Source organism: Variovorax sp. F042 (assembly GCF_057814215.1).
In genome coordinates, this window is record NZ_JBVASX010000003.1 from 397642 (window position 1) to 508587 (window position 110946).

Consider the following 110946-nt stretch of genomic DNA (forward strand, 5'->3'; position numbering starts at 1 on the left):
ACCGCGTAAGGCTGCGCGTCGGCCACCGTCGCGGCCTCGGTCAGCATGTCTTCGGGCAGCGCGATCACCACCGGCCCGGGCCGGCCCGAGGTTGCGACATGGAAGGCACGCGACACCAGCTCAGGCACCCGCGCCGGATCGTCGATCTGCACCACCCACTTGGCCATGGTGCCGAACACCGCGCCGTAGTCCAGTTCCTGGAAGGCCTCGCGGCCCAGCGCATCGCGCGCGACCTGGCCGACGAACAGCAGCAGCGGTGTCGAATCCTGGTGCGCGATGTGCACGCCGGCCGCCGCGTTGGTGGCGCCCGGTCCGCGAGTGACGAAGCACACGCCCGGCTTGCCGGTGAGCTTGCCCTGCGCCTCGGCCATCATCGTCGCGCCGCCTTCCTGGCGGCACACGGTCACGTCGATGGATGCGTCATGCAGCGCATCGAGCACGGCGAGAAAGCTTTCGCCGGGCACGCAGAACAGTTGCTTGACGCCGTGGGTGATGAGCTGGTCGACCAGGATCTGGCCGCCGGTGCGGGGTGAGGTCATGCGTTTTCCAATGAAATGAAGGAGGTCATTCGAGCGCGGCGCAGGCAGCGATGATGCGCGCGCACGCCTCTTCCAGCTGCGCCATCGACGTCGCATACGAAATGCGGAAGTACGGCGCCAGCCCGAACACGCTGCCCGGCACCACCGCCACCTCGAAGTCCTGCAGCAGGTAGCGGCAGAAGTCGCTGTCGGTCTGCAACAGCGCACCGCCGCGGGTGCGCTTGCCGAGCACGCCGGCGCAGCTCGCGAAGGTATAGAACGCGCCTTCCGGCACGCGGCAGTGCAGCCCCGGCGCGCGGTTCAGCGCGGCAACCACGAAGTCGCGCCGCGCCTGGAAGTCGGTGCAGCGCTCGGCCACGATGCCCTGCGGCCCGGTCAGCGCCTCGATGGCAGCGGCCTGGCTGATGGACGAGGGGCACGAGGTCGTCTGGCTCTGCACCACGGCCATGGCCGCGATCAGCGCGCGCGGCCCGGCGCCGTAGCCCACGCGCCAGCCGGTCATCGCGTAGGCCTTCGACACGCCGTTGATGGTCAGCGTGCGTTCGCGCAGGCACGGCTCCACGGCCACCGGCGTCGCGAATGCCAACCCGTCGTAGAGGATGTGTTCGTAGATGTCGTCCGCCAGCACCCAGACTTGCGGATGGCGCAGAAGCACCTCGCACAGCGGCTTCAGCTGCGCTGCGCTGTAGGCCGCGCCGGTCGGGTTCGACGGCGAATTGATGAACAGCCAGCGCGTGCGCGGTGTGATGGCCGCTTCGAGCTGCGCGGCATCGAGCCGGAAACCGTTCTCCCCGGTACACGCCACCGGCACCGGCACGCCGCCGCAGATCTGCACGATGTCGGCGTACGAAGTCCAGTACGGCGCGGGCAGGATCACCTCGTCGCCGGGGTTCAGGCTGGCCATCAGTGCGTTGAAGATCACCTGCTTGGCGCCTGCGCTCACGCTGATTTCGTCGAGGGCGAAGTCGAGCGCGTTGTCGCGCTTGAACTTGAGCTGCACCGCCGCCTTCATCGCCGGGCTGCCGTCGAGCACCGTGTAGCGCGTGTCGCCGCGCCCTATGGCGCGCACCGCGGCCTCGCGCACGTTCTGCGGCGTGTCGAAGTCAGGCTCGCCCGCGCCCAGCACGATCACCGGACGGCCCGCGCGCTTGAGCGCGTTCGCGTTGTCGGTGATGCGCAGGATCTCCGAGACGCCGATGGCGCGCACGCGCTGCGCCGGCTGAAAAGCGAGGGAGGCAACGGTATCTGCTGTCACTTGGCGTAGGCCTCCAGTGGCTTGTCGTTGGGTTCGAGCATCAGCTGCTTCAGCGCCGCGCTCATCGGCAGGTTCAGGCTCGTGTTCTTCGGCGGAATGGCGGCCACGAACCACTTGGTGTAGATCTTCTCGAGGTCGCCGCTCTTCATCATTCGGCGCAGCGAATCGTCCACCGCGGTCTTGAAGGCCGGGTCGTCCTTGCGGAACAGCAGCGCGATCGGCTCCGAGCCCAGCGCGTCGCCCACGATGCGGTAGGCCGCGGGGTTCTTCGAGTTCGCGATGATCCCGGCCAGCAGGTTGTCGTCGAGCACGAAGGCATCGGCGCGGCCCGACTCCATCAGCAGGAAGCTTTCGAGGTGGTCCTTGCCGAGCATGGTGTTGTACGAGACGTTCTGCGCGCGCTCGCGCTTGCGCAGCAGCTGCACCGCAGTGGTGCCGGTCGACGCCGACACGTTGCGGCCCGCGAGCTGGTCGAGCGTGGTGATGCCCGAATCGACCTTGGTGGCCATGCGCACTTCGCTCACATAGGTGGTGAGCGCGAAGGCCACTTGCTGCTGGCGCGCGGTGTTGTTGGTGGTGGGGCCGCAGCCGATGTCGAGCGTGCCGTTCTGCACCAGCGGGATGGTGTTCTGCGCGGTCACGGCCATGTATTCGAGCTTGGCCTGCGGTGCGATGTCTTTCAGCACGCGCTCGCACAGCTCGACGTGATAGCCCACGTACTTGTCGCCCGCGCCGAGCATGTAGGCCATGGGCGGCGAGGCTTCGCGCACGCCGAGCACGACCTTGCCGCTGGTCTTGATCTTGTCGAGGGTGCCGGTGGCCGGGGTCTGCGCGCTGGCACCGAATACGAATGCAAGCAGCGTGGCGACCACGATTCTCTTGAAGGGAATGCTCATGTTCTCTGTCTCCTGGTTATGGTTTTTGGTGAATGCATGCGGCCGCCCGCCTGCCGCCGCAGCAAAGCGCTGCGCGGCAAGCTCGAACGAACCGGGAGGCGATCAGTCGCCGATGTCGAAGGTCACGCCTTGCGCGAGCGGCAAGGCGGTGGAGTAGTTGATGGTGTTGGTGGCGCGGCGCATGTACGCCTTCCAGCTGTCGGAGCCGGCTTCGCGCCCGCCGCCTGTTTCCTTCTCGCCGCCGAAGGCGCCGCCGATCTCCGCGCCGCTCGGACCGATGTTGACGTTGGCGATGCCGCAGTCCGAACCCGCGCTCGACATGAAGCGCTCGGCCTCGCGCATGTTCAGCGTGAAGATCGACGACGACAGGCCCGCGCCAACGGCGTTGTGCAGTTCGATGGCTTCGTCGAGCGTGCTGTAGCGCACCACGTACAGGATGGGCGCGAAGGTCTCGCGCAACACGGGGCCCTCATGCGACTTCAGCTCGACCAGCGCGGGGCGCACGTAGTAGGCGTCCTTCGTGCCGATGCCTTCGACGCGCTGGCCGCCGTGCACCTTGGCGCCGATCTCGCGGCATTCACCGAGCGCCTTCTGCATGCCGTCGAAGGCCGCGCGGTCGATCAGCGGGCCGACCAGCGTGCCGGCCTCGCGCGGGTCGCCGACCTGCACGTTGCCGTAGACCTTGGCGAGCTTGGGCACCAGCTGGTCGTACACGCTCTCGTGCACGAACAGGCGACGCAGCGTGGTGCAGCGCTGGCCGGCCGTGCCCATGGCCGCGAAGGCGATGCCGCGCAGCGCGAGGTCGAGGTCGGCCGAGGGCGTGACGATGGCGGCGTTGTTGCCGCCGAGTTCGAGAATGGCGCGGGCAAAGCGTGCGGCCAGCTTCGGCCCCACTTGCCGGCCCATGGCGGTCGAGCCGGTGGCCGAGAGAATCGGCACACGGTGGTCGTCGACCAGCACCTCGCCGACGTCGCGCTGGCCCAGCAGCAGGCCGAGCAGGCCTTCGGGCGCATCGCCGAAGCGTTCGATGGCGCGCTGCGCGATGGCGTGCACGGCCAGCGCGGTCAGCGGCGTTTTTTCAGACGGCTTCCACACCACCGAGTCGCCGCACACCAGCGCCAGCGCCGCGTTCCACGACCACACGGCCACCGGAAAGTTGAAGGCCGAGATCACGCCGCACACGCCCAGCGGGTGCCAGGTTTCCATCATGCGGTGCTCGGCGCGCTCGGTGGCCAGCGTGAGGCCGTAGAGCTGGCGCGAGAGGCCGACGGCGAAGTCGCAGATGTCGATCATTTCCTGCACCTCGCCCGCGCCCTCGGACGGGACCTTGCCGGCCTCCAGCGTGACGAGCAGGCCCAGGTCGCGCTTGGCGGCGCGCAGTTCTTCGCCCAGCAGCCGCACCAGCTCGCCGCGGCGCGGCGCCGGCACGTTGCGCCAGGCCTTGAAAGCCTCGTGCGCACGGCCGATGGCAGCGGTGGCCTCTGTCGGCGAGGTCTGCGGCACCTGCGCAATCACCTCGCCGCTGACGGGCGAACGCACCGTCAGCTCGCCGCCGGTGTGGGCCTCGGGGGGCACGCCCAGGCGCTGCAGCAGCTGCTCGACTTCGGTGGCGACGGAGGGGGAGGTGTTGGCTTCGGACATGGACGCGCTCCGGGAAGGAGGAGAAAGGAGGACCCGGTCAATATCTGCGAATCCCGCGCGCTTGCCTAGTGAAAATATGGAAGGACCTGATGCGTTTCAGGAATGAACTCGCACGATTCATGTGCGCCTAGCGCACCAACCGGGTGGCCGCCATCACCCACAGCACCACCAGCACGCCGTTGCTCGCGGCGAACAGCACCAGCCGGTGGATCACGTGGTTGTAGGTCAGGTGCACCACGCTGTGCAACGCGCGCAGGCCGACATACGCCCAGGCCAGCCAGATCGCCGTGGGCGTGGGCAGCACCGCTACATAGAAGAGCAGGCACACCACATAGAACAGCACCGGCAGCTCCAGCAGGTTCATGTAGTTGCGGTTCGGGATACGCACGGCGTCGGGCACCGCCGCCGATTCGCCCAGCTTGAAATCGATGCCCCGGACCTCGCGGCGCCGCACGGCGCGGATGCGCACGATGGGGATGAGCAGCAGCACCAGGCCGGTGAGGCCGGCGAGGGCGAATACGGGGTAGAGGATCGAGGGGTTGTTCATGGGAGATTCCTCACTTAGACCGGCCCGGGCGCCTCGGGCAACGAAATCTTCTGGCTCGCCGGCGACCCCGCCAGGCTCTGCGCCGGCCTCCTCAACGTCGCATCGAACGGATTGATCTTCGGCCCGATGGCCGCGGCCTCGCGCTTGAGCAGTTCGACCACCGTCGGCATGCGGTCCGCATTGAGCCGGTCGGCAATCGTGCCCACGCTCAGTGCCGCCACGGCACGCCCCTCGCGGTCGAGGATCGGCACGGCCACGCCCGCCATGCCTTCGAGCAGGCCCGTGTTGCGCCCCGCATAGCCCGCCTGCCGCACGCGCTCGATCTCGGTGCGCAGGTACACCTCGTCGTACACGCCGTACTCGCGCACGCGTGAGAGGTTGAAGCGGATCACCTCTTCGCGCTCGGCCTCGGGCAGGAAGGCCAGGATCGCCAGCGCGCCCTGCCCCACGCCCAGCGCGATGCGCCCGCCGATGTCGCCGGTGAACGAGCGAATCGGGAACGGCCCTTCGCTGCGGTCCAGGCACACCGCGTCGAAGCCGCTGCGCGCCAATAGAAAGATGCTGTCGCCCAGGCTCGCGCACAGGCGCAAGAGCACCGGCCGGCAAATGGAGCGCAGGTCGCCCGGGTTGCCAGCGCTCGCGGCGAGCGCGAAGAAATCGATGCTCAGCCGGTAGAGCTTGCTGCGCTCGTCCTGCTCGACCATGCCTTCGGCCATGAGCGATTGCAGCAAACGGTGCGTGGTGGCCTGCGTGAGGCCCACGGAACGTGCGATCTGGGTCACGCGGCCGCCTTCGGCCTGCACCGCGCCGAGCGCGCGGATCACCGAAAAGACGCGCGGCACGCCGCCGCTGGCCGCCGGCGACGCCGAAGAGGTCTCCATACCTTGCTCCTGTGGAATCCGATGTATCAATCGCAGCCATCATATTCCATTGATTGGAATAAATTAAAGAAAGATTCTGATTAATGGAATACCCGAGGCGATCTGGCGCAATCGTTGCAATAGAGTGAATTAAGAGCAGCAAGCTGTCCATGGCCCGCACCAAGGTGAAACAAGGTGCCTGAAGCCATCTTTTCGCCCCCCGAAGAAAGGCCCGTTCCATGTCATTCCTCCGGCTTACCGACGTGACCAAGTTCTACGGCGCCACCCGCGCGGTGTCGGCCATGAGCCTCACTGTGGAAAAGGGCGAGTTCGTCTCGCTGCTCGGCCCCTCGGGCTGCGGCAAGACCACCACGCTGCAGATGATTGCGGGCTTCGAGGCCGTGAGCAGCGGCCGCATCGAGCTCGCGGGCAAGGACATCACGCATGCCAAGGCCAACACGCGCGGGCTGGGCATCGTGTTCCAGACCTACGCCCTGTTCCCGCACATGACGGTGGCCGACAACGTGAGCTTCGGCCTCGAGATGCGCAAGATGCCCAAGGCCGAGCGCATCGAGCGCGTGAAGCAGGCGCTGGCGCTGGTGCACCTCGAAGCGCATGCCGCGCGCTACCCGCGTGAACTGTCGGGCGGCCAGCGGCAGCGCGTGGCGCTGGCGCGCGCGCTGGTGATCGAGCCACCGGTGCTGCTGCTCGACGAGCCGCTGTCCAACCTCGACGCCAAGCTGCGCGAGGAAATGCAGTTCGAGCTGCGCCAGATCCAGCGCAAGGTCGGCACCACCACGGTGATGGTCACGCACGACCAGAGCGAAGCCATGTCGATCAGCGACCGCGTGGTGGTGATGGAAGGCGGCTGCGCCACGCAGATCGACCATCCGCAGCGCGTGTACGAACACCCGAGCACGCGCTTCATTTCCACCTTCGTGGGCAAGGCCAACCTGCTCGACTGCCGCGTGTCGAACAGCGGCGCCACGCGCACCTGCGTCGAGGTCGGTGCGCTCTCGCTCGACGTGGACGGCACGGGCTTCAGCGTCGACGCCGCCGCGCTGCTGAGCGTGCGGCCCGAAAAACTGCAGCTGGTGCCGCCGGGCCAGGGCCGCCTCGACGGCGAAGTGCAGGAGCGCTTCTTCCTCGGCAGCCAGTGGCTCTACCGCGTGGCCACCGCCGTCGGCGACCTCACGGTGCTGAGCCCCAACGACGGGCGCGAAGCACTGGAAGAAGGCAGCCGCACGGGCCTCGACTGGCCGGCGCACTGCATGCGGCTGCTGCCAGCGGAAGAAAAGGCTGTCGCGGCATGAGCAGCATATTGAAGAGCAAGGCCACGCCCTGGTGGCTCTCCGGCCCCGCGCTGCTGCTGTTCACCGCGCTGCTGCTGGTGCCGCTCGCGCTCACTGCCGTGCTGTCGTTCAACGTGTACGACCCGGCCACCGGCCCCAAGTCCGGCGAGTTCACGCTCGCGCACTACGCGCTGGTGTTCTCCGACTCGTACTACCTCGGCATCTTCTGGCGCACCTTCTGGGTCTCGGCCCTTGTCACGCTGATCTGCGTGCTGGTCGGCGCGCCCGAGGCCTATGTGCTGAGCCGCATGCGCAACCCGTGGCGCTCGGTGCTGCTGCTGGTGGTGCTGGCGCCGCTGCTGGTGTCGGTGGTGGTGCGCGCCTTCGGCTGGAGCATGCTGCTGGGCCCCGAGGGCGCTGTGAACGGCCTGCTGGGCCTGCTCGGCATCGGCCCAGTGAAGATCCTCTACACCAGCACGGCCGTGGTCATCGCGCTGGTGCACGTGATGCTGCCCTTCATGGTGATCCCGGTGTGGACATCGCTGCAGAAGCTCGACCCGGGTGTCGAGAACGCAGCGCTCTCGCTCAACGCCACGCCCTTCACCACGCTGCGGCGCATCGTGCTGCCGCAGGTGATGCCGGGCATTCTCTCGGGCAGCCTGATCGTGTTCGGTCTTGCTGCGAGTTCGTTCGCCATTCCGGGGCTGCTGGGCGGGCGGCGCCTGAAGATGGTGGCGACCATCGTCTACGACGAATACCTCAGCGAGCTCAACTGGCCGCTCGGCGCAGCCGTGGCGCTGGTTCTGCTGGTGGCCAATCTCGTCGTGATGCTCAGCTACAACCGCCTCGTCGAAGGCCGCTACAAGAAAGCGCTGGGCTGAAGCGATGAACAAGAACGGCCCCATCGCCCTCGCGTTCAACGCGCTCGTCATCGTCTTCATGCTGGCGCCGCTGGTGGTAGTGTGCATCGTGGCGTTCACGCCCGAGAACACGTTGACCATTCCGACCACGCACTTCTCGCTGCGCTGGTTCAAGGCAGTGTTCGCGCACCCCGACTTCATGCAGTCGTTCTGGAACAGCCTGTGGCTCGCGCTGAGCTCGGCCACCATCGCCACGCTGCTCGCGGTGCCAGCCGGCATGGCGATCACGCGCTATGAGTTTCCGGGGCGCAACTTTCTCAACGGCCTGTTCCTGTCGCCGCTGATCGTGCCGCACCTGGTGCTGGGCGTCGCGTTGCTGCGGCTGTTCGCGCTGGTCGGCGGCACGGGCAGCTTCGGCTGGCTGGTGATGGCGCATGCGCTCATCGTTACGCCCTACACGCTGCGGCTGGTGGTGGCGGCGCTGGTGGGCTTCGACCGCAGTGCCGAGCAGGCTGCGCTGTCGCTGGGCGCGAGCCAGGCCACGGTGTTCCGCCGCATCACGCTGCCGATGATCCTTCCGGGCGTGACGGGCGGCTGGATGCTGTCGTTCATCAACAGCTTCGACGAAGTGACGATGTCGATCTTCGTCACCGCACCAAGCACGGTAACGCTGCCGGTGCGCATGTACATGTATGCGACCGAGTCGATCGATCCGCTGATGGCGGCGGTGTCAGCGCTGATGGTGGCGATCACGGCCTTCGCGATGGTGCTGCTCGACCGTGTGTACGGGCTGGACCGCGTGCTGGTGGGGCGCAGATAAGCAATGACGACAACGACAACTTCGAACGCCCTGCTTCACCGCGTGGCCGAAACCAATGGCCGCGACGCCGTGCCCTTCACTCTCGACGGCGCACCCGCGAGCGCACTGGCGGGCGACACGGTGCTGACGGCCGTGCTCACGCAATGCGCCCAGCTGCGCCGCAACGAATTCAGCAACCTGCCGCGCGCCGGCTTCTGCATGATGGGCGCCTGCCAGGACTGCTGGATCTCCACCGGCGAAGGCGAACGGCTGCGCGCCTGCTCGACCTTCATCGCGCCCGGCATGGCGCTGGTCACGGGAAGGAATGGCGCATGACGACGGCAAGCGAAATCCGCCCCGCGATCGTCGGCGCCGGCCCGGCCGGCGTGCGCGCGGCGCAGACGCTGGTGGCGCATGGCCTGCGGGCTGTGGTGATCGACGAGGCGTCGCGCGCCGGCGGGCAGATCTATCGCCGTCCGCCCGCCAGCCTCTCGCAACGCACCGCGCGAACGCTCTACGGCTTCGAGTCGAAGCGCGCCGATGCCGTGCACTCGGCCTTCGATGCACTACAGGGCCGCATTGACCACCACCCCGACAGCCTCGTGTGGAACGCACAGGACCACAAGCTCGACGTGATGCACAACCCCACGTGCAGCACCCGTCGCGTGCCCTACAGCCACCTCATCGTTGCGACCGGCGCCACCGACCGCGTGCTGCCGGTGCCGGGCTGGACGCTGCCCGGCGTCTACACGCTCGGCGGCGCGCAAGTAGCGCTCAAGTTCCAGGGCTGCGCCATCGGGCGCCGCGTTGTGTTCATGGGCACCGGGCCGCTGCTGTATCTGGTGGCGTACCAGTACGCGAAGGCCGGCGTGGAAGTGGCTGCGGTGCTCGACACCGCGCGCCTCGCCGACCAGATCGCCGCCACGCCCGCGATGCTGACGCAGCCCGCCGTGTTCGCGAAGGGCGTGTACTACGTGGGCTGGCTGCGCGCGCACGGCGTGGCGCTGCACAGCGGCGTGCGGCCGCTGCGCGTGCTCGGCGACGAGGCGCAGGGCCGCGTCACCGGCGTGGCATGGCAAGACGGCAACGAAGAACGCACACTGGCCTGCGATGCCATCGGCTTCGGCTACGCGCTGCGCTCCGAAACGCAGCTCGCCGACCTGCTCGGCTGCCGCTTCGACTACGCGCCGATGCACCGTGCGCACCTGCCGGTGCGCGATGCGGCCGGGCGCTCCAGCGTCGAGGGCGTGTATCTCGCGGGCGACGGCGCCGGCATCATGGGCGCGGACGCGGCCGAGTGGGCCGGTGAACGCGCGGCACTGGCGCTGCTGGCCGACAGCGGCGTAGCGGTCGACACAGCACGCGCCGCCGAACTCGAACGCAAGCTCGGCAAGCTCGCCGGATTCCGCCAGGGCCTCGAACGCGCCTTCCCCGTGCCGCAGGACTGGGCCGCGCACGCGAGCGACGACCTCGTGATCTGCCGCTGCGAAAACATCACGGCCGGCACGCTGCGCCAGACTGTCGCCACCAACGGCGCCGACGAGATGAACCGCCTGAAGGCGCTGTCGCGCGTCGGCATGGGCCGCTGCCAGGGGCGCATGTGCGGCGTGGCGGCGGCGGAGATCCTCGCGCATGCCACGGGCCAGCCGCTGCAGCAGGTCGGCAGGCTGCGCGGGCAGGCGCCGATCAAGCCGATTCCGATCATGCTCGTGCCCGCCGAGGGAGCCGGCGCATGAGCACGATCAAGAAGCTGCAGACCGACGTCGCCATCATCGGCGGCGGCATCGTCGGCTCTTCTGCCGCACTGGCCTTGCGCCGCATGGGCCTGGGCGTGGTGCTGCTGGAGCGCGATCTTTGCGGCTCGCGCTCCAGCGGCGTGAACTTCGGCGGCGTGCGCCGGCAGGGCCGGTCATTGAGCCAGCTGCCGCTGACGCAGCGCGCGCACCGCATCTGGGGCCAGTTGCCCGAACTGCTGGGCACCGACGGCGAATACATCCGCTCGGGCCATTTCAAGATCGCGCGCAGCGAATCGGACATGGCCTCGCTCGAACGCTACCGCGCGCTGAGCAGCGACTTCGACCTGGGCCTTGAGCTGATCTCCGGCGCGCGCCTGCGCGAGCAGTGCCCCTGGCTCGGCGCGCGCGCCGTGGGCGGCTCGCTGTGCGCGGAAGACGGGCAGGCCAATCCGCGCCTCGTGTCGCCGGCCTTCGCGCTCGCGGCGCAGCGCGCGGGCGCGCAGATCTTCGAGCGCCACAAGGTCGACGAGGTCGCGCATGACGGCGCCATGTTCATGGTGCGCAGCGGCAACGCGCTCGAGGTGCAGGCGCCCGTGCTGCTCAACTGCGCGGGCGCCTGGGCCGGCGCCATCGCCAGCCAGTTCGGCGAGACGCCGCCGCTGCGCGCGCGCAGCCCCGTCATGGCGGTGACCGAGCCGGTGCCGCACTTCATGCAATGGAGCCTTGGCGTGGAAGGCGGCGGCATCTACTGCCGGCAGGTGGCGCGCGGCAATCTCGTGCTCGGCGGCGGCACGGGCATCACGCTCGATGCCGAACGCGCGCGCGCCGAGCGCGACGCCATCGCCACGCTCGCGATGCAGGCCGTGGAGCTGTTGCCCGTGCTGCGCCATGCGCACATCATCCGCACCTGGGGCGGCACCGAAGGCTACCTGCCCGACCGCGAACCGGTGCTCGGGCCCAGCCGCACCACGCCCGGCCTGTTCCACGGCTTCGGCTTCTCGGGCGCTGGCTTCCAGATCGGCCCGGCCGCCGGCGAAGTGCTGGCCGAGCTGGCGCGCGACGGGCGCACAGAAACGCCCATCGACGCCTTCGCCATCGAGCGCTTCGACGAACAACACCTTACCGTTTCCCCCACCTGAACCTGAACCTGATTGGAGAGCATCGCCATGTACCGCATCGCCAAGTCCCCCCGCTTTCTCCTCCTTGCCGCGCTGCTCGCAGCCGCCGGCAGCGCCAGCGCGCAGACCAAGACCATCTACATCGGCATGAACGGCGGCACCATGGAGAAGGCGTACACGCAGTACGTCTTCCCGGCCTTCGAGAAGGCCTACGGTGCCAAGGTGGTGGTGGTGCCCGGCACCTCGTCCGACATCCTCGCGAAGGCGCAGGCCAACAAGGACAAGCCGCAGATGCACGTGATGTTCCTGGACGACGGCGTGATGGTGCGCGCCATCGGCATGGGCCTGTGCCAGAAGCAGAAGCCCAGCCAGTCGCTCAGCGAGATCTACCCGGCCGCGCGCTTCAAGGACGACATGGCCAGCGGCGTGAGCCTGGGCATGACGGGTCTTGCCTACAACGCCAAGATGTTCAAGGAAAAGGGCTGGGCCGCGCCCACCTCGTGGATGGATCTGGCCGACCCCAAGTTCAAGGGCAAGGTGGTGTTCCAGTCGATGTCGTCATCGTCCTTCGGGCTGCACGGCTTCCTGATGTTCAACCGCATCCAGGGCGGCAACGACAAGAACGTGGAGCCGGGCTTCAAGGCCTGGCCCACCACCATCGGGCCGAACGTGCTGGAGTACATCCCCAGTTCGGCCAAGCTGTCCGAGATGATCCAGACCGGCGAGGCGGCGATCTTTCCGCTGACGCCCACGATCGTGGGTGCGCTCAAGGAAAAGGGCATCCCGGTCGAATATGCGCCGCCCAAGGAAGGCGCGGTGGTGCTGGTCACGGCCCAGTGCGTGATCGCCAACAACAGCGAGCCCGAGCTGTCGCAGAAGCTCGCCGAGTTCCTGCTCAGCCCGCTGGCCCAGGCCAATGTGCTGCAGTACGGCGCACAGATCCCGACCAACCCCAAGGCCCCGGTCGTGGGTGAAAGCGCGACGCAGGTGGCGAACATCAACAAGTGGATGAAGGCCGCTGTCACCATCGACTGGGAGAGCATCAACGCGAACCGGCCTGCGTGGAACGCCCGCTGGAACAAGACGATCGAGAAGTGATTCGTCAGCCCTGCGCGGCGGCTTGCTTGGTCCTGCGCAGCAGCACCGGCAGGCACAGCAGGTAGAGCGACGCTCCCGCCAGCCACACGATGCCCGGAAAGCGCGTGCGGAACGCGAAGTAGAGCGGGCTGATGAGCAGCGGGCCGAACACCGCGGCCAGGCTGGTGATGCTCGCGAGCACGCCCTGCAACCGCCCCTGCTGCGCCTCGCCCACGCCCGCCGAGAGCGTCGCCTGCAGCGCGGGCGCGCAGACGCCGCCCATGCACAGCAGCGGCAGCAGTGCGATCACCATCCAGCCCTGCGTGGCGAAGGCGATCAGCGCATAGCCCGTGCCGTCGGCGATGGTACCGACGGCGATGGCTGCGCGTTCGCCCCAGCGCTCGACCAGCGGGCCCGCCACGAAGCCCTGCACCAGCGCATGGAGCAGGCCGAAGACCGCGAGCGAGAGGCCGACCATGGTGCCGTTCCAGGCGTAGCGGTCCTGGCCGTAGAGCACCCAGGTCGTGCCGGCGACTTCGCCCACGAGCACGAGCAGCAGGAACACGCCGAGCAAGGGCAGCAGCGCGGGAAAGCTCCCGGCCCAGCGCAGCGGCGCGAGCGGATGCAGCACGCCGCGGTCGAAGGGCTGCGACGCGAGTGCCGGCGGGCGCGACTCGCGCAACACCAGCAGACCCACGAGAAAGGTCACGCCATTGAGCAGTGCGGCCGCGATGAACGGCAGCCGCACGCCGTGGTCGCCGAGCACGCCGCCGATCGCCGGCCCGGCAATGAAGCCCAGGCCGAAGCAGGCGCCCATGCGGCCGAACCAGCGCGCGCGCTGGTGCTCGGGCGTGAGGTCGGCGATGGCGGCAGAGGCCACGGCGGTGCTCGCGCCCGTCATGCCCGCGATCGCGCGGCCCACGAACAGCATCCACAGCGAGGGCGCGAAGGCCATGAAGAGCGCGTCGACAGCCGCGCCCAGCACAGAAGCCAGCAGCACCGGCCGGCGGCCGAAGCGGTCGCTCAGTGCACCGAGCACGGGCGCGCAGAGGAACTGCATCAGCGCATAGAGCGAGAGAAAGGCACCGAAGTGCCAGCCTAGGTCGCCGGTGTGGCCGACCTCGCGCAGCAGGCTCGGCACGATCGGCATGACCAGGCTGATGCCGATGGCGTCGAGCGTGACGATCGCGAGAATCACGAACTGCGCGTGGCGGCCGTTCGTCGCGAAAGAAGCTGAAGAACTGTTGGAATTTATCATTGATAAGGAATTATCAGCGATAAATTCCAGGCTGTGAAGTACCCGCACGAACTGGCATCGAGATCGACATGAAATTGGACCGCGAAGTGATCCTCGAGGCAGCGCTTGCGCTGCTCGACGAGGTCGGCATGGACAAGCTCAGCACCCGGCTGCTGGCCGAGCGGCTCGGCGTGCAGCAGCCCGCGCTGTACTGGCATTTCAAGAACAAGCGGGCTCTGCTCGACGCGATGAACAGCGAGATCCTGCACCGCGCCCACGAGCGCAAGCTGCCGCTGCCTGGCGAGACCTGGGACGGGTTCCTGCGCGAGAACGCGCACAGCTTCCGCCGCGCGCTGCTGGCGCGGCGAGACGGCGCGCGGCTGCATGCCGGCTCCGAACCCGATCCGGGCGACCTCGACATGGTCGAGGCCCAGCTCGCGGCCGTGGTCAACCTGGGCGTGCCGGCGACGCAGGCGATGACGCTGCTGATCGCGCTGGGCCGCTACACCGTGGGCTGCGTGCTGGAAGAACAGGCGGCGCCGCCCGACGCGGAGATGCGCCAGCAGGCGCTCGACGCCGCCGCAGCCTCGCGTCCGCTGCTGGCCGAGGCGTTCGCCCACTACCGCCGGGCCGGGCCCGACGCGCTGTTCGAGATCGGCGTGGACCTGATGCTCGAAGGCGCGAAGGCGCGCCTCGCGGGCAAAGGCCAGGCCGCCGAGGCTAGCCCCCGGCCCCGCCGAGAATCCAGCCGGCGGCCTTCTCCGCCATCATCAGCGTAGGGCTGTTGGTGTTGCCGCTGGTGATGGTCGGCATCGCGCCCGCATCCACCACGCGCAGGCCCTGAATCCCACGCACCCGCAGTTGCGAATCGAGCACGGCCATAGGGTCGCTCCCGGCACCCATCTTCGTGGTGCCGACCGGATGGAAGATGGTCGTGGCGATGTCGCCGGCCAGGCGCGCCAGGTCTTCGTCGGTCTGGTACTGCACGCCGGGCTTCCACTCCTGCGGCTTGTACTTGGCAAGCGCAGGCTGCTCGGCGATGCGGCGCGTGACGCGCAGCGAATCGGCCGCCACCTTGCGGTCTTCGTCGGTACTCAGGTAGTTGGGCGCGATGGCCGGCGCGTCTTCGAATCGCTTGCTCTTGATGCGCACCGAGCCCCGGCTCGTGGGGTTGAGGTTGCACACGCTCGCGGTGAAGGCCGGAAAGCTGTGCAGCGGATCGCCGAAGGCATCGAGCGACAGCGGCTGCACGTGGTACTGCAGATTGGGCCATTCGCGATCGGGCGAGCTGCGCGTGAAGGCGCCGAGCTGCGACGGCGCCATGCTCATCGGGCCGCTGCGCTTGAGCAGATATTCGAGGCCGATCTTCGCCTTGCCGACCATCGACGAAGCCATCACGTTGAGCGTGGGCGCGCCCTCGATCTTGTAGACCGCGCGGATCTGCAGATGGTCTTGCAGGTTGGCGCCGACACCTGGTGCGTCGAGCACCACGTCGATGCCGTGCTGGCGCAGCAGATCGGCCGGGCCGATGCCCGAGAGCTGCAGGATCTGCGGCGAGCCGATGGCGCCCGCGCTCAGGATCACTTCGCGCGTGGCGTGCGCAGTGGTCATCTCGCTGCCGTTCCACACCTCGGCGCCGGTGCAGCGGCGCGTGCCGTCGGGCAGCGTCTCGAACAGCAGGCGCGACACCTGCGCGCCGGTCCAGAGCTCGAAGTTGGGCCTGCCATAGCAGGTCGGGCGCAGGAAGGCCTTGGCGGTGTTCCAGCGCCAGCCGTTCTTCTGGTTGACCTGGAAGTAGCCCACGCCTTCGTTGTTGCCGCGGTTGAAGTCGGCAGTGTGCGGCACGCCGGCCTGCGAAGCGGCTTCGGCAAAGGCGTCGAGGATGTCCCAGCGCAGGCGTTGTTTCTCGATGCGCCACTCGCCGCCGGCGCCATGCATTTCATCGGCGCCGAGGTAGAAGTCCTCGTGCTTCTTGAAGGCCGGCAGCACGTTCTGCCAACGCCAGCCTTCGTCGCCGGTGAGATCGGCCCAGTGCTCATAGTCGCGCGACTGGCCGCGCATGTAGATCATGCCGTTGATGCTGGAGCAGCCACCCAGCGTCTTGCCGCGCGGGTAGCGCAGCACGCGGCCGTTGAGGCCGGCGTCGGGCTCGGTGCTGTAGAGCCAGTCGGTACGCGGATTGCCGATGCAGTACAGGTAGCCCACCGGAATGTGGATCCAGTGGTAGTCGTCCTTGCGGCCCGCTTCGATGAGCAGCACGCGCTTGCTCTTGTCGGCACTGAGCCGGTTCGCCATGAGCGAGCCGGCGGTGCCCGCGCCGATGATGATGTAGTCGAAGGTGTTGTCGTTGTCTCTCATCTTTTTTCTCAGGGTTTCACGGTCATGGTCTGGGCGGTGCCCTCGCCGAAAACTTCGGGCGCGTACATGGCCTCCACGCGCGTCGGGGGCAGCTTGAAGTCGCCCGCGTTGTTCAGCCGCACGGTGTATTCCACGCGCCAGTTGCCGCGCGGCACGTAGCGGAAGTACGCACGGTAACTGTCGGTGGCGCGTTCGATGTAGCTGGGCCAGGCCCAGCCCTCGCTGGTCTCGCCGCGCTGCGCGAGATTGCTCTCGCGGCCCAGGCCGCGGCCGAGCTGGCTCGCGCCCGAGGGCACGGCGTCGCGCACCACCACCCAGGTCTGCTCGGCGGTCGATTCGAGGTCCAGCCGCACCCGGTAGACGTCGCCCACCGACCACTGGCCTTTGCGCTTCTGCTCGACCGGCGCGACGCTGCGGCGCACCACCAGGCCGTTGGCGACGGGCTGCGTGTTGCGCACTGCTGCCAGCGTGCTGATGGTGGCCCATGGCTTGCCGCTGCCTTCGTGGCGCAACTGCAGCGTGCCTTGCGCGCCTTGGGCTGGCCAGGGCAGCAGCACACTCGGAGCCTTGGCATCGGTCCACGCCGCATCGCGCGTGGCGCGGCCCAGCGTGGCACGCGTCACGCCATCGACCGGGCCGGCTTCGAACTGCTGCTGGAAGCGGCGCAGCGCGACCGTGCTCCAAGCATTGCCGGTGGTGGTGCTCCAGCGGCCGGCGCTCTGGCGGCCGACCAGCCCTTGCGTGATGAGCGGCGCATCGGCCTTCCAGCTTGCGTCGGTCTCGGCCCATTGCTGCGCGAGCAGGGCCATGCGCGCGGCGGTGCTGTCGCCGCTCCACATGAACCACCACCAGTGCAGCGACGATTCATCGCGCCAGCGCAGGCGCGTGCCCTGCACGTCGAAGCGGCTGCGCAGCTGCGCGCCGGCTTCCTTCAGCGCAGCATCGCGCTCGGCATCGGCGGGCATCGCCATGAGCGCGCGCGACCAGTCGACCAGCGATTGGGCCGAGAGTGCGTCGAGCGCCTTGGGCTTGACCACGATCTTCGCGCGGCCATGCTCCACCAGCGTTGCCTGCGCGGCGAGCTGCTGCGGCTCCAGGTAATTGCGCGGCGCCCAGTCTTGCGCGGCCATGCGGCCTTGAAGCAGGGCATCGAGCGCGTCGAGCATCTGGCGGCGCGGTGCCTCGGGCACTGGCCAGCTCTTGGCGTGGGCGAGGTCGAGCAGCTGCACGGTGAGCATCTCGCTGCCGGACAGCGAGGACTCGGGGAAGTAGCGCGCCAGCCCCTTGCCGTCGATGTACTTGGGCAGCTGGGCCATCAGCTTGTCCCAGCTCGCGCGGTCGTCGAGCGACACGTAGCGCGAGCTCTGCTGCTCGAGGCAGCTGTACGGGTACTGCGCCATCCAGCGCGTGGATTCGGCCAGCGCTGCATCCACGAGGCTGGACTGCAGCGCCACGCGCACGCCGCCTGTGAGCGGCACGGCATCGCGCGGTTGCACGACGGGCACCGCGCCCGCGTCGGCCACCGACAGCAGCGTCGACTGGCGCACCGTGGCGGTCAGTGCTGGCACCACGCGCTGCGTGATCTCCAGCGCGTCGCGCTCTTCGCCGCCCTGCGCGCTGATGCGCCAGCGCAGCGTGCCGGCGCCACCGGGCACGGCCACAGGCCACAGCACTTCCTGCGTCTGGCCAGCCGCAAGCTGCACATGGCGCTCGATCTTCAGGCCGCGCGCGGCCAATGCATCGGCGGGCACCACATCGCGTGCGCCGGACCATTCGCCATTGGGCTCAACGACGGCCTCGGCCTTGAGCACCACGGCAAGCGGCGACGCGCCCGTGTTGCGCAGGCTGAGCTTCTGCACGATGGCATCATCCGCGCGCAGCAGCTCGGGCAGGCCGCTGAAGATCTGCAGCGGCTGCGTGCTGGTGATGGTGGTTTCGCCCTGGCCGAATTGCGCCTCGCCCGCACTGGCGATGGCGACGATGCGGAACTGGGTGAGTGCGTCGTTGAGCGGCACGGTGGCGCGGGCTATGCCTTGGGCGTCGGTGCGCAGGTCGGTGCGCCAGAGGATGAGCGAGGAGAGGTCAGTGCGCGGGGGCGGCTCGTCCGGCGCGTCCGGCTTCGAGGCGCGCATCGCGGCGGCCGCGACCGGGGCCGGAGCGCCCGGTACGGCGCCGAACAAGCCGCGCGCGGCCTCGTCGTCCGGCCGGTGCTGCGGCTGCAGACCGAGCTCGACCCGGCGCAACAGGCGGGCATCGAGCGCCGTGCTGGTGACCGAGTTGCCGCGCGCCGCGAGCATCGCCCGGGCCAGCGCCCAGGTGCCATTGGGCTTGAGCGCCAGCAGGGCCTGGTCCACCGCGACCAGTGTGACGCGCGCGCCCCCCACGGGCTGGCCGGCGACATCGCGCACCGCCACCTCCATCGGCAGCTGCGTGCGCGGCCGCGCCGTTGCAGCCTCGGGACGCAAACCGACGGAAAGCGTCCACGCGTCGGGACGCACCGACACCTCCGCGCGCTGCACGCTCGCCAGCGGTGCGTCCTTGCCTGCGTCCTGCAGCGGATACACATAGCGCGCCGCCAGATGCACGTTGGGCGCATGTTGCGCAGTCAGCGGCAGTTCGATGCGCTGCGCCATCGCGGTGATCGCATGCACGCTGGCTGCCATCACACCTTCGCGTTCCACGGTGAGCAGCAGGTTCGCCGGCAGACGCTCGGGACGCGCGATCACGATGGCGGTCTCGCCAGGGCCGAAGGCCGGTCCGTTCTCCAGCTGCAGCGCTGAACGGGCCAGCGCCTCCTGCCAGCCCAGTGTCCAGCGGTACTGCAGCATGTCGGTGCGCACGACGGCGCGGCTGTGCTTCAGGCTGCTGGCGCTCGCGCTGAACAGCCATTGCTCGGGCAGCTGCTGGCCCGACACCGCGGCGGGTAACTGCCACTCGCAGGCCCACCGCCCTTGCGCGTCGGTGCGGGTGCTGCACACATCCACCTCGGGGCCGAGGTCGGTGATTCGCGTCTGTCCGTTGTTCCAGTTCCGCTGCACCGGCTTGACACGCACGCTCACGGGTTCGTCGGCCACCGGCCGGTTCTGGTCGTCGAGTGCAATGCCTTCGATGGCCTGCGGCCGATCCCGGTCTTTCGCCCGCACGCGCAGGCCGAGCTTCATGCGGTCGGGCCACAGCATGGTGCTGGCGCCGACGGTCTGGGTTTCGCCGTTGGGGTCCTGGAACTTCAGCTCGGTCTGCAGCAGCATCGGCCGTTCCAGCGATGGCGTCTTGAGCCGCAGTTGCGTCCTGCCGGCGGCATCGAGCTTCGTGGCCTGCGGTGGAATGGACGGCGGCATGGCAGGCACGGCATCGAGCGTTTCGTCGTAGAACGCGTAGCCGGGCTGCGGACCTTGCACCTGGCGCGCCCAGCCCTGCTGCACGGTCACCGGCAGCCCGGCCGCGGCGCCGCCGGCGAAGTAGCTCAGCCGCGCATCGACCACCGCGAGTTGAGCGTCGCGCTCCCACAGCGCCTTGATGCGCAGTTCGCTGTCGAACACTGGCGTGCGGAACTCCTCGACCTGGAACTGCGCACTGGCCAGCTGCCGGCCGCCCTGCAACACCAACACGGTGTAGTTGCCGAGCTTGGCGTCGAACGGGATCGTCCATTGGCTGGTGCCGCTCCCGTCGGGGCCGAGCGGCACACTGGACGTGCTCACCTTGTCGCTCCAGCTGTAGCGGATCTCGATATCGAGCGTGCCTGCCGGCGGCAGCGCGAAGCCGCGGCTTTCAAGCAGCCGCACGACGTGCTGCATGCTGACGGTCTCGCCTGCCTTGAACAGCGTGCGGTCGAGCACGGTGTGGGCGCGGAAGTTCTGCGCATCGCGGCCTAGGGGAAAGCCGTTCCACCCTGCGAAGACCTGCATCAGCGCCATGTCGTCGCCGGCGCGCACCACCACCCAAGGGCTGTTGTTGCCGCCGCCACCGTAGCGTGGCGTCACGGCGCGGGTGTTGTTGCTGCACGCCAGCTTGCCACGCAAGGCCTCGTCCGGCCGGGCCAGGCCCTGCGCGTCGGTCTTGCCGCGCCAAAGCAGTTCGCGGTTGCACGAGTACACGGCCACGTCGGCGCCCGCCACCGGCTTGGCGCTGTCGAACGCGGTGACCCAGATCACCGAAGCACCTGCATTGCCGAAGCTCGCGCCGGGGTTGAGGTTGGTGGCCTGCACCACCGCATAGCGCTGGCGTGGCGAGGCATCCCGGGTTTCGTTCGGACCAAGCGGGCGTGTGTCGATGTATTGCGTGAAGGCGGCGCTGTCGGCGCGCACCACGTGCAAGCCGGGCGCGGCGAGCGGCACACCGACGAATTCCATCGCATCGCCCTGCGTGGCCAGCGTCGATGTACGCGGTGCCCCTGCCTTGGCGTTCAGCTCTTCGGTGGGCCACTGGCCGGCCTGCTGGCTCTGCAGCAGTTCGATGGCGTAGGCCTCGATGCCCACGCCCATCTCGCCGCCGAGCCGCCATTGCCGCAGCGGCACCGACTTCTCGACGCGGCGCACGGCAAAGGCCGCCACTGCGTCGGACTTGCCGGCTTGCCACGGCATGACGGCGAGAGAATTGGCCACACCCAGATATGGCGGCAGGCGAGCGAATTCGACTGTCTTGGGAAACTCCGACGCGTTGACCAGCGGCCGGCCGAGCACGTCGCGGAAGTCCTCGGGCAGGCGCACAGTGAAGCGGGCTCCCTCGCCGAAGCTGCCCTTGGGCGGCATCACGCGCAACTGCCGAACCTCGTCACGACGCCATGTGTCGACGGCATCGAAAGACAGGTCGGCGCCCGACGCGTCGGTCAGGCGAATGCCGCCGGACCTCATGAGGCCGATGCCGGCGGAGAAAGTCAGTTCGACCGGCCGTCGCGGGTCGCAGGCCTTCTGTCCCTGGGGGTAGTCGAGCACCGTGCACTCGACACGCGCGGTGAAGCGCGGACGGGTGGTGTAGTTGAAGAGCTTCGGCTCGGCACCGTCCACGGGCACCTGGCGCAAGCGCAATTGCACGCCTTCGGGCAGCGGCTGCGCGCAGCGCAGTGCCAACGCGTAGGTACCCGACTGGGCTGCGCGCAGCGCCGAGGTCAGGGCGGCCCCGGTGACCAGCTCTGCCGGCTGGCTCTGCACCTTGTCGCCGTCGCGCAGCTCGCAGGTGAAGCCGGCCGCCAGCGTCTGCGGATCACCCACGGGCTGGGGGTCGTAATGGCGCAGCAGGAAGACCTGGTCGGGCGCAACCTGCGAGCCCTCGGCCGGAAAGGAAGTAGAGAAACCATGGGGGCCGGCCACGAAGCTCGCAGCCGGCGGCGTGGTCACGGCCTCGCCCGCCAGCGTCTTCAGCCCAGCCTTGAACACGACATTGCATCGCGTCCCACCACGCACATCTTTCTCGAACTCGAAGGCCCAGGCGCGCGGACCGATCCAGCGCGCGCGCCCTGCCGGCGTCTGCGGCGAGCACTGCACGTTCGCGGGCTCGGCCCCTTCGCTCTGGCCCAGCGGCACCATGTCGGCGTCGAAGCGGATCGACACCTGCCGCACGTCGCGCGCTTCGCCTTGCGGGCTCACGCTGAGCACGCCGGCCGCGTGCAGCGTCGGCGCCGCAACGAGCGCCACGGCCAGGGCCAGCAGCCGCCAGAGCGCGCCGCCGGCCGAAGCCGGGTTTCGGAAAGTCCTCGTGTTGTTGTTCGCAGCCATGTCTCCTCGGTCCTCTCTGGTCTTCTGATGCTGGACGCGGGATGCGTCCGGGTTTCTAGGCGGTCATGGCGAACTCTACGGAAGAAACGTTTCAGAACCCGAAGGATCGGAGAGACCCCGGCGACGGTGGCCGGGGGGCCTGCTTTTACTTGGCAGTCGGCATCACGAACTCGGCGCCCTTGCCGATGCTCTCGGGCCAGCGCTGCATCACCGACTTCTGCTTGGTATAGAAGCGCACGCCCTCTTCGCCGTAGGCATGCATGTCGCCGAACAGCGAGCGCTTCCAGCCGCCGAAGCCGTGCCAGGCCATGGGCACCGGGATCGGCACGTTGATGCCGACCATGCCGACCTGGATGCGGCGGCTGAACTCGCGCGCCACGTTGCCGTCGCGGGTGAAGCAGCTCACGCCGTTGCCGAATTCGTGCGCGTTGACGAGGTCGACCGCGTCCTTGAAGTTGGCCACGCGCACGCAGCTGAGCACCGGGCCGAAGATTTCTTCCTTGTAGATGCGCATCTCGGGCGTGACGTTGTCGAACAGCGTGCCGCCCATCCAGAAACCGTCGCCGCAGCCTTCGCCAGCGGTGCTTCCATTGAAGTTGCGGCCGTCGACCAGCAGCTTCGCGCCTTCCTTCTCGCCCAGGTCGATATAGCCGGTGATGCGCTCGTGCGCGGCGCGCGTGACGATCGGGCCCATCTCGGCGGCGAGATTGGTGCCGTTGAGCACCTTCAGTGTCTTCGTGCGTTCGATGAGCTTGGGAATGATCTTGTCGGCCACGTCGCCGACCAGCACCGCCACGCTGATGGCCATGCAACGTTCGCCGGCCGAGCCGTAGCCCGCGCCGATCAGCGCGTCGACCGTCTGGTCGATGTCGGCGTCGGGCAGCACCACCATGTGGTTCTTCGCGCCGCCCAGGGCCTGCACGCGCTTGCCGTGGCGTGCGCCGGTTTCGTAGATGTAGTTGGCGATGGGCGTGGAGCCGACGAAGCTGATGGCCTTGACGTCCGGATGTTCGAGCAGCGCGTCGACCGCGGCCTTGTCGCCCTGCACGACGTTGAACACGCCGTCGGGCAGGCCGGCTTCCGTCAGCAGTTCGGCCATGCGCAGCGAGGCGCTCGGGTCGGTCGGGCTGGGCTTGAGCACGAAGGTGTTGCCCGCGGCAATGGCCACCGGGAACATCCACATCGGCACCATCACCGGGAAGTTGAAGGGCGTGATGCCGGCGACCACGCCGAGCGGCTGGCGCAGCGTCCAGTTGTCGATGCCGGTGCTCACCTGGTCGGTGAAGTCGCCCTTGAGCAGTTGCGGAATGCCGCAGGCGAACTCGACGATGTCGATGCCGCGGCTGACTTCGCCCTGCGCATCGGTGAAGACCTTGCCGTGCTCGGCGGTGATGAGGTGGGCCAGCTCGTCCTTGTGCTCGTTGAGCAGCTGCAGGAACTTGAACATGACGCGCGCGCGGCGGATGGGCGGGGTGTCGGCCCAGGCCGGGAAGGCGGCCTGCGCGGCGGCGACGGCGGCCGCGACCTGCGCGGTGTCGGCCAGGCCGACCTTGCCGGTGACGGCGCCGGTGGCGGGGTTGGTCACGTCCTGCGTGCGGCCGGAGGTGTTGGCGGCAGGCTTGCCGGCGATGAAGTGGTCGATGGAGGTGGGCATGGGGAGGGCCTAAAAGGGCTTTCGCTGACGGAAGAGTGCAATCAGTTTAGGCAGCACCTTGTTCCGCGCCTAGTCACGAAGACTGAACTTATTGTTCAGAATAGCGAACAATAGAACCATGAAACCCCAAAATATCGAGTCGCTCTGGACGCACCTTCACTGGCTCACAGTGCTGGCGCAACAGGGCAGCTTCACGGCCGCGGCGCTGCGCCTGGGTGTGAGCAAGGCAGCCATGAGCCAGCGCATCGCCGAGCTGGAGCGCGCGGCCGGCGCGCCGTTGGTGCAGCGCACCACGCGCAGCGTGCGGCTCACCGAGGCCGGCCAGCGGCTGGTGGAAGACATGCGCGGCCCCTTCGAGCAGATTGCCCACAGCTTCGCGGGCGTGCGCGACCTCGCGGGGGTGCCGCGCGGGTTGGTGCGGGTGACGGCGCCGGTGGCCTTCGCGCGCCAGCAGCTGGTGCCGCGGCTGGCCGACTTCCTGCGCGTGCAGCCCGAAGTGCGCCTCGAGCTCGATCTGTCGGACCGGCTCAGCTCGCTGGCGATGGAGGGCTTCGACCTGGCCATCCGCCACACGGCCGCGCCGCCCGACACGCACGTGGCCTGGACGCTGTGCGAAACCCGCTCGGTGCTGGTGGCCAGCCGTGCCTACCTGCGCCGCCGCGGCACGCCGCGCGAGCCGCAGGCGCTGGCGGAGCACGACTGCCTGCACTACCCGCGCGCGCAGGAAACGCCGACCTGGCACTTCGAGGCAAAGGCCTCGGCGCCGCGCATCACGGTGCCGGTCTCGGGGCCGCTGGTCGCGAATAACAGCGAGGCGCTGCGCGATGCGGCCCTGAGCGGGCTTGGCATTGCGCTGGTGCCCGATTTCAGCGCGCAGGCGGCGCTGCAGTCGGGCAAGCTGCAGCAGGTGCTGCCGCAGTGGCGCTCGGTGGGTGCTTTCGGCGAGCGGCTGTATGCAATACGGCCCTACGCCACGCATGTGCCGCAGGCTGTGACGGCCTTTGTGGGGTGGTTGCGTGAAGCCCTGTCCGAGGGCTTTTCAGCGTGATCGCACCTGCCCTGAAGAAAACCTGAAGAAACGGCGTTGTGCCCTACGCAAACGAGGGGTCTGGAGCACCTTCACACTGGATGCACCCGGTTACGATGCGCGCTTCCACCCCCGCCTTTGTTAACTTTCCCGCTCACCCGCCCTATGTCCCCTGCCACATCGACTGCCGACGCCTCCGCCGCCGACAGCGCGTGGCCTCGCGTCGAGCAGCGGGAGCAGGAGGGCCGCCAGTGGACGGTGGCCAGCGGCTGCTGGACCACGCTGGCTATGTCGTCCAAGCCGGCCTGGCAGGCGCTGGCCAAAAGCCTGGAAACCGCCCCGCCCGCCGACGACCGCGCGTGGGACCTGCGCCCCATCGGGCAGCTCGACCACATCGGCGCGCAGTTGCTGTGGGAGCACTGGCGCCACCAGTGGCCGGCCACGCTCGAAATGTTGCCGCAGCACAAGGCCGTGCTCGACCAGGTGGCGCAGTACACCGTCGCCACGCCGGACGAGCCCCCGCCCTCGCTGAGCGACCGCATCCGCACGTTCTCGCACAACGGGCCGCGCGCGATGTACGTGGTGCGCGACTTCACGAGCCTGATCGGCCAGCTGGCGCTCGACGTGGGCCGGTTGATCCGCGCGCCGCACCGCGGGCCGTGGCGCGATTTCTCGGGACACCTGTATCAGTTCGGCGCCACGGCGCTGCACATCACGGCGCTGGTCGGGCTGCTGATCGGCGTGGTGCTGGCCTACCTGATCTCGCAGCAATTGCGGCAGTACGGCGCCGAGACTTTCGTGGTGAACATCCTCGGGCTCTCGCTGATCCGCGAACTGGGGCCGGTGCTGGCAGCCGTGCTGATCGCCGGGCGATCGGGCTCGGCCATCACGGCGCAGATCGGCGTGATGCGGGTAACGGAAGAACTCGACGCAATGCGCGTGATGGGCATCCCGCACGGCTTTCGCCTCGTGATGCCGCGCGTGCTGGCGCTGGCCATTGCAATGCCGCTGATCAGCCTCTGGACTTCGATGGCGGCGCTCGCGGGCGGCATGCTGGCGGCCGATGCGGCGCTCAATATTTCGCCCGCCTACTTTCTTTCGGCGCTGCCGCGCGCGGTGCCGATTTCAAACCTCTGGCTGGCGCTGGCCAAGTCGGCGGTGTTCGGCATCCTGATTGCGCTGATCGGCTGCTACTTCGGCATGAAGGTCAAGCCCAACACCGAGAGCCTCGGGCGCGGCACCACGCAGTCGGTCGTCACGTCGATCACCGCGGTGATCCTTGTAGACGCGCTCTTCGCAGTGCTCTTCAAGGGCATCGGATTCAGGGCCTGACACCATGAGCATGCCCGTACGCTCCGACACCTACACCACCGTGGTGGACATCCGCGGCCTGTGGACGGTGTTCCAGAGTCCCGACGGCGAACAGGTGGTGCACCGCGACCTGCAGCTGCACATCGACCGTGGCGAGGTGCTGTCGCTGGTCGGCGGCTCGGGCACCGGCAAGACGGTGCTGTTGCGCCAGATCCTCGGGCTCGAGAAACCCACGCGCGGCCACGTCGAGGTGCTGGGCCAGGAGCCTGGCGAGCTCAGCGCATCGGGCGCGGCCAACGTGGGCATGCTGTTCCAGCACGGCGCGCTGTTCTCGGCCTTCAGCGTGCTGGAGAACATCGCCTTTCCGCTGCGCGAGCTGAAGCTGCTGCCCGACGAGCTGATCCGCCACGCGGCGCTGGTGAAGCTGCAGATGGTGGGCCTGGGCCCGCAGCATGCGAACAAGAGTCCATCAGACCTCTCGGGCGGCATGATCAAGCGCGTGGCGCTGGCGCGCGCGCTCATCATGGACCCGCCGCTGCTGCTGCTCGACGAGCCCACGGCCGGCCTCGACCCCGAGGCATCCGACAGTTTCTGCGACCTGCTGCGCGGCCTGCACCGCGAGCTGGGCCTCACGGTGGTGATGGTCACGCACGACCTGGACACACTGTTCGACCTGAGCACCCGCATCGCGGTGCTGGCCGACCAGAAGGTGATCGTCACCGGCGCGGCGCGCGAAGTCATCGCGTACCCGCATCCCTTCATCCACGAATACTTTCTCGGCGGGCGCGGCCAGCGCGCCCTGGAGGCTCTGCACGACAAGCCCGCCGAACAATCTCCGTCGCAGCCCGCCGCCGAGGCGGGTCGCTGAAAGGTAGGTAGCCACCATGGAAAACAAGGCCCACGCCCTCGCCGCCGGCGCCTTCGTGCTCGGCCTGATCGCCGCGCTCGTCGGGCTGGTGATCTGGTTCACGCGCGACAACACCGTGCGCAACATCTACGAGCTGTCCACGCGCGACGCCGTCAGCGGCCTGCAGCCGCAGGCCATGGTGCGCTACCGCGGCATCGCGGTGGGCAAGGTGGCGTCGATCGACTTCGACCCCAAGGTGAAAGGCAATGTGCGCGTGCGCATCACGGTCGACGAGCGCGTACCGCTCACCACCTCCAGCTTTGCCACGCTGAGCTACCAGGGCGTGACCGGCCTGGCCTTCATCGCGCTGGACGACAAGGGCGAGTCGACGGTGTCGCTGAAGCCGGACGACGACAACCCGCCGCGCATTCCGCTCAAGCCCTCGATGCTGGCGCAGCTGCAGGACCGCGGCGAGGCCATCATCAACCAGGTCGAGGAAGTGACGAAGCGCGCCAACCAGCTGCTGAGCGACCCCAACCAGAAGCGCGCGGCCGAAGCGCTGGAGAACATCGCGGCCGCATCGGCCAGCGCCAACACGCTGCTCAAGACGCTCGACAACACGGTGAAGACCGGACTGAACCCCGCACTGACGAAGCTGCCCGACACGCTGGCCTCGGTGAAGAAGGCGGCCGGCGACGTCTCGCGCGTAGCCACCAACTTCAACACCACCGTGGGCCGGCTGAACGCGCCCGACGGCCCGGTCGAGCGGCTGAGCGACGGCACCAAGGCGCTGGCGCAGGCGGTCGATTCGTTCAACGCGGCGACGCTGCCGCGTGTGAACCGCGTGGCCGACGACACTTCGCACGCCGTGCGCCGGCTGGGCCGCGCGGCGGACAACATCAACGACAACCCGCAATCGCTGCTGTTCGGCAACGGCGGCGCAGTCGCGGGCCCGGGCGAGCCGGGGTTCAGCGCGCCCGCTGCGACGCGGCCCTGAGCAGCATCCAGGGAGGACCACCCACCATGAAGAACGCCATTCGCTCCTTGATGAACCCGGCCGGCATCGCGCTCGGCGCCGCGCTGCTGGTCGCAGGCTGCGGTGCGCTGCCGGACAAGCCCGCACGCACCACGCTGTACGACTTCGGCCCCGGCCTGACGGCGCCTGCTGCTGCCGCTGCGCCTGCCGCGGCCACCCTTCCCACGCTGGCGCTCGCCGAGTTCGACAGCAACTCCCGCCTGGACGGCACGCAGATCCTCTACCGGCTGGGGTACGCCGACGCCAACGAGCTGCGCCCCTACGGCCAGTCGCGCTGGAGCCTGCCGCCCGCGCAGCTGCTGCGCCAACGGCTGCGCGACACGCTGTCGGAGCGCCGCACCGTGCTCGGCCCCGAAGAAAGCGCCACCATCTCGCGCAGCCGAGGCGAGACGCCCGACACGCTGCGCATCTCGCTCGACGAGTTCAGCCACTACTTCGATTCGGCCAGCGCCAGCGTGGGGCTGGTGCGCCTGCGCGCCACGCTGGTCCGCAGCGCGCCCGCCGGCGACCGCGTGCTCGGCCAGCGCACTTTCACCGTGCGCCGCCCTGCTTCCAGCGCCGACGCACCCGGCGGCGTGAAGGCGCTGATCTCGGCCAGCGATGCCGCGATGGCCGAGGTGGTGCAATGGGTGGACCAGTTGCAGCAGCAAACGCCGCAGCAACCCCGGCAATAGCAGCCATTCAACGGACGGAGGATCGACCCCATGAACGCAACACGCATCGTCGGCATCCTGCTGATCGTGGCCGGCATCGCCGCCCTGGGCCTCGGCAGCTTCAGCTTCACCAAGGAAACCCACGAGGCCAAGCTCGGCCCGCTGGAGTTCTCGATGAAGGAGAAGCAGACTGTCAACTTCCCCACCTGGGCCAGCGTGGCCGTGATCGTGGTGGGCGGAGCGCTGGTGCTGCTGGGCGGCAAGAAGGGCTGATCGCCCTCAGCCCCTGAGGCCTGGCAAGGCTGCCAGCAGCTGTGGCAGCAGGTCTTCCGAGGCGCCGCGCAGCACCACGGTCGCCGCCTCGTCCAGGTGCGGCAGCGGCTCCAGGTTGAGCGCGATGAGCCGCGCGCCATGCGCCAGCGCCGTCTGCGGCAGCTCGGCCGCCGGGTAGACGATGGTCGTGCTGCCGACCACCATGAACAGATCGCACTCCTGAGCGGCAACCTGCGCGTCGAGCAGCACGCCTTCGTTCAGCATCTCGCCGAACATCACCACGTCGGGCCGCGCGTGCGAGCCGCAGCGCAGGCAGCGGTGAAAGGGCCATGGGCCGCTGCGGTTGCCACAGCGGTCGCAGCGCCAGCGGCGCAATGAGCCGTGGAGTTCGAGCACGTCTAGCCCGCCTGCCTGGGTCAGCAAGCCGTCGACGTTCTGCGTGACCAGCCGGGTGGCAGGACGCAGCCTTTGCAGCAGCGCCAGCGCGGTGTGGCCCGGGTTGGGCTGCGCAGACTCGATCAGCGACAGGCGCTGCGCCCAGAATTTCGTGAAGCCCGAAGGGTCGCGCTGAAGGTCTTCGGCATGCGAGAACTGCAGTGCGTTCTGGTTCTTCCACAGGCCGTCGGCGTCGCGGTAGGTCGGGATGCCCGAGGCGCGCGACAGGCCGGCGCCGGAGAAGACGACGATGCGCCGGGCATTGTTCAGCAGCTCAATGGCTGCGCGAAGAGAAGAAGAGATGTCTGGTGTGACTGGCGTCATCGCTCTGGTCTGGGGAGATTCGCGGCAGGCGGGTTGGCGGTAGCGCCCAGGCGTTGCGACACGGTGTCCGCGCAGGCCTTGAGCGCGCGGGAAATCTCGCCGTCCCACGCGGTATTGAAGATGCCGGCCGGGCCGATGGCGGTCACGGCCAACACGATGGCGCCAGTGTGGTCGAAGACGGGCGCCGCCATGGCGCTCACGCCTTCGATGACCTCGCCGTCGGAGCGGCTGATGCCGTGCGTGCGCACTTCCTGCAGTTGGCGCTCGAAGTCGCTCCACGAGGGCAGCGGCTGCACCGGCGGCATGCCGGCGGCCGGAGCGGGCTCGGTGCCCTTGCGCTGCTTCTGGCGCTGGCGCTCGTCCTCGAGCAGCTGGCGCACCGCGTCGGCATCGAGGAAGGCTGCGAACACGCGGCCCGAGGCCGTGTTGGTCAGCGAGAACACCGTGCCGTGCCGCATGTTCACGTGCACCGGCGAGGGCGATTCGGCCGTGCGCACGATGGTCGCGCCGCGCGCCCCCCACACGGCCAGCGCCACGGTGTGGCCGGTCTGCTGGGCCAGCTGGGCGATCAGCGGGGTGGCAATGTGCACCGGGTCGGCCTGCTGCAGGCTGATGAGCCCCAGTTGCAAGGCAAGCGGGCCGAGCAGATAGTGGCCGCTGGCACGGTCCTGCTCGATCAGGCCCAGGCGCCCGAAGCTGACCATGTACGGGTGCGCCTTGGCGGCCGTCATATCGGCTTCCCGCGCCAGGTCTTTCAGCGCCATGGGCCGGCCGTGGTGCACCAGCGCGCGCAGCAGCTGGCCGCCGACTTCGATGCTCTGGATGCCGCGCTGGGCGCGGTCGGTGTCACTGGCTGCCATGGCCGGCCTCGCCTTCTGGTCGTTCGTTCATGAAGAAGGGATTAGACATTAACTGATCAGCGGCTTACACTGCGGAAAATTCGTTCACTGTGAATTCGTTCAGATTAGACGAATTCCAAATCCCGAAACTCACCCACCCCCACCCCACAGACGGAGACAACCGATGAGCCAAGCCAAGAAATTCGCCAGCCAGGCCGACATGGAAGAAAAGAAGATCACCTTCAGCCAGATCTCCGAACATGCCTGGGCCTACACCGCCGAGGGCGACCCCAACACCGGCATCGTCATCGGCGACGACTGCGTGCTGGTGGCCGACACCCAGGCCACCCCCGCCATGGCGGCCGACGTGGTGCGCCGCATCCGCGAAGTGACCGACAAGCCCATCAAGTACGTGGTGCTCACGCACTACCACGCGGTGCGCGTGCTGGGCGCGGCGGGCTACGGTGCCGAACACATCCTGGCCAGCCAGGACACGCGCGACCTGATCGTCGAGCGCGGCGAACAAGACAAGGCCAGCGAAATCGGCCGCTTCCCGCGCCTGTTCCAGAACGTCGAGACGGTGCCGCCCGGCCTGACCTGGCCCACCATGACCTTCACCGGCAAGATGACGCTGTGGCTCGGCAAGCTGGAAGTGCAGCTGATCCAGCTCGGCCGCGGCCACACCAAGGGCGACACCGTCGTCTGGCTGCCGGGCGAGAAGACGCTGCTGTCGGGCGACCTGGTCGAGTTCGGCGCCACGCCGTATGCCGGCGACGCCTACTTCAAGGACTGGCCGCAGACGCTGGACAACATCGCCGCCCTGAAGCCCGCCGCGCTGGTACCGGGCCGCGGCGCCGCGCTGACCACGCCGGCCGAAGTGGCCGAGGGCCTGACCGGCACGCGCAACTTCATCTCCGACGTGTACGCCAGCGTGCAAGAGGGCGTGAAGGCCGGGCGCGACCTGAACGCGGTCTACAAGGACACCTACGAGAAGCTCAAGCCCAAGTACAGCCAGTGGGTGATCTTCGACCACTGCATGCCCTTCGACGTGAGCCGCGCCTACGACGAGGCCTCGGGCCATGCCGACCCGCGCGTGTGGACGGCCGAGCGCGACATCGAGATGTGGAAGGCACTGGAAGGCTGATTGCGCGAGACGACAGAAGAAGACACGGAGACAACACGTGATCGACTATCAGAGCCTGCGCTTCGACTATCGCCGCCACGCTGACCAGGACTCGGCCACGCCCGCCCGCCACCCGGTGGTGATCGTCGGCGCCGGCCCGGTCGGCCTCGCGCTGGCCATCGACCTTGCGCTGCGGCAGGTGCCCGTGGTGCTGCTCGACAACGACAACACCCTCTCAAGCGGCTCGCGCGCGATCTGCTTCGCCAAGCGCACGCTGGAGATCTTCGACCGCCTCGGCTGCGGCGACCGCATGGTCGACAAGGGCGTGTCGTGGAACGTCGGCAAGGTGTTCTTCCACGACGAGCAGGTCTACCGCTTCGACCTGCTGCCCGAGCCCGGCCACGAGCGCCCGGCCTTCATCAACCTGCAGCAGTACTACGTCGAGGGCTACCTCGTCGAGCGCGCGGCCACGCTGCCGCTGATCGACCTGCGCTGGAACAACAAGGTCACGGGCATCGAGCAGCGCGACGACGGCGCGGTGCTGACCGTGGAGACGCCCGAGGGCGACTACCGGCTGCACGCGGACTACGTTGCCGCCTGCGACGGCTCGCGCTCCAACCTGCGCCAGCTGCTGGGCCAGGAAGCAAAAGGCCGCGTGTTCCGCGACCGCTTCCTGATCGCCGACATCACGATGGACGCGCACCTGCCCACCGAGCGGCGCTTCTGGTTCGACCCTTCGTTCCACCCCGGCCAGAGCGTGCTGCTGCACAAGCAGGCCGACGGCATGTGGCGCGTGGACTTCCAACTCGGCTGGGACGCCGACCCGGTGGAAGAACGCAAGCCCGAGAACATCACGCCGCGCGTGCGTGCGCTGCTCGACAGCATCGGCTTCGAAGGCGTGCAGTTCCGGATCGGCTGGGCCAGCGTCTACACCTTCGCCTGCCAGCGCATGGAGCACTTCCGCCACGGCCGCGTGCTGTTCGCGGGCGACTCGGCGCACGGCGTGTCGCCCTTCGGCGCACGCGGCGCCAACTCGGGCGTGCAGGACGCGGACAACCTCGCGTGGAAGCTCGCGGCGGTGGTGCGGGGCGACGCGCCCGATGCGCTGCTCGACAGCTACGCCAGCGAGCGCGAGTTCGCGGCCGACGAGAACATCCGCAATTCCACACGCGCCACCGACTTCATCACGCCCAAGAGCGAGGTGAGCCGCCTCTTCCGCGACGCGGTGCTGGAGCTGACCAAGCGCCACGCCTTTGCGCGCACGCTGGTCAACAGCGGGCGGCTTTCGGTGGCCACGGTGCTGCGCGATTCGCCGCTCAACACGGCCGATGCCGAAGCCTTCGCCGGTGTGATGGTGCCGGGCGCCGCGGCGGCCGATGCGCCTGTCGTGCACGCCGATGGCAGCACCGGCTGGCTGCTGCGCGAGTGCCATGTCTCGCAGTTCACCGCACTCGTGTTCGGCCAGGGTGAGACGGCCGAGCGGAGCCTGCAGGCGCTGAAGGCGAGCGACTTTCCGCTGCACGTGGTGCACGTGGAAGGCGGCGGCGCCGACGTCGCACTCGCTACCCAGCGCTACGACGCGCAGCCCGGCACCGTCTACCTGCTGCGGCCCGACCAGCACGTTTGCGCGCGCTGGAGACGACCCACGGCGGCAAACATCCGCGCAGCCATCAGCCGCGCACTGGCAAAGGCGTGAACACCATGCAGCAGCAACAGCACCTGACCACCGCACCGAACCTCGAAGCGCCCGACGACTTCTACGAAGCGCTCATCGAGGCGCATCAAGGGCTTTCCACCGAAGAAAGCCATGCCTTCAATGCGCGCCTCGTGCTCGTGCTGGCCAACCACGTAGGCTCGCTCGCCGTGGTGCGCGAAGCCTTCGAAGCGGCGCGTGCCGGCTAGGCTGCACGCATTCCGATCTCCTCATTGCGACTTTCGAAAGAGAAGCCCATGACCCCAGCAACCCCAGCCTCCGAACGGCGCTACCAGAGCGGCTTCGGCAACGAATACGCCTCCGAGGCGGTGCCCGGCGCCCTGCCCCAGGGCCGCAACAACCCGCAGCGCGGGCCCTTCGACCTGTACACCGAGCTGATCTCCGGCACCGCCTTCACCGCGCCGCGCCACGAGAACCGCCGCACCTGGCTGTACCGTCGCCAGCCCTCGGTGGTCTCGGGCCGCTACCAGCCCTACGCGCAGGCGCACTGGACGACCGGCGCCGACCGCGAGATCCCCCTGCCGCCCGAGCCCCTGCGCTGGCATCCGCAGCCGCTGGACGGCGCGGCCGACATCGACTTCGTCGACGGCATGCGCACCATCGCGGCCAACGGCGATGCCGAGTCGCAGGTCGGCATCGGCTCGCTGATGTATCTCGCGGGCCGCTCGATGGAGCGCCGCGCCTTCGTCAACGCCGACGGCGAGATGTTGCTGGTGCCGCAGCAGGGCCGCCTCGTCATCACGACTGAACTGGGCGTGCTCGACGTGAAGCCCGGCGAAATCGCGGTGCTGCCGCGCGGCATGGCCTTCAAGGTGGCGTTGCCCGACGGGCTCTCGCGCGGCTACGTGTGCGAGAACTACGGCGCGCACTTCCGCCTGCCCGAGCTCGGCCCCATCGGCTCGAACGGCCTGGCCAACGCGCGTGACTTCCAGGCGCCCGTGGCGGCTTTCGAATCGGAAGAAGGCGCCTACGAAATCGTCAAGAAGTTCGGCGGCCGCTTCTGGCAGGCGCCGATGAAGCAGTCGCCCTTCAACGTGGTCGCCTGGCACGGCAACCTGTCGCCGGTGAAGTACGACACGGCGCATTTCATGGTGATCGGCTCGATCAGCTTCGACCATCCCGATCCGTCGATCTTCACCGTGCTGACTTCGCCCAGCGACACGCCCGGCACGGCCAACTGCGACTTCGTGATCTTCCCGCCGCGCTGGATGGTGATGGAGAACACATTCCGCCCGCCATGGTTCCACCGCAACCTCATGAGCGAGTTCATGGGCCTGGTGCTGGGCGAATACGACGCCAAGCCGGGCGGCTTCAAGCCCGGCGGCGCGAGCCTGCACAACTGCATGGTGCCGCACGGCCCCGACGAGGAAGCCTTCGACAAGGCCACGCATGCCGACCTGAAACCGCACAAGCTGGACAACACGCTGGCCTTCATGTTCGAGAGCCGCTACCGCTTCATTCCGACGAACTTCGCGCTGAAGAGCCCTGCGCTGGACACCGACTACGCGGACTGCTGGGCGGGACTGAAGGACCAGTTCAAGGCATGAAGAACTCATTCACCCTCACCCGCCGGGCGGCGGCCGTGGCGCTGCTGGCGGCGCCCTTCCTCGTGCACATCGCACAGGCCGCCGACTTTCCGACGAAGCCCATCCGCTTCATCGTGCCCTACACGCCGGGCGGCACCACCGACCTGGTGGCGCGCACCGTGGGCCAGAAGGTCTCGGAGAAGCTGGGCCAGCCGGTGCTGATCGACAACCGCGGCGGCGCGGGCGGCAACATCGGCATGGACGCCGTGGCCAAGGCCGCGCCCGACGGCTACACCATCGGCTTCGGCGCCATCTCGACGAACGCGCTGAACCCGCACATCTACAAGTCGATGGCCTTCGACCCACGCAAGGATTTCACGGCCATCAGCCTGCTGGGCACCTCGACCATCGTGCTCGAAGTGCCGACCGCCTCGGCCATCAGGACCGTGCCCGACCTCGTTGCCGCCGCGAAGAAGAACCCCGGCCTGCCCTACGCCACCGCGGGCGCCGGCACCTCGATGAACCTGGCCGGCGTGATGTTCGCGCAGATGACCGGCACCGAGCTCGTGCACGTCGCCTACAAGGGCAGCGGCCCGGCCATCACCGACATGCTGGGCAACAACATCGGCGTGATGTTCGACAACCTGCCGGCCTCGCTGCCGCACATACAGGCGGGCAAGCTGCGCGCGCTGGCAGTGGCGGGCCCCACGCGCTCGCCTTCGCTGCCCGACGTGCCGACGATGGCCGAAGCCGGGCTCAAGGGCTACGCGCTGGAGCCGTGGTTCGGCGTGTACGGCCCGGCAAAGCTGCCGGCGCCGATCGTCAAGGCGCTGAACGAGGCCTTCGTCGAAGCGCTTGCCATGCCTGACGTGAAGGCCAAGCTGGCGCAGGCCGGCTTCTCGCCGCGCGGCTCGACCCCGCAGGAGCTGACCACGCTGACCGAGACCGAATACAAGCGCCTGGGCGATGTGGCCAAGAAGGCCGGCATGACCGCAGACTGAACCGATTCACAGAAAGACATCCATGACCGCACTGAACGCCACCCATGACCCGAAGCTGCGCAGCTGGGTCGCCTCGGCCAATGAAGCCGGCACCGACTTCCCGATCCAGAACCTGCCCCTCGGCCGCTTCCGCACGGCCGGCAGCAGCGAGGCTTTCCGCATCGGCGTCGCCATCGGCGACCAGGTACTCGACCTGCGCGCAGCGGGCCTCGTCGACACCGACGACATGAACGTGCTGATGAACGCCGGCATCAAGGACCGCCAGGCCCTGCGCGCCGCAATCTCCGCTGGCCTCGCCGAAGGCAGCGACAAGCAGGCCGCGTGGTCGAAGGCGCTGCTGGCGCAGGCCAAGGCCGAGATGACGGTGCCCTGCCGCATCGGCGACTACACCGACTTCTACACGGGCATCCATCACGCGACCACCGTCGGCAAGCTGTTCCGCCCCGACCAGCCGCTGCTGCCCAACTACAAGTGGGTGCCCATCGGGTATCACGGCCGCGCCTCGTCCATCGTCGTGAGCGGCCAGAGCTTCAAGCGCCCGCAGGGCCAGACCAAGGCGCCCGACGCCGCATCGCCGAGCTTCGGCCCCTCGAAGCGGCTCGATTACGAGCTGGAGCTGGGCTTCCTGGTAGGCCGCGGCAACGCGCAGGGCGAACCCATTGCCATCGGCGAGGCCGAAGACCACCTGTTCGGCGTGACGCTGCTCAACGACTGGTCGGCGCGCGACGTGCAAGCCTGGGAGTACCAGCCGCTCGGCCCCTTCCTCTCGAAGAATTTCGCGAGCTCGCTGTCGCCGTGGATCGTGACGATGGAGGCGCTGGCGCCGTTCCGTGCGAAGTTCGAGCGGCCCGCGGAAGACCCGCAGCCGCTGCCGTATCTCGACTCGGCATCGAACCGCGAGAGCGGCGCGCTCGACATCACGCTTGAAGTGCTGCTGCAGACCGCGAAGATGCGCGCCGAGGGCGTTGCACCAGCGCTGCTCACGCGCGGCAACACCACCGAGGCCGCCTACTGGACGGCCGCGCAGCTCATCGCTCATCACACGGTGAACGGCTGCAACCTGCAGCCGGGCGACCTGCTGGGCTCGGGCACGCTGTCGGGCCCGAAGCCCGACGAGGCCGGCTCGATGATGGAACTGACGCTGGGCGGCAAGCAGCCGATCACGCTGCCGAATGGCGAGAAGCGCACGTTCCTGGAAGACGGGGACACGCTGATCATTCGCGGTTACTGCGAGCGCGCGGGCGCCGTGCGCATCGGCCTCGGCGAAGTCAGCGGAACGGTGGTCTGAAGGGGTATCAGGGCGCGGTGGCGGGCGTCGCCACGGGCGCCGGCCACGCCACTTCACTTGCCACGCGCGGCTTGCCGATCGGCGCGGTCGCCTTGCCGGTCTTGATGGCCGCCAGGTCGGCCTCGCTCGGGTACTGGTTCGCAAGCCAGTAGTCGAACACCCGGCGCGCGATGGGGGCCGCGGCGCCTGCGCCCCAGCCGGCGTTTTCCACGATCACGGCCACGGCGATCTTCGGGTCGTTCACGGGCGCGAAGGCCATGAAGAGGGCGTGGTCGCGCTGGTGTTCTTCGAGGGCGCGCGCGTTGTACTTGGTGTTCTGCGCCTGCGTTACCGCCTGCGCCGTGCCCGTCTTGCCGGCTGCCTGGTAGGCTGCGCCCGCAAACACGCCGCGCGCCGTGCCGGCAGTGACCACGCTGGTCAGGCCGTCGCGGACCACCGCGACGTTGGCCGCCGAGAAGCCGAGGTTTTCCGCCGGCGGCTGTGGCAGCGGCACCACCTGCCCGCTGACGGTATTGCGCGTGGCCAGCACGAGGTGCGGCTTGTGCTTCAAGCCACCGTCGGCCACGATGGCCGTGGCCTGCGCCAGCTGCAGCATCGTGAAGGCGTTGTAGCCCTGTCCGATGCCCAGCGAGATGGTCTCGCCCGCGTACCACTTCTTTTGCTCGGGACGCTTGTAGGTGTTGCGCTTCCACTCGGTGCTGGGCAGCACGCCGCGCACCTCGCCACCCAGGTCGATGCCGGTGATCTGGCCGAAGCCCAATGGCTTCATGAAGTCGTGGATCAGGTCCACGCCCATCTCGTTGGCCAGCGAGTAGTAGTAGATGTTGCTCGACAGCTGGATCGAGCGGCGCATGTCGACGCCGCCCAGGTTGCCTTCGGGGCTGCCGAAGCGGTGGCCGCCGAAGTTGAAGTAGCCGGGGTCGTTCACCACCACGTTGGGTCCGCGCTTGCCGGTTTGCAAGGCCGCCATTGCCATGAAGGGCTTGTAGGTGGAGCCGGGCGGGTAGGTGCCGCGCAGGGCGCGGTTCAGGAGCGGCTTGTCGAGGGACTCGGTCAGCGCCGCCCAGCTCTCGTTGTCGATGCCTTCGACGAACAGGTTGGGGTCGAAGGTGGGCTTGCTCACGAAGGCCAGCACCTCGCCGGTCTTCGGGTCGATGGCCACCAGCGCGCCGCGCCGGTCGCCGTACATGTCTTCCACCAGCTTCTGCAGCTTGATGTCGAGCGACAGCATCACGGTGTTGCCGGGCGTGGCCGGGTGGCTGGCCAGGCGACGCACGGCGCGGCCGCCCGCGGAGGTTTCCATCTGCTCGACGCCGGTCTGGCCGTGCAGCGTCTTCTCGTAGCTCTGCTCGATGCCGAGCTTGCCGATATAGTCGGTGCCCTTGTAGTTGGCCTGGTCTTCTTCGTCCCAGTCTTCCATCGCGGTCTTCTCACGCTGGTTGATGCGGCCGATGTAGCCGAGCACGTGCGAGGCCAGCTCGCCCTGCGGGTAGTTGCGGAACAGGCGCGCCTTGATTTCCACGCCCGGGAAGCGGTAGCGCTGGGCCGCGAAGCGCGCCACCTCTTCGTCGCTCAGGCGGGTGCGGATCGGAATGGAGTCGAAGCTGCGCGAGTCTTCGCGCAGGCGCTTGAAGCGGCGGCGGTCGCGCGGCGAGACTTCGAGCACCTGGGTCAGGCTGTCGATGGTTTCCTCGACGTCGTTCACCTTCGAGGGCGTGATCTCCAGCGTGTAGGCCGAATAGTTCGAGGCCAGCACGATGCCGTTGCGGTCGAGGATCAGGCCCCGGTTGGGCACCACCGGCACCACGGCCGTGCGATTGCTCTCGGCCTGCTCGGCCAGGTCTTCGTGGCGCGTGACCTGCAGGTACACCAGCCGCGCGCACAGCAGGCTGAACGCGAAGAGCACCGCCAGGCCAATGACGATCACGCGGCGCTTGAAGCGCGCGAGGTCGGCGGCGACGTTGCGGATTTCGGTCATGGCGGTGGGAGCTTAGGCGCGTGCAGTCGCTTTTGGCAAATGCGGCAGGCAGGGCTTAGAGGGGGCGGTTCTCGTCCGGTTCCGGGGTGCGGCGCTGGGGCGCGAGCAACAACGCCGTGACCAGCGGCCACAGCGCAGCCTCGATGGCGGGCGAGATCAGCACGGTCCACCCCGGGAACACGCCGCCGCCGATCATCCGCGTGACGACCTCGATCAGCTGCGACAGCGCAAAGAGCGGCAGCACCTGCAGCGCCTGCGACAGCACCGGATACCAGAGCAGGCGCCGGTGGATGGTGATCGCGAAGAAGCCCAGCGTGGTGTAGGACAGCGCATGCTGGCCCAGCATCGACGACTGGTGCACGTCCATGCACAAGCCGAACACGAAGGCCGCGCCGATGCCCACGCGCGCGGGCTGGTGCACGCCCCAGAACACGATCACCAGCGCCAGCAGGTCGGGCATCCAGACCGCGCGGCCGATGGGGATCATGTTGATGAGCAGCGCCACCACGAGGCTGCTCCACATGAAGAGCGGGCTGACGGGCAGCAGGAGCTGCTGCTGGCCTGGACGCTTGATCATGGGCGCGCTCCCGCTGGCTTCTTTTCGTTCTTGCCCGCGCCGGGCTTGCCTTCAGGCCGCTTGCGCTGGGTGGCGGCGGGCGCGGCAGGCGGCGGCGCGGCCGGCGTGCCGGTGGGCTCGAGCACCAGCACATAGCGCGCGGCCGTCACATGGGCCAGCGGCACGCAGTAGATGCGGGCGAAGGCCGAGTCGGCGCGCCGCTCGATGCGCTCGATCTTCGCCACCGGCAGGCCGGCGGGGTAGATGCCGTCGACGCCGCTGGTGGAGAGCAGGTCGCCCTCCTGCAGGTCGGCATTGGCGGCCATGAAGCGCAGCTCCAGCCCGCCGCCGTGGGCCGAGGCGTCGCCGAAGGCCACGCTGCGTACGCCGGTGCGGGTGTTCTGCACGGGAATGGAAAGATCGCGGTCGATCACCAGCGTGACCTCGCTCGTGAAGGGCAGCACCTGCGTGACCTGGCCGAGCACGCCGCGCGCGTCGATCACCGGCGAGCCGGGCGCCACGCCCTGGGTCAGGCCCTGGTCGATGACGATCTTGCGGGTGTAGGGGTCGGCCGCGTCGTAGAGCACCTCGGCCGCGCGGCCCGGCGTGGCCGTGGTCTGGCGCAGTTCGAGCAGCTCGCGCAGGCGGGCGTTGTCCTGCAGCAGCGTGTCGGCCTGGGCGGCTCGTTCGGCCTGCATCATCAGCGCCTTGCGGGCGTCTTCCTCGTTGCGCTGCGCGGTCTGCAGGTCTTCGAGGTAGCGCCCGCCCCCCAGCACGGCCTGCACCGGCTTCAGCGCCACCCATTGCACCGGGTAGAGCACCGCGCCGATGGCCGCGCGGATCGGCTGCACGATGTGAAAGCGCGCATCGGCCACCATGAGGAACAGGGACAGCGCGCCGAAGAAGATCAGCTTGCTGAGCGCCGACTGCCCCTGGTTGAACAGGGGTGGCGCTGTGCGATCGAGCGTGCCCAGAGGCATGAATTCAGACCCGGCGGTGGTGCGGAATCAAATAACAAAAAGCCGGCCTGCGCAAGCAGAGGCCGGCCGATGATGGCTTTCGCCTTTTACTCGCTCGTGAAGATGCTGCCGAGACGGTCCATGCGCTCCAGCGCAATGCCGCAGCCGCGCACCACGCAGGTCAGCGGGTCTTCGGCCACCAGCACCGGCAGGCCGGTTTCCTCGGCCAGCAGGCGGTCGAGGTCGCGCAGCAGCGCGCCGCCGCCGGTCAGCATCATGCCGCGCTCGGCGATGTCGGCGCCCAGCTCGGGCGGCGTCTGTTCCAGCGCGTTCTTCACGGCCGAGACGATGTTGTTGAGCGGATCGGTCAGGGCTTCCAGCACTTCGTTGCTGCTGATGGTGAAGCTGCGCGGCACGCCTTCGGAAAGGTTGCGGCCCTTGACTTCCATTTCCTTGACTTCGGAGCCCGGGAAGGCCGAGCCGATATTCTTCTTGATGACTTCGGCCGTCGGCTCGCCGATCAGCATGCCGTAGTTGCGGCGGATGTAGTTGATGATGGCTTCGTCGAAGCGGTCGCCGCCGACGCGCACCGAGCCCTTGTAGACCATGCCGCCCAGGCTGATGACGCCCACTTCGGTGGTACCGCCGCCGATGTCCACCACCATCGAGCCCGAGGCTTCGCTGACGGGCAGGCCCGCGCCGATGGCCGCGGCCATGGGTTCTTCGATGAGGTAGACGGAGGTGGCGCCGGCTGCTTCGGCCGCGTCCTTGATGGCGCGGCGCTCGACCTGGGTGGAGCCGCAGGGCACGCAGATGATGATGCGCGGGCTCGGCGTGAGCAGCGTGCGCGGGTGCACCATCTTGATGAACTGCTTGATCATCTGCTCGGTGATCACGAAGTCGGCAATGACGCCGTCCTTCATCGGGCGGATCGCCTCGATGTTGCCGGGCACCTTGCCCAGCATGGCCTTGGCCTCGCGGCCGACGGCCTGGATCACCTTCTTGCCGTGGGGGCCACCTTCGTGGCGAATGGCGACAACCGAGGGCTCGTCCAGCACGATGCCCTTGTTACGGGCAAATATCAGGGTGTTGGCGGTGCCGAGGTCGATCGCAAGGTCGGTGGAAAAGTACCGACGGAAAGCTCCAAACATGTGCGGAATTCCTCTGAGTACGGCCTGCGCATCGGCAGGTCGTCACTCTATTTTTTGGGTCGTTTGACGGGGTGAATTGATCGTTTTTGGCGCAAAAGCCGGCGCGTTCGCGGGGGTTGCGGCAAAGGCGGGATAATACCCGAATCCCCTCTGATTCCTGTATTAGCACCCGCTTCGGCGTGCGATTACCTTCGCTTTTTTGGGCCGTTCCGACCTATGTCACTCTCCGCTTCCGATATCGAGCGCATTGCCTCTCTGGCGAGGCTGCAGCTTGCCTCCGATGAAAGCGAGCGCATGCTCAGCCAGATCAACGGCTTTTTCGATTTAGTCGAACGTATGCGTTCCGTGGACACCACGGGCGTCGAGCCGCTGGCCCACCCGGTTGCCGCGCTCGAAGACATCACGCTGCGCCTGCGCGACGACGTGGTGAGCGAACCCAATAACCGCGAAGCCAACCAGAAGAGCGCCCCGGCCGTCGAAGCCGGCCTGTTTCTCGTGCCGAAGGTGATCGAATAATGAGCAGCGGTGAATTGCACCAGATGAGCGTGGTCGCGCTGGCCAAGGCGCTGGCCGAGCGCAAGGTCTCGGCCGTCGAGGCCTCGCAGGTTTTTCTCGGCCGCATGAAGGCGCACGAGTCGCTCGGCACCTTCGTCGACGTCAATGAAGAAGTCACGCTGGCCCAGGCCCGCGCCGCCGACGCACTGATCGCCACCGGCAACGCACCGGCGCTGGCCGGCGTGCCGATCGCGCACAAGGACATCTTCGTCACCGCCGATTTCGCCACCACCGCCGGCTCGAAGATGCTCGCGGGCTACCGCTCGCCCTTCGACGCCACTGTGGTCAGGCGCCTGGCCGAAGCCGGGGCGGTCACGCTCGGCAAGCTGAGCTGCGACGAGTTCGCCATGGGCTCGGCCAACGAGAACATCGCCGTGCCCGCCGTGGGCCACGACAAGGCCGTGCCCGTGCAGAACCCCTGGAACCGCGAGCGCATTCCGGGCGGCTCGTCCGGCGCCAGCGCGGCTGCAGTCGCGGCACGCCTGGCTCCCGCAGCCACCGGCACCGACACCGGCGGCTCGATCCGCCAACCCGCGTCGTTCTGCGGCGTGACCGGCATCAAGCCCACCTACGGCCGTGCCTCGCGCTACGGCATGGTGGCCTTTGCGTCGAGCCTCGACCAGGCCGGCCCGATGGCCCGCTCGGCCGAAGACTGCGCGCTGCTGCTGTCGGCCTTCTGCGGCCCTGACCTCGACCGCGATTCGACCTCGCTCGACAAGCCCGCCGAGAACTTCGGCCGCTCGCTGAACGACTCGCTCGAAGGCCTGCGCATCGGCGTGCCGAAGGAGTTCTTCGGCGAAGGCGTGGCGCCCGGCGTGCGCGCAGCCATCGACGCGGCGCTCGCGCAGTACGAAAAGCTCGGCGCCAAGCGTGTCGAGGTGACGCTGCCGCGCACCGAGCTGTCGATTCCCGTGTACTACATCATTGCCGCGGCCGAGGCCTCGAGCAACCTGAGCCGCTTCGACGGCGTGAAGTTCGGGCACCGCACGCAAGCCTCCTACGATCCGAAGGACGAACAAGAGAGAAGCGCGCTCACGCAGATGTACGAACGCACGCGCGCCGAAGGCTTCGGCGACGAAGTAAAGCGCCGCATCATGATCGGCACCTACGTGCTCTCGCACGGCTACTACGACGCCTACTACCTGCAGGCGCAGAAGGTGCGCCGCATGATCGCCGACGACTTCCAGCAGGCCTTCAAACAGTGCGACGTGATCGCCGGCCCCGCTGCGCCCACCACCGCATGGAAGCTCGGCGAACACGGCGACGACCCCGTGGCCGACTACCTCGCCGACATCTTCACGCTGCCCGCCTCGCTGGCCGGCCTGCCCGGCATGAGCGTGCCCGCGGGCTTCGACGGCTGCATGCCCGTGGGCCTGCAGCTGATCGGCAACTACTTCGGCGAAGCGAAGCTGCTGAACGCAGCGCACCGCTTCCAGCAGGCCACCGACTGGCACGCACGCACGCCGGAGGGCTTTTGAGATGAGCGAGACCGTGAACACATTCGAAGCACAACAACAGGGCCGCCCGACCGGCCCGCTGGTGCGCGGCTATGAAGTCATCATCGGCTTCGAGACGCACGCGCAGCTGTCGACCGCGAGCAAGATCTTCAGCCGCGCCTCCACCGCCTTCGGCGCCGAGCCCAACACGCAGGCTTGCGCGGTCGACCTGGCACTGCCCGGCACGCTGCCCGTGATGAACAAGGGCGCCGTCGAGCGCGCCATCAAGCTCGGCCTTGCGCTGGGCTCGCACATCGCGCCGCGCAGCGTGTTCGCGCGCAAGAACTACTTCTACCCCGACCTGCCCAAGGGCTACCAGATCAGCCAGTTCGAGATCCCGGTCGTCCAGGGCGGCTCGGTCTCGTTCTTCCTCGGCGAAGAACAGAAGACTGTGCGCCTCGTGCGCGCCCACCTCGAGGAAGACGCGGGCAAGTCGCTGCACGAAGACTTCATCGGCCAGAGCGGCATCGACCTGAACCGCGCCGGCACGCCGCTGCTTGAAATCGTGACCGAGCCCGACATGCGCTCCACCGCCGAGGCCGTGGCCTATGCGAAGGAGCTGCACAAGATCGTCACGTGGATCGGCATCTGCGACGGCAACATGCAGGAAGGCAGCTTCCGCTGCGACGCCAACGTGTCGGTGCGCAAGCCCGGCGACAAGCTCGGCACGCGCCGCGAGATCAAGAACCTGAACAGCTTCAAGTTCATGCAGCAGGCGATCGACTACGAGATCCGCTGGCAGATCGAAGAGATCGAGGACGGCCGCGAGATCGAGCAGGCCACCGTGCTGTTCGACCCCGACACAGGCGAGACGCGCGCGATGCGTGCCAAGGAAGACTCGGCCGACTACCGTTACTTCCCTGACCCCGACCTGCCCCCGCTGGTCATCGCCGCCGACTGGATCGAGCGCGTGAAGGCCACCATGCCCGAATTGCCCCGCGCGATGGCCGAGCGCTACGTGCGCGACCACGGCCTGTCGGAATACGACGCGGCGCAGCTCACGCAGAGCGCTGCGCTCGCCGCCTACTTCGACGAAGCCGTGAACGCGGGCGCCACGCCCAAGCTCGCCAGCAACTGGATCACCGGCGAGATGGCGCGCCGCCTGAACGCCGCCGAGATCGGCATCGAGGCCGCACCGGTGAAGGCACAGCAACTGGCACAGCTGGTGAAGCGCATCGCCGACGGCACGCTGCCCAACAACGCCGCGCGCCAGGTGTTCGAAGCCCTGTGGACCGGCGAAGGCAGCGATGTCGACGCGATCATCGAGGCCAAAGACCTGAAGCCGATGAACGACACCGGCGCGCTCGACAAGATCCTCGACGAAGTGATCGCGAAGAACGCCAAGAACGTCGAGGAATACCGCGGCGGCAAGGAGAAGGCGCTCAATGCCCTCGTGGGTCAGGTCATGAAGGCCAGCGGCGGCAAGGCCAATCCGGCGCAGGTCACCGAGCTGCTGAAAGCCAAGCTGGGCTGATGGCAGGAAACCGGGGCCTTGGTGCAAGGCCCCGGCAGGTTCATCAGCGGGGATTACCGCCGTTCTGCGGCGACCAGAGCGTCTTCAGACGCGTGCGCTCTTCGTCGAAGCGCGCATTCACCCGCTTCTTCTCTTCTTCCTGCTCCGCAATGAAGCGGTTCTGCACCGCCACGCTCTGGGTGTTGTCTTCAAGCTTGCGGCGCACCGCGCCCGGCGCCTTGCTGGTGTCCTGCTTGTAGAACTCCATCTCCTCGTCGATCTTCTTGCGGTCTTCGCTCAGCTCGGCAATGCGCTTGCGCGCCGCCTGGGTCACCGCATCGATCTGCGCCAGCGCCTCGCTGCGCTCGCGGTCGTGCGTGGCGAGGTTCGGGTAGCGCACCAGCAGCGCACGTTCACGGCGCCGCTCGTCGGTCAGGCGCGCGGTCTGGATGGCGGCTTCGCGGGCGCGGTCTTCGCGCTCCTGCAGCTCGCGCGCGGTGTAGGTGGGCTCGACTTTGCGGCGCACCGAGCCGCTCGGGTTCAACTCGCGCTGCTCGCGGTCGGTGCACTCGGCAATCGGCCGGTCGGCCGTCAGCGTGCGGCCGCGGGCATCGGTGCAGGTATAGATGCCGGGGGAGGCGCCTTCCACTTTCTGCGGTTGCGCTTGCAAGGCGCCGCAGAACGAAGAAACCGCCAGGAAGAAAGAAGCCGACGCCAGCAGGCGGATCGGCTTGCCGTGATCGTCGCGTGCGTCGTGCATGGGCGCCCTTGCCTCAGCTGGTGGCGCCGTAGCGCGTGCGGTAGGCCAGCACGCGCTCGCGGTGCGCGCCCAGGTCGGCAGCGGCGTTGCCCGAGAGGTAGCTCAGCAGGTCGTCCAGCGTGGCGATGGCAATCACCGACAGGCCGAGCTGGTTGCGCACGTACTGCACGGCGCTGTGGTTTACGTCGACACCGTTCTCGGTGGCCTTTTCCTGACGGTCGAGCGCGATGGCCACTGCATGCGGCGTGGCGCCCGCTGCCTGGATCGCCGCGATCGACTCGCGCACCGCGGTACCGGCCGACATCACGTCGTCGACGATCAGCACACGGCCCTTGAGCGGCGCACCCACCAGGTTGCCGCCTTCGCCGTGCGCCTTGGCTTCCTTGCGGTTGTAGGCAAAGGGGTAGTTGCGCCCGCGCCGGGCCAGCTCGGCGGCTACCGTGGCGCCCAGTGGAATGCCCTTGTAGGCGGGGCCGAAGATCATGTCGAATTCGAGCCCGCTTTCGATCAGCCGGTCTGCATAGAATCCGGCGAGCCGGGCGATCTTGCCGCCGTCGTCGAAGAGCCCCGAATTGAAGAAATAGGGGCTCATCCGACCGGCCTTGGTCTTGAATTCGCCAAAGCGCAGCACGCCGGCATCCAACGCAAACTGGACGAAGTCCTGTGCGACCGCGCTGCTTTTCTCACCATCTACAGCCATCGGGAATTCCTTGTGTTCAAACTGACCAGTCTCAATCTCAATGGCCTGCGTTCGGCCGCTACCAAAGGCGTGGCCGACTGGGTGGCCGAACTTGCGCCGGATTGTATTTGCATGCAGGAGATCCGCGTCCAGGCCAGCGACATCGAAGGCCGGTTCGAGGAAATGGCCGGCCTCAAGGGCCATTTCCACTTCGCCGAGAAAAAAGGCTACGCCGGCACCGCCATCTACACCAAGCACAAGCCAAGCCAGGTCGTGGTGGGCTGGGGCGACGCCGAGTTCGACGCCGAGGGCCGCTACCTCGAACTGCGCTTCGACACGCCCAAGCGCAAGTTCTCGGTCATCAGCTGCTACTTCCCGAGCGGCAGCTCGGGCGAGGAGCGGCAGGAGGCCAAGTTCCGCTTCCTGAAAGGCTTTTTCCCGCACCTGGTGGCACTGAAGAAGGAGCGCGAGTTCGTGCTGTGCGGCGACATCAACATCGCCCACAAGGAGATCGACCTGAAGAACTGGCGCGGCAACCAGAAGAACAGCGGCTTCCTGCCCGAAGAACGCGCCTGGATGACGAAGCTGCTCGACGCCGGTGCCGAGGGCGCCGGCCTGGTCGACGTATACCGCATGCTCAAGCCCGACACCACCGGCGATGCCTACACCTGGTGGAGCAACCGCGGCCAGGCCTATGCGAACAACGTGGGGTGGCGGCTCGACTACCACCTGGCCACGCCGAAGACCGCGGCGCTGGCGCGTACCGAGCAGATCTACAAGACCGTGAAGTTCAGCGATCACGCGCCGATCACGGTGGACTACGACTTCAAGCTGTAAGGCGCGGCCTAGCCGCAGCAGCCACCCATCCGCCCGCGCCGATAGAACGGCCCGAGGTCCTCGGCCAGCGCCTTGACGGTCCCGCGCCACGACAGGGCGCCAGCAGCATCCGCCGCCAGTGCGCCGCGCATGCGTGCCAGCAGTTCGGCGCGCAGCGCGGGCTCGTCGATGCCCTGCACGCGGCCCGCATCGACCACCACGCGCCCGCCGACCAGCACCTTGGCGATGTGGCTGCCGTTGCCGCGCGCCAACAGCAGGTCGAGCGGATCCGTCTCGGCGAAAAGCGCGTCGTCGTCGAGCGCATCCCAGTCCAGCAACACCAAGTCGGCCGCGGCGCCGGGCACGATGCTGCCGCCGCCAGCCAGCCCGCCGCGCACGCTGCGCGGACCGTTGCGCGCGGCAAAGGCCCAGAGCTGGTCGCGCGTCATCGTGGTGTCGTAGCCCCAGCTGCGGTGCAGCGAGTACGCCAGCCGCATCTCGCGCAGCGCGTCGTCGTCTTCGTCGAAGGCCATGCCGTCCAGGCCCATGGCCACGCGGCATCCGTGCCGCAGCATCTCGGGCACCGGCGCAATGCCCGACTTGAGCCCCAGGTTGGAGCTGGTGTTGACCGCGATCGTCGCGCCGCGCTCGGCAATCAGCGCCAGTTCCTCGGGCCGCGCCCAGGCGCAGTGCGCGAGCGTGAGGCGCGGGCCCAGCAGCCCGATGTCGTCGAGAAAACGGACGATGCCGCCGGGGTGGTTGGCATCGGCCCAGTCGCGCTGGTAGCGCGTTTCGAGCAGGTGCATGTGAACGGGCCGGCCCGTGTCGGCCGATGCCTGCGCAATTGCCTCGAGCAGCGGCGTGCTGCACCACTGCACCGCCGTCGGGCCGTACTGGACGGTCGCGTGGCCGCCATGGTCGTCCTCTTCCACCATGCGCGCGACCTCGTCGACCAGCGCAAGCTGCTGCGCGGGCGCCACCGGCTTCACCGCCAGCCGTTCGGCCACTGCATGGCGGATGCCGGGGCGCAGCGCCGCCAGAACGCTCGCGTCGTCGCAGTAGGCAATGCCGTGGCGGTCGCGCATGGCAATGGCGAAGCCGATGCGCACGCCGACGTCGCGCGCCGCGCGCGCCACCGCCCGGGCCTCGTCGACATAGGCCATGCCGCCCTGCACGCGCGTGTAGTGGACCATCAGGTTCGCCACGCCATGCCGCACCGAACGCGCGAACGAGGTCGCGGCGCAAAGGTACGGGTCCATGCCCGGCACCACGCCCAGGAACGGCAGCCAGCCTTCGAGCGGCTGGTCGAAGGCGCCCAGCGTGGCGCTGCGGAAGGTGCGCGCATGATCGTGCGCGTTGGTCAGCGCCGGCAGCGCGAGCAGGCGCGGCGTGCCCGTGCCGGCGACGGCCTCTTCCGCCAGCGGCGCGATCGACCGGATGCAGCCGTCCTCCAGCTCGATGCGCACATCCGATTGCGCAGGCTGCGCGCCGGGATCGGCCAGCAGCCAGGCGCAGTCGAGCGGGCCTTCGTGCATGCGAGCGGACATGGCGTTTCCTTCGTAGTCGGGTGGGCGTTCAGGGCGCAGCGATCTTGCGCTCCGCCAGCGGCGGCAGGAAGCGCCGGTCGAAGACCTCGCCTGCGGTCGGTGCATTCGCCAGTTCGAACGCTTCCTTCACCTGCCCGATGGCACGCGTCATGCGCGCGTCGTTCACGTCACCGATACCGCCGGTGCCAACCTCGGGCGTCAGCATCACGGTGCGAAGCGTGTAGAGCAGGCGCCGCTTCTCCAGCGCCTGGTTGAGCAGCGGCTCACGCTTCATCAACGCGGCAATGGCCGCGTCGGGGTCGGCCACGGTGTCGCGCACCGCCTTGTTGACGGCACGCACCAGCCCGGCCACGGCCTGCGGCTTGTCCCTGAGCAACTGGCGGGACACCAGCACGCCGTTGCCGTACAGGTCGACGCCGTGGTCTCCGTAGTGGAACCAGCGGATGTCCTTGTCCGGGTCCACGCCCTGCGCCACCAGGTTCATGTAGCTGGTCACCGAGAACACGGCCGAGCCCTCGACGTGGTCCTTCAGCAGCATCTGCTCCTGCAGGTTGGGTGCCATGCTGGTCCACTTGACCTTGCCCGCGTCCACGCCGTTGCGGGCCGCCATCAGTGGGAACATGCGCTGCGCGGCACCACCGGCCGGCGAGCCCAGCGTGCGGCCCTCAAGGTCCTTGAGGGTCCTGATGGGGCTGCCCGCCTTCACGATGAGCGCGAACGGCGCGCGGTTGTAGACCATGTAGACCATCACGGGCGCGGCACCGGGCTTGGCGGCCGCGTTCTGGATGACCGCATTCACGTCGCCGAAGCCCGCGTCGTAGGCCCCGGCCATCACCTTGGTCACGGCCGCCGCCGAGCCGTCGCCCTGGTCGATCGTCACCGCGAGCTTTTCCGCGGCGAAGTAGCCCCGGTCTTCGGCGAGGTAGTACCAGGCATGGATGCCCTGCAACTTCCAGTCGAGGACGAACTTGATGGGTGTGAGCTGCTGGGCGCGTGCTTCGCGCACCGGAAGCGCCGCGAGCGATGCGCCCAATGCGACGGACACCGCGACGACCGCTGCGCGGCGGGATACTGGAAAGGACATGCGAGGCTCCCGTGGGTTGAATCAGATGGCTTCGAAGAGAACGTCCTGCGCGCCTTCCCACAGCACCCTGGTGCCGAGCGTGCGCAACTGCTCCCGCCCTTCGACGATGGTGAGGAAGTGGTTGCCCGCAAGCGTGCCCATCTTGCTGGCGAAGCTGCAGGCGCCGTAGGCCAGGATGATCTCGGTCTCGCTGTAGCCGCCGGGGTAGAACAGGATGTCGCCCACCGACGGATGGCTAGTGTGGTTCTCGAAGCCCACGCCCAGCTGGAAGTCGCCCAGCGGCACCCAGCAGCCTTCGCCGCTCCAGCGCACGTGAATGAGCTTCTGCCGGTAAGGCAGCAGGCGGCGGAAAGCCGCGACGGTGAGCGGCGCGTCGGGGTGCGTCTGCGCCACGAAGCGCAGGCCGCCGGCGGTGATACGGACGAGATCGCTCATGTCGTTCATGCCATTGCCATGTCGGTCTTGCGCTGGGCCCAGCCCGTCATGCGCCGCTCGACCAGCGACGAGACGGCATACAGCGCCACCCCCATCGCAGCAAGCAGGAAGAGCCCGGCGAACACCATCGGCACATCGAAGTTGCCGCTGGCGATCATCATCACCGTGCCGATGCCCTGGTTGGACGCGACCGTCTCGCTCAGCACGGTGCCCACGAAGGCCAGCGTGATCGCGATCTTGAGCGAGGCGAACAGGTAGGGCAGCGCACGCGGCAGGCCCACGTTCCAGAGAATGTCGCGCTTCCTCGCGCCGAGCACGCGCAGCACGTCCTCCAGCTCGGGCTCGGTGCTCGCGAGGCCGGTGGCCACGTTGACCACCACCGGAAAGATGCTGATCACCATCGAGGTCAGGATCGCCGGCACCGTGCCCGCGCCGAACCACACCACGAACAGCGGCACCACCGCCACCTTCGGAATGCTGGAGAACCCCACCAGCAGCGGATAGGTCACGTCGTAGGCCAGCTTCGAAGAGCCGATCATCACGCCGATGACGATGCCCGCTCCCACGCCCAGCACGAAGCCGGCGAGCGTGGTGTAGAGCGTCTGCACGGTGTGCGGCCACAGCAGCGGCATCTTCTGGATCAACACCGCCGCGATCTGGCTCGGGCGCGGCAGGATCAGGTCGGACACGCCGAAGGCCAGGCACACCACCTCCCAGAGCACGAAGAAGCCGACGAGCGCGCCCGCGGAAAGCAGGCGCTGCCGTGCGAGCGGCGCGATCATGCGGCCACCTCTTCGAGCACATTCCCGGGCGGCACCAGCATCGGTACTGGCACCGCATCGCTTTCGCGGCGCGCCTGCGCGATGCGCATGCGCAGCTGCTGCACCAGCGCCGCGAACTCGGGCGCATAGCTGCTCTCCAGCGTGCGCGGCCGCGCGAAGCCCACGTCGCGCGTTTCGAGAATGCGCCCCGGCCGCGCGCTCATCACGCAGATGCGGTTGGCCAGGTAGGCCGACTCGCGCAGGTCGTGCGTCACCAGCAGCACGGTCGGGCGCTTGGCGATCCACAGCGTCTGCATGATGTCCCACAGCTCCTCGCGCGTGAACTGGTCGAGTGCGCCGAAGGGCTCGTCGAGCAGCAGCAGTTCGGGCTCGTGCACGAGCGCACGGCACAGCGAGGCGCGCTGCAGCATGCCGCCCGACAGCTGCCACGGCCGCTTGTCGCCGAAGCCCTTGAGCCCCACCTGCGCCAGCAGCGCATCGGCGCGCTCGGCGTATTCGCCGCGCTTCTTGCTGCGGTAGTGCTGCCGGAAGGGCTCGACGATCTTGAGCGGGATCATCACGTTCTCGCGGATCGTGAGCCACGGCAGCATGGTCGGGTTCTGGAAGGCGAGGCCGATGCGAAGGCGCGGTGCTGTCGACGCATGCGCGCCCGCCGGGGCCAGCGTGCCGGCCGCGCCCACCTCGCGCCCGCCGGCAATCACCGCGCCCGCACTCGGCCTCAGCAGGCCGGCCACCAGCTTCAGGATGGTCGACTTGCCGCAGCCGCTCGGGCCCACCAGGGCAACGAAGTCGCCCTTCTCGATGTCCAGCGTCGTATGGTCCAGCGCGATGGTGCCGCCGCCATAGCGCAGCATCACGTCGGACAGTTGGATGAATGCGTTGCCCATGAGGTCCTTCAGGAAAATGTGGAGTCCGTGTCGTCCACCCGCAGGATCGCGGCCACCGGGCCGCCGCCCGCGGGCCCCTGGTGCTCGGCGCCGCCCGACACGTACAGCGCCGTATGGCCGGCCACCGAGGCCAGCACACCGCCCACCACGGCACGCGCATGGCGCGTCGAGTGAATGTCGGAGTCGTTGAGCATGGTGTGGCGCGTGTCGCGCACGCGGCCGTCGGGGCTGGCCTCGGCCTTCGCGAGCAGGTTCACGAGCCGCGCCGACAAGGCCTGCGCATCGCGCTCCGGGTCGAGCCCGAAGGCATCGCGCAGCAAGGCGCGCACGCTCGCGGCGTCGATCGCATCGCGCATCACCGCATGGGCGATGCGGAACGCCGACGCGCTGCCTTGCGCCTCGCCGAGCACGATGACGACGTTGTCTTCCAGCTCGATGCCGGCCGAGGCCGATGCGCGCGCGGAGAACAGCCGCCAATCGCTCATCACGCTGGCATCGCAGACCTCTTCGCGCGCGACTTCGCCAAGCGCGACCGCCACACCGAGCGCCGATGCGCCGCGCGAATAGCCCATCGACTCATAGCTGTCGTGGGTCACGGGTGCGGCGCCGCGTGCCAGCGCGGCGGAGACCTTGGCCGCGGTAAGCAACGGGCACTTGACCTGCACGAAGTGCACGTCGTCCGCGCTCTCGATGCCCGCATCGCGCATGGCCTCGGCCACGGCTTCGGCCGTGGCGTCGACCTGTGCGGTGCGGCCCAATTCCTCCGGCAGGAAGGCGCGCGTGTGCGCGACGCCGACCACGAGGCGCTTGCCCAGGCCAGCCGGCGCTTCGGCCACCCAGCGCCGCGTGAACACCGTGAAGTGCGGCGACAGCACGCCCTCGGTGCCGCCCGACATCACCAGCGCCACGCGGGCATGCACCGCGTCGGGCGTGCAACCCAGCGCGGGCGCCAGCAGATGGCACCAGGCACTGGATGCGTACTCGCGCGTGAAGTCGTTGACGCAGCCGTTGCCTTCGGTCTTTCCCATCACGGCCACGATGTCGGCCGCGACGATCTCGCCCGCATCGATCAGCGCCCTGGCGCCGCTCAGGTCGCCCGGGCCGTTGCACGGAATGCGCCATACCTGCACCTGCTGCACGCGGCCCGCGTTCATGCGGCGCTCCAATCCACTGCACCCACCGGCACGGCCGTCGCAGGCACGCCGGCCGGCGTCTGCAGGATGGCGCTGCTGTAGTGCTCGGTGTTGCGCGGCTTCGGAGTGGGCATCTTCTGCACACCCTTCACCGTGCGCCCCCAGCCGACCGCATCGCTCACCAGCTTGCCTTCGCGCATCACGAAGCGCCCGCGCAGCAGCGTGTGCAGCGGATAGCCCTTCACCGCGCGGCCGTTCCACGGCGATATCTTGCTGATGCTCTGCAGCCGGTTCTGCGACAGCGTGCCGGCGCGCTGCATGTCGACGATCGCGATGTCGGCGTGCGCACCCGGTGCAATCACGCCCTTGGTGCCATACAGGCCCCAGGCCCTGGCCGGGTTCACCGCGCTCCAGCGCACGTAGTCCATCAGCGTGGCGCGCTCGCGGTTCACCTCGGTCAGCATCAGCGGCATCTGCGTCTCCACGCCTGGAAAACCGCAGTCGCAGTCCCAGATGCTCTCGCGGGTCTTCTCTTCGAGGGTGTGCGGCGCGTGGTCGGTAGCGATCATGTCGAGCGTGCCGTCGAGCAGCGCGTCCCACAGCGGCTGGTTGTGGCGCGCCTCGCGGATCGGCGGGTTGAGCCGCATCACGCCGCCGAGCTTCAGCATGTGGCTGGTGTTCAGCAGCAGGTACTGCGGGCAGGTCTCGGCCGTCACGTCGACGCCGCGGCGCTTGGCTTCGCGCAGCAGGAAGAGCGAATCGGCCGCGCTGTGGTGCGCGATGTGCACGCGCGCGCCGGTCCACTCGGCCAAGGTGAGCACGCGGCCAATGGCTTCGATCTCGGCCACCGCCGGGCGCGCGGCCAGGTGCGCCATCGCGTCGATGCGGCCGGCGGCCTGCATCTGCTTCTGGCGGCGCTGCAGGATTGACGAGTTCTCCGCATGCACCACGGTGCGGATACCCAACGGGGCGAGCTTCTCGAAACCCTCGAGCAACGCACCATCGGTGGGCGCGGGCAGGTTGCCGAAGGTGTTGCCGACAAAGGCCTTGAAGCTGGTGACGCCGGCGTCGAGCAGTTCTTCGAGCCGCTCGACCGTATCGTCGCCCAACAGGCCGTGGATGCCGAAGTCGCAATACGACGACTCGGCTGCCTTCAGCTTCAGGCGCAGGGCCTCGACGGTGCCCGTCGCCGGATTGGTGTTGGGCATCTCGAACACGGTGGTCACGCCGCCCATCGCGGCGGCGGCCGAGCCGGTCTTCCAGGTTTCCTTGTTCGGGTAGCCCGGGTCGCGGAAATGCACGTGGCTGTCGATGGCGCCCGGCAGCAGGAACAGCCCGTCGGCGCGCATCTCCTCGCGCGCCGGCGGCATGGTGTCGTCATGGCCGACGGCCACGATGTGCTCGCCTGCGATGGCCACGCTGGCTTCGATGATCTGGTCTGCGGACACGACGCGCGCGCCGCGAATGACGAGGTCGACTTCTTTCATGCCGGTCTCCTCAGAGCATGGCCCAGCCGCCGTCGACGGGCAGGTCGACGCCGGTGATCTGTCGGGACACATCGCTCGCCATGAAGAGGCAGGCGTTGGCAACGTCGGCATCGGTGGAGACGCGGCGCAGCGCATAGTCGGCCGCGTGCCGCGTCATCGCTTCTTCCAGCGTGATGCCGAGCTTGTCGGCCATGTTGGCGCACACCTTCTCGCGAAAGCGCGGCCCGTCGACCATGCCGGGCGCCACGCAATTCACGTTGATGCCGTACGGGCCGGCCTCCAGCGCAAAGCTCTTGGTGATGCCGCGCAGGCCCCACTTCGAGGCCGAGTAGGCCATACGGCCGGCGCGTCCGCGCATGCCGAAGGTGCCGCCGACGTTCACCACCTTGCCGCTCCTGCGCTCGATCATCGAGGGCAGCACGGCGCGCATTGTGTTGAAGCAGCCGGTCATGTTGAGCTGCACGATCTCGTCGAATTCCTCGCTCGTGGTTTCCCAGCCGGTCTTGCCGATCGGGCCCGAGCCGCCGGCCACGTTGACCAGCACGTCGATGCGGCCGAAGGCCTCCAGCGCATGCGCGGCCAGTGCCTCGGTCTGCGCGCCCACGGTCAGGTCGCAGGGCACGACGACCGCATCGACGCCGAGCGCGCGCGCCTCTTCGGCCACAGGCTCGATGGCGCCGATGTCGCGCCCGGCCAGCACCAGCTTCGCGCCTTCCCGGGCAAAGGCCAGCGTCACGGCGCGCCCCATGCCCTTGGCCGGGCCGGTGATGAGCGCCACCTTGTCTCTCAGTTGCAGTTCCATGTCGTTTCTCGCTTTCAGTTCAAAGTCTTGGAGGGGCGCTCGGCGCGCGCGGGCAGGAAGCTGCGGTCGAACACTTCGGCAGGCGCCGGTGTGCGCGGCAGCTGGTTGGCGTCCACCACGATGTCGATGGATTTCTTCAATCGCGCGTCGTCCACGTCGCCCAGGCCGATGCGGGCCACCTCCGGGTGGCTCATGTCGTTGCGCAGCGTGGCGAGCAGCTTTTCCTTCTCGACCTCGCGCTTGAGCAGCGGCTCGCGCTTCATGACGTAGTCGATGCCCATGTCCGGGTCGGCAATGACTTCCTTCACCGCGCGGTTCAGCGCCTTCACGAAGCCTTGCACCGCCTTGGGGTTGTCCCGGGCGAAGACGCGCGAGAAGAACACGGCGTTCGAATACAGGTCCATGCCGTGGTCGCCGTAGCGGATGAAGCGCAGGTCCTTCGCCGGATCGAGCCCCATCGCCTTCGCGCTGAAGCTCACGGTGGTGACGTAGCCGAAGGCGGCGTCGATCTGCCCGCGCGTGAGCATCTGCTCGCGCAGGTTGGGCGCCATGTTGGTGATGCTTACCTTCGACGCATCGACCTTCGCGATCCTGGCGAAGGCCGGGAACAGCTTCAGCGCGCCGTCGTTGGCGGGGCCGCCGATGGTCTTGCCTTCGAGGTCCTTGGGCGTCTTGATGGGGCTGCCCTCCTTCACCACCAGCGTGAAGGGCGGCGTGTTGTAGAGCATGTAGACCGCCACCGGCGCATCGGCCGGGCGTTTCGATGCCAGGTCGACCAGTGCGTTGAGATCGCCGAAGCCGGCCTGGTAGGCGCCCGCCGCCACCTTCGGGATCGAGGCCGCGGAGCCCTCGCCCTGGTCGATCTCGACGTCGAGGCCCTCGGCCTTGAAGTAGCCCTTGTCCTGGGCGACGAAGAACCAGGCCTGCGGGCCTTCGTACTTCCAGTTGAGCACGAGCTTGACCGGCACCTGCGCGGCGGCGGAAACGGCCGCCAGGGCCAGGCCGGCGGCAGCGCCCAGCGAAGCGAGCGAACGCACGAGGCGCGAGTTGGCGAAGAAGGACAGCGGCATGCGGAGGACTCCTAGCGTTTCTTGGAGAGTGAGGAAAGCGAAGCGAGCAGCGACTCGGCGGTTGCAACGAAACCGTGCAGCTGCTGCACGATGAAATGAATGCCGCGCGTCACGTAGGCCGGCGACGGGGTGCCGCACGCGTCCTTCAGCAACACGCAGTCGTAGCCGAGGAAGTTCGCGTCCTGCAGCGTCGAGAACACGCAGCGGTCGGTGTTGATGCCCGCGAACAGCAGCGTCGTGATGCCCTGCTGGCGCAGGACGCTGTCGAGCTCGTTGTCCCAGAAGCCGCTGAGGCGGTGCTTGTGCACCGTGATGTCGCCGGGCGCTACAGCCAGCTCGTCGATCACCTGCGCACCCCACTCGCCCTGCACGAGCGACGGGCCGTGGTCGATGGGCGAATGCTCCGCATAGCCCACGCCGTCTGCGCTGCGCTTGCCCTTGAATTGCACCGTGGGCGACAGGTTGAGGCGGTCCGCGCGAATACCCCAGTTGAGCCACACCACGCCGCCGCCAGCCGCGCGCCATGCCGGCAGCAGCCGCGCGATGGTCGGAATGGGCTTGCGCGCCGCGCGAATGCCGATGCCCTTCTGCGCGAACCAGCCCTCGGGATGGCAGAAGTCGTTCTGCATGTCGATCACGACGAGCGCGCTGCGCGCCAGGTCGAACTCGATCGGCTGCGGCTCGGCGGGCATCTGCACGGGCCGTGGCCGCTTCGGGGAGCGCACGAGGCTGACCCGGCCGCCGGCGAGCGTCCAGGCGTTGTGGGGCGCCGGACCGAAACGGACGGGCGGTTGCGCCGCATTGGTGCGCGAGGGTGCAGATCGGCGTGTCATGCGAGATCGGCACGCAGTCGCCGTGCCAGAAGGTGCTCCGAATCCATACCGATTCACGTACTGCCCGTTGCCGTTGCGGCAACAGTCAAGGCAGTGCTCTTGGCGCGCTTCGTGCAATCTCTGCGGGCATGAATCACCTTCGCTTCCTGCGCTATGCAGACGAGGTCGCCCGGGCCGGCTCGATCCGCCAGGCGGCCGAGCGGCTCCATGTCGCACCCTCCGCCGTCAACCGCCGCATCCAGGACCTGGAGGACGAACTGGGCACACCGCTCTTCGAGCGTTTGCCGCGCGGCATGCGCCTGACCGCCGCGGGCGAACTGTTCGTGCGCTACATCCGCGGCCGCTCTTCGGAGCTGGAGCGGGTGCGCTCCGAAATAGAAGACCTGCAGGGCCTGCGCCGAGGCGCCGTCCGGCTGGTGGCCAGCCAGGCGCTCGCGCCGCGCTTCCTGCCGGCGGCCGTGAATGACTTCGCTGCGGAGCACCCGCTGGTGGCTTTCGATGCGCGCATCGGCGACCACGTGCAGGCCGCCGACGCGCTGCGCAGCTTCGAGAGCGACCTCGCGCTGGTGTTCAACCTGGCGCCGGAGTCCGACATCGAGCGCGTGTGCGCGGTCGAGCAGAAGCTCATGGCCATCATGCACAAGCGCCATCCGCTGGCGAAGTCCAAGACCCTGCGCCTGAGCGATTGCGCCGACTACCCTGTGGTGCTGCCGAACCGCGACACCGGCGGGCGCCAGATGCTGGAGCGCTTTCTCGCCCGCAGCTCCACGCGGATAAGGGCCATGGTGGAGAGCAACAGCTTCGAGTTCCTGCGCGGCTGCCTCTACGACGGGCGCTCGATCTCGTTCCAGATGGCCATCGGCGCCGCGGCCGAAGCCCCCGACATCGTGGCGCGGGACATCGAGGACCGCGGCTTTCCGCGTGGCGAACTGGTACTGGCCAGCCTGCGCGGCCGGCAGTTGCCGGTGATCGCCTATGCCTTCGCGGAGTTCCTGCGCAAGCGGCTCACCGGGGCGCAGGCCGCGGACGCCCGCTAGCGCGACAGCGCGGGCAGCGCCTTCTCCAGCGTGGCGACGAAGGCCTGCATGGCTTCGGTCTCGTGCGCGCCGCGCTTGGTGATGCGGAAGAAGTCGAGCCCCACCTTCGGCTTGGTCAGCACGTCGGTGCGCACGCGGTGCCGGCGGCACGCTGCCAGCGCGAAGGTCGGCATCACGGCCGTGCCGAAGCCGGCCTCCACCATCGAGATCAGCGTGCCGAAGAAGTTGAACGCGGGCCGCTGCGCGTCGGCACGGCCGATGGTGGCCAGATGCTGGTCGATCACCTTCTGGATCGGGTTGCCGGGCGGCAGGCCGAGGAGTTCGGCGCTGCGCAACACGGACCATGGCGCGGTGCCGATGGCAGGCGGCTCTTCGCCATCACCATCGCAAGGCGCCACCCGCATCAGGTGAAAGCGCCCTACCGGCGTGCGCTCCAGCCCCGCCGCGGCCTTGAAGAAAAAGCCCAGGCCCACATCGGCATCGCCGGCCGCCACCATCGCCTCCACGTCGCGCAGGTCGGCGTCGAACAGGCGCAGGCTCACCTGCGGATGCGCCGCGCGGAAGGTGGTGAACACCTGCGGCAGCAGATGCGAGGACACCAGCGGCGTGGCCGCAATGCGCAGCGTCTGGCGCGCGGCGTCGCCCTCGGCACCCAGCTCGGCCGCCACGTCGTCGAGGTCGGTCACCAGCCGTTCGACCACCGGCAGCAGGCGTCTCCCCGCAGGCGTGAGGCTCACCACGCGCGTGGTGCGGTCGAACAGCCGGCAGCCCAGCTGCTTTTCCATCTCGCGGATCAAGATGCTGAGCCCCGCCTGCGTGATGTGCGCCTGCTCGGCCGCGCGCGTGAAGTTGCCCATGCGCGCGACCTGCAAAAAGGCGCGCATCTGCCGGGTCGATAGGTTCATAAGGATTCATGATAAATCCATATCACATCTAAATTTCCCAAATGGCTAGTCTGCGTTCCTAATGCGGCCCGAGACAAAACCGAACGCAACGACCGACCATTCATGAGCAACGAAGTCATCATCCTGGGCGCCGGCATCGGCGGCCTGACCCTCGCGCTGAGCCTGCACCAGGCCGGCATTCCCTGCCGCGTATACGAGGCCGTGCCCGAGCTGAAGCCGCTGGGCGTGGGCATCAACCTGCTGCCGCATGCGGTGCGCGAGCTCACCGAACTCGGGCTGCTGGACGCCCTCGACAAGGTCGGCGTGCGCACGCAGGAGGCCGTGTTCTTCACCGAGCACGGCCAGTTGATCTTCCGCGAGGCTGCAGGCCAGCACGCGGGCTACGACTGGCCCCAGTTCTCCATTCATCGCGGCGACCTGCAGACGGTGCTGTACGAAGAGACGCTGAAGCGCCTCGGCCCCGACAGCGTGGTGTGCAACCGCCGCTGCACGGGCGTGGCACAGGACGCCGGGGGCGTCACCGCGCACTTTGCCGATGCGCCTTCGGTGCGCGGCGCAATCGCGGTCGGCTGCGACGGCATCCACTCGGCGCTGCGCAAGCAGCTGTACCCCGACGAAGGCGCACCGCGCTATTCGGGCGTGAACATGTGGCGCGGCACCGCGCGCTGGAAGCCTTTTCTCTCGGGCGGCAGCATGGTGCGCGCGGGCTGGCTCGCGGTCGGCAAGATGGTGATCTACCCGATCCGCAACGACATCGACGCCGACGGCAATCAGCTCGTGAACTGGGTCGCCGAGATCCACGCGCCACAGCCCGCCCTGCGCGACTGGAGCCGCGCGGGCCGGCTCGAAGACTTCCTGCCTGCGTTTGCCGACTGGCACTTCGACTGGCTCGACGTGCCCGCGCTGATCCTCGCGTCGGACACCATCCTCGAGTACCCGATGGTCGACCAGGACCCGCTGCCGCGCTGGACGCACGGCCGCCTCACGCTGCTGGGCGACGCGGCGCACCCCATGGTGCCGCGCGGCTCCAACGGCGCCGGGCAGGCGATCATCGATGCGCGCTTCCTGGCCGGTGCGCTGAAGGACCTGGGCGTAGGCACCGCCGCGCTGGAGGACTACGACCGCGTGCGCGTGAAGGCCACCACGAACGTGGTGCTGACCAACCGCAGCAACCCGCCCGACGCGATCCTGCGCGAAGTGTTCGAGCGCTCGGGCGGCAAGCGCTTCCAGAACATCGAGGACGTCGTGCCCGTCGCCGAGCTGCAGGCCATCTCGGACAACTACAAGCGCGTGGCCGGCTACGACCCGGTGGCGCTGAAGGCGCGCGCCTCCTACCTTTGAGCATCACTGAAAAGAACACGGAGACACGACCATGCGTTCGCTTATCAAAAAGACCCTTGCCGCCCTGCTCTTCGCAGCCGGCGCCACCGCCGCCTGCGCCTGGCCCGACCAGCCGATCACGCTGGTGGTGCCCTACACGCCCGGCACCGGCATCGACCTGGTGGCACGCCAGCTCTCGGCCCGCCTGCCTGCCCTGCTGGGCCAGCCGGTGATCGTGGAGAACGTGGCCGGCGCCAGCGGCAACATCGGCAGCGAGCGCGTGGCTCGTGCCAAGCCCGACGGCTACACGCTGATGGTGCAGGTCAACACGCTGGTGATGAACCGCAGCCTCTACCGCTCGCTGAGCTACGACCCGGTGGCCGACTTCGCGCCTGTGTCGCTCACCTCGTGGGGCACGCTACTGCTGGTGACGAACCCGAACGTGCAGAAGGCGACGACGGTGTCGCAGATGGTGAGCGCGGCCAAGGCGGCGCCCGGCAAGCTGACCTACGCCACGCCGGGCGTCGGCACGCCGCATCACCTGTCGATGGCGCTGTTCATGCAGGGCACGGGCACCGAGATGCTGCACGTGCCGTACAAGGGCACGGCCGGCGCGGTGACCGACCTGCTGGGCGGGCGCATCGACTACATGTTCCTGCCGGTGCACGTGGCGCTGCAGCACATCCAGGTGGGCAAGCTCAAGGCCATTGCCACCGGCAGCGGCAAGCGCCTGCCGCAACTGCCCGACGTGCCGACGCTGGCCGAGGCCGGCGTGACCGCCGACAACGTCGACATGTGGTACGGCGTGCTCGCGCCCAAGGGCACGCCGCCTGACGTGGTGGCGCGACTCAACAAGGAGATCGCGGCAGTGCTGAAGCAGCCCGAGGTAGCGAAGTCGTTCGAGTCGCAGGGCATGGTGCCGGCAAGCTCGACGCCGGCCGAATTCGGCATGCTGATGAAGAAGGATGCGGACCGCTGGGCCGCAGTCGTCAAGCGCGGCAACATCACCGCTGACTGAGGCAGCAGCAGGCTCGTTCAGCGCGGCGCCGAGGCCTTCCCCGCGTGCCGCGCCAGATGCACCTGGTGCAGCGTGATCTTGCGCACCTCGGCCTGGCTGGTCTCGATGTGCGCGCGCAGCAGCATCGCGGCCTGGTCGCCGCGATTGGCTCGCACGGCCTTCAGGATCTTCGCGTGCTCGTCGTAGGTGGCGTCGATGCGCGGCTGCTTGGTGAAGTCGAGCCGGCGGATGATGCGGATGCGGTCGGTCACGTCGCCGTGCACGCGCGCCATCTCGGCGTTGCCGGCGGCCGCCACGAGCGAACAATGAAAGGCCTCGTCCCACTGCGCCACCTGCGCCATGTCGCTGCTGCGCTGCGCCGCGGGCACCAGCCAGATGCCGGCCAGCGTGTCGAGCAGGCCGCGATCGATGTGGCGGTCGGTCTCGCACAGCCGGTGCACGGCGGTGGTCTCCAGCACCATGCGCAGATCGTAGAGCTGCTCGAACTGGTCGAAGTCGAAGGGCAGCACGCGCCAGCCGCTGCGGAACAGCACTTCGACGAAGCCTTCCTGCTGCAGCCGGAACAGCGCCTGCCGCACCGGCGTGCGCGACACGCCGAGCCGGTCGCTGATCTCGCTCTCGGTAAAGCGGTCGCCGGGCACGAGGATGAAGTCGGCCACGTCGCGCTTGAGCTGCGCGTAGACCTCGTCGGCCCGCGTGCGGAAAACGGCCGTATCGGTGGCAGTAACGGGAGATTCGGGGCGGGTTCGAACGGTAGACACGTGTGGAATGGTAGTCGCTGGCGTCGGCGTCAAGAAGAAGGGCTGCTGTTCAACGCCTCGAGCAGTGCGGCGCTCGGCGCGGTCCAGCCGACGATGCCGCCCTGGGCGCGCACCATGTCGAGCGTGGCCGCCTTGAATGCCGGGAAATAGCTTTCGGTGCAATCCTCGAGCAGCAGGCTGTCGTAGCCGCGGTCGTTGGCTTCGCGCATGCTGGTCTGCACGCAGACCTCGGTCGTGACGCCGCCGAACAGCAGGTGGGTGATGCCGCGCTGCTGCAGCAGTTCGTGCAGGCCGGTGGCATAGAACGCGCCTTTGCCGGGCTTGTCGATGACGATCTCGCCGTCGATGGGGGCAAGCGCTTCGATGATCTGGTTGCCGGGCTCGCCAATCACGAGGATGCGGCCCATGGGGCCTTCGTCGCCGATGCGCAGCGTGGGGTTGCCGCGGTTGCGCTTGGCTGGAGGACAGTCGGAAAGGTCGGCGGCGTGCGCTTCCCTTGTGTGCACTACGAGGCCGCCGGCTTGTCTCCACGCCCGCAGTGCTTCTTTCGTTGCAGGGACGATGGCTTCGAGCAGCGAGACATCGTTGCCCAAAGTTTCGCCGAAGCCACCGGGCTCGATGAAGTCGCGCTGCATGTCGATGAGGACCAGCGCTGTCTTTGCTACGTCGAACTCGTAGGGGAAGGGGTTGGCTTCGTTTATGCGCATGCTTTTGCTCGCTGGTTCCGATGCGTTCATGCCGCAGCCTTCAACGGCTCGTGATGCCCACCGCCCATGTGCGCTCCGATCACGTGTCTTTCCGCACCAGCCGCCGAAGTCTCGAAAACGATCTGCCCTTCGCTCATCACGACGATGCGGTCTGCCAGTTCGAGCAGTTCGTCCAGGTCTTCGCTGATCAGCAGCACCGCCCCGCCCTTCTCGCGCACCTGCACGATGCGTGAGTGGATTTCGGCGACGGCCGCGAAGTCCAAGCCGAACACCGGGTTCGCGGCGATCAGCACGTTGATGTCGCCGGCCAGCTCCCGTGCCAGCACCGCGCGCTGTACGTTCCCGCCGGAGAGGCTGCGGATCGGCGCGCCTTCGCCCTGCGTCTTCACGCCGTACTCCGCGATCCATTCGCGCGCCCTGCTGCGCCAATACGGAAAGCTCAGCACACCGCCACGCGACAAAGGCGGTTGATCGAAATCACGCAGCGCCATGTTTTCCGCGACGCTGAGGTCGCCGACACAGGCGTTGCGCAGCGGCTCTTCGGGAAGGCTGCGGACTTTGAGCTTGCGGTTCTCGGCGCGCTGCGCACCATAGGGCTGCCCCATTACCGTGACCGTGCCCGCAAGGCGGGGACGCTGGCCAACGAGCGCCTCTACAAGTTCGCGCTGCCCATTGCCGGAGACACCGGCCACGCCGAGGATTTCTCCTGCGCGCACGGACAGGCTCAGGTCGTGCAGCGCCAGCGTGCCGCGATCGCCTTGCGCCTTGAGTCCTTCGACCCTCAATGCAACCGGCGCATTGGCAGGCACGGGCTTCCTGGCGACAGGCGTCGATGTCGTTGCCTGCTCGCCGCCCATCATGGCCTGCGCCAGTTGCGCCGGGCTGGTGTCAACCACGCGGCAGTGATGCACCGCCTTGCCTCGCCGCAGCACCGTCACGCTGTCGGCATACGCCATCACCTCGCGAAACTTGTGCGTGATGATGAGCACCGTGCACAGCCCGCTGCGCGCGAACTCGCGCACATGACCCAGCACCTCGTCGGCCTCCTGTGGCGTAAGCACCGAGGTGGGCTCGTCCAGGATCAGCAGGCGCGGCTTCAGGTACAGCTGCTTGAGCAGTTCGAGCTTCTGCTTCTCGCCGGCCGCAAGCTCAGAAGGGCGCACGTCCAGGTCGAGGCTGAACGGCGTGGTCGCAAGAAAGTCTTTCAGTTCCGCGCGCTTCGTCTTCCAGTCGATCAGCGCCGGCGTCTTGCCGCCCGCGAGCAACAGGTTCTCCGCCACCGTCATGCCGGGCGCCAGCGTGAAATGCTGGTAGACCATGCCGATGCCCAGCGCGCGCGCCACGATGGGGTTGGCGATGTCCTGCTCGCGCCCGTCGATCAGGATGCTGCCCTCCTCCGCGCGCTGGAAGCCCGCCACGCACTTCACCAGCGTGCTCTTGCCCGCGCCGTTCTCGCCAAGCAGCGCATGCACCGTGCCGGGCTCGACGCGCATCGTCACGCGGTCCATGGCCGTGAAGGCGCCGAAGCGTTTGGTGAGCTCGTAGGTGTCGAGCGCGAGTGCACCAGTGCCTGAGGGAAGGCCGCCGATGGCGTGGGGTGATGTGGCGCTCATGTTCGTTTGCCATCCCTTGAGTGCGTGTTAGGGCCGATCAACGACCGCTCTGAACGATCACGCCGATGGGGTGCCTTGCGCAGCGAAATAAAGGAGGAGGCCGCAGGCCGGGGGACATTCGCGGAGCAAGGTACCCCGTCGGCGTGAGCGCACCCCGAACAAAGCAGCGTCATACAACCGCCAGCAAGGCCTGCGAGGTGGCATGCGCCCCGAATACGCCGCCCTGCATGGTGATCATCTTCAGCGCAGCAAGATGATTGCCGTAGTCCGTCGCAGCCGTGCAGTCCGACAACAGCAGGCACTCGAACCCCCGGTCGTTCGCGTCGCGCATCGTGGTGTGCACGCAAACATCGGTCGTGATGCCCGCAAGGATGATGTTCTCGATGCCGCGCGTACGCAGGATCAGTTCGAGGTCCGTCGCGTAGAACGACCCCTTGCCCGGCTTGTCGATCACGATCTCGCCCGGCAACGGCGCAAGCTCGGGAATGATTTCCCATCCCGGCTCGCCCCGCACCAGGATGCGCCCGCACGGCCCGTCGTCGCCGATGCCCACGCCATTCGCACCGATCTGCCGCGACCGCCAGCGCTTGTTGGCCGGCAGATCGCCGAGGTCGGGCCGATGCCCTTCGCGCGTGTGGATGATGTGATAGCCCAGCGGCCGCAGCACCGCCAGCGTACGCGCGATCGGCTTGATCGGCGCCTGCACCAGCGACAGGTCATAGCCCATCACGTCGACGTACCCGCCCTTGCCGCAGAAGTCGGTCTGCATGTCGATGACGATGAGCGCGGTGTTGTCGGGCCGCAGCGCGCCGTTGTAGGGCCAGGCATAGGGCTCGGCGGCCACGTGGCGTTCGGTGGTGTTGGCGATGGTGGTGGTCATGGTCGTCATCCTGCGTAGTTGCGTTGCGGCGGCGCAAAGCCGCAACTCGTGCCGTCGGTCACCTTCACCTCGGCGCTCCACGGCAGCCTGTAGGTGCCGGCGGCCATGTCGTGCATGTAGGTGTAGGGGCAGTCCTGTGCGCCGCCCTTCACCGCGACATACCCGCGGTGGTAGAGCTGGTAGATGTTGTTCTCCACGCCCCAGCCGGTGCGGGCCTCGCGCACGAGGTCGGGGCGCAGCTCGGCTGTGATGATCTCGTCCACGCGGCCGCCGCCCTCGACCAGCACCGTGCCGTCGAAGTTGCAGAACATGCCCTCGCCCATCGAGTCGAAGCTGCCATCGCTGCCGCACAGGCACACGCTCGCGGTGTACGCGAGATTGCAGAAAGCGTTGGCCTGGTTGGTGATCTTCCACGCGTGGCGGATGGGCGCGGTGTAGCCGGCCGTGCGCAGGATGATGTCTGCGCCCTTGTATGCGGCCTCGCGCGCCATCTCGGGAAACATGCCGTCGTGGCAGATGATCAGCGACAGCTTGCTGCCGTTGGGTCCGTCGCACACCGGAATGCCCAGGTTGCCGGGCTCCCACGGCTCGACCGGCACCCACGGGTGCAGCTTGCGGTAGTAGAGCCTGATCTCGCCGTGGTCGTCGATGATCAGGCCACTGTTGTAGGGATTGCCGCCGGGGTTCGCTTCCATGATGGAGAAGCAGCCCCAGATGCGGTGTTCGATGCAGGCCTGTTTGAAGGCCGTCACCTCGGGGCCGTCGAGCGTGCACATGATCTCGGGGTTGGTGTCCATCGAGAGTCCGTGCAGCGCGTACTCCGGGAACACCACGAGGTCCATGGTCGACTGGTTGCGGCGGGCCTTGCCCACCATCTTGCAGATGCGCTGCACCTGCGCGGCGAGGTCGGCCGGCGTCTTCACGCTCGGCAGCTGCAACTGCACCAGACCGACGACGACACCATGCGCCGATTTGTTGAGGCCTCCGAGACCGCTCATGACGTTCAGCTCCTTGTCGACGAGAGTTCGCCGGGGCTGCCGACGGCCGCGCTACCCGGCTTGCAGGTGAACACCAGAATCACCAGCGTGAGCACATACGGCACGGTGTTGAAGAGGTGGTAGCCCCAGCCGATGCCGATGGATTGCAGAGCCGGGCCGATGGCGCCCGCGCCGCCGAAGAGCAGCGCCGCACTCACGCAGCGCAGCGGGCTCCAGCGCGCGAAGATCACGAGCGCCACCGCAATCAGGCCCTGGCCGCTGGAGATGCCTTCGTTCCAGCTGCCGGGATAGAACAGCGTGAGCGACGCACCGCCGAGCCCGGCGATGAAACCGCCCGCCGTGGTGGCCGCGATGCGCAGGCCCGAGACCGAGTAGCCGAGCGCGCGCGTGGCCTGCGCCGAATCGCCCGCCATGCGCACCAGCAGCCCGGCGCGCGTACGCGCAAAACCCCACCACAGCAGCACCGCGAGCCCAATGCCGATGGGCACCAGCGCATTGAGCTGCAGCGCCGAGCGCACGACAGTGTTGTCGCTCCAGAAGCCCAGCGGGATCGCGGGAATCTGCGGCGCCTGCGGTTGAATGAGCGGCTTGCCCAGATAGAACGCGAGCCCCGTGCCGAGCAGCATCAGAGCGATGCCGGTCGCCACGTCGTTCACGCGGTCGAGCGAGCACAGCAGGCCGTGCAGCAGCGCGAGCGCCGCACCGGCCACCGCGCCGATCAGCACGCCGAGCCATGCGGAGTCGGTGAGGTAGGCACCGCCGAAGGCCGCCATGGCCGACAGCACCAGCACACCTTCGAGCCCGAGGTTGATGCGCCCCGATTTCTCGGTGAGGCATTCGCCCAGGCTCACGAAAAGGAACGGAGCGCCGACGCGCAGCGCGCCGCCGACGATGCCGGCAACCAGCGCGATCCATTGGTCGGCCGTCATGTGTAGCTCCTTGCCTCGGGCAGCATGCGGTCGCCGAACTTCTTCCAGTTGACCGTGCGCAGGCCCTCGCTCGCGAGGATCAGCACGAAGGCGATACCCTGCAGCACCAGCACCGACGCATCGGGCAGGCCGAGTCGCCGCTGCAGCAAGCTGCCCGCCGCGCCGAAGCCGCCGAACAGGATCGCCACCGGCACGATGGCCACCGGGTTGTGCCGCGCGATGAAGGACACGAGGATGCCCGCGTAGCCGTACCCCGCGATCAGCGAGGCGTTGGCATTGGTGTGCACCGCCGCCACCTCGACCGCACCCGCCAGCCCCGCGCACGCACCGCCGAGTCCGCAGGCCGAAAGAATGAGCCGCGTGGCCGGCAGCCCCACAAGCTGCGCGGTGCGCGGGTTGCCACCCACCACGCGCACCGAGAAGCCCGAAGCCGTGGCGCGCAGCCACCAGCCGAGCCCCAGGCAGGCCACGACGCCGATCACCAGGCCCCAGTGCACGTCGGAACCACCGATGCCGCCTATCAGCATCCCGTCGTTCAATGCATAGGTCGAGGGCTTGTTCAGGCTCGCCGGGTCGCGCAGCGGCCCTTCGACCAGGTGCTTGAAGATGCCGATGGCGATGTAGGCCAGCAGCAGGCTGCTGATGGTTTCGTTGATGCCGCGAAACTGCCGCAGCCAGCCCGCGAGAACGATCCACACCGCACCGGCGATGGCTCCGGCGATGCAGACGATCACCGTGCCGATGACATTGCCGGGCAGCGGCACCGCATGCGCCAGTGCCGCACAGGCCAGCCCACCCAACACCAGCGCACCCTCGCCACCGATGATGATGAGCCCCGCGCGCGCGGGCAGCGCCACGCACAGCGCGGTGAGCATCAGCGGCGCAGCGCGCTGCAGCGTGTTCTGCCACGAGAACCAGTCGCCGAACGCGCCCTTGAACAGCGTGGCCCAGACCTCCACCGGATCGACGCCCGCGAAGGCCACCAGCAGGCCGAACACCAGCAGTGCCGCCGCGATGGCGAACACCGGCAGTGCGAATTCCTTGAGCGCGTGGCGCATGGCGATGCTTGTTGCCGCGCGGCTCAGACCTGGCCGACGACGCCTTCGACGAGGTAGTTCATCTTCTCGAGCTCCAGGTCGGTCTGCTTGAGCACCTTGCCGGCCGGCACCACGACCGCACCCTTGTTGTCCTTGATGCCGTCCTTGAAGATGTCGAAAGTGCCCGCGATCATCTTCGCCTTGATGTCGTCGGCCTGCTTCTTCGCGGCGTCCGGCACCATGGGACCGTAGGCCGACATCTTCACGTAGCCCTCCTTCAAACCGCCGCGCAGGAAGTTGGGATGCGGCTTGCCGGTTTGCGCGGCTTCGATGGCGGTCTTGTAGGCAGTGAGCCAGTTCCACTCGGCGCCGGTGAGGTATGCATTGGGTGCCAGCTTGGCCTGGCTCGCGTGGTAGCCGCAGACCATCTTGCCGCGCTTGGCTGCCGTCTCGACCACCACCTTGGGGCCGTCGACGTGCATGGTGAACACATCGCAGCCCTGGTCGGCCAGGCTGTTGGTGGCTTCGGCTTCTTTCACCGCCATCGACCAGTCGCCCGTGAAGATCACGCTGCAGGTGATGTTCGGCTTGACCGAGCGCGCGCCGAGCGTGAAGGCGTTGATGTTGCGCAGCACCTGCGGAATGGGCTTGGCGGCAACGAAGGCGATCTTGTTGCTCTTCGTCATGTGCGCGGCAATCACGCCGTTCAGGAACTGGCACTCATCGATGTAGCCGAAGAAGCTGCCGACGTTCTTCGGGTGCTTGCCTTCAGTCCAGAGGCCGCCGCAGTGCGAGAAGCGCACGTCGGGGTTCTTGGGCGCGACCGCGAGGATGTGCGGATCGAAGTAGCCGAACGAAGTGGGAAACAGCAGCTTGGCGCCGTCCTGCGAAATCATGCCGGCCATGGTCTTCTGCACGGCGGCTGTCTCGGGTACGTTCTCTTCCTCGACCACCTTGATGCCCGGCAGCTTCTTGATCTCGGCGGCAGCCATGGCGTGCGCCTGGTTGTAGCCGTAGTCGTCGCGTGCGCCGACGTAGATCACGCCCACGGTGAGCGGCTTGGGCTTGGCCTGTGCGCTGGCAAGGGCGCTCCAGCTTCCGAGGCTGCCTGCCGCGCCAAGTGCGGCCAGGGTCTTGAGGGAATCGCGGCGATTGAATTGGCTGGTCATGACGTACTCCGGTCTTGGATTTGAGGTGGGGTGCAAAGAATGTGCCCGCGGGTCAGCCGAGCAGGCTCACGTGGGCGGCGACTACGCGCCAGCCATCGGCCGTGCGCAACCAGGTCTGGCTCTGGCGGCCGGTCTGGCGGCTGCCTTCGCGGCGGAACTCGACGTTGGCGGTCGCGAAGTCGCGGCCGTAGGTGGTGATGACGGTGCGCAGCAGTTCGCGCGGCGGGCTCTGCTGGGGCAGCGATGCGCGGAATGCGCTGATGTCGGCGTGGCCGTAGTGGTTCTCGGAGAAGCCGTAGCGCAGCGTGTGCGGGCTATTCCAGAAGAGCTCGTCGAGCACCGCGCGGTCGTTGCCGACCAGCGCCGCCTCGTAGCGCGCGAACACTGCGCTCACTTCAGCGATCACATCGGGGATGTTGATCTCGGCTGTCACCGGCGAACCTCCCGCTGGAAGATGTCGAGGCTGAGCTTCTTCATGGCGACGAAGCTCTCGGTGCTCAGCGTCTCGACGGTGCGCGGGCGTGCGTCGCCATAGCGCAGGATCTCTGCAACCTTGGTGGGCCGCTTGGTCAGCAGCAGCACTTCGTCGGCGAGGTACACCGCCTCTTCGAGGTCGTGCGACACCAGCAGCATGGTGGTGCCGGTCTGCATGAACACCTCCTGCAGCTTCTCGCGGATGAAGAGGGTCATCTCGAAGTCCAGCGCCGAGAAGGGCTCGTCGAGAAACAGCACCTCGGGGTTGGGCGCGAGTGCACGCATGATCGACGCGGTCTGCTGCTGGCCGCCCGAGAGTTCGTACGGAAAGCGCTTCAGGTCGAACTTCACGTCGAAGGACGCCACCAGTTCTTCCATGCGCCGGTCGACCTCGGCCTTGCTGCGCCCTTCGAGCTTCAGCGGATAGGCGATGTTGTCGATAGTGCGCATCCACGGGAACATCGCCTCGCGGTAGTTCTGGAACACGTAGCCGATCTTGGTGTCCTTGCGCTGCTTGCCGTCGAACAGGATCTCGCCCGAATCGATGGGAATGAGCCCCGCGATCATGTTGATGAGCGTGGACTTGCCGCAGCCGTTGGGCCCGAACACCGAGACGATGGCGTGCTTGGGAATGTCGAGGTCGAAGTTCTCGTACAGCGGCCAGCCCGCGAAGTACTTGGTGAGGCCGCGGATGGTGATGTGCGTGCCTGCCGGGCCGGGCTTGAAGGCCGGCCTGGGCACGTCGGCGTATACCGGGCCGTTGACGACGATGTCAGGCGTGACTTTCATCTTCCGCTCCAGTGCACGATGCGGCGTTCGGCAATGAGGAAGAGGATGTTCAGCGCATAGCCCAGCGCACCCGCCGCAAGAATCGCCGCGTACATGCTCTTCACGTTGAGCACCTGCTGCGCATCGATGATGCGGTGGCCGAGCCCCGTATCGGAGCCGATGAACATCTCGGCCACGATGACGATCACCAGCGCCATCGACACCGCAGAGCGCAGGCCGACGAAGCTGGGCTGCAGGCTTTCCCAGATCAGCACGTCCTTGAAGACCTGCCAGCGCGAGGCGCCCATGACGCGCGCCGCCATCACGCGCTGCTTGCGTGCGTTGATGACGCCGTAGGCGCTGTTGAACACCACGATGAGCAGCGCGCCGAAGGCCGCGATGGCCACCTTGTTGACGTCGCTCACGCCGAAGATCAGCAGGAACAGCGGAATGAGCGCGGACGACGGCGTGGAGCGGAAGAAGTCGATCAGGAACTCCACGCTGCGGTACGCCTTCTCGTTGCTGCCGAGCAGCACGCCCAGCGGCACGCCGATGGCCGCCGCGATGACGAAGGCCTGCACGGTGCGCCACACGGTCATGACGAAGTCGGTGAGCAGCGGGCCGCCGGCCAGGCCGGTGATGAGCGCGGCGATGGTGTCGGCGGGCGTGGGCAGCAATATCGGCTTGATGAAGCCGAGCCGCACCACCAGGTCCCACACGATGAACAGCACCACCGGGCCTATGAAGGGCAGCATGCGGTCGCGCAGCGGCGGCTTGGGCGCGGCAGTGGCCGTGCTGGCCGGCGGGGTCCACGGCGCGGCCGTGGTCGAGCTTGCGTCGGCCATGGTCGTCAGGCCTTGTAGAGGAGCGTGTCCACCACGACCTTCTTCTCGAAGATGCCCTTGTCGGTGAACAGGTCGTAGAACTTCTGGAAGTACGCGACGTCGCTGGGCTTGAACTCGTTGTAGAGCATGTACGACGCGAGCGGCACTTCGGCCGTGAGCTTGCCTTCGATGGCGGTGTAGCCCTTCATGAATTGGCGGGCCTCGTCGGGCTTGGTGCGCACCAGCTCCACGCCGCGCGCGTAGGCGGCGATGTACTTCTTGGCGATCTCTGGGTTCTTCTTGATGAACTCGGTGGTGAGGCTGGCCGCCCCGCCATGCCAGGGCGCCATCGGGTCGCCGAGGATGTACTTGGCGACCACGCCGGCCTCGATGACGCGCGTGGTGCCGTTCATACGGCCCACGGTGCCGGTGGGCTCCAGCGTGTAGCAGGCGTCGACCTGGCCCGCGACCAGTGCGGCCACGTGCTGGCCGATGGGCAGTTCGCTCACGGTCGCGCCCTTGGCGCCCGCGCGCTCCAGCATGGTCTTGCACAGCGTGACGTTCTGGATGCCAGGGCCCGAGGCGACCTTCTTGCCGGCCAGCTCGGCCATGGTCTTGATGGGGCTGTCCTTGGCGACGATGAATTCGTCGAGCACGTATTTCGCGTTGCTCGGGTTGGTGCAGAAGATCTTGAAGAGGCCCGGCTGCGCGATCTCGCCGATGGCGAGGTTGGCCGAACCTGTGCCGTTGGCGCTGCCGTCGCAGCGGCCCGCGAGCATGCCTTCCATCACCTGCTGCGCGCCGGCGAACTTGAGCGGTTCGACGTCGAGGCCGGCCTCCTTGAAGTAGCCCTTGTCGACCGCTGCGAAGAACGGCAGGCCGGCGGCCACGGGCCAGAAGCCGATGCGCAGCTTGGCGGCGCCCTGCGCACGCACGATGGCGGGCGCGGCCAGCACGGCCAGGCCCGCGGCGCCGGCCTGCAGCAGCTGTCGGCGACGCGATGCGGGAGGTTTGTCTTGGGTGCTCATCGGAACTCCTGGTCAGTTGGAACTCGGGGTGGCGCGGCTCGCGACGTATGCGCGCCAGCCGCCATGGAGGGTCACGTCCTGCGCACCGGCCAGCGCGTGGCCCTCGCAGATGAAGCCTTTCACCCAGCTGCCGTCGGCCAGCTCGACGCTGCCGAGGCCCAGGGGCGGCGGAATGAGGGAGAGAAAGCTCCCGACCTGCGCCAGTGGCACAGCCCACACTTCGAGCGCGATGGCACCACCTTCACTGCCCTCGACCACACGCTGCAGGCCGGGCTTGGGCGGCACGGTGCCCGGCAGCGCGTAGAGGCGGTAGAAGGGCGAGGTGGTGGTGGCGCGCAGCAGCGTCGCCCCACGCTCGGTGAGCTGGCTGTTGAGCGGCATGCCCGAGAGATGTGCACCTACCACGGCGATGGACAGGGTGCCGGCATCCGGCGCGGCGAGGCCAGGAATGGCACGCGGCTCGGGCAGCGGCACGCCGGTCGCGCCTTGCGCGAGCCCGGTGGCGTGGTGGTAGCGCTGGCCCAGGTCGGCCAGCGCGAGGTCGCTGCCGCAGGGGCCGATCAGCGTGATGCCGAAGGGCAGGCCGTCCGCGCGCAGGCTGCTGGGCACGGAGAGCGCGGCGTAGTCGAGCAGGTTGACGAAGTTGGTGTACGCGCCGAGGTTGCGGTTCAGCACCACCGGATCGGCGCGCATCTGCTCGCGGGTGTAGTGCGTGGGCGCGGTGGGCACGAGCAGCACGTCGATGTCACGCCACATCGGCTCGACCTGTTGAGCGATGGCGCGCAACCGCGTCTGGGCTTCGAACACGTCGGCGGCGCTGTAGTTGCAGCCACTCGCAAGGATGCCGCGCACGGGCTCGATGACGTCGTCGCCGTGCGCATCGAAGAACTCGCGCACCGCGGCGTAGCGTTCGGCGACCAGTGCGCTTTCATAGAGCAGCGCGGCTGCCTCGGCGAGCGGGGCGTAGGAAATGGTGACTGGCGAGCCACCCATGGCCAGCAGGCGCGCGGTCGCGTCGTTGAACGCCCGTTCGGCGGCGGTGTCGCCGAAGAAGCTCAGCTTGTCAGGTACGCCGAAGCGAAAGTGCGCGGGCAGCGGCTTGCGGCTCAGGGCCAGGTCGCGCGAGTACGGGTCGCGCGCGTCGTGGCCGACTGCGGCGAGCAGCACGTCGACCGCGGTGGCGACGGTGCGCGCGAAGATCGAGACGCAGTCGGCGCTCTGCGCAGCGGGCACCACGCCGAAGGTGCTCAACAGGCCGCGCGAGGGCTTGAGGCCGACGATGTTGTTGAGCCCGGCAGGCACGCGGCCCGAGCCGGCGGTGTCGGTGCCCAGCGCGAAGTCGACCTCGCCGGCCGCCACCACATAGGCCGAGCCCGAACTGGAGCCGCCCGAGACATAGCGCGCGTCGAAGGCGTTGGGTACCTCGCCGTATGGCGAGCGCGTGCCGTTCAGGCCGCAGGCGAACTGGTCGAGGTTGGTCTTGCCAGCCAGGGATGCACCGGCTTCGAGCAGGCGCTGCACCACGGCTGCGTGGACCGTGGGGAGGCGGTCGAAGGCCGGGCAGGCGGCCGTGGTGGGCACGCCGGCGACGTCGATGTTGTCCTTGACCGCGAAGCTCAGTCCGGCGAGCGGCAGGGCAAAGCCCAGGGCCTTGCCAGCCGCTGCGTCCGCCACGGGGGCCGCGAATTTCGCGATCCAGGCAGCGGCGGGCGATCCGCTTTCTCCGTTTTCTTCATGCACCATCATTAGGCATCCAAACATGTGTACAAGTTGAGATGCAAGCGGCGTGCCAGCGGAAACGCGGTGTGGCGCGGATCGGAAACGTGTCGGGATCGGCTCCCCCTCCCCTCGGGGAGAGGCTTGGGGTGAGGGCAGGTGCAGACGATGAGGCGCGGCTCTTATCTAGAGACCGCCGCCCTCTCCCCAAGGGGAAAGAGCGTCATGCAGGTCAGCTCTTCTTCGCGTCGCGGTAGAGCTGCTCGACCTTCGGCAGGTTCGCTTCGAGCTTCGTGATGCGATCCGGCCCACTCGGGTGCGTCGAGAGAAAGTTCAGGCTGCCCTGGTTCTTCGACGCCGCAGCCATCTTCGTCCACAGCGACACCGAAGCCTTCGGGTCATAGCCCGCGCGAGCCGCGAGTTCGAGCCCCACGAGATCGGCCTCGGTCTCGTCACTGCGGCTGAACTTGAGCGTGAGGAGTTGCGTGCCGGCGCGTGCCGCCAGGTCGCCCACCTGCCCCCAGCCGAGCAGTTGCGCACCGATGGAGAGCGCCGCGCCCGTGCCCGCGCTCTTGGCCATGCGGGCGCGCGCATGCTCGCGCAGCGCGTGGGCCATTTCGTGGCCCATGACCATCGCGACCTCGTCGTCGGTGAGCTTGAGCTGTTCGAGGATGCCGGTGAAGAAGGCGATCTTGCCGCCGGGCATGCAGAAGGCGTTGATCTGCTTGCTGCCGATCAGGTTGACCTCCCACTTCCAGTCGCGGGCGCGCGAGTTCCACGGCGTGGCGAAGGGAATGAGGCGCTTGGCGATGGCGCGCAGGCGCTGCAGTTGCGGGTTGCTGTCGCCCGCGAGCGCATTCTTGGAGCGCGCCTGTTCGAGCAACTGGCCGTATTGCTGTACGCCGGCAGCCTCGATCCTGTCGGCCGGCACGAGGTTGCGCGCCACCGAGGCGTTGCCGACATCGACCTGCGCCAGCGCCGGCGCACTGAGGGCCGCGCCGGCGGCGGCCAGGAGAAAGGCCCGCCGGGGATTCCACCCAGAAGCGGCAGAGATGGCGGAAACAGGGCGATCGCAGCGTGTGCACATAGGAGGCGGATCATAGGAACAAATGAAGACAAAGGGCCTGGTCGATGTCCCCCGCCACTCATGGACAATCCGGGGTTCATGTCCGCCTCGCCCGCAGAAACCCCCACCACCCCCTCACCGCCCTGGCGCGACGCGCTGAAGGTCTACCTGGAACCCGCCACCCTGCGCATGCTGGCGCTGGGGTTCTCCGCCGGGCTGCCGCTGCTGCTGGTGCTCGGCACGCTGAGTTTCCGACTGCGCGAAGCGGGCATCGACCGCACCACCATCGGCTACCTGAGCTGGGTCGGCCTGGCCTACGGCTTCAAGTGGGTCTGGGCGCCGCTGGTCGACCGGCTACCCCTGCCGGCGCTGACCACGCTGCTCGGGCGCCGACGCGGCTGGCTGCTGCTGGCGCAGTGCGTGGTGATCGCCGGGCTGATCGGCATGGCGTTGAACGACCCCCGGCTGGGCCTCACGCCGCTGATCTGGTGCGCGCTGCTGGTGGCCTTCGGCTCGGCCACCCAAGACATCGCCCTCGACGCCTTCCGCATCGAATCGGCCGAAACGCGCAAGCAGGCCGCGCTGGCGGCCGCCTACCAGACCGGCTACCGGCTCGCGATGATCTGGGCCGGCGCGGGCGTGCTGTGGGTCGCGGCCTGGGCCGAGGTGGCACCAGCCGCTGCGGTCACGGGCGCGGCGGCCTACCAGAACGGGGCGTGGAAGACGGCTTACCTGGTGATGGCGGCCTCGATGGCGGTGGGCGTGATCACGGTGCTGCTGTCGCCCGAACCGGTGCCGCGCGTGCTGCCCAAGGCGAAGAATGCCGCCGAATGGCTGCAGAGCGTGCTGGTAGAGCCCTTCGCCGACTTCATCCGCCGCTACAAATGGCAGGCGGTGCTGATCCTTTCGCTGATCGCCATCTACCGCATCAGCGACGTGGTGATGGGCATCATGGCCAACCCCTTCTACGTGGACATGGGCTTCACCAAGGACGAGGTGGCCTCGGTCAGCAAGATCTACGGCGTGATCATGACGCTGGTGGGTGCCTTCGTCGGCGGCGTGCTGTCGATGCGCCTGGGCGTGATGCGGGTGCTGATGCTGGGCGCGGTGCTCAGCGCGGCCAGCAACCTGCTGTTTGCCTGGCTGGCCTCGCGCGGGCACGACCTGACGGCGCTGATCGCCGTGGTCTCGGCCGACAACCTGGCCGGCGGCATCGCCTCGGCGGCCTTCATCGCCTACCTGTCGAGCCTCACGAACATCAGTTATTCGGCCACGCAGTACGCCCTGTTCAGCTCGCTGATGCTGCTGCTGCCGAAGTTCATCGCCGGCTATTCGGGCGTCTTCGTCGACGCCTACGGCTACAGCACCTTCTTCGTCGCCACCGCGCTCTTGGGCGTGCCGGTGCTGGTGCTGGTGGCGCTGGCCTCGCGGATGACGGCCATCACAAGGCCCGCCGACCGTCAATAGGGCCTGGGCCCTATAGGAAACAGCCGACGCTGCGCGCGCCGCGCAACTGGTAGGCTGTGCCGGTATACATTCGTTTCTTTCATTCTCCTTTCCCCCTCGCGCCCTCTTCCTGCGCGCCCATCGTCCGCGAGCCTGCCAGCAAGCCCCTACAAGATCGTGCCGTCCCGAATTTCTCCTCTCCAAATCAGCGCCTACACGGCGACCTCCGCCGTCGGTGTCGGCAAGGACGTGCTGGCCGACGCGCTCGCGCAGTCGCGCAGCGGACTGCGCGCCAATGACTTCGGCGACGCCCCTCTGCCCACCTGGATCGGCCGCGTCGACGGGCTCGAGGAGATCCGCCTGCCCGAATCGCTCGCCCATTGGGACTGCCGCAACAACCGGCTCGCCTGGCTGGGCCTGCATGCCGACGGCTTCATCGAGGCCGTGGCCGCCGCGCGCGAGAAGTACGGGGCCTCACGCATCGCGCTGATCCTGGGCACCTCCACCGCCAGCATCGGCGAGACCGAGCTGGCCTACACCCAGCTCGACGAACAGGGCATGTTCCCACCCAACCAGCGCCGCGCCGCAGTGCACACGCCGCATTCGCTGGCCATGTTCACGCAGCAGGTGCTGGGCATCAGCGGCCCGAGCGAGACCATTTCCACCGCCTGCTCGTCGAGCGCCAAGGTGTTCGCCTCGGCCGAGCGGCTGATCCGCCTGGGCCTGGCCGACGCGGCCGTGGTCGGTGGGGCCGACACGCTGTGCGGCAGCGTGCTGTTCGGCTTCAACTCGCTCGAACTGGTGTCGAGCGAGCCGTGCCGGCCCTTCGACGCCACCCGCAAGGGCATCAGCCTCGGCGAGGCCGCGGGCTTCGCGCTGGTCGAGCGCGTGCAGACCGGCGCCGATGCCGCGCCGCTGCACCTGCTGGGCTACGGCGAGGCCAGCGACGCGCACCACATGTCGACGCCGCACCCCGAGGGCCTGGGCGCCGAACGCGCGCTCGACGAGGCTCTGGCGCGCGCCGGCCTCGCGCCCGAGGCCATCGACTACATCAACATGCACGGCACCGCGAGCCAGAAGAACGACGAGGTCGAGGGCGCGCTGGTGGCGCGCCGCTTCCCGGCGCGCACGCACGCCAGCTCGACCAAGGGCTTCATGGGTCACACGCTGGGCGCGGCGGGCATCGTCGAGGCCGTCATCAGCCTGCTGGCCATCGAGCGCGGCGTGATGCCGGGCACCGTCAACACCCACACGCTGGACGAAGGCTTCGGCCCGCAGATCAGGCTCGAACCGGCGCGCGGCGAGGTGCGCTATGCGCTGACCAATTCATTCGGCTTCGGCGGCAACAACTGCTCGCTGGTGTTCGGCAAGGCGGCATGAGCGACATGAACCAAGCCCCCACGCCCCCGACCCTCTACATCGAAGGCCCCGCCTTCTGGACGCCCACGCTGCCCGGCTGGGAGGCCGCGCGCGCCGCTTTCCGCGGCGAAGGCACGCTGGCCGACCCGCCCGCCAAGCGCCCGTCGCCACAGGTGCTGGCACCGGCCGAACGCCGCCGCGCGCCCGACACCGTGGCGCTGGCGCTCGAAGTGGCAGCCGCCGCCCTGGCCGGCTCGGGCCGCAACGCTGCCGACGTGCCCTGCGTGTTCACGTCGGCGCACGGCGACCTGTCGATCAACGACTACATGTGCAGCACGCTCGCAGGCGACCCGAAGATGCTGTCGCCCACCAAGTTCCACAACTCGGTGCACAACGCGGCCGTGGGCTACTGGACCATCGGCACCGGCTGCATGGCGGCCAGCAACGCGGTTTCGGCCTACGAGCACAGCTTTGCCTCGGGCCTGCTCGAAGCTGCGGTGCAATGCGCCTGCGACCAGGAGCCGGTGCTGCTGGTGGGCTACGACGCGCCCACGGTGGGTGCGCTGACCTCCGTCACCGACAGCCGCGGCCTGCTGGCGCTGGCGCTGGTGATCGCCAGCGAACCGACCGAACGGACCGTGGCGGCACTGGAATGGTCGCTGGCCGGCAGCGAGCCCAACGACAACGCCACTCCGCCGCGCTCGGAGGCCGCGAAGTCGCTCGCCGAAATCAACCCCATGGCGCAGGCGTTGCCGCTGTTCGAATCGCTGGCGCACATCGACAATGACAACGGTTCGGCCCCCATCGACCTGCCGCTGTCTCCCACGCTGTCGCTGCGGCTGCAGCTGAGGCCGCACAGCCGGGGCTGAGTACCGTGCCCCCTGCCCCCGGCGCTATGCTTTTCGCAGCATCGCCGGTTGACAGGGATGTTCGAGGTTTACCCAACTTTACGGAGCGTTCAAGCCTGCTTGCTCCCTGTGGACGACCATGAAGCGCATGAGCACCCCCCAACTCCTGATGATCGAAGACGACGCCCGCCTGGCGCAGATGGTGGGCGAATACCTGACGCAGTCGGGCTTCGCGTTCAACCATGCCGGCGACGGCGCCGCCGGGCTCGAGCAACTGCAGCAGCACGCGCCCGACCTGGTGATCCTCGACCTGATGCTGCCCGACACCGACGGGCTCGAAGTCTGCCGCCGCATCCGCGCGCTGCCCGGGCCGCTGTCGAAGGTGTCGGTGCTGATGCTGACGGCCAAGGGCGACCCGATGGACCGCATCATCGGCCTCGAAATCGGCGCCGACGACTACCTGCCCAAGCCCTTCGAGCCGCGCGAGCTGCTGGCGCGCATCCGCGCCGTGCTGCGCCGCCGCAGCGAGAACGCCACCGAGGCCGAAGCCTCCACGGTGATGCGCTTCGGCACGCTGGAAATCGACCGCAATGCACGCACCGTGTCTGTGGCCGGAGCGCTGGCCGACCTGACCTCCTACCAGTTCGACCTGCTGGTGGCGATGGCCGAGCGCGCGGGCCGCGTGCTCACGCGCGACCAGATCATGGAGGCCGTGCGCGGCCGCGAACTCGAAGCCTTCGACCGTTCCATCGACGTGCACATGGGCCGCATCCGCGCGGCGATAGAAGTCGACGCGAAGAACCCCAAGCGCATCCTCACGGTGCGCGGCGTGGGCTACGTGTTCGCGAAACAGCAAGACTGAGCGGCTGCCGATGCTGCGCAGCCTCTACTCACGCCACCTCTACGTCCGCATCTGGCTCGCGGTGGTGGGCGGCGTCGTCATCCTCACGCTGATGGCCAACTGGATCGTGCGCGAAGCGGCGGAGGCCGAGCGCGAACGCCTGGCGCCGGTGCCGCGCAACGTGGTCGTGCTGGACGCACAGGACAAGCCGATCGGCGCGGGCACCGCCCTGCGCGTACCGGGCCAGGGCCTGGAGTTCGACGTGACGCTCAGCGACGGCAAGGCCATCACGCTGCGCGTGGCGCCACGCGAGCGGCCCACCGGCTCCGGCGGCTTCGCGCCGTGGCGCACGCCCTTCGGGCTGGGCTGGATGATCGCGCTGGTGGGCGTGGCGGTGGCATTGGGCGTGTACCCGATCGTGCGGCGCATCACGCAGCGGCTGGAATCCCTGCAGCGCGGCGTGCAGCGATGGGGCGAGGGCGATCTCTCGGTGCGGGTGACCGAAGAAGGGCAGGACGAAGTGGCTGATCTCTCAAAACGATTCAACGCGTCGGCAGAACGCATCGAGCAACTGGTGCGTTCGCACAAATCGCTGCTGGCCAACGCCTCGCACGAGCTGCGTTCGCCGCTCACACGCATCCGCATGGGCCTGGAGCTGATGGGCGAGCGCCCGAGCCCGGCCGCTCGCGAGGAAATTTCGCGCAACATCGGCGAACTCGACCAGCTCATCGACGAAATCCTGCTGGCCAGCCGGCTCGACGCCAGCGAGGCCGACATGGGCACCATCGAGGCCGTGGACCTGACCGGCCTGGCGGCCGAAGAGTGCTCGCAGGTAAATGCCGAGCTCGACCTGGCCGAAGGCACCGACAACGCCACGCTCACCGTGCCGGGCGTGTCGCGCCTGCTGCGCCGCGCGATCCGCAACCTGCTGGAAAACGCCCGCCGATACGGCGCCGGCGAAATCGCGGTGGAGCTGGGCAGCGCCAACGGCTATGCCACCGTGCGCGTCAACGACCGCGGCCCCGGCGTGCCCACGGCCCTGCGCGAACGCATCTTCGAGCCCTTCTACCGCCTGCCGGGCGCCAGCGAGCGCAACGGCGGCGTGGGCCTGGGGCTGGCGCTGGTGAAGTCGATCGCCGAACGGCACGGCGGCACGGTGCGCTGCGAAGACCGCCCGGGCGGTGGGGCGAGCTTTGTGATCCGCCTGCCTGCAGCCGCGCGCGGGCACTGACCGCGCCACCCTCGCCCGCACGGGGCCGTGGTCAGGTTGGCTCCCAGATGCCAACCTAAAATCCCGCCCCTATGCAGAGATCGCACATCGTTCGGCCCGCGGCCATGTTCTGGGGGCTGGTGGTGTTCATGCCGGTCGGCGTCACCTATCTTTCGGCCATCTTGCTGCTGCTCACCATGCTGGTGGCCGGCGGCTTGCGCGAGCGCTACGCGCGGCTGCGCGCCAACCCGCTGTGGTGGCCGGTGGTGGCCTACCTGGCCTGGACCTTCCTCGTGCTGGCCTTCGGGCGGCACTACCCCGAAACCGGCTCCAACCTGTTCCACGGGGTGCGCATCGGCCTCACGATATTGATGGCGATGGCGCTCACGCGCGAAGAAGCGATATGGGCGCTGCGCGGCTTCCTGCTGGTCGCGGCGCTGAATATCCTGCTGATCGTGGCCTACTACGCCGTCGGCTTTCCGGTCTGGTCGCCGCTGCGCGCGGTGGTCATGGAGGTGGGCAACAAGTCGATCAGCAACGCCCTGCTGTTCAGCGTGGTGGCGTCCACCGCCGCCGTGTGGGGCATTGCACAGATCGCCGCGCACAAGCCGCTGCGTGCCATTCCGGCCTTCGTGCTGCTGCTCGGGCTGGGCGTGGTGGTGGCGCTGCCGCTGACTTCGCGCACCTCGGTGCTCGCGCTGCTGCTGGTGATTCCGGTGGTGTGCATCCACCAGTGGCGCAACCACCTGAAGATGCTGGTGAGCGCGCTGGTGCTGGGGGCCGTGGTGCTGGGTGCCGGGCTGTACCAGTTGCCGCAGCTCCAGCACAAGGTCGAGACCGGCGTGCAGGAAATCGAAGAGGCGCAGGCCGGCGCCATCTTCAAGGGCAGCTGGGTGATCCGCTACTACATGTACAAGGACACGGGCCTCATGATCGCCGACCGGCCGCTCACCGGCTGGGGCATCGGCGGCTGGACCGAGCAGTGGCACAAGCGCGGCCCGGCGCTGTTCGCCGACTCGAACATGCCGCACAACGACTTCCTGTGGGTCGGCGCGCAGGGCGGGCTGCCGGCCTTGCTGAGCCTGCTGGTCATCATGGTCGCCGCCGTCTGGCAGGCGTGGAAACGGCCCGACATGGCGGGCCGTTATGCGCTGGCAGCTACGTTGATCGCGCTGATTGCGTCGAGCGTGAATTCGGCCATGCGCGACGCGCAGATCGGCCTGGCACTGCTGTTCATCGCGATGGTCTACCTGCGGCTGGCGCAGGAGAAGCAAGACCCGGATCCGTGGCGCGACCTGCTGCCGTCGCGTTGGCGCAAGAAAGAAACCGCCCCCCAGGCTGCTGCCTGAACTGCAGTAAAGGGGCGGTTGCGTCGGCTCGGCTCAGTGCCGCGCCGACACCGTCTCGCCGGCCTTCAGCCGGTACACCGTGCCGCAATACGGGCACTTGGCCTCGCCGGTGCGCGCCACGTCGAGGTAGACCTTCGGGTGGCTGTTCCAGAGCTTCATGTCGGCCTTGGGGCTGGGGCAGAAAACGCCGCCCTGATGGTTGAGCTCCTTGGCCAGGAGTTCGACGACTGCATTGGTGGACATGGGTTCTCTCAGACTTTCGTGAGCCAGTGGGCGTACTTGGGGTTCTTGCCGTTCACGATGTCGAAGAAGGCAGACTGGATTTTCTCGGTGATCGGGCCACGGGCACCGCCGTCGCCGCGGTTGCCGATCTCGACGCGGTCGAGTTCGCGGATGGGCGTTACTTCAGCAGCGGTGCCGGTGAAGAAGGCCTCGTCGGCGATGTAGACCTCGTCGCGCGTGATGCGCTTTTGCACCAGCTCCAGGCCCAGGTCCTTGCACACGTGCAGGATGGTGTTGCGGGTGATGCCGTTGAGCGCGCCGGCCGAAAGGTCAGGCGTGTACACCACGCCGCCCTTGACCACGAAGATGTTCTCGCCCGCGCCTTCCGACACGAAGCCGCTCGCGTCGAGCAGCAGCGCCTCGTCGTAACCGTCATCCAGCGCTTCCATGTTGGCCAGGATCGAGTTGGTGTAGTTGCTCACCGTCTTGGCCTGCGTCATCGTGATGTTGACGTGGTGGCGGGTGTAGCTCGAGGTTTTCACGCGGATGCCGCGCTTCATGCCTTCTTCGCCCAGGTAGGCGCCCCAGGACCAGGCCGCGACCATGGCGTGGATCTTGTTGCCCTTGGGGCTCACGCCGAGCTTTTCGGAGCCGATCCAGATCAGCGGGCGCAGGTAGCAGCTTTCGAGCTTGTTCTCGCGAACCACCTGTTTCTGGGCCTCGTTGAGCTGCTCGGGCGTGAACGGGATCTTCATGCGCAGGATCTTGGCGCTGTTGAACAGGCGCTCGGTGTGCTCTGCCAGGCGGAAGATCGACGTGCCGCCGTCCGCCGTCTTGTAGGCGCGCACGCCCTCGAAGGCGCCGCAACCGTAGTGCAGCGTGTGGCTCAGCACGTGGATCTTGGCGTCGCGCCAGTCCACGAGTTCGCCGTCCATCCAGATCTTGCCGTCACGGTCGTCCAGCGAGGGGGGGATCGAGCTCATTTCCTGATTCCTTTGTTTGGGAAGCGGTGTGGGGGTGGGGTGCGACGGGGGGAAGTCGCAAAAGCTTTCGATTTTACGGCCGGGGCCGGAACGGGGTGCCCGACAATGGCCGGTTGTGCAAACCAGTGGAAAAAGGGTTTCCGTGTCCGTATTCAAGAACGTCATCGTCTATCGCATCGAACCTGCCTGGTCCCAAACACTGGCCGAGGCGGAAGAAGGGCTCGGCAAGCAGCGCTTCGAGCCTTGCGGCCCCTCGCAGGAAAAGTCCGCCGGCTGGGTCGAGCCCCGCGGCGAAGCCAACGGCCCGTTGGTCGAATCCATCGACGGCCAGTGGCTGGTCGAGTACATGATCGAGAGCAAGACCGTGCCCGGCTCCGTGGTGCGCCGCAAGCTCGACGAGCGCTGCGCGCAGATCGAAGCCACCACCGGCCGCAAGCCCGGCAAGAAGGAAAAGAAGGAGCTCAAGGAAGACATCACCCTGGAGCTGCTGCCCATGGCCTTCACGCGCAGTGCGCGCGTGGCGGTGTGGATCGACAAGGCCGAGAACCGCCTCGTGATCAACAGCGGCAACGCCGCACGCGCCGACGAAGTGGTCACCAGCCTCGTGAAGTCGCTCGACGGCTTTGCCGTGGCCCTCATCAACACGCAGATCGAGCCCGCAGCCGCCATGGCCAACTGGCTGCTGACGCAGGAGCCGCCGGCCGGCTTCACCATCGACCGCGAGTGCGAGCTCAAGGCCTCCGACGACTCCAAGGCCGTGGTGCGCTACGCCAAGCACCCGCTGGACATCGACGAGGTGAAGCAGCACATCACCGACGGCAAGCGCCCGACGCGGCTCGCGCTGACGTGGGACGACCGCGTGTCCTTCGAGCTGACGCACGGCATGCTGATCCGCAAGATCACCTTCCTCGAAGGCACGGGCGACGGCGCCGCGGGCGGCAAGAAGGAAGACAACTTCGACGCAGACGTGGCGATTGCCACGGGCGAACTGGGCCAGCTGGTGCCGGCGCTGCTCGATGCTCTGGGTGGCGAGGCGGCGTTCTCGGCGGCATTGCCCGACGAAGCGCAGAAACCGGCTGTGGCAGCCGCACCCACGACGACCGTGCCTGCCGATGCGCCCGAGGAAGAAGACGCGCCGTTCTAAGGCCGCTATGGCTCAGGCGACCAGGTAGGTCTGCGCCAGCCGCACCCAGCATGCGGCTCCAAGCGGCAGCACTTGGTCGTTGAAGTCATACCCGGGGTTGTGCACCATGCAGCCCCCGAACTCGCCCTCCCCGTTGCCGAGCAGCAGATAGCAGCCCGGCAACGCATCGAGCATCCACGCGAAGTCCTCGCTGCCCGCGAAGCCCCGGGGCACTTTCGTGATGACGTTCTCCTCGCCCACCAGCTCGGTGCATACCTTTGCCATCAGCTGCGTCTCGGCCGCGGTGTTGACCACCGGCGGCACCAGCTGGCGGTAGTCGATCTCGGCCTCCACGCCGTGCGCCTGCGCGGTGAGGCTCACGATCTCGCGGATGCGCTGCTCGACCAGCGCGCGCGTCTCGGGCAGTGCCGCGCGCACGTTCAGGCCCAGCGACACCGACTGCGGAATCACGTTGTGCGTGGCGCCGCCGCGAATGAAGCCGACCGACACCACCGCCGTGTCGTCAGGCGCCACGTTGCGCGCCACCACGGTCTGCAGGGCTGTCACCACCGCCGCAGCTGCCGCGACGGGATCGCGCGCGCGGTGCGGCATGGCACCGTGTCCACCCACGCCCTTGATCGTGACGTCGGCCACGTCGGACGACAATGTGACCGGGCCTTCGACCGCCAGCACGGTGCCCACCGGCACGCCCGGCGCGTTGTGCAGCGCGTACACCGCATCGCAGGGGAAGCGCTCGAACAGGCCGTCCGCGATCATCGCGCGCGCGCCGCAGAGGTTTTCTTCATCAGGCTGGAAGATCAGGTTCAGCGTGCCGTCGAAGTTGCGCGTCGTCGCCAGCGCCTTGGCCGCGGCCAGCAGGATCGCCGTGTGGCCGTCGTGGCCGCAGGCATGCATGCGGCCGGGGTTGCGGCTGGCATACGGCAGGCCGGTGGCCTCGATGATGGGCAGCGCGTCCATGTCGGCGCGGATGCCGAGGCGGCGCGTGCCGCTGCCGAGCTTGAGCTGCGCCACGATGCCGGTCTTGCCGATGCCGGTGTGCACCTCGTAGCCCCAGCTGCGCAGCAGGCTGGCAACGAGTTCGCTGGTCGCGCTCACCTCGAAGCCTAGCTCCGGGTTGGCATGGATCTGGCGACGGATGTCGACGAAGGCCTGCGTGTCGACGTCGGCCTGGGGGAGCAGGCGCGACAGGAGCTTCGTGGTCTGGGGGCTGAGTTCGCGGGTCATGTGAAAGGGTTCGCTCTCGGTGAAGTTCTTCGATCAATCGGCCTTGCGCTCGCGCAGGCTCAGCAGCGCGCACAGGCTTAGCACGCCGCAGACCATCATGTAGAAGGCCGGCGACATCGGGTTGTCCGTCTTCGCGAGCAGCCAGGTGACGATGAACTGCGAGGAGCCGCCGAACACCGTCACGCCCACGCTGTAGATCACCGAGATGCCGCTGGCGCGCACGCCGGCCGGCAGCATCTCGAGCAGCATCAGGAACATCGGCGTGGTGCCGATGTTCACGCTCGCGGTCAGCAGCGCCGACAGCGCCAGCACCAGCGGCACGCTCGGGTAGTGGCTGATGATCCAGAACACCGGGTAGACGGCGACAACGCTGAACAGCAGCGAGCCGATCACCAGCGGCTTGCGGTTCGGCAGCCTGTCGGCCAATCGCCCCGCCACCAGCGACACCACGAACAGCGTGATGCCCGTGACGCAGCCCGACAGCAGCGACAGCGACGGCGGCATGTGCAGCACGCGGATCATGTAGGTGGGCATGAAGAACACCACGAGGTACATCGTCGCCGTGCCCGCCGTGGTGGCGAGGATGCCCTTGAGCACCGTGCCGCCGTGGTTGCGCAGCAGCCGGCCGACGGGGCTGGATTCATGGCTCTCGGCGGTGTGCGTTTCCTCGAGGTGCGCGCGAATGTAGAGCCCCACCGGCGCGATCAGTAGGCCGAGCAGGAACGGCAGGCGCCAGCCCCAGCTTTCGAGCGACGCCTGCGGCAATGCGGCGTACAGCGCGGCGCCCGTGAGCGCGCCCAGCAGCGCCGACACACCCTGGCTCGCGAGCTGCCAGCTCACGCGGAAGCCCCGGCCCTTGATGCCTCCGGCCTCCATCAGCATCGACGTGGCCGCGCCCACCTCGCCGCCCAGCGAGAAGCCCTGCAGCAGCCGGCCCGCGACGATCATCAGCGAGCCGAACACGCCGGCCGACGCATAGCTGGGCGCGAACGCGATGCACAGCGTGCCGAGCACCATGAGGCCGATGGTCAGCGTCATCGCGGCCTTGCGGCCCTTGCGGTCGGCGTAGTTGCCGATGATCACGCCGCCCAGCGGCCGCATCACGAAGCCGATGCCGAAGGTGGCCACGGCCAGCAGCAGCGAGCCGTACGGGCTGTCGGAGGGGAAGAACAGCTTGCCGATCAGCAGCGCGAAGAAGCTATAGACGGTGAAGTCGTACATCTCCAGCGCATTGCCCAGCGAGCAGGCGGCGATCAAACGGAACTGGCTCTGCCTTCCCTTGCCTTGCACGGCAGTAGCGGCGGCTGGTGAAGGGCCCCGGATCGGGCTTGCGGGCAATGCGGCTTCGCTCATCTAATGTCACTCCACGAACAGGTTGCGGGGGGCCGGATCGGCCTCTGGCGGCGGAGTATTCAGGCAAAGCGCTGCGGCAAAGAATCACATATTTTCATGCTGATAACCAAACGGCATCCCCGTCATAAACAGGCGCCGGAAGCCATCGGGACAACCCTCAGGACGCCTTTTTTCGGGAGATCGGCACCACGATGAAGCTGCAACAGTTGCGCGTTCTGCTGGCGGTGGCACAGCACGGCAGCATCCATGAGGCGTCGCGCAGCCTGCACACCACGCAGCCCGCGCTGTCGAAGACCATTTCGGAACTGGAGCGCGAACTCGGCGTGACGCTGATGTCGCGTTCCACGCGCGGCGTGAGTCTCACCCCCTACGGCGTGGCACTGGTCAAGCGCGCGAGCCTTGTCGAGCAGGAACTGCGGCATGCGCTCGAAGACATCGAGGCGATCCGCGGGCACGACGAGGCGCAGCTCAACATCGGCTTCACCGCGGTGGCATCGAGCGGGCCGCTGCCCGATGCGATGGCTTCGTTCCGCCAGCGCTTTCCCAATGTGGCGATGCGCGGCTTCGAGCTGCGGCCGCAGCAGATCTTCGAAGGCCTGCGCGAGGGCCGGCTCGACCTGGGGTTGGTCTCCACCTGCAACGGGCCGGGCACCAGCGCCCTCCAGTGGGAGCCGCTTTTCTCAGTGGCGATGCATTTGTCGGTGCGCGCCGGCCATCCGCTGCGGCGCGTGCGCAAGCTGCAGCCGCTGCTCGACGCCGACTGGCTGGTGCTCGACCCAGTCGACGACGCCGGCAGCCCGCTGGTGAGCACGATGCGCCTGCACGGCCTGGAGATGCCCAGGCGCATGGTGCACAGCGCCTCGAACCTGCTGGGCCTGCAGCTGGCCACGCAGACCGACCTGATCAGCATGTGGTCGGATTTCGTCTTCCACGGCGCGGGGCCGCTGCGGCTGCAGCCCGGCCTGCTGGAAAAGCTGTCGATCACCGATGCGCTGCCGGACTTCGACGTGTTCCTGGTCTACCGCTCGGCCGACCTCATGACGCACGTGTGCACCGAATTCGTGAAGGAGGCGCGCCACCATGCGAAAGCGAATCCGCCTTGGCGGCAGCCAAGGCGCAAGGCGGGCGCGGGCTGATCAGGCCGCGGGGGTCTGCGTGCTGTCGTCTTCGGGCGCCGTTTCGGGCCGCGTCATCGTCCAGCTCTGCAGCTTGCCGCCGTTGAACACGGTATCGACATACGAGCCGCCGCCATCGGTCCAGCGGTAGTGCTCGGGCTGCTCGTCCTTGGGCGAGCGCAGCTCGCCGAGGGCGCGCGTCATCGCGATCACGTGCATCAGCGTCACGCCCGGCTTGAGCTTGGCATTGAGCATCACGGCGCTGGCCACATAGCCCACCGGCCGTTCGGCCGCGCGCTTGAGCACTTGCATCGCGCGGTTGAAGTGCAGCAGCAAGAACATCACGATCGCGCCGCCGGCCAGGGCAACACCGCCCCAACCGCCGCTGCGCCAGGCCAGCCCCAGGAGAAGGATGGCGCCCACGGGCACCAGAAGTTTCTTGAAATCCATGGCGCGCATTGTCGCCGCCCCGGGGCAGGCGCCGAAGTAGCGGCCCTGACTACCCCTGGGCGCGCTGGACGGTACTCACCCCGAAAAGCGCATGGCACGCGAGCGCCACGCGGCACATTTCGCTTCACGGGCACAGCAAGCCCGGGCCACCGAAAAGCGTATGACCATCCCGCGTTCCGTCACCTTCGTTCGTCTCACCCTCGTCGGCACGGCGATCAGCAGCATGGACGGCCGCGAACAGTTTCAGGGAGAGGCAACCCGGGTCGCAGGCTCGCAAGGCACCGGCATGGCGAACGCCACCGGCAGCCGCGGCGGCGACCCGGGATGCCAGTACACGATGAACCCGGCCACGTTGGGCAGCGGCCAATGCGTACCCAGCAGCGGACCGGCGTTCACGACACACATCGGGGGATAGGGAGGGTAGCCCGGCGCGTCACAGGCGCGCCGGGCATTTTTTTCCCGACGGTCAATCGAGGCGGCGGACCACGTCCATCGCCTCTTCGATGCGTTCGACGGCGTGGATCGTCAAACCTTCGATCTCTTTCGTGCCCTTGCGCGGCGCATTCGCCTTGGGCACCACGGCCACGCTGAAACCGAGCTTGGCCGCTTCGCGCAAACGCTCCTGCCCACGCGGCGCAGGTCGCACCTCGCCGGCCAGCCCCACTTCGCCGAAAGCGATGAAGCCCTTGGGCAGCGGCTTGCCACGCAGGCTTGACGTAATGGCGAGCATCACGGCCAGGTCGGCCGCGGGTTCGCTGATGCGCACGCCGCCCACCGCGTTGACGAACACGTCCTGGTCCATGCAGGCCACACCCGCGTGGCGGTGCAACACGGCCAGCAGCATGGCGAGGCGGTCGCGGTCCAGGCCCACCGACAGGCGGCGCGGGCTGGGCCCGCCGTTGTCGACCAGCGCCTGGATCTCCACCAGCATCGGCCGCGTGCCTTCGAGCGTGACCAGCACCACGCTGCCGGGCACCGGCTCGGGGTGCTGGCTCAGGAAGATCGCGCTCGGATTGGTCACGCCCTTCAGGCCGCGCTCGGTCATGGCGAACACGCCGATCTCATTGACTGCGCCAAAACGGTTCTTGATGGCGCGCACGAGGCGAAAGCTCGAATGCGTGTCGCCTTCGAAGTACAGCACCGTGTCGACCATGTGTTCGAGCACGCGCGGGCCCGCGAGAGCGCCCTCCTTCGTGACGTGACCCACCAGCACCACGGCCGTGCCGCTGGTCTTGGCAAAGCGCGTGAGGTGCGCCGCGCATTCGCGCACCTGCGCCACCGAGCCGGGGGCCGAGGTGAGCTGGTCTGAATAAACCGTCTGAATCGAGTCGATCACCGCGATGGCCGGGCGCGTGGCGTCGAGCGTGGCGATGATTTTTTCAAGCTGGATCTCGGCCAGCACCTGCACCTGCGAGTGATCGAGGCCGAGCCGCCTGGAGCGCAGCGCCACCTGCGAGCCGCTTTCCTCGCCCGTCACGTACAGCGCGTTCTGCCCCGCGCGCTGCAACGCATCGACCGCCTGCAGCAGCAGCGTCGATTTGCCGATGCCCGGGTCGCCGCCGATCAGCGTGACGCCGCCCGAGACGATGCCGCCGCCCAGCACGCGATCGAGCTCGTCGATGCCGGTGGGCGTGCGCGCGATGTCGGTCGCCTCGATTTCGGAAAGGGTCGCGAGCTCCGACGCGCCCGCGAGTGACGCGAACTGCGTGCCGAAACGGTTGTTGGCTGGCCCGTTGCCCGCGCCCGCGACCTGCTCGATGAGTGTGTTCCAGGCGCCGCAGCTCGGGCATTTGCCGAGCCACTTGGGGCTGGTGCCGCCGCATTCGCTGCAGACGAAAGTTGTTTTGTCCTTGGCCATCCTTTGAGTTTAGGTGTCCGCACAAACCCTGATGCCCGGTGCCTTGGAAAGAAACGGCCAATCATTTAACATGTTAAGTAATTTAGGAAGAGACAAGCCTTGAGCACGACATTCACGCACCGCAATTTGCCGCGCCTGCTGCTGCAGGCCCGCGAAGCCGTGATGGCCCACACCCGGCCCAGCCTGCGCGAGCACGCGCTGTCCGACCAGCAATGGCGCGTGCTGCGCGTGCTGGGCGAGCACGGCGCAGTCGACACCGGCCGGGTCGCGCGCGAAGCCTTCATCCTCGGCCCCAGCCTCACCGGCGTGCTCGCGCGCATGGAACGCGACAACCTCATCACCCGCGCCCGCGATCCGGCCGACCAGCGCCGCACCGTGGTCGAGGCCACGCCACACGGCATGAAGCTCGTGAAGCGGCTGTCGACCAGCATCGAATCGCACTACGAGTGGATGGAGAAATCGCTAGGCAAGGCCAAGCTCACGCAGCTCTACGGGCTGCTCGACGAACTGATCGCACTGGAGCAACCCTCGCCATGAGCCATTTCCTGCCCACAGGCACGGTGTACGGCACCTTGCTGAACTTCCGCGCCGAAGTGGATGCGCTCGCGCCGCAGATGACGCAGCCGCCCTACAAGGCGCCGCCGAAGGCACCCGTGCTCTATGTGAAGACGGCCAACACCTGGAGCCCGCACGGCAGCGACATCGCCGTGCCGGCTGCGGTGCCCGAGGTGGAAATCGGCGCGAGCATCGGCATGGTGATCGGCGCAGAGGGCGACGTCGAAGGCTTCGTGCTGATGAACGACCTGTCGATACCGCATGCGAGCTTCTTCCGGCCGCCGGTGAAGTTCAAGTGCGTCGACGGCTTCCTGGGCATCGGCCCCGTGCTGCGCGACGCACAGGAGGTCGCCGACCCGGCAAGCTTCCGCGTCGAGGTACGCATCAACGGCGACTTGAAGCAGTCCATCGACTTTTCGCAGCTCGTGCGGCCGGCGCAGCAGTTGCTCGCCGACGTCGGCGACTTCATGACGCTCGCACACGGCGACGTGCTGATGCTCGGCTGCGGTCCCGGCCGCCCGCTGGCCCGCGCCGGCGATCGCATCGACATCTCCGCGCCGGGGTTCGAGACATTGAGCAACACGCTGGTGAAGGAAGCTGCATGAAGCACGCACGCGTCATCTTCGAAGGCCGCGAGCACACCGGCACGAGCCACGAATTCAACGGCCAGCAAGACGCTGCCGTGCGCCTGGACGACGGCCGCATCGTGCCGCAGGATCAGCTCACCTGGCTGCCCCCGCTCGCACCAACTGCACGCCCCCGCACCATCCTCGCGCTCGGCCTCAACTACGCCGACCACGCGAAGGAACTCGAATTCAAGGCCCCCGAAGAACCGCTGGTGTTCGTCAAGGGCCAGAGCACGCTCATCGGCCACCGCCAGCACACGCACCGCCCGGCCGACGTGAAGTTCATGCACTACGAGTGCGAGCTCGCCATCGTCGTCGGCAAGACCGCGAAGAACGTGAAGCGCGACGATGCCTACGACTTCATCGGCGGCTACACGGTAGCCAACGACTACGCCATCCGCGACTACCTCGAGAACTGGTATCGCCCCAACCTGCGCGTGAAGAATCGCGACACCTGCACGCCACTGGGCCCGTGGTTCGTCGACGCCGCCGACGTGCCCGACCCCATGGCGCTCGCGCTGCGCACCACCGTCAACGGCACCGTCACGCAGCAAGGCAGCACGCGCGACATGATCTTCGACGCACCCTTCCTCATCGAGTACTTCAGCCGCTTCATGACGCTGTCGCCAGGCGACCTGATCCTCACCGGCACGCCTGACGGCGTGGTCGATTGCCAGCCGGGCGACGTCGTCGTCACCGAGATCGAGCGCATCGGCGCGCTTCAGAACACCATTCAAGGAAAAGCATGAGAGTCGATCACCTGATCGCCGGCAAGAGCGTGGCCGGCACGGACTACTTCGAAACCGTCAACCCCGCCACGCAGGAAGTGCTGGCCGAGGTCGCCTCGGGCGGCGAAGCCGAAGTGAACGCGGCCGTGGCCGCCGCCAGGGAAGCCTTTCCGAAGTGGGCCGGCATGCCCGCGCCCGAGCGCGCGAAGCTGATCCGCAAGCTCGGCGACCTGATCGCCAAGCACGTGCCCGAGATCGCGCAGACCGAAACCAACGACTGTGGCCAGGTGATCGCGCAGACCGGCAAGCAGCTCATTCCACGCGCGGCCGACAACTTCTACTACTTCGCCGAGATGTGCACGCGCGTGGACGGCCACACCTACCCCACGCCCACGCACCTGAACTACACGCTGTTCCATCCGGTGGGCGTGTGCGCGCTCATCAGCCCGTGGAACGTGCCCTTCATGACGGCCACGTGGAAGGTCGCGCCCTGCCTGGCCTTCGGCAACACGGCCGTGCTGAAGATGAGCGAGCTCTCGCCGCTGACGGCCGCGCGCCTGGGCGAGCTGGCGCTCGAAGCCGGCATTCCGCCCGGCGTGCTGAACCTGGTGCACGGCTATGGCAAGGAAGCGGGCGAACCGCTGGTGGCGCACCCCGACGTGCGCGCCATTTCGTTCACAGGCTCCACCGCCACGGGCAACCGCATCGTGAAGAGCGCGGGCCTGAAGAAGTTCAGCATGGAGCTGGGCGGCAAGAGCCCCTTCGTGATCTTCGACGACGCCGACCTCGACCGCGCACTCGACGCGGCCGTGTTCATGATCTTCAGCAACAACGGCGAGCGCTGCACGGCCGGCTCGCGCATCCTGGTGCAGCAGTCGATCTACGCCGACTTCGCGGCGAAGTTCGCCGAGCGCGCCAAGCGCATCACCGTGGGCGACCCGCTCGACGAGAAGACCATCGTCGGCCCGATGATCTCGCAGGCTCACCTGGCCAAGGTGCGCAGCTACATCGAGCTGGGCCCGAAGGAAGGCGCGACGCTGCTGTGCGGCGGGCTCGATGCGCCGTCGAACCTGCCCGATCGGGTGAAGAAGGGCAACTACGTGGTGCCCACCGTGTTCGCCGACGTCGACAACCGCATGAAGATCGCGCAGGACGAAATCTTCGGCCCGGTGGCCTGCCTGATTCCGTTCAAGGACGAGGCAGATGCCATCCGCCTCGCCAACGACATCCAGTACGGCCTGAGCAGCTACGTGTGGACGGAGAACATCGGCAAGGCACACCGCGTGGCTGCCGCCGTGGAAGCCGGCATGTGCTTCGTCAACAGCCAGAACGTGCGAGACCTGCGCCAGCCCTTTGGCGGCACCAAGGCCTCGGGCACGGGACGTGAAGGCGGCACCTGGAGCTACGAGGTGTTCTGCGAGCCGAAGAACGTGGCGGTGTCGCTGGGCTCGCATCACATTCCGCACTGGGGCGTGGCGTGAGCACACGCCGCCGCACGCTGCTGCAAGGCGCGGCCGCATTCGCGGCCCTGCCCTTGCTGGCGCGTGCACAGGGCACATGGCCCAACAAGCCGATCCGCGTGATCGTGCCCTTCACGCCCGGCGGCACCACCGACTTCGTGGCGCGCCTCGTCGGCGTCGAGCTGTCGAAGGCGCTGGGCCAACCCGTCATCGTCGACAACAAGCCCGGCGCGGGCACGGTGATCGGCGTCGACGCTGCGGCCAAGGCCGCGCCCGACGGCTACACCTTCGTCTGCGTGGCCAACAGCTTCACGGCCAACCAGACGCTGATCCGCAAGCTGCCCTACGACACGCAGAAAGACCTGCGTCCCGTCGCTCTCATGGGCATGTCGGAGCACGTGCTCGCCACGCATCCGGCCAGCAGCCTGAAGACGCTCGCCGACTTGCGCAACGCAGCCAAGGCGAAGCCCGGCACGCTGAGCTTTGCCTCCTTCGGCAACGGCACCTCGGCCCATCTGTCGGGCGAAATGCTCAAGCTGCAGATGGGCCTGGACATCGTGCACGTGCCCTACAAAGGCCAGGGCCCGGCGCTCACCGACCTGCTCGGCGGGCAGGTGACGATGATGTTCGGCAACTGGCCCGAGTTCCGCAGCCACATCCAGAACGGCAGGCTCGTCGCGCTTGGCATGGCGACGGCGCAGCGCTCGCAGTACGCACCGGCCATACCCACACTGGCGGAACAGGGTGTGTCCATCGAGTCCAATTCATGGAACGGCTTGCTGGCGCCCGCCGGCACGCCCGACGCCGTGGTGCAGCGCATGAACGCCGAAGTGAACCGCGCGCTGGCGGGGCCGGTGGTGACGGAGGCCTTCCACAAGGGAGGCATCGCGTCGCTGTCGGGCACGCCGGAGCGCTTTGCGGCTTTCATACAGAGCGAGATTGCGAAGTACGGCGACGTAATCCGCAAGGCCAACATCCAGGTGGAGGGCTGAACGATGAGCCTCTATGCGATGCAGAAATTCCTGTTCGCGCTGAATCGCGAGCAGGAAGTGCAGCGGCGCTATGCCGAAGGTGGCGAGACGCGCGCGGCGCTGCTGGGCGCCTATGACTTCACCGATGAAGAGCGCGAGGCCATCGACGCCGGCGACATCGGCAAGCTCTACGTGCTCGGCTGCAATGGCCAGCTGCTGATGCACTTCGCACCGCTGCTCGGCATTCCATGGGCCGACTACCTCGAAGCCATGCGCGAAGGCGTGCGCAAGTACGGCCCGGTGCGCGCCGGCATCTACGCCATGACAACCGGAACCGACGAGAAGGTGGCAGGCGTATGAGTCTCGTATTCGCAGGCGTGTGCAGCCACGCCCCCGGCATCACCGGCCGCGCGCATCTCGCCGACCCGGCGGTGAAGGACGAGTTCCACGCACAGTTCCACCGCTTCGGCGAGGCGATGCGCGCGACCAGGCCCGACGCGGTGATCGTGATCGCCGCCGAGCACTTCGCGAACTTCTTCATGAACAACATGCCGGCCTATGCGATCGGCATGGCCGACAGCTACGAGGGCCCGATCGAAGACCCGAAGTGGCTGGGCATCGAGAAGCACAAGATCCCTGGCGATGCCGCGCTGTCACAGCGCCTGATCCGCGAGGTGATGCAGACGGTGGACGTGGCCTACGCGGAGGAGTGGAAGTTCGACCACGGCATCATGGTGCCGCTGAACTTCCTCACGCCGGAGTTCGACACCAAGGTCATCCCCGTCAACATCAACTGCCAGGGCCCGCCGCTCACGCCGCTGCACCGCGCCTGGGCTTTCGGCGAGGCGCTGCGCCGCGCCTGCGACAAGGCGCCCGAGCGCATCGCGCTGGTGGGAACGGGCGGCATCTCGCACTGGCCCGCCACGCCCGATTCGGGCAAGGTCAATGCCGCGTGGGACGCCGAGTTCATGAAGCGCTGGTGCGCCAACGACCGCGAGGGCCTGCTCTCGCAGGACGACTACGGCGACGAGGCCACCTACCGCGAAGCGGGCCAGGGCGGCTTCGAGATCCGCACCTTCATCAGCGTGGCCGCGGCCGCGCGCGGCAAGGGCGAGATTCTTCACATGAAGGCCATCCCGATCTTTGCCGTGACGTGTACGGCCGCGACGATGTCGGTGGAATGAACGGAGAGTACCCATGCCCCATCTCGTGATCCTCTACACGCCGAACATCGAAGCCGAGACCGACATGTCGGCGCTGTGCCGCACGCTGGCCGACACCATGCTGAAGCAGCGCGACGAGGCCGACAAGCCGGTGTTCCCCATCGGCGGCACGCGCGTGCTGGCCTACCCTGCCGCGCACTACGCGGTGGCCGACGGCAAGGCCGACTACGCCTTTGTCTACCTCAACATCCGCATGGCCGCGGGGCGCTCGGAGGCGGTGAAGAAGAAAGCCGGCGACGAACTTCTGGCCGACGTGCGCACGCATTTCGCGCCGATCTTCGAGAAGCGCCACATCGGCATCACGCTGCAGATCGACGAAAGCCCGGGGCAGGTGTACGACGGCAAGCACAGCAACCTGCATCCCCTGTTCAACAAGACCTGAACGAAGCCAGCCCATGCTCTCCCAAGCCACCATCGCCCAACTGGCCGCCGAGCTGCACGAAAGCGAGAAGTCGCGCGTGCAGGTCGAGCACTTCTCCAAGCGCTTTCCAGAGATGTCCATCGAGGACGGCTACGCCATCTCGCGCGAATGGGTGAGGAACAAAATCGCCGAAGGGCGCGTCGCGCGCGGCCACAAGATCGGCCTCACCTCGCGCGCCATGCAGCAGTCCAGCCAGATCGACGAGCCCGACTACGGCACGCTGCTCGACGACATGTTCTTCGAGCAGGGCGGCGACATCCCGTTCAAGCGCTTCATCGCGCCGCGCATCGAGGTGGAGCTGGCCTTCATCCTCGGCAAGAAGCTGCAGGGGCCGAACGTGACCATCTTCGACGTGCTGGCCGCCACCGACTACGTGGTGCCCGCCATCGAGATCATCGACGCGCGCATCGAGCAGTTCGACCGCCACACCAAGGCGCCGCGCAAGGTGTTCGACACCATCTCCGACAACGCGGCCAATGCCGGCATCGTGATGGGCGGCCGGCCGGTGAAGCCCGATGCGGTGGACCTGCGCTGGGTGAGCGCGCTGCTCTACAAGAACGGCGTGATCGAGGAATCGGGCGTGGCCGCGGCGGTGCTCAACCATCCGGCCACCGGCGTGGCGTGGCTCGCGAACAAGCTGGCGCCGTGGGAAGAATGCCTGGAGGCCGGCGAAGTGGTGCTGGCCGGCTCGTTCACGCGGCCCACCACTGCCGTGCCGGGCGACACCTTCCACGCCGACTACGGCCCGCTCGGCGCCATCTCGTTCCGCCTTGTCTGAAAGAAGAAAGACACCATGCAAACACCCATCAACACCTTCAAGCAGGCCCTGCAGGCCGGCAAGCCCCAGATCGGCCTCTGGGTCGGACTGGCCGACGGCTATGTTGCCGAGATCCTGGCCGGCACCGGCTACGACTGGCTGCTGGTCGACGGAGAGCACGCGCCCAACGACGTGCGCTCGGTGCTCGCCCAACTGCAGGGCATCTCCAGCGCGTGGTCTGCGCAGGCCGAGTCGGAGCGCTCGCACCCCATCGTGCGCATTCCGGTCGGCGACACCACGCTGATCAAGCAGTACCTCGACATCGGCGCGCAGACGCTGCTGGTGCCGATGGTCGACACGGCCGAGCAGGCCGCGCGGCTGGTGCAGGGCATGCGCTACCCGCCCGAAGGCATCCGCGGCATGGGCAGCGCGCTGGCGCGTGCCTCGCGCTGGCAAGCCTACCCCAACTACCTGCACGAAGCCAACGCGCAGACCTGCCTGCTGGTGCAGGCCGAAACGGTGGAGGCGATGAAGAACCTCGACGCCATCGCGGCCACGCCGGGCGTGGACGGCGTGTTCATCGGGCCGGCCGACCTGTCGGCCTCGATGGGCTTCGTGGGCCAGCCCAACCACCCCGCGGTGCAGGCCGTGATCGCCGACGCCATCGCACGCATCCGCAAGGCCGGCAAGGCGCCGGGCATCCTGTCGACCACCGAAGAGCAGGCGCGCAAATGGCTCGCGGCCGGCGCGCTGTTCGTGGCGGTGGGCGTGGACACCATCGTGCTGGCGGCGGCGGCAAAGCAGCTGCTCGCAAAGTACAAGGCCGCACCGGGCGTGGCCTCGCCCAACGGCTACTGATTTCCTTCACACCGGAGCACCCTTGATGCAACGCATGACTTTGGCGGCCATGGCCGCGACAGCCACCTTGTTCCTCGCCGCCTGTGCACCCATGGGCGCCGGCAAGCAAGGCCCCACCGCCCAGCAGGAAGCCAACCGCCAGACCGTGCTCGCCTTCTACGAGAAGGGCCTGAACCAGAAGGATGCCGATGCGGCCCTGCAATACGTGGGCAACCGCTACGTGCAGCACAACCCCACGGCGGCCGACGGCCCCGAGGGCTTTCGCAAGTTCATCGGGTTCCTGCGCGAGAAGTTCCCGAACTCGAAGAGCGAGATCAAGCGCAGCTTCGTCGACGGCGACTACGTGATCCTGCATGTGAACGCGGTACGCGAGCCCGGCACGCGCGGCAGCGCCATCGTCGACATCTTCAAGCTGGAGAACGGCAAGATCGTCGAGCACTGGGACGTGGTGCAGCCCGTGCCCGAGACCGCCGCGAACAAGAACGGCATGTTCTGACCCGTCCGTAATCCAGCCAGCAGCCAACGCCAGCCTGATGACCACGCCCACCGACCCCACCAAGCGCTTTCGCTCCGCCACCATTCGCGAGGGCACGATCCGCGCGACCACGCGCAGCTTTCTCCATGCGCTGGGCCAGGACGACGAGGACATCGCGCGCCCGCACATCGGCGTGTTCCATACGGGCGGCGAGATGAGCCCGTGCAACCTCAACCTGCGCGACCAGGCGCAGCATGCCAAGACCGGCATCTACGCGGGCGGCGGCACACCGCACGAATGCCCCGTGGTGTCGATCAGCGACGGGCTGACGATGGCGCATTCGGGCATGCGCTTCTCGCTGATCTCGCGCGAGCTGATCGCCGACAGCGTGGAAGCCTCCACGCGCGGCCACCAGTGGGACGGCATCTTCGCCATCGGCGCGTGCGACAAGAACCTGCCGGGGCTGATGATGGGCATGGTCCGCTGCAACGTGCCGAGCGTGTTCGTGCACGGCGGCTCGGCATTGCCGGGCCAGATGCCGGGGCCACATCCAGAAGTACGGGGCCGCGACCTGAACGTGGTCGACACCTACGAGACCATCGGCAAGGTGCTGGCCGGCACCGCCACGCACGACGAACTCGACGCCATGAGCCGCGCCTGCCTGCCCACGGCGGGCGCCTGCGCGGGGCAGTTCACGGCCAACACGATGGGCATGGTGTCGGAAGCGCTGGGCCTGGCGCCCATCGGCTCCAGCATGGTGCCGGCCGTGTTCAGCGAGCGCGCGCCGCTGATGCGCCGCGCCGCAAAGACGCTGATGAAGGCGGTGATGGGCGACAGCCCGCTGCCGCGCGACATCGTCACGCGCAAGGCGCTGGAAAACGCCTGCGCCGTGGTGTCGGCCACGGGCGGCTCGACCAACGCGGCGCTGCATCTGCCGGCGATTGCGCACGAGGCGGGCATCAAGTTCCACCTCGACGACGTGGCCGAGGTTTTCGCTCGCACGCCGCTCATCGCCGATCTGCGTCCGGGCGGCCAGTACCTCGCGCGCGACGTGTTCTACATCGGCGGCGCGGGCGTCATCCTGCGCACGCTGCTGGAGCAGGGCTTCCTGCATGGCGACGCGCTCACCTTCACCGGCCGCACGATGGCCGAGGAACTGGCTGGTGCGCTGGCGCCCGACGGCCGCGTGGTGCGCGAGGCCGGCAACCCGATCACGCGCGACGGCGGGCTGGCGGTGCTCAAGGGCAACCTCTGCCCGGACGGTGCCCTGCTCAAGACAGCGGGGCTCAAGGGCCTGGTGTTTCGCGGCCCGGCGCGCGTCTTCAATTCCGAGGAAGAGGCGCAGACCGCCGTGCAAAACCGGCTGTACGAAGCGGGCGACGTGATCGTGATCCGCAACGAAGGCCCCAGGGGCAGCCCCGGCATGCGCGAAATGCTGGGCATTACCGCCCTGCTCTACGGCCAGGGCATGGGCGACAAGGTGGCGCTGCTGACCGACGGGCGCTTCTCGGGCGCGACGCGCGGCCTGTGCATTGGCTACGCGGGGCCTGAAGCCGCAGACGGCGGCCCGATTGCGGCGCTGTGCGACGGCGACGTGATCGCTATCGACGCGCGGGCTGACGCACGCTCGATCACGGTCGAACTCACGGCTGAAGAAATCACGGCGCGGCTCGCCGGACGTGAGGTAAACGTGGGGGTCGCCCGAGGTGGCTTGCTGGAAAAATACGCGCTCACCGTGCGCCCTGCCCACCAGGGCGCCGTGACCCACTCGGGCGCGGTCACCTGGCTGCGCGACGAGTCTTGACCCTCCATAACCAACGTCCGGAGAGAGACACCATGAGCTTCACGCGCCGCCAGATCCTGCAGACCACCAGCGCCTCGGCCTTGATGGCCAGCCTTGGCCAGAACGTTTTCGCGCAAGCGATGAACATCGAGACCGCAACCATCGTCACCGGCTTCGCGGCCGGCGGCACGTCGGACACCACCTGCCGGCGCCTGGCGACCAGGCTCAGCCCCGAATACGCGAAGACCGTGGTGGTCGAGAACCGCACCGGCGCGGGCGGCCAGATTGCCGTGAGCTACGTGAAGAGCCGCCCGGCCGACGGCAGCACCATCCTGCAGACGCCGACCTCGATCCTCACGATCTACCCGCACATCTACAAGAAGCTGCCGTACGACCCGATGGTCGACATCACGCCGGTGAGCCTGGCCTGCATCTTCGACTTCGGCTTTGCCGTGGGTCCGGCCGTGCCGGCCAGCGTGAAGAGCGTGCCCGAGTTCCTGGCCTGGGCCAAGGCCAACCCGGCCGGCGCCAACTTCGGCTCGCCCGCTGCCGGCTCCACGCCGCACTTCATCGGTGCGCTGCTGGGCCAGAAGGGTGGCGTCGAACTGAAGCACGCGGCCTACCGCGGCACGCAGCCGGCCATGCTCGACCTGCTGGGCAGCAACATCTCGGCCGTGTCGGGGCCCATCGGCGACATCACGCAGCATCTGCTGTCGGGCAAGGTGCGCATCCTGGGCGTGTCGGGCTCCAAGCGCAGCCGCTTCGCGCCCGACGTGCCGACCTTCGGCGAGCAGGGCATCAAGGACATGGCCCACAGCGAATGGTTCGCCTTCTTCCTGCCGGCCAAGGCCTCGCCCGAACTGGTGGCGAAGCTGAACACGGCCATGAAGAACGCGCTGGCGCAGAAGGACGTGATCGACGGCCTCGGCACCTTCGGACTGGAAGCGATGTCTTCCACGCCGGCCGAGCTGACCGAACTGCTCAAGAAAGACACCGCCAAGTGGGCGCCGATCGTCAAGGAAGTCGGCTTCACCGCGGAAGGTTGAAACACATGAAGGAACTGCCATGAACACACTCGCCACTCCAGCACCCTCGGCGCTGGTCCATCCCTCGATCCACCCCGACGAGCGCGCCGCGCGCGAAGAGCTTGCGGCCTGCTATCGCGTGTTCGCGATGCTGGGCTGGGTCGAGATGATCTACAACCACATCACGGTGCGGCTGCCCGACAGCGTGACGGGTGGCGAGAAGCAGTTCCTCATCAACCCCTTCGGCCTGCACTACAGCGAGGTCACGGCCAGCAACCTGGTGAAGATCGACCTGCACGGCAAGGTGCTCGACGGCTCGACCTACCCGGTGAACCCGGCCGGCTTCACGGTGCACGCGGCCATTCACGACGGCCTGCCCGGCGCGCACTGCGTGATGCATACGCACACGACCGCAGGCGTGGCGGTGGCCTGCCTGCAGGGCGGCCTGCAGCAGACCAATTTCTATACCGCGCAACTGCACGGCATGGTGGCGTACCACGACTTCGAGGGCATCACGATCCATGCCGATGAAGGCCCGCGCCTGCTCAAGAGCATCGGCGACCGCAATGCGGTGATCCTGCGCAACCACGGCCTGCTGGCCTGGGGGCAGACGCTGCCGCAGACTTTTGCGATTTTGTGGACACTGCAGCGCGCCTGCGAAATCCAGATGGCGACCTTCTCGATGGGCCAGGCGATTCCGGTGAGCGAGGAGATCGCGCAGCGCTGCACGCGCGACGCGCTGCAGTTCAGCCCCGAGCACGGCGCCGGGCAGGATGTGTTCAATGCACTCGTCCGCCAGGTGGACCGCATCGACCCTACGTATCGCAACTGAACCGAAGCGACTGAACCCATGAAGATCTGTATTTACGGCGCCGGCGCGATCGGCGGATGGATCGGCGTCAGCCTCGCGCAAGCGGGCCAGCGCCTGAACGTGGTGGCGCGCGGCGCCACGCTCGAGGCATTGCAGCGCGACGGCCTGTCGCTCATGCGCGGCAGCACGGGTGGAGAGGTGCGCACGCGCGTGCCCGTCAACGCCGTGGCCGACCCCGAGGCGCTCGGCGTGCAGGACCTGGTGGTCATCGCCGTGAAGGCGCCGGCCCTGGCCGCCGTTGCCGAACGCATCGGGCCGCTGATCGGCGCCGACACCATCGTGCTGGTCGCGATGAACGGCGTGCCGTGGTGGTTCCTCGAAGGCGGCTTCGGCGGCGAGATCACGGGCCACAGGCTCGCGGCGGTGGACCCCGAAGGCGCCATTGCCCGCGCCATTCCGTCGCGCAACGTGATCGGCTGCGTGGTGCACGCGAGCTGCTCGCTCGACGGGCCGGGCGTGGTGCGGCATCACTTCGGCAACGGGCTGATCGTTGGCGAGCCTTCGGGCGAGGCCACGCCGCGCGTGCAGAAGCTGGTCGAGCTGCTGAAGAGCACGGGCATCGACACCACGCTGTCGCCGCAGATCCAGAAGGACGTGTGGTTCAAGCTGTGGGGCAACATGACGGTGAACCCGATCAGCGCGCTCACCGGCTGCACCACCGACCTGATCATGGGCGACGACTACGTGCGCGGCTTCATCTCGGCGGTGATGCTGGAGGCCAAGGAGATCGGGCGGCGCATCGGCATCGAGATCACGCAGAGCCCTGAAGACCGGCACGCCATCACCATGAAGCTCGGGGCGTTCAAGACCTCGATGCTGCAGGACGTGGAAGCCGGGCGTTCGGTGGAACTCGATGCGCTTGTAACGGTGGTGCGCGAACTGGGCGAGCTGACGGCGGTGGCAACGCCGTTCACCGACGCGCTGCTGGGGCTGGCACGCCTGAGAACGCGGCAACTCGGGCTTTACTGAGCGCCGGCGCAGCGCACCGGGATCCAAGGTCAGGCGGCGCACAGGTTCGGTCCGCAGACTGCAAATGCAGCGTCTGCAGAACCCTGTACACCCTTTTTTCTTCTTGGGCTATCCTCTCGCCATTCGAATGCACGTAGCGATTTCTTACACACCAACAAGGCTATATGCGTGCTTGAGCGAAGGGGGAGACAGATAGATGCGCTTGATCTTCATCGAACTTCTGGTGGCCTTGGTACTGCTGCCCATCAGCGGCCTGTTCTGGTGGTGGGCCTTCGGCATGGGCGGCCTGGCTGTGGCCGGCTTTCTGCTGGTTGGCGGCGGCGCTCTGTACCTTGTCTTGCGGGGCGTGCGCTCGGCCAAGAACCAGCTCGGCCACCCCGGCGACGACCGTGAGCAATAGGCTTTGAGCCTTTTCGCCTGACACATTCGCATTCAATTTGGCAGGGAATTGGTGCAATTTGTTTTTTCGATCTCACCTGCCACGGCGTCGGCACGGCCGGATCTGAATTCTTTTTTCTGATTTGCCCGGCCTCGCGATGAGCCAGGCACAGTTTCATTGATTGAAATCTGAAACATCCTTCGGCTCCCGAATGATGCAAATAAAAAACACTACAAAAGTGTCAATCAGGCTGTCGCAAATCGCATTTCCTCCGAATTGAATCGGCAATTAGCCTGAAATCATTCATCGATTTCCTGGGCAGATTTCGCACGGTCTTGGTGCTCCTGGCCCCGGCGGAGGGCAAGAAATTCGGAAGTAATTCAAAAATCCTACCGCCAGTTCACCTTGGGCAGCGGCCGACTAGGTACCCTCCCGCGTCATTGCTCGACGCTCAAACTGGACGAACTGAAGCTCATAGCCCACGATTTGTCGGCTACGTCCTACTCAGTTGACAATTGCTTACAAAGTAGAACGCAATGTCAAAAACCCTATGCGGGTGGCCTCTGTGGTTCGAGAGCCACGATTTCCCGTATCAGTGGGGTAATTAATAAGTTGCATTTTCCATTTCGGCTGACGGCAGCCTGACCAGCCGTTTGCCCCCTCGCTTCCCAATGAAAAAGGGTCTCCGGAAGGGGAAGCAAGGGATAACCCTGCCCCCGGCGTGGTCGCACCACGAATGGACACGCCTTTTGCGTCTACTCCACGAAATAGGGCTGCTGCGAAGGCAGCGACAATTTCTTTTTCATTGCTCTCCCGATAAATCTCCGGTCAAGCCGGAAAAGCGTCTTGGTAATAAAAAGAATTACCGGCGCAAATCGGGCTCGGGCTTTGCATATGAATCGCAGTTGTTGAAAAAACCAAGTTCGCAATGGAGTTCCATTTGACACGCTACCTGTACCTGATGGGGTGGAGTGCCGCCTTGGCCGGCGCGTTGATGCTTCAGGGCTGCGCACCGGGCTTTGGCTCCGTGGTGGCTTACGAGCCCGATCAGAGTCCGGCGCCATCTCTTGCTGCCGACGGCACGCCGCAGGAGGCGCTCGTCCCCATCTCGCCGAGCCTCATCCGCGCGATGGCCGAGGCGCAGCCGGCGGCGATTCCGCCCGACGTGAAGGCCCTGTTCGGCGAAGCCCCGGTCTACACGATCGGCCCGGGCGACGTCGTGGGCGTCATCGTCTATGACCACCCCGAGCTGCTGCCCAACGCCGGCGCCGTGATTTCCCAGCAGACGGACCCCACGGGCATCAGCGTGGCGCCGGGCTTCATCGTCGGCGCCAACGGGCAGATCAGTTTTCCGTACATCGGCCGGGTCCAGATGCAGGGCCTGACCGAGATCGAGGCGTCCGACGTGATCGCCAAGCGCATCGCGCGCTACATCAAGGACCCGCAGGTGACGGTGCGCATCCAGTCCTTCAGAAGCCGCCGAGCATTCGTGGAAGGCGAAGTGCGCACGCCGGGGCTGCAGCTCTTCACCGACGTTCCGATGACGCTGTCCGAAGCGCTCAACCGGGCCGGCGGCATCACGTCCAGCGGCGACCGTTCGTTCATCACGCTGACACGCGGCGACAAGACCACGCTCATCGACCTGCCCAAGCTGCAGGACCTGGGCAGCAACGCCAGCAAGATCCCGCTGCAGAACGGCGACGTGGTGCAGGTGCGCAACCGCGACGAGAGCAAGGTGTTCGTGATGGGCGAAGTCGCCAAGCCCTCGGCGCTGACCATGCACAACGGCAGGCTCACCCTCAACGAGGCGCTGGGCGAGGCCGGCAGCGCAAGCCTGGGCACGGCGAACACGGGGCAGATCTACGTCGTGCGCAACAACGCCAACAACACGAAGGGCTCGCCGTCGGTCTTCCACCTGAATGCGAAGAACCCCGCCGCGCTGGCGCTGGCCGAGCGCTTTCCGCTGCAGCCGCGCGACGTGGTCTACATCGACTCGGTGCCGCTGGCCACCTGGAGCCGGGTGGCCAGCCTGATCCTGCCGGCGACCCAGGCGCTCTACTACAGCGACCAGGTCTACATGAACCACCGATGAGATCCGTACTGACAGTCTGCATCGGCAACATCTGCCGAAGCCCGATGGCGGAAGGCCTGCTTGCCGCGGGATTGCCGCATCTGCGCGTGTTCTCCGCGGGCACCGGCGCGCTCGTCGGCAAGCCGGCCGACCTGATGGCGCAGGCGCTCATGCGAAAGCGCGGCATCGACATCTCGGACCACGTCGCGCAGCAGGTGAGCCAGATGCTGTGCCGGCAGGCCGACTTGATCCTGGTGATGGACCGGGAGCAGCGCCGCCATCTCGAATCGACCTACCCCTTCGTGCGCGGCAAGGTCTTCCGCATTGCCGAGTTCTCGGTCGCGCAGGACGTGCCCGACCCGTATGGAAAAGACGAGGCGGCGTTCGAGCACGCCCTGGCCCTGATCGATGCCGGCGTCCGGACATGGATCGACCGCATTCTGAAAATCACAAAACCCGAGCAGCAACCTACATGAACGCACCCCCGCAAGCCGCGCCGATGCCGATGCAAGCGCTGGAAGAGGATGGCGACGGCATCAACCTGGCCGAGTACCTGGACATCCTGATCGACCACCGCTGGCTCGTCGCGGCCATCGTTGCCGTGACCGTGCTCCTGGGCGCGGCCTATGCCTTCCTCGGCAAGCCCCTCTACGAAGCCAACGTCGCGGTGCAGGTGGAAGATTCCGGCAACTCCGCAGGCAGCTTCCTGGGCGATGCCGCCTCCTCGCTGCTGAGCGTGAAGACGCCGGCCGCGGGCGAGATCGAAATCCTTCGCTCGCGCGCCATCCTCGGCAAAGCCGTGGAGAACACCAAGCTCTACATCAGCGCACGGCCGCGGTATGCCCCCATCGTGGGCAGCTGGCTCGCTCGCCGCGCCACCGAGCTGTCGGACCCTGGCTTCATGGGGCTTTCGGGCTACGTGACGGGCACCGAGAGCATCCTCGTTCCGAGGTTCGACGTTCCCGCGGATTTCGAGGAAAAGCCGTTCACGCTGACCCTCGGGGCCGATGGCCAGTACGAACTGAGCAACCCCGACATCGACACCCCGATGAAGGGCTCCATCGGCACCTTGCTGGTGGCGAACGTTCCCGGCGTTCCGAACGGAAGCGTGAGCCTGCTGGTCAGCAGCATCAACGCGAAGCCGGGCGCGCAGTTCCAGCTCGTGCGGTCTTCGACCCAGCTCACGCTGCTGGCGCTGCAGGACAACCTGAAGGTCGTGGAAAAAGGCAAGCAGTCGGGCGTACTCGATGTCAGCTGGAGAAGCGGCGACGCAGAAAAGCTGACGCAGCTGCTCAACGAAATCGGTCGCCTCTACGTTCGCCAGAACATGGAGCGCAAGGCAGCCGAGGCCGAGAAGACACTGGGCTTCCTGGACGGCGCGCTGCCCCAGTTCAAGAAGCAGCTGGAGCAGTCCGAAGACATCTACAACCGCTACAGAAACCAGAACGGCACGGTCAGTCTCGACGACGAGGCAAAGAACGCGCTGACCCAGACCATCGACCTGCAGTCCAAGCTGCTCGAGGCCGAACAAAAGCGGCGCGAGCTCACGGCGCGCTTCACGAGCGAGCATCCCGCCGTCCAGACGCTGGACACCCAAGTCGCCGCATGGAAGAGCGCGCTCGCAACCGTCGATGCACGCATCCGCAAGATGCCGGAGCTGCAGCAGAACACCGTTCGCATGCAGCGCGACATCAAGGTGAACACCGACCTGTACGTATCGCTTCTCAACAGCTCGCTGCAGATGCGGCTGGCCAAGGAAGGCAAGGTCGGCAACGTGCGCCTGCTGGACGACGCCATCGTTCCGGAAGAACCGGTGTGGCCCAAGCGGCCCCTGGTCATCGCGCTGGCTGTGATCCTGGGGCTGGCTGCCGGCATCGGCGCCGCGATTGCACGGAACTCGTTCTTCGGCGGCATCCGCAATCCGGGAGAGATCGAAAGCCACACCGGGCTCAACGTCTACAGCAGCATTCCGCTGAGCGCCGCCCAGCGCACGGTCGAGAGGAACATCGAGAACAAGGTCGTCGGCAAGCACGTCCTGGCGCACCTGTTCCCCGAAGACCCCGCGGTGGAAAGCCTGCGCAGCCTTCGCACCGCGCTGCAGTTCGCCATGCTGGAAGCGACCAACAACCGCCTTCTCATCTCCGGCGCGACGCCTGGCGTGGGCAAGACCTTCATCTCGGTCAACTTCGCGGCGATCACCGCGGCAACCGGCAAGAAGGTTCTGCTGATCGACGCGGACTTGCGCAAGGGCCGCGTGAATCAATTCCTCTCGATCCAGCGGTCTTCCGGCCTGTCCGAATTGATCGCCGGCACGCTCGACCTCGAGAAAGCGATTCGCCCGTCGGCCCTGCCGAATCTGGACGTCATTACCACCGGTGTGCTTCCGCCCAATCCGGCCGAGCTGCTGACGAGCGATTCCTTTGCCCAGGTACTGGAAAAGTTATCTCCGCTATACGACCTCGTCATCATCGACACGGCCCCGGTTCTCGTTGCCGCGGATACCGCATCGGTCGCCCCGCTTGCGAGCACTTTGCTACTCGTTGCACGCGCCGAAAAGACCCAGCTCGGCGAATTGAATGAGAGCGTCAGAAGACTTGCGCATGCAGGTCGCACGGTAAATGGCGTAATTCTGAATGCTATTGATCTAACCCGTCGCCACGCCGGCAGCGGGAGTTACAAATATGGCGCTTACAAGCATTTACAATATACATACAATACCAACAGGGATTCCACCTAGACCGTGAAAATTGGAGTTAAATTCAAAATCATGAGCCGGGATTTCGCCCTGACTCATTGATTAAATACTCAATTAGTATTCGGAGTAATAAGGCACTACAAATGGCAATTAGTCCATTCGTATTGCCTTCATCGAGTCATTTGGCCGCGCAATAGTTTCTGCATTGCAGATCCTACGAGGCATTTGTGCGGGTCGTCTCGGCCAAAAAACCAAGGCCATAACAGAGGACATGCAGGCTTTTGCCTGCGTGAGGAAAGGTGCGTCAAAAATGAAATCATTTCGACGAGAAATCTTGTCGCGCTTCAAATCCGGGCGGGGAAATCCCATGGGAAATCTCCACCCTGAAGAATCGCTGGTACCGCAAGGCTGGAATATTTCGGACGCAAGCGGCGAAATGTCCCGAGGCGGCTCGCAAACCGGAATTCATCATCCGGCCGTACTGCGGATCGGGAAAAGGTCGGTAGACATTGCCGCCGCGCTGTTCTTTTTTGCGGCATTCGGCTGGCTCTTCGTGCTGATCGGCCTCTTCGTGCTGATCAGCTCCGGATCTCCGGTCCTGTATTACCAGTCGCGCTACGGAAAAGACGGGCGAATATTCAGGTTCTACAAGTTCCGCTCGATGATCGCCAACTCGGCCCAGGTGCTCGATGAACATCTGAAAAGCAATCCGGAGGCACGCCGCCAATGGGATGAATACCAAAAGCTGGACGACGATCCACGGATCACGCGTTTCGGCAAATTCATCCGCAAGACCAGCCTGGACGAACTGCCGCAATTCTGGAACGTGCTGACGGGCGACATGAGCCTCATCGGCCCCCGCCCCTGCATGCTCGAGCAGAAGGAGCTCTACGGCCAGAACTGGTCGCACTACTGCGCTGTTCGCCCCGGGATCACGGGCCTGTGGCAGGTCAGCGGTCGCAATCAGCTGACCTACAACGCACGCGTTGCGCTGGACGTGAGGTATGTCGAGACCCTTTCCGTCGGGAAGGACGTGGACATCTTCTTCAGAACCATCTGGGTGGTTGCTGCCGGTCACGGGTCCCGATGAATTTCATCGGTCCCGGATGATCGGCTCCGGCCGGGCCGGCCGGACAGATTTTCCTTCGCTTTCGAAATGATTGGATTGGAATCCACATGCGGATGAGCCACGCCATTCCGGGACCGGCGGTGAGAAGAAGAAGCACGCGCCGCTTCAATCAATTCTCGATTGCCGGAATACTGATCGTGCTCGTGTACACGATCATCTACGCGTATTTCAGGGAAATGCTTCCCGAGAAATGGAGCGTGGACTCGGCAAAGATCATCGAGATCCTCAATTACGGCGGCACGGGCGACATGGACAACTCGTTTGCTGTCACCGCTGCGCTGTTCGCCGTTATCGGGGTCGACAACCTGGACGTTTTCACCTGCGGCGTGAGCGTCATATTTTTGTTTTTCGCGACTCACGACGTTCGCAAGCCCGGCGACTTTTTCGCCAGGCTGCTGCTGATTGCGCCTTGCATCATGCTGAACATGTTTGCGCCGTCCAAGGAGACGGTCGTGCTCATCATGACCATGTTCATCACCGTTTCGACCATCTATTTTCGAACGTCGAAAGTACTTACCGTCGGGGCCTTCCTTTTTCTTTACGCAATCTACGGGGTCTTCGTACGGCAATATTATTTGCTGATTGTCGGTGTGTTTTTCATGGTCTATTACCTGTGGCGGCGCCCTCTTAAATATCACATTCTGGCCGCCATCGTGGTCGTCGGAACGATCATGGCGGCGCCTTCCAGTATTTTGCAGACGCTTCAATCGCCGCGAGATACCTCGAATGCCTACGCGGAACAGATCGGCAGCGACAACAGAACGGCTTTTACCAATATTGCGTCTCCCGCCAGTGGCCCCGGATTCCTGGTCAATTACGTCTATGCCGCGACGGTGCTGATCACGCCGGTTCTTTATT

106 protein-coding genes (2 of these 106 cut by a window edge) are annotated in these 110946 nt (G+C 67.5%); 57 read left to right on the forward strand and 49 right to left on the reverse strand.

Going from position 1 to position 110946, the window contains the following annotated elements; translation table 11 throughout:
* The 6 genes from ACZYSP_RS14645 to ACZYSP_RS14670 form a co-directional block, all read right to left on the reverse strand.
* Positions 1–539, reverse strand: partial view of a thiamine pyrophosphate-binding protein gene (locus tag ACZYSP_RS14645; protein WP_093175455.1) — the 5' portion only. The gene continues 1135 nt to the left of window position 1, outside the view; 539 of the gene's 1674 nt are visible here — the first part of the coding sequence; it begins with the start codon at positions 537–539; its stop codon lies beyond the left edge, outside the window.
* A 25-nt stretch (positions 540–564) separates the two neighbouring features.
* A complete protein-coding gene (locus tag ACZYSP_RS14650; protein WP_489014852.1) occupies positions 565–1794 on the reverse strand; it encodes a pyridoxal phosphate-dependent aminotransferase in 1230 nt (409 codons plus the stop codon).
* Positions 1791–2690, reverse strand: coding sequence for an amino acid ABC transporter substrate-binding protein (locus ACZYSP_RS14655; protein WP_489014854.1), 900 nt, complete (start codon positions 2688–2690; stop codon positions 1791–1793). The genes ACZYSP_RS14650 and ACZYSP_RS14655 overlap by 4 nt, the downstream gene beginning before the upstream one ends.
* Positions 2691–2792: 102 nt before the next feature.
* Complete coding sequence (gene amaB / locus ACZYSP_RS14660; RefSeq protein ID WP_489014856.1) at positions 2793–4331, reverse strand: L-piperidine-6-carboxylate dehydrogenase; 1539 nt, start codon at positions 4329–4331, stop codon at positions 2793–2795.
* A 127-nt stretch (positions 4332–4458) separates the two neighbouring features.
* Positions 4459–4878 (reverse strand): MAPEG family protein, encoded by a 420-nt coding sequence (locus tag ACZYSP_RS14665; protein ID WP_093053626.1) that lies wholly within the window; start codon positions 4876–4878, stop codon positions 4459–4461.
* Positions 4879–4892: 14 nt separating this feature from the next.
* Positions 4893–5759, reverse strand: coding sequence for an IclR family transcriptional regulator (locus ACZYSP_RS14670; RefSeq protein WP_307616027.1), 867 nt, complete (start codon positions 5757–5759; stop codon positions 4893–4895).
* Between the two features lie 218 nt (positions 5760–5977).
* Between ACZYSP_RS14670 and ACZYSP_RS14675 the strand changes: the two genes are divergently transcribed.
* The 7 genes from ACZYSP_RS14675 to ACZYSP_RS14705 are packed head-to-tail and all read left to right on the forward strand — an operon-like array spanning position 5978 to position 12641.
* The gene (locus tag ACZYSP_RS14675; protein WP_489014859.1) at positions 5978–7051 is read left to right on the forward strand and encodes an ABC transporter ATP-binding protein; all 1074 of its coding nucleotides are present in this window, start codon (positions 5978–5980) and stop codon (positions 7049–7051) included.
* Entirely contained in the window at positions 7048–7911 is an 864-nt protein-coding gene (locus ACZYSP_RS14680; RefSeq protein WP_307616029.1) for an ABC transporter permease, read from the forward strand. The genes ACZYSP_RS14675 and ACZYSP_RS14680 overlap by 4 nt, the downstream gene beginning before the upstream one ends.
* A gap of 4 nt (positions 7912–7915) precedes the next feature.
* Positions 7916–8710 (forward strand): ABC transporter permease, encoded by a 795-nt coding sequence (locus tag ACZYSP_RS14685; RefSeq protein ID WP_093053612.1) that lies wholly within the window; start codon positions 7916–7918, stop codon positions 8708–8710.
* Between the two features lie 3 nt (positions 8711–8713).
* Positions 8714–9025, forward strand: a complete 312-nt coding sequence (locus tag ACZYSP_RS14690) for a (2Fe-2S)-binding protein (protein ID WP_489014862.1) — start codon at positions 8714–8716, stop codon at positions 9023–9025.
* Positions 9022–10425, forward strand: a complete 1404-nt coding sequence (locus ACZYSP_RS14695) for an FAD-dependent oxidoreductase (RefSeq protein WP_489014864.1) — start codon at positions 9022–9024, stop codon at positions 10423–10425. The genes ACZYSP_RS14690 and ACZYSP_RS14695 overlap by 4 nt, the downstream gene beginning before the upstream one ends.
* A complete protein-coding gene (locus ACZYSP_RS14700; RefSeq protein WP_489014866.1) occupies positions 10422–11564 on the forward strand; it encodes an NAD(P)/FAD-dependent oxidoreductase in 1143 nt (380 codons plus the stop codon). Before ACZYSP_RS14695 ends, ACZYSP_RS14700 begins: the two co-directional genes overlap by 4 nt.
* Before the next feature lie 27 nt (positions 11565–11591).
* A complete protein-coding gene (locus ACZYSP_RS14705) occupies positions 11592–12641 on the forward strand; it encodes an ABC transporter substrate-binding protein (RefSeq protein ID WP_489014868.1) in 1050 nt (349 codons plus the stop codon).
* 4 nt (positions 12642–12645) lie between these two features.
* Here the strand turns inward: ACZYSP_RS14705 and tet are convergent, their stop codons facing one another.
* Complete coding sequence (gene tet, locus ACZYSP_RS14710) at positions 12646–13878, reverse strand: Tet(A)/Tet(B)/Tet(C) family tetracycline efflux MFS transporter (RefSeq protein ID WP_489014870.1); 1233 nt, start codon at positions 13876–13878, stop codon at positions 12646–12648.
* A gap of 68 nt (positions 13879–13946) precedes the next feature.
* Between tet and tetR the strand changes: the two genes are divergently transcribed.
* Positions 13947–14636: a tetracycline resistance transcriptional repressor TetR gene (tetR, locus tag ACZYSP_RS14715; RefSeq protein WP_093053596.1), complete on the forward strand. Its 690-nt coding sequence runs from the start codon at positions 13947–13949 to the stop codon at positions 14634–14636.
* Here the strand turns inward: tetR and ACZYSP_RS14720 are convergent.
* From ACZYSP_RS14720 to ACZYSP_RS14730, 3 genes are all read right to left on the reverse strand, one after another.
* Entirely contained in the window at positions 14578–16215 is a 1638-nt protein-coding gene (locus tag ACZYSP_RS14720; RefSeq protein ID WP_093053593.1) for a GMC family oxidoreductase, read from the reverse strand. The genes tetR and ACZYSP_RS14720 overlap by 59 nt on opposite strands.
* An 8-nt stretch (positions 16216–16223) precedes the next feature.
* Positions 16224–21926, reverse strand: coding sequence for an alpha-2-macroglobulin family protein (locus ACZYSP_RS14725; protein ID WP_489014873.1), 5703 nt, complete (start codon positions 21924–21926; stop codon positions 16224–16226).
* A gap of 145 nt (positions 21927–22071) precedes the next feature.
* Positions 22072–23580 (reverse strand): CoA-acylating methylmalonate-semialdehyde dehydrogenase, encoded by a 1509-nt coding sequence (locus ACZYSP_RS14730; RefSeq protein WP_093076773.1) that lies wholly within the window; start codon positions 23578–23580, stop codon positions 22072–22074.
* A gap of 118 nt (positions 23581–23698) precedes the next feature.
* Between ACZYSP_RS14730 and ACZYSP_RS14735 the strand changes: the two genes are divergently transcribed.
* The 6 genes from ACZYSP_RS14735 (at position 23699) to ACZYSP_RS14760 (ending at position 28727) form a co-directional block, all read left to right on the forward strand.
* The gene (locus ACZYSP_RS14735) at positions 23699–24628 is read left to right on the forward strand and encodes a LysR family transcriptional regulator (RefSeq protein ID WP_093053586.1); all 930 of its coding nucleotides are present in this window, start codon (positions 23699–23701) and stop codon (positions 24626–24628) included.
* 144 nt (positions 24629–24772) lie between these two features.
* Positions 24773–25939: an MlaE family ABC transporter permease gene (locus tag ACZYSP_RS14740; protein WP_489014876.1), complete on the forward strand. Its 1167-nt coding sequence runs from the start codon at positions 24773–24775 to the stop codon at positions 25937–25939.
* A 4-nt stretch (positions 25940–25943) separates the two neighbouring features.
* Complete coding sequence (locus tag ACZYSP_RS14745; RefSeq protein ID WP_093053581.1) at positions 25944–26786, forward strand: ABC transporter ATP-binding protein; 843 nt, start codon at positions 25944–25946, stop codon at positions 26784–26786.
* A gap of 16 nt (positions 26787–26802) precedes the next feature.
* Entirely contained in the window at positions 26803–27762 is a 960-nt protein-coding gene (locus ACZYSP_RS14750) for an MlaD family protein (RefSeq protein ID WP_097200589.1), read from the forward strand.
* 26 nt (positions 27763–27788) lie between these two features.
* Positions 27789–28475 carry an ABC-type transport auxiliary lipoprotein family protein gene (locus tag ACZYSP_RS14755; protein WP_093076770.1) on the forward strand — a complete coding sequence of 229 codons (687 nt, stop codon included), beginning with the start codon at positions 27789–27791 and terminating at the stop codon, positions 28473–28475.
* Positions 28476–28505: 30 nt separating this feature from the next.
* A complete protein-coding gene (locus ACZYSP_RS14760) occupies positions 28506–28727 on the forward strand; it encodes a hypothetical protein (protein WP_093053572.1) in 222 nt (73 codons plus the stop codon).
* A gap of 6 nt (positions 28728–28733) precedes the next feature.
* Here the strand turns inward: ACZYSP_RS14760 and ACZYSP_RS14765 are convergent, their stop codons facing one another.
* Complete coding sequence (locus tag ACZYSP_RS14765; RefSeq protein WP_093053570.1) at positions 28734–29486, reverse strand: SIR2 family NAD-dependent protein deacylase; 753 nt, start codon at positions 29484–29486, stop codon at positions 28734–28736.
* Positions 29483–30346 carry an IclR family transcriptional regulator gene (locus tag ACZYSP_RS14770; RefSeq protein WP_489014880.1) on the reverse strand — a complete coding sequence of 288 codons (864 nt, stop codon included), beginning with the start codon at positions 30344–30346 and terminating at the stop codon, positions 29483–29485. The genes ACZYSP_RS14765 and ACZYSP_RS14770 overlap by 4 nt, the downstream gene beginning before the upstream one ends.
* A gap of 163 nt (positions 30347–30509) precedes the next feature.
* Here ACZYSP_RS14770 and ACZYSP_RS14775 point away from each other — a divergent pair, with 163 nt between their 5' ends.
* From ACZYSP_RS14775 to fahA, 6 genes are read left to right on the forward strand one after another with little or no spacing between them, the layout of a single operon-like run.
* Positions 30510–31469 (forward strand): MBL fold metallo-hydrolase, encoded by a 960-nt coding sequence (locus tag ACZYSP_RS14775; RefSeq protein ID WP_093053563.1) that lies wholly within the window; start codon positions 30510–30512, stop codon positions 31467–31469.
* A 37-nt stretch (positions 31470–31506) separates the two neighbouring features.
* Positions 31507–33144 carry an FAD-dependent oxidoreductase gene (locus ACZYSP_RS14780; RefSeq protein ID WP_489014882.1) on the forward strand — a complete coding sequence of 546 codons (1638 nt, stop codon included), beginning with the start codon at positions 31507–31509 and terminating at the stop codon, positions 33142–33144.
* A gap of 5 nt (positions 33145–33149) precedes the next feature.
* Positions 33150–33350: a DUF2783 domain-containing protein gene (locus ACZYSP_RS14785; RefSeq protein WP_489014884.1), complete on the forward strand. Its 201-nt coding sequence runs from the start codon at positions 33150–33152 to the stop codon at positions 33348–33350.
* A 48-nt stretch (positions 33351–33398) separates the two neighbouring features.
* A complete protein-coding gene (hmgA, locus tag ACZYSP_RS14790) occupies positions 33399–34709 on the forward strand; it encodes a homogentisate 1,2-dioxygenase (RefSeq protein WP_489014886.1) in 1311 nt (436 codons plus the stop codon).
* On the forward strand, positions 34706–35689 hold the full coding sequence (locus tag ACZYSP_RS14795; protein WP_489014888.1) for a Bug family tripartite tricarboxylate transporter substrate binding protein: 984 nt from the start codon (positions 34706–34708) through the stop codon (positions 35687–35689). Before hmgA ends, ACZYSP_RS14795 begins: the two co-directional genes overlap by 4 nt.
* Positions 35690–35711: 22 nt before the next feature.
* The gene (fahA, locus tag ACZYSP_RS14800; RefSeq protein WP_489014890.1) at positions 35712–36977 is read left to right on the forward strand and encodes a fumarylacetoacetase; all 1266 of its coding nucleotides are present in this window, start codon (positions 35712–35714) and stop codon (positions 36975–36977) included.
* A 7-nt stretch (positions 36978–36984) separates the two neighbouring features.
* Here fahA and mrdA read toward each other — a convergent pair whose 3' ends face one another.
* The 4 genes from mrdA to ACZYSP_RS14820 form a co-directional block, all read right to left on the reverse strand.
* Positions 36985–38955: a penicillin-binding protein 2 gene (gene mrdA / locus ACZYSP_RS14805; RefSeq protein ID WP_093053547.1), complete on the reverse strand. Its 1971-nt coding sequence runs from the start codon at positions 38953–38955 to the stop codon at positions 36985–36987.
* A gap of 55 nt (positions 38956–39010) precedes the next feature.
* On the reverse strand, positions 39011–39532 hold the full coding sequence (mreD, locus tag ACZYSP_RS14810; protein ID WP_093053544.1) for a rod shape-determining protein MreD: 522 nt from the start codon (positions 39530–39532) through the stop codon (positions 39011–39013).
* Complete coding sequence (gene mreC / locus ACZYSP_RS14815; protein ID WP_489014893.1) at positions 39529–40491, reverse strand: rod shape-determining protein MreC; 963 nt, start codon at positions 40489–40491, stop codon at positions 39529–39531. The genes mreD and mreC overlap by 4 nt, the downstream gene beginning before the upstream one ends.
* Before the next feature lie 86 nt (positions 40492–40577).
* Entirely contained in the window at positions 40578–41621 is a 1044-nt protein-coding gene (locus tag ACZYSP_RS14820; RefSeq protein ID WP_007833435.1) for a rod shape-determining protein, read from the reverse strand.
* 216 nt (positions 41622–41837) lie between these two features.
* On the opposite strand from ACZYSP_RS14820, the gene gatC reads away from it, so the two are divergent.
* The 3 genes from gatC to gatB are packed head-to-tail and all read left to right on the forward strand — an operon-like array spanning position 41838 to position 45146.
* On the forward strand, positions 41838–42137 hold the full coding sequence (gene gatC / locus ACZYSP_RS14825) for an Asp-tRNA(Asn)/Glu-tRNA(Gln) amidotransferase subunit GatC (protein WP_093053537.1): 300 nt from the start codon (positions 41838–41840) through the stop codon (positions 42135–42137).
* Positions 42137–43654, forward strand: coding sequence for an Asp-tRNA(Asn)/Glu-tRNA(Gln) amidotransferase subunit GatA (gene gatA / locus ACZYSP_RS14830; RefSeq protein WP_489014897.1), 1518 nt, complete (start codon positions 42137–42139; stop codon positions 43652–43654). Before gatC ends, gatA begins: the two co-directional genes overlap by 1 nt.
* Before the next feature lies 1 nt (position 43655).
* Complete coding sequence (gene gatB, locus ACZYSP_RS14835; RefSeq protein ID WP_093053532.1) at positions 43656–45146, forward strand: Asp-tRNA(Asn)/Glu-tRNA(Gln) amidotransferase subunit GatB; 1491 nt, start codon at positions 43656–43658, stop codon at positions 45144–45146.
* A gap of 43 nt (positions 45147–45189) precedes the next feature.
* Here gatB and ACZYSP_RS14840 read toward each other — a convergent pair whose 3' ends face one another.
* Entirely contained in the window at positions 45190–45885 is a 696-nt protein-coding gene (locus ACZYSP_RS14840; RefSeq protein ID WP_176928763.1) for a DUF4124 domain-containing protein, read from the reverse strand.
* 13 nt (positions 45886–45898) lie between these two features.
* The gene (pyrE, locus tag ACZYSP_RS14845; protein WP_093053529.1) at positions 45899–46585 is read right to left on the reverse strand and encodes an orotate phosphoribosyltransferase; all 687 of its coding nucleotides are present in this window, start codon (positions 46583–46585) and stop codon (positions 45899–45901) included.
* A 12-nt stretch (positions 46586–46597) separates the two neighbouring features.
* On the opposite strand from pyrE, the gene ACZYSP_RS14850 reads away from it, so the two are divergent.
* Positions 46598–47401: an exodeoxyribonuclease III gene (locus tag ACZYSP_RS14850; RefSeq protein WP_093053526.1), complete on the forward strand. Its 804-nt coding sequence runs from the start codon at positions 46598–46600 to the stop codon at positions 47399–47401.
* Between the two features lie 8 nt (positions 47402–47409).
* Here ACZYSP_RS14850 and ACZYSP_RS14855 read toward each other — a convergent pair whose 3' ends face one another.
* From ACZYSP_RS14855 to ACZYSP_RS14900, 10 genes are read right to left on the reverse strand one after another with little or no spacing between them, the layout of a single operon-like run.
* The gene (locus ACZYSP_RS14855) at positions 47410–48927 is read right to left on the reverse strand and encodes an amidohydrolase family protein (protein WP_489014899.1); all 1518 of its coding nucleotides are present in this window, start codon (positions 48925–48927) and stop codon (positions 47410–47412) included.
* Positions 48928–48955: 28 nt separating this feature from the next.
* Complete coding sequence (locus tag ACZYSP_RS14860) at positions 48956–50011, reverse strand: ABC transporter substrate-binding protein (protein ID WP_489014901.1); 1056 nt, start codon at positions 50009–50011, stop codon at positions 48956–48958.
* Between the two features lie 21 nt (positions 50012–50032).
* Entirely contained in the window at positions 50033–50446 is a 414-nt protein-coding gene (locus ACZYSP_RS14865) for a DUF3830 family protein (RefSeq protein ID WP_093054233.1), read from the reverse strand.
* A gap of 5 nt (positions 50447–50451) precedes the next feature.
* Positions 50452–51228: an ABC transporter permease gene (locus tag ACZYSP_RS14870; RefSeq protein ID WP_093076753.1), complete on the reverse strand. Its 777-nt coding sequence runs from the start codon at positions 51226–51228 to the stop codon at positions 50452–50454.
* Positions 51225–52115, reverse strand: coding sequence for an ABC transporter ATP-binding protein (locus ACZYSP_RS14875; RefSeq protein WP_426391119.1), 891 nt, complete (start codon positions 52113–52115; stop codon positions 51225–51227). The genes ACZYSP_RS14870 and ACZYSP_RS14875 overlap by 4 nt, the downstream gene beginning before the upstream one ends.
* Positions 52116–52123: 8 nt before the next feature.
* Positions 52124–53269 carry a cyanuric acid amidohydrolase gene (gene atzD, locus ACZYSP_RS14880; protein WP_093054231.1) on the reverse strand — a complete coding sequence of 382 codons (1146 nt, stop codon included), beginning with the start codon at positions 53267–53269 and terminating at the stop codon, positions 52124–52126.
* Positions 53266–54735 carry a dihydroorotase gene (locus ACZYSP_RS14885; RefSeq protein ID WP_489014905.1) on the reverse strand — a complete coding sequence of 490 codons (1470 nt, stop codon included), beginning with the start codon at positions 54733–54735 and terminating at the stop codon, positions 53266–53268. The genes atzD and ACZYSP_RS14885 overlap by 4 nt, the downstream gene beginning before the upstream one ends.
* A 10-nt stretch (positions 54736–54745) precedes the next feature.
* Positions 54746–55537, reverse strand: a complete 792-nt coding sequence (locus ACZYSP_RS14890; RefSeq protein ID WP_489014907.1) for an SDR family NAD(P)-dependent oxidoreductase — start codon at positions 55535–55537, stop codon at positions 54746–54748.
* A gap of 14 nt (positions 55538–55551) precedes the next feature.
* Positions 55552–56607 carry an ABC transporter substrate-binding protein gene (locus ACZYSP_RS14895; protein WP_093053504.1) on the reverse strand — a complete coding sequence of 352 codons (1056 nt, stop codon included), beginning with the start codon at positions 56605–56607 and terminating at the stop codon, positions 55552–55554.
* 11 nt (positions 56608–56618) lie between these two features.
* Entirely contained in the window at positions 56619–57440 is an 822-nt protein-coding gene (locus ACZYSP_RS14900; protein ID WP_489014909.1) for a cysteine hydrolase family protein, read from the reverse strand.
* Positions 57441–57568: 128 nt separating this feature from the next.
* Here ACZYSP_RS14900 and ACZYSP_RS14905 point away from each other — a divergent pair, with 128 nt between their 5' ends.
* Positions 57569–58477 carry a LysR family transcriptional regulator gene (locus ACZYSP_RS14905; protein ID WP_093175520.1) on the forward strand — a complete coding sequence of 303 codons (909 nt, stop codon included), beginning with the start codon at positions 57569–57571 and terminating at the stop codon, positions 58475–58477.
* Here the strand turns inward: ACZYSP_RS14905 and ACZYSP_RS14910 are convergent.
* The gene (locus ACZYSP_RS14910; protein WP_489014912.1) at positions 58474–59382 is read right to left on the reverse strand and encodes a LysR family transcriptional regulator; all 909 of its coding nucleotides are present in this window, start codon (positions 59380–59382) and stop codon (positions 58474–58476) included. The two genes, ACZYSP_RS14905 and ACZYSP_RS14910, sit on opposite strands and share 4 nt — an antisense overlap.
* Before the next feature lie 102 nt (positions 59383–59484).
* On the opposite strand from ACZYSP_RS14910, the gene ACZYSP_RS14915 reads away from it, so the two are divergent.
* Together ACZYSP_RS14915 and ACZYSP_RS14920 are read left to right on the forward strand one after the other, a co-directional pair.
* Complete coding sequence (locus ACZYSP_RS14915) at positions 59485–60723, forward strand: flavin-dependent oxidoreductase (protein ID WP_489014914.1); 1239 nt, start codon at positions 59485–59487, stop codon at positions 60721–60723.
* A 31-nt stretch (positions 60724–60754) separates the two neighbouring features.
* The gene (locus ACZYSP_RS14920; protein WP_307616057.1) at positions 60755–61720 is read left to right on the forward strand and encodes a tripartite tricarboxylate transporter substrate binding protein; all 966 of its coding nucleotides are present in this window, start codon (positions 60755–60757) and stop codon (positions 61718–61720) included.
* Between the two features lie 17 nt (positions 61721–61737).
* Here the strand turns inward: ACZYSP_RS14920 and ACZYSP_RS14925 are convergent, their stop codons facing one another.
* The 14 genes from ACZYSP_RS14925 to ACZYSP_RS14990 form a co-directional block, all read right to left on the reverse strand.
* Complete coding sequence (locus ACZYSP_RS14925; RefSeq protein ID WP_176928762.1) at positions 61738–62481, reverse strand: GntR family transcriptional regulator; 744 nt, start codon at positions 62479–62481, stop codon at positions 61738–61740.
* A gap of 29 nt (positions 62482–62510) precedes the next feature.
* A complete protein-coding gene (locus ACZYSP_RS14930) occupies positions 62511–63188 on the reverse strand; it encodes a cysteine hydrolase family protein (RefSeq protein ID WP_489014917.1) in 678 nt (225 codons plus the stop codon).
* A gap of 26 nt (positions 63189–63214) precedes the next feature.
* Complete coding sequence (locus ACZYSP_RS14935) at positions 63215–64801, reverse strand: ABC transporter ATP-binding protein (protein ID WP_489014919.1); 1587 nt, start codon at positions 64799–64801, stop codon at positions 63215–63217.
* A 169-nt stretch (positions 64802–64970) separates the two neighbouring features.
* A complete protein-coding gene (biuH, locus tag ACZYSP_RS14940; RefSeq protein ID WP_093054229.1) occupies positions 64971–65681 on the reverse strand; it encodes a biuret amidohydrolase in 711 nt (236 codons plus the stop codon).
* Between the two features lie 5 nt (positions 65682–65686).
* Positions 65687–66679 (reverse strand): formamidase, encoded by a 993-nt coding sequence (locus ACZYSP_RS14945; protein WP_489014921.1) that lies wholly within the window; start codon positions 66677–66679, stop codon positions 65687–65689.
* Between the two features lie 5 nt (positions 66680–66684).
* Positions 66685–67608 carry an ABC transporter permease gene (locus tag ACZYSP_RS14950; protein WP_489014923.1) on the reverse strand — a complete coding sequence of 308 codons (924 nt, stop codon included), beginning with the start codon at positions 67606–67608 and terminating at the stop codon, positions 66685–66687.
* The gene (locus tag ACZYSP_RS14955; protein ID WP_093076739.1) at positions 67605–68666 is read right to left on the reverse strand and encodes an ABC transporter permease; all 1062 of its coding nucleotides are present in this window, start codon (positions 68664–68666) and stop codon (positions 67605–67607) included. Before ACZYSP_RS14955 ends, ACZYSP_RS14950 begins: the two co-directional genes overlap by 4 nt.
* A gap of 23 nt (positions 68667–68689) precedes the next feature.
* Positions 68690–69814 (reverse strand): BMP family ABC transporter substrate-binding protein, encoded by a 1125-nt coding sequence (locus ACZYSP_RS14960; protein WP_093076738.1) that lies wholly within the window; start codon positions 69812–69814, stop codon positions 68690–68692.
* Between the two features lie 52 nt (positions 69815–69866).
* Positions 69867–70247 (reverse strand): oxalurate catabolism protein HpxZ, encoded by a 381-nt coding sequence (gene hpxZ / locus ACZYSP_RS14965; RefSeq protein ID WP_307616062.1) that lies wholly within the window; start codon positions 70245–70247, stop codon positions 69867–69869.
* On the reverse strand, positions 70244–71077 hold the full coding sequence (locus ACZYSP_RS14970) for an ABC transporter ATP-binding protein (protein ID WP_489014927.1): 834 nt from the start codon (positions 71075–71077) through the stop codon (positions 70244–70246). Before ACZYSP_RS14970 ends, hpxZ begins: the two co-directional genes overlap by 4 nt.
* A complete protein-coding gene (locus tag ACZYSP_RS14975; protein WP_489014929.1) occupies positions 71074–71901 on the reverse strand; it encodes an ABC transporter permease in 828 nt (275 codons plus the stop codon). The genes ACZYSP_RS14970 and ACZYSP_RS14975 overlap by 4 nt, the downstream gene beginning before the upstream one ends.
* 5 nt (positions 71902–71906) lie before the next feature.
* The gene (locus tag ACZYSP_RS14980) at positions 71907–72908 is read right to left on the reverse strand and encodes an ABC transporter substrate-binding protein (protein ID WP_307616063.1); all 1002 of its coding nucleotides are present in this window, start codon (positions 72906–72908) and stop codon (positions 71907–71909) included.
* 12 nt (positions 72909–72920) lie between these two features.
* Positions 72921–74654: an allophanate hydrolase gene (gene atzF, locus ACZYSP_RS14985; protein ID WP_489014931.1), complete on the reverse strand. Its 1734-nt coding sequence runs from the start codon at positions 74652–74654 to the stop codon at positions 72921–72923.
* Between the two features lie 202 nt (positions 74655–74856).
* A complete protein-coding gene (locus ACZYSP_RS14990; RefSeq protein WP_489014933.1) occupies positions 74857–75711 on the reverse strand; it encodes a M48 family metallopeptidase in 855 nt (284 codons plus the stop codon).
* Between the two features lie 60 nt (positions 75712–75771).
* On the opposite strand from ACZYSP_RS14990, the gene ACZYSP_RS14995 reads away from it, so the two are divergent.
* The 6 genes from ACZYSP_RS14995 to ACZYSP_RS15020 all read left to right on the forward strand — a co-directional run bounded on the left by ACZYSP_RS14995 (position 75772) and on the right by ACZYSP_RS15020 (position 82743).
* Complete coding sequence (locus ACZYSP_RS14995; protein ID WP_489014935.1) at positions 75772–77157, forward strand: AmpG family muropeptide MFS transporter; 1386 nt, start codon at positions 75772–75774, stop codon at positions 77155–77157.
* Positions 77158–77313: 156 nt separating this feature from the next.
* Entirely contained in the window at positions 77314–78516 is a 1203-nt protein-coding gene (locus tag ACZYSP_RS15000) for a beta-ketoacyl-[acyl-carrier-protein] synthase family protein (RefSeq protein WP_093053378.1), read from the forward strand.
* 5 nt (positions 78517–78521) lie between these two features.
* Positions 78522–79364 carry a beta-ketoacyl synthase chain length factor gene (locus ACZYSP_RS15005; RefSeq protein ID WP_489014938.1) on the forward strand — a complete coding sequence of 281 codons (843 nt, stop codon included), beginning with the start codon at positions 78522–78524 and terminating at the stop codon, positions 79362–79364.
* Between the two features lie 118 nt (positions 79365–79482).
* On the forward strand, positions 79483–80205 hold the full coding sequence (locus tag ACZYSP_RS15010) for a response regulator transcription factor (RefSeq protein ID WP_093053372.1): 723 nt from the start codon (positions 79483–79485) through the stop codon (positions 80203–80205).
* A 10-nt stretch (positions 80206–80215) separates the two neighbouring features.
* Positions 80216–81415 (forward strand): ATP-binding protein, encoded by a 1200-nt coding sequence (locus ACZYSP_RS15015; RefSeq protein ID WP_258351788.1) that lies wholly within the window; start codon positions 80216–80218, stop codon positions 81413–81415.
* 71 nt (positions 81416–81486) lie between these two features.
* On the forward strand, positions 81487–82743 hold the full coding sequence (locus ACZYSP_RS15020) for an O-antigen ligase family protein (RefSeq protein ID WP_093076723.1): 1257 nt from the start codon (positions 81487–81489) through the stop codon (positions 82741–82743).
* Positions 82744–82776: 33 nt separating this feature from the next.
* Here ACZYSP_RS15020 and ACZYSP_RS15025 read toward each other — a convergent pair whose 3' ends face one another.
* Both ACZYSP_RS15025 and ACZYSP_RS15030 read right to left on the reverse strand, forming a co-directional pair.
* On the reverse strand, positions 82777–82986 hold the full coding sequence (locus ACZYSP_RS15025; protein WP_081270012.1) for a zinc-finger domain-containing protein: 210 nt from the start codon (positions 82984–82986) through the stop codon (positions 82777–82779).
* 8 nt (positions 82987–82994) lie between these two features.
* Positions 82995–83948, reverse strand: a complete 954-nt coding sequence (locus ACZYSP_RS15030; RefSeq protein ID WP_093053364.1) for a branched-chain amino acid transaminase — start codon at positions 83946–83948, stop codon at positions 82995–82997.
* 142 nt (positions 83949–84090) lie between these two features.
* On the opposite strand from ACZYSP_RS15030, the gene ACZYSP_RS15035 reads away from it, so the two are divergent.
* Positions 84091–85092 (forward strand): recombination-associated protein RdgC, encoded by a 1002-nt coding sequence (locus tag ACZYSP_RS15035; RefSeq protein WP_093053361.1) that lies wholly within the window; start codon positions 84091–84093, stop codon positions 85090–85092.
* Between the two features lie 12 nt (positions 85093–85104).
* Here ACZYSP_RS15035 and ACZYSP_RS15040 read toward each other — a convergent pair whose 3' ends face one another.
* Together ACZYSP_RS15040 and ACZYSP_RS15045 are read right to left on the reverse strand one after the other, a co-directional pair.
* Positions 85105–86316: a M20 aminoacylase family protein gene (locus tag ACZYSP_RS15040; protein ID WP_489014943.1), complete on the reverse strand. Its 1212-nt coding sequence runs from the start codon at positions 86314–86316 to the stop codon at positions 85105–85107.
* A 33-nt stretch (positions 86317–86349) separates the two neighbouring features.
* Positions 86350–87669 (reverse strand): MFS transporter, encoded by a 1320-nt coding sequence (locus ACZYSP_RS15045; protein WP_440533158.1) that lies wholly within the window; start codon positions 87667–87669, stop codon positions 86350–86352.
* A gap of 191 nt (positions 87670–87860) precedes the next feature.
* Between ACZYSP_RS15045 and ACZYSP_RS15050 the strand changes: the two genes are divergently transcribed.
* Positions 87861–88805, forward strand: coding sequence for a LysR family transcriptional regulator (locus ACZYSP_RS15050; RefSeq protein WP_097197377.1), 945 nt, complete (start codon positions 87861–87863; stop codon positions 88803–88805).
* Here the strand turns inward: ACZYSP_RS15050 and ACZYSP_RS15055 are convergent, their stop codons facing one another.
* Positions 88806–89243, reverse strand: coding sequence for a glycerate kinase (locus tag ACZYSP_RS15055; RefSeq protein WP_093053349.1), 438 nt, complete (start codon positions 89241–89243; stop codon positions 88806–88808).
* Between the two features lie 82 nt (positions 89244–89325).
* Here ACZYSP_RS15055 and ACZYSP_RS15060 point away from each other — a divergent pair, with 82 nt between their 5' ends.
* On the forward strand, positions 89326–89649 hold the full coding sequence (locus ACZYSP_RS15060; protein WP_426391098.1) for a hypothetical protein: 324 nt from the start codon (positions 89326–89328) through the stop codon (positions 89647–89649).
* A gap of 51 nt (positions 89650–89700) precedes the next feature.
* On the opposite strand, the gene radA is transcribed toward ACZYSP_RS15060, so the two are convergent.
* Positions 89701–91092: a DNA repair protein RadA gene (radA, locus tag ACZYSP_RS15065; RefSeq protein WP_093053344.1), complete on the reverse strand. Its 1392-nt coding sequence runs from the start codon at positions 91090–91092 to the stop codon at positions 89701–89703.
* Positions 91093–91191: 99 nt separating this feature from the next.
* Between radA and hpaR the strand changes: the two genes are divergently transcribed.
* The 21 genes from hpaR to ACZYSP_RS15170 all read left to right on the forward strand — a co-directional run.
* On the forward strand, positions 91192–91629 hold the full coding sequence (gene hpaR / locus ACZYSP_RS15070; RefSeq protein WP_093053341.1) for a homoprotocatechuate degradation operon regulator HpaR: 438 nt from the start codon (positions 91192–91194) through the stop codon (positions 91627–91629).
* The gene (locus ACZYSP_RS15075; protein ID WP_489014948.1) at positions 91626–92252 is read left to right on the forward strand and encodes a fumarylacetoacetate hydrolase family protein; all 627 of its coding nucleotides are present in this window, start codon (positions 91626–91628) and stop codon (positions 92250–92252) included. Before hpaR ends, ACZYSP_RS15075 begins: the two co-directional genes overlap by 4 nt.
* Positions 92249–93022, forward strand: a complete 774-nt coding sequence (locus ACZYSP_RS15080) for a fumarylacetoacetate hydrolase family protein (protein WP_093053335.1) — start codon at positions 92249–92251, stop codon at positions 93020–93022. Before ACZYSP_RS15075 ends, ACZYSP_RS15080 begins: the two co-directional genes overlap by 4 nt.
* Positions 93019–94482, forward strand: coding sequence for a 5-carboxymethyl-2-hydroxymuconate semialdehyde dehydrogenase (hpaE, locus tag ACZYSP_RS15085; RefSeq protein WP_489014951.1), 1464 nt, complete (start codon positions 93019–93021; stop codon positions 94480–94482). Before ACZYSP_RS15080 ends, hpaE begins: the two co-directional genes overlap by 4 nt.
* Positions 94479–95453, forward strand: a complete 975-nt coding sequence (locus tag ACZYSP_RS15090) for a tripartite tricarboxylate transporter substrate binding protein (protein ID WP_489014953.1) — start codon at positions 94479–94481, stop codon at positions 95451–95453. Before hpaE ends, ACZYSP_RS15090 begins: the two co-directional genes overlap by 4 nt.
* Positions 95454–95456: 3 nt before the next feature.
* On the forward strand, positions 95457–95792 hold the full coding sequence (locus ACZYSP_RS15095; RefSeq protein ID WP_489014955.1) for an aromatic ring-opening dioxygenase subunit LigA: 336 nt from the start codon (positions 95457–95459) through the stop codon (positions 95790–95792).
* Positions 95789–96616 (forward strand): DODA-type extradiol aromatic ring-opening family dioxygenase, encoded by an 828-nt coding sequence (locus ACZYSP_RS15100; RefSeq protein ID WP_489014957.1) that lies wholly within the window; start codon positions 95789–95791, stop codon positions 96614–96616. Before ACZYSP_RS15095 ends, ACZYSP_RS15100 begins: the two co-directional genes overlap by 4 nt.
* Before the next feature lie 13 nt (positions 96617–96629).
* Positions 96630–97037 (forward strand): 5-carboxymethyl-2-hydroxymuconate Delta-isomerase, encoded by a 408-nt coding sequence (locus ACZYSP_RS15105; protein ID WP_489014959.1) that lies wholly within the window; start codon positions 96630–96632, stop codon positions 97035–97037.
* Positions 97038–97050: 13 nt separating this feature from the next.
* Positions 97051–97854: a 2-oxo-hept-4-ene-1,7-dioate hydratase gene (gene hpaH / locus ACZYSP_RS15110; RefSeq protein ID WP_489014961.1), complete on the forward strand. Its 804-nt coding sequence runs from the start codon at positions 97051–97053 to the stop codon at positions 97852–97854.
* Positions 97855–97869: 15 nt separating this feature from the next.
* Positions 97870–98691, forward strand: a complete 822-nt coding sequence (hpaI, locus tag ACZYSP_RS15115) for a 4-hydroxy-2-oxoheptanedioate aldolase (protein WP_489014963.1) — start codon at positions 97870–97872, stop codon at positions 98689–98691.
* Positions 98692–98716: 25 nt separating this feature from the next.
* Positions 98717–99187, forward strand: a complete 471-nt coding sequence (locus ACZYSP_RS15120) for a nuclear transport factor 2 family protein (RefSeq protein WP_093175579.1) — start codon at positions 98717–98719, stop codon at positions 99185–99187.
* A gap of 37 nt (positions 99188–99224) precedes the next feature.
* A complete protein-coding gene (ilvD, locus tag ACZYSP_RS15125) occupies positions 99225–100970 on the forward strand; it encodes a dihydroxy-acid dehydratase (RefSeq protein WP_489014966.1) in 1746 nt (581 codons plus the stop codon).
* 32 nt (positions 100971–101002) lie between these two features.
* Positions 101003–101995, forward strand: a complete 993-nt coding sequence (locus tag ACZYSP_RS15130) for a Bug family tripartite tricarboxylate transporter substrate binding protein (protein WP_093053309.1) — start codon at positions 101003–101005, stop codon at positions 101993–101995.
* A 19-nt stretch (positions 101996–102014) separates the two neighbouring features.
* Entirely contained in the window at positions 102015–102806 is a 792-nt protein-coding gene (locus ACZYSP_RS15135; protein WP_489014968.1) for a class II aldolase/adducin family protein, read from the forward strand.
* 18 nt (positions 102807–102824) lie between these two features.
* Positions 102825–103814, forward strand: coding sequence for a 2-dehydropantoate 2-reductase (locus tag ACZYSP_RS15140; RefSeq protein ID WP_489014970.1), 990 nt, complete (start codon positions 102825–102827; stop codon positions 103812–103814).
* A 196-nt stretch (positions 103815–104010) separates the two neighbouring features.
* Positions 104011–104214: a hypothetical protein gene (locus tag ACZYSP_RS15145; protein ID WP_176928761.1), complete on the forward strand. Its 204-nt coding sequence runs from the start codon at positions 104011–104013 to the stop codon at positions 104212–104214.
* Between the two features lie 907 nt (positions 104215–105121).
* Complete coding sequence (locus ACZYSP_RS15150; protein ID WP_093053301.1) at positions 105122–106285, forward strand: polysaccharide biosynthesis/export family protein; 1164 nt, start codon at positions 105122–105124, stop codon at positions 106283–106285.
* Complete coding sequence (locus ACZYSP_RS15155) at positions 106282–106740, forward strand: low molecular weight protein-tyrosine-phosphatase (protein WP_489014973.1); 459 nt, start codon at positions 106282–106284, stop codon at positions 106738–106740. The genes ACZYSP_RS15150 and ACZYSP_RS15155 overlap by 4 nt, the downstream gene beginning before the upstream one ends.
* Positions 106737–109001 (forward strand): polysaccharide biosynthesis tyrosine autokinase, encoded by a 2265-nt coding sequence (locus ACZYSP_RS15160; protein WP_489014975.1) that lies wholly within the window; start codon positions 106737–106739, stop codon positions 108999–109001. Before ACZYSP_RS15155 ends, ACZYSP_RS15160 begins: the two co-directional genes overlap by 4 nt.
* Positions 109002–109269: 268 nt before the next feature.
* Positions 109270–110049, forward strand: a complete 780-nt coding sequence (locus ACZYSP_RS15165) for a sugar transferase (protein ID WP_489014977.1) — start codon at positions 109270–109272, stop codon at positions 110047–110049.
* Between the two features lie 92 nt (positions 110050–110141).
* Positions 110142–110946, forward strand: partial view of a hypothetical protein gene (locus ACZYSP_RS15170; protein ID WP_489014979.1) — the 5' portion only. 254 nt of this gene lie beyond the right edge of the window; the window shows 805 of its 1059 coding nt (coding positions 1–805); its start codon is at positions 110142–110144; the stop codon falls past the right edge of the window.

Excerpts from the sequence above, each read along its gene's own strand:
- ACZYSP_RS14655 (WP_489014854.1), bottom strand. The coding sequence starts at position 2,690 with ATGAGCATTCCCTTCAAGAGAATCGTGGTCGCCACGCTGCTTGCATTC.
- amaB (WP_489014856.1), bottom strand. The coding sequence starts at position 4,331 with ATGTCCGAAGCCAACACCTCCCCCTCCGTCGCCACCGAAGTCGAGCAG.
- ACZYSP_RS14665 (WP_093053626.1), bottom strand. The coding sequence starts at position 4,878 with ATGAACAACCCCTCGATCCTCTACCCCGTATTCGCCCTCGCCGGCCTC.
- ACZYSP_RS14670 (WP_307616027.1), bottom strand. The coding sequence starts at position 5,759 with ATGGAGACCTCTTCGGCGTCGCCGGCGGCCAGCGGCGGCGTGCCGCGC.
- ACZYSP_RS14675 (WP_489014859.1), top strand. The coding sequence starts at position 5,978 with ATGTCATTCCTCCGGCTTACCGACGTGACCAAGTTCTACGGCGCCACC.
- ACZYSP_RS14680 (WP_307616029.1), top strand. The coding sequence starts at position 7,048 with ATGAGCAGCATATTGAAGAGCAAGGCCACGCCCTGGTGGCTCTCCGGC.
- ACZYSP_RS14685 (WP_093053612.1), top strand. The coding sequence starts at position 7,916 with ATGAACAAGAACGGCCCCATCGCCCTCGCGTTCAACGCGCTCGTCATC.
- ACZYSP_RS14690 (WP_489014862.1), top strand. The coding sequence starts at position 8,714 with ATGACGACAACGACAACTTCGAACGCCCTGCTTCACCGCGTGGCCGAA.
- ACZYSP_RS14695 (WP_489014864.1), top strand. The coding sequence starts at position 9,022 with ATGACGACGGCAAGCGAAATCCGCCCCGCGATCGTCGGCGCCGGCCCG.
- ACZYSP_RS14700 (WP_489014866.1), top strand. The coding sequence starts at position 10,422 with ATGAGCACGATCAAGAAGCTGCAGACCGACGTCGCCATCATCGGCGGC.
- ACZYSP_RS14705 (WP_489014868.1), top strand. The coding sequence starts at position 11,592 with ATGTACCGCATCGCCAAGTCCCCCCGCTTTCTCCTCCTTGCCGCGCTG.
- tet (WP_489014870.1), bottom strand. The coding sequence starts at position 13,878 with ATGATAAATTCCAACAGTTCTTCAGCTTCTTTCGCGACGAACGGCCGC.
- tetR (WP_093053596.1), top strand. The coding sequence starts at position 13,947 with ATGAAATTGGACCGCGAAGTGATCCTCGAGGCAGCGCTTGCGCTGCTC.
- ACZYSP_RS14720 (WP_093053593.1), bottom strand. The coding sequence starts at position 16,215 with ATGAGAGACAACGACAACACCTTCGACTACATCATCATCGGCGCGGGC.
- ACZYSP_RS14725 (WP_489014873.1), bottom strand. The coding sequence starts at position 21,926 with ATGGCTGCGAACAACAACACGAGGACTTTCCGAAACCCGGCTTCGGCC.
- ACZYSP_RS14730 (WP_093076773.1), bottom strand. The coding sequence starts at position 23,580 with ATGCCCACCTCCATCGACCACTTCATCGCCGGCAAGCCTGCCGCCAAC.
- ACZYSP_RS14735 (WP_093053586.1), top strand. The coding sequence starts at position 23,699 with ATGAAACCCCAAAATATCGAGTCGCTCTGGACGCACCTTCACTGGCTC.
- ACZYSP_RS14740 (WP_489014876.1), top strand. The coding sequence starts at position 24,773 with ATGTCCCCTGCCACATCGACTGCCGACGCCTCCGCCGCCGACAGCGCG.
- ACZYSP_RS14745 (WP_093053581.1), top strand. The coding sequence starts at position 25,944 with ATGAGCATGCCCGTACGCTCCGACACCTACACCACCGTGGTGGACATC.
- ACZYSP_RS14750 (WP_097200589.1), top strand. The coding sequence starts at position 26,803 with ATGGAAAACAAGGCCCACGCCCTCGCCGCCGGCGCCTTCGTGCTCGGC.
- ACZYSP_RS14755 (WP_093076770.1), top strand. The coding sequence starts at position 27,789 with ATGAAGAACGCCATTCGCTCCTTGATGAACCCGGCCGGCATCGCGCTC.
- ACZYSP_RS14760 (WP_093053572.1), top strand. The coding sequence starts at position 28,506 with ATGAACGCAACACGCATCGTCGGCATCCTGCTGATCGTGGCCGGCATC.
- ACZYSP_RS14765 (WP_093053570.1), bottom strand. The coding sequence starts at position 29,486 with ATGACGCCAGTCACACCAGACATCTCTTCTTCTCTTCGCGCAGCCATT.
- ACZYSP_RS14770 (WP_489014880.1), bottom strand. The coding sequence starts at position 30,346 with ATGGCAGCCAGTGACACCGACCGCGCCCAGCGCGGCATCCAGAGCATC.
- ACZYSP_RS14775 (WP_093053563.1), top strand. The coding sequence starts at position 30,510 with ATGAGCCAAGCCAAGAAATTCGCCAGCCAGGCCGACATGGAAGAAAAG.
- ACZYSP_RS14785 (WP_489014884.1), top strand. The coding sequence starts at position 33,150 with ATGCAGCAGCAACAGCACCTGACCACCGCACCGAACCTCGAAGCGCCC.
- hmgA (WP_489014886.1), top strand. The coding sequence starts at position 33,399 with ATGACCCCAGCAACCCCAGCCTCCGAACGGCGCTACCAGAGCGGCTTC.
- ACZYSP_RS14795 (WP_489014888.1), top strand. The coding sequence starts at position 34,706 with ATGAAGAACTCATTCACCCTCACCCGCCGGGCGGCGGCCGTGGCGCTG.
- fahA (WP_489014890.1), top strand. The coding sequence starts at position 35,712 with ATGACCGCACTGAACGCCACCCATGACCCGAAGCTGCGCAGCTGGGTC.
- mrdA (WP_093053547.1), bottom strand. The coding sequence starts at position 38,955 with ATGACCGAAATCCGCAACGTCGCCGCCGACCTCGCGCGCTTCAAGCGC.
- mreD (WP_093053544.1), bottom strand. The coding sequence starts at position 39,532 with ATGATCAAGCGTCCAGGCCAGCAGCAGCTCCTGCTGCCCGTCAGCCCG.
- mreC (WP_489014893.1), bottom strand. The coding sequence starts at position 40,491 with ATGCCTCTGGGCACGCTCGATCGCACAGCGCCACCCCTGTTCAACCAG.
- ACZYSP_RS14820 (WP_007833435.1), bottom strand. The coding sequence starts at position 41,621 with ATGTTTGGAGCTTTCCGTCGGTACTTTTCCACCGACCTTGCGATCGAC.
- gatC (WP_093053537.1), top strand. The coding sequence starts at position 41,838 with ATGTCACTCTCCGCTTCCGATATCGAGCGCATTGCCTCTCTGGCGAGG.
- gatA (WP_489014897.1), top strand. The coding sequence starts at position 42,137 with ATGAGCAGCGGTGAATTGCACCAGATGAGCGTGGTCGCGCTGGCCAAG.
- gatB (WP_093053532.1), top strand. The coding sequence starts at position 43,656 with ATGAGCGAGACCGTGAACACATTCGAAGCACAACAACAGGGCCGCCCG.
- ACZYSP_RS14840 (WP_176928763.1), bottom strand. The coding sequence starts at position 45,885 with ATGCACGACGCACGCGACGATCACGGCAAGCCGATCCGCCTGCTGGCG.
- pyrE (WP_093053529.1), bottom strand. The coding sequence starts at position 46,585 with ATGGCTGTAGATGGTGAGAAAAGCAGCGCGGTCGCACAGGACTTCGTC.
- ACZYSP_RS14855 (WP_489014899.1), bottom strand. The coding sequence starts at position 48,927 with ATGTCCGCTCGCATGCACGAAGGCCCGCTCGACTGCGCCTGGCTGCTG.
- ACZYSP_RS14860 (WP_489014901.1), bottom strand. The coding sequence starts at position 50,011 with ATGTCCTTTCCAGTATCCCGCCGCGCAGCGGTCGTCGCGGTGTCCGTC.
- ACZYSP_RS14865 (WP_093054233.1), bottom strand. The coding sequence starts at position 50,446 with ATGAGCGATCTCGTCCGTATCACCGCCGGCGGCCTGCGCTTCGTGGCG.
- ACZYSP_RS14870 (WP_093076753.1), bottom strand. The coding sequence starts at position 51,228 with ATGATCGCGCCGCTCGCACGGCAGCGCCTGCTTTCCGCGGGCGCGCTC.
- ACZYSP_RS14875 (WP_426391119.1), bottom strand. The coding sequence starts at position 52,115 with ATGGGCAACGCATTCATCCAACTGTCCGACGTGATGCTGCGCTATGGC.
- atzD (WP_093054231.1), bottom strand. The coding sequence starts at position 53,269 with ATGAACGCGGGCCGCGTGCAGCAGGTGCAGGTATGGCGCATTCCGTGC.
- ACZYSP_RS14885 (WP_489014905.1), bottom strand. The coding sequence starts at position 54,735 with ATGAAAGAAGTCGACCTCGTCATTCGCGGCGCGCGCGTCGTGTCCGCA.
- ACZYSP_RS14890 (WP_489014907.1), bottom strand. The coding sequence starts at position 55,537 with ATGGAACTGCAACTGAGAGACAAGGTGGCGCTCATCACCGGCCCGGCC.
- ACZYSP_RS14895 (WP_093053504.1), bottom strand. The coding sequence starts at position 56,607 with ATGCCGCTGTCCTTCTTCGCCAACTCGCGCCTCGTGCGTTCGCTCGCT.
- ACZYSP_RS14900 (WP_489014909.1), bottom strand. The coding sequence starts at position 57,440 with ATGACACGCCGATCTGCACCCTCGCGCACCAATGCGGCGCAACCGCCC.
- ACZYSP_RS14905 (WP_093175520.1), top strand. The coding sequence starts at position 57,569 with ATGAATCACCTTCGCTTCCTGCGCTATGCAGACGAGGTCGCCCGGGCC.
- ACZYSP_RS14910 (WP_489014912.1), bottom strand. The coding sequence starts at position 59,382 with ATGAACCTATCGACCCGGCAGATGCGCGCCTTTTTGCAGGTCGCGCGC.
- ACZYSP_RS14915 (WP_489014914.1), top strand. The coding sequence starts at position 59,485 with ATGAGCAACGAAGTCATCATCCTGGGCGCCGGCATCGGCGGCCTGACC.
- ACZYSP_RS14920 (WP_307616057.1), top strand. The coding sequence starts at position 60,755 with ATGCGTTCGCTTATCAAAAAGACCCTTGCCGCCCTGCTCTTCGCAGCC.
- ACZYSP_RS14930 (WP_489014917.1), bottom strand. The coding sequence starts at position 63,188 with ATGCGCATAAACGAAGCCAACCCCTTCCCCTACGAGTTCGACGTAGCA.
- ACZYSP_RS14935 (WP_489014919.1), bottom strand. The coding sequence starts at position 64,801 with ATGAGCGCCACATCACCCCACGCCATCGGCGGCCTTCCCTCAGGCACT.
- biuH (WP_093054229.1), bottom strand. The coding sequence starts at position 65,681 with ATGACCACCACCATCGCCAACACCACCGAACGCCACGTGGCCGCCGAG.
- ACZYSP_RS14945 (WP_489014921.1), bottom strand. The coding sequence starts at position 66,679 with ATGAGCGGTCTCGGAGGCCTCAACAAATCGGCGCATGGTGTCGTCGTC.
- ACZYSP_RS14950 (WP_489014923.1), bottom strand. The coding sequence starts at position 67,608 with ATGACGGCCGACCAATGGATCGCGCTGGTTGCCGGCATCGTCGGCGGC.
- ACZYSP_RS14955 (WP_093076739.1), bottom strand. The coding sequence starts at position 68,666 with ATGCGCCACGCGCTCAAGGAATTCGCACTGCCGGTGTTCGCCATCGCG.
- ACZYSP_RS14960 (WP_093076738.1), bottom strand. The coding sequence starts at position 69,814 with ATGACCAGCCAATTCAATCGCCGCGATTCCCTCAAGACCCTGGCCGCA.
- ACZYSP_RS14970 (WP_489014927.1), bottom strand. The coding sequence starts at position 71,077 with ATGAAAGTCACGCCTGACATCGTCGTCAACGGCCCGGTATACGCCGAC.
- ACZYSP_RS14975 (WP_489014929.1), bottom strand. The coding sequence starts at position 71,901 with ATGGCCGACGCAAGCTCGACCACGGCCGCGCCGTGGACCCCGCCGGCC.
- ACZYSP_RS14980 (WP_307616063.1), bottom strand. The coding sequence starts at position 72,908 with ATGAGCACCCAAGACAAACCTCCCGCATCGCGTCGCCGACAGCTGCTG.
- atzF (WP_489014931.1), bottom strand. The coding sequence starts at position 74,654 with ATGATGGTGCATGAAGAAAACGGAGAAAGCGGATCGCCCGCCGCTGCC.
- ACZYSP_RS14990 (WP_489014933.1), bottom strand. The coding sequence starts at position 75,711 with ATGTGCACACGCTGCGATCGCCCTGTTTCCGCCATCTCTGCCGCTTCT.
- ACZYSP_RS14995 (WP_489014935.1), top strand. The coding sequence starts at position 75,772 with ATGGACAATCCGGGGTTCATGTCCGCCTCGCCCGCAGAAACCCCCACC.
- ACZYSP_RS15005 (WP_489014938.1), top strand. The coding sequence starts at position 78,522 with ATGAACCAAGCCCCCACGCCCCCGACCCTCTACATCGAAGGCCCCGCC.
- ACZYSP_RS15010 (WP_093053372.1), top strand. The coding sequence starts at position 79,483 with ATGAAGCGCATGAGCACCCCCCAACTCCTGATGATCGAAGACGACGCC.
- ACZYSP_RS15015 (WP_258351788.1), top strand. The coding sequence starts at position 80,216 with ATGCTGCGCAGCCTCTACTCACGCCACCTCTACGTCCGCATCTGGCTC.
- ACZYSP_RS15020 (WP_093076723.1), top strand. The coding sequence starts at position 81,487 with ATGCAGAGATCGCACATCGTTCGGCCCGCGGCCATGTTCTGGGGGCTG.
- ACZYSP_RS15025 (WP_081270012.1), bottom strand. The coding sequence starts at position 82,986 with ATGTCCACCAATGCAGTCGTCGAACTCCTGGCCAAGGAGCTCAACCAT.
- ACZYSP_RS15030 (WP_093053364.1), bottom strand. The coding sequence starts at position 83,948 with ATGAGCTCGATCCCCCCCTCGCTGGACGACCGTGACGGCAAGATCTGG.
- ACZYSP_RS15040 (WP_489014943.1), bottom strand. The coding sequence starts at position 86,316 with ATGACCCGCGAACTCAGCCCCCAGACCACGAAGCTCCTGTCGCGCCTG.
- ACZYSP_RS15045 (WP_440533158.1), bottom strand. The coding sequence starts at position 87,669 with ATGAGCGAAGCCGCATTGCCCGCAAGCCCGATCCGGGGCCCTTCACCA.
- ACZYSP_RS15050 (WP_097197377.1), top strand. The coding sequence starts at position 87,861 with ATGAAGCTGCAACAGTTGCGCGTTCTGCTGGCGGTGGCACAGCACGGC.
- ACZYSP_RS15055 (WP_093053349.1), bottom strand. The coding sequence starts at position 89,243 with ATGCGCGCCATGGATTTCAAGAAACTTCTGGTGCCCGTGGGCGCCATC.
- ACZYSP_RS15060 (WP_426391098.1), top strand. The coding sequence starts at position 89,326 with ATGGCACGCGAGCGCCACGCGGCACATTTCGCTTCACGGGCACAGCAA.
- radA (WP_093053344.1), bottom strand. The coding sequence starts at position 91,092 with ATGGCCAAGGACAAAACAACTTTCGTCTGCAGCGAATGCGGCGGCACC.
- ACZYSP_RS15075 (WP_489014948.1), top strand. The coding sequence starts at position 91,626 with ATGAGCCATTTCCTGCCCACAGGCACGGTGTACGGCACCTTGCTGAAC.
- ACZYSP_RS15080 (WP_093053335.1), top strand. The coding sequence starts at position 92,249 with ATGAAGCACGCACGCGTCATCTTCGAAGGCCGCGAGCACACCGGCACG.
- hpaE (WP_489014951.1), top strand. The coding sequence starts at position 93,019 with ATGAGAGTCGATCACCTGATCGCCGGCAAGAGCGTGGCCGGCACGGAC.
- ACZYSP_RS15095 (WP_489014955.1), top strand. The coding sequence starts at position 95,457 with ATGAGCCTCTATGCGATGCAGAAATTCCTGTTCGCGCTGAATCGCGAG.
- ACZYSP_RS15100 (WP_489014957.1), top strand. The coding sequence starts at position 95,789 with ATGAGTCTCGTATTCGCAGGCGTGTGCAGCCACGCCCCCGGCATCACC.
- ACZYSP_RS15105 (WP_489014959.1), top strand. The coding sequence starts at position 96,630 with ATGCCCCATCTCGTGATCCTCTACACGCCGAACATCGAAGCCGAGACC.
- hpaH (WP_489014961.1), top strand. The coding sequence starts at position 97,051 with ATGCTCTCCCAAGCCACCATCGCCCAACTGGCCGCCGAGCTGCACGAA.
- hpaI (WP_489014963.1), top strand. The coding sequence starts at position 97,870 with ATGCAAACACCCATCAACACCTTCAAGCAGGCCCTGCAGGCCGGCAAG.
- ACZYSP_RS15120 (WP_093175579.1), top strand. The coding sequence starts at position 98,717 with ATGCAACGCATGACTTTGGCGGCCATGGCCGCGACAGCCACCTTGTTC.
- ilvD (WP_489014966.1), top strand. The coding sequence starts at position 99,225 with ATGACCACGCCCACCGACCCCACCAAGCGCTTTCGCTCCGCCACCATT.
- ACZYSP_RS15130 (WP_093053309.1), top strand. The coding sequence starts at position 101,003 with ATGAGCTTCACGCGCCGCCAGATCCTGCAGACCACCAGCGCCTCGGCC.
- ACZYSP_RS15135 (WP_489014968.1), top strand. The coding sequence starts at position 102,015 with ATGAACACACTCGCCACTCCAGCACCCTCGGCGCTGGTCCATCCCTCG.
- ACZYSP_RS15140 (WP_489014970.1), top strand. The coding sequence starts at position 102,825 with ATGAAGATCTGTATTTACGGCGCCGGCGCGATCGGCGGATGGATCGGC.
- ACZYSP_RS15145 (WP_176928761.1), top strand. The coding sequence starts at position 104,011 with ATGCGCTTGATCTTCATCGAACTTCTGGTGGCCTTGGTACTGCTGCCC.
- ACZYSP_RS15150 (WP_093053301.1), top strand. The coding sequence starts at position 105,122 with ATGGAGTTCCATTTGACACGCTACCTGTACCTGATGGGGTGGAGTGCC.
- ACZYSP_RS15155 (WP_489014973.1), top strand. The coding sequence starts at position 106,282 with ATGAGATCCGTACTGACAGTCTGCATCGGCAACATCTGCCGAAGCCCG.
- ACZYSP_RS15160 (WP_489014975.1), top strand. The coding sequence starts at position 106,737 with ATGAACGCACCCCCGCAAGCCGCGCCGATGCCGATGCAAGCGCTGGAA.
- ACZYSP_RS15165 (WP_489014977.1), top strand. The coding sequence starts at position 109,270 with ATGAAATCATTTCGACGAGAAATCTTGTCGCGCTTCAAATCCGGGCGG.